Source organism: Zhongshania aliphaticivorans (assembly GCF_902705875.1).
Classification (GTDB): Bacteria; Pseudomonadota; Gammaproteobacteria; order Pseudomonadales; family Spongiibacteraceae; genus Spongiibacter; species Spongiibacter aliphaticivorans_A.
The window spans coordinates 2537540-2652882 of the sequence record NZ_CACSIK010000001.1 but is presented as its reverse complement, the minus strand read 5'-3'; the positions used below and the strand labels follow the sequence as shown (position 1 = coordinate 2652882).

General features: G+C 45.8%; 102 protein-coding genes (2 of these 102 running past the window's edge). 62 read left to right on the top strand and 40 right to left on the bottom strand.

All coding sequences use genetic code 11. From position 1 onward, the window contains the following. The 4 genes from AELLOGFF_RS11935 to AELLOGFF_RS11920 form a co-directional block, all read right to left on the bottom strand. Positions 1-257: the beginning of an aromatic ring-hydroxylating dioxygenase subunit alpha gene (locus AELLOGFF_RS11935; protein WP_159268950.1), read on the bottom strand. Its footprint begins 841 nt before the window's first position; only the first 257 of its 1098 coding nucleotides appear in the window; its start codon is at positions 255-257; its stop codon lies beyond the left edge, outside the window. 124 nt (positions 258-381) lie between these two features. Next, positions 382-1365, bottom strand: coding sequence for an AraC family transcriptional regulator (locus AELLOGFF_RS11930; RefSeq protein ID WP_159268949.1), 984 nt, complete (start codon positions 1363-1365; stop codon positions 382-384). Between the two features lie 223 nt (positions 1366-1588). Further along, positions 1589-2326 (bottom strand): FadR/GntR family transcriptional regulator, encoded by a 738-nt coding sequence (locus tag AELLOGFF_RS11925; RefSeq protein WP_159268948.1) that lies wholly within the window; start codon positions 2324-2326, stop codon positions 1589-1591. A gap of 229 nt (positions 2327-2555) precedes the next feature. Then, entirely contained in the window at positions 2556-3383 is an 828-nt protein-coding gene (locus AELLOGFF_RS11920) for an alpha/beta hydrolase (protein WP_159268947.1), read from the bottom strand. Positions 3384-3612: 229 nt separating this feature from the next. Between AELLOGFF_RS11920 and AELLOGFF_RS11915 the strand changes: the two genes are divergently transcribed. Continuing rightward, positions 3613-5931 (top strand): TonB-dependent receptor, encoded by a 2319-nt coding sequence (locus tag AELLOGFF_RS11915; RefSeq protein WP_159268946.1) that lies wholly within the window; start codon positions 3613-3615, stop codon positions 5929-5931. Between the two features lie 288 nt (positions 5932-6219). Here AELLOGFF_RS11915 and AELLOGFF_RS11910 read toward each other — a convergent pair whose 3' ends face one another. The 7 genes from AELLOGFF_RS11910 to AELLOGFF_RS11880 are packed head-to-tail and all read right to left on the bottom strand — an operon-like array spanning position 6220 to position 12119. Further along, positions 6220-7506: an MSMEG_0569 family flavin-dependent oxidoreductase gene (locus tag AELLOGFF_RS11910; protein WP_159268945.1), complete on the bottom strand. Its 1287-nt coding sequence runs from the start codon at positions 7504-7506 to the stop codon at positions 6220-6222. Between the two features lie 56 nt (positions 7507-7562). Continuing rightward, positions 7563-7850 carry an MSMEG_0570 family nitrogen starvation response protein gene (locus AELLOGFF_RS11905; protein ID WP_159268944.1) on the bottom strand — a complete coding sequence of 96 codons (288 nt, stop codon included), beginning with the start codon at positions 7848-7850 and terminating at the stop codon, positions 7563-7565. Beyond that, positions 7838-8845: a sll0787 family AIR synthase-like protein gene (locus tag AELLOGFF_RS11900; RefSeq protein ID WP_159268943.1), complete on the bottom strand. Its 1008-nt coding sequence runs from the start codon at positions 8843-8845 to the stop codon at positions 7838-7840. Before AELLOGFF_RS11900 ends, AELLOGFF_RS11905 begins: the two co-directional genes overlap by 13 nt. After that, positions 8842-9528 carry an MSMEG_0567/Sll0786 family nitrogen starvation N-acetyltransferase gene (locus AELLOGFF_RS11895; protein ID WP_159268942.1) on the bottom strand — a complete coding sequence of 229 codons (687 nt, stop codon included), beginning with the start codon at positions 9526-9528 and terminating at the stop codon, positions 8842-8844. The genes AELLOGFF_RS11900 and AELLOGFF_RS11895 overlap by 4 nt, the downstream gene beginning before the upstream one ends. Before the next feature lie 14 nt (positions 9529-9542). Then, positions 9543-10658: an MSMEG_0568 family radical SAM protein gene (locus AELLOGFF_RS11890; protein WP_200842655.1), complete on the bottom strand. Its 1116-nt coding sequence runs from the start codon at positions 10656-10658 to the stop codon at positions 9543-9545. Further along, the gene (locus tag AELLOGFF_RS11885) at positions 10600-11628 is read right to left on the bottom strand and encodes a Nit6803 family nitrilase (protein WP_235035713.1); all 1029 of its coding nucleotides are present in this window, start codon (positions 11626-11628) and stop codon (positions 10600-10602) included. The genes AELLOGFF_RS11890 and AELLOGFF_RS11885 overlap by 59 nt, the downstream gene beginning before the upstream one ends. A gap of 8 nt (positions 11629-11636) precedes the next feature. After that, a complete protein-coding gene (locus tag AELLOGFF_RS11880) occupies positions 11637-12119 on the bottom strand; it encodes an MSMEG_0572/Sll0783 family nitrogen starvation response protein (protein WP_159268941.1) in 483 nt (160 codons plus the stop codon). 344 nt (positions 12120-12463) lie between these two features. On the opposite strand from AELLOGFF_RS11880, the gene AELLOGFF_RS11875 reads away from it, so the two are divergent. The 8 genes from AELLOGFF_RS11875 (at position 12464) to AELLOGFF_RS11840 (ending at position 21102) form a co-directional block, all read left to right on the top strand. After that, entirely contained in the window at positions 12464-13864 is a 1401-nt protein-coding gene (locus AELLOGFF_RS11875) for a PLP-dependent aminotransferase family protein (protein ID WP_159268940.1), read from the top strand. A 246-nt stretch (positions 13865-14110) separates the two neighbouring features. Further along, the gene (locus tag AELLOGFF_RS18135) at positions 14111-14812 is read left to right on the top strand and encodes an AMP-binding protein (protein WP_200842654.1); all 702 of its coding nucleotides are present in this window, start codon (positions 14111-14113) and stop codon (positions 14810-14812) included. Positions 14813-14862: 50 nt separating this feature from the next. After that, positions 14863-15732, top strand: a complete 870-nt coding sequence (locus tag AELLOGFF_RS18130) for an AMP-binding protein (protein WP_268818564.1) — start codon at positions 14863-14865, stop codon at positions 15730-15732. Between the two features lie 642 nt (positions 15733-16374). Beyond that, positions 16375-17118: a hypothetical protein gene (locus tag AELLOGFF_RS11860; RefSeq protein ID WP_159268939.1), complete on the top strand. Its 744-nt coding sequence runs from the start codon at positions 16375-16377 to the stop codon at positions 17116-17118. Positions 17119-17129: 11 nt separating this feature from the next. After that, on the top strand, positions 17130-18548 hold the full coding sequence (locus AELLOGFF_RS11855) for a hypothetical protein (protein ID WP_159268938.1): 1419 nt from the start codon (positions 17130-17132) through the stop codon (positions 18546-18548). A gap of 758 nt (positions 18549-19306) precedes the next feature. After that, complete coding sequence (locus AELLOGFF_RS11850) at positions 19307-19840, top strand: GrpB family protein (RefSeq protein ID WP_159268937.1); 534 nt, start codon at positions 19307-19309, stop codon at positions 19838-19840. Between the two features lie 113 nt (positions 19841-19953). Then, the gene (locus AELLOGFF_RS11845; protein ID WP_159268936.1) at positions 19954-20529 is read left to right on the top strand and encodes an outer membrane beta-barrel protein; all 576 of its coding nucleotides are present in this window, start codon (positions 19954-19956) and stop codon (positions 20527-20529) included. A gap of 153 nt (positions 20530-20682) precedes the next feature. Next, positions 20683-21102 (top strand): hypothetical protein, encoded by a 420-nt coding sequence (locus AELLOGFF_RS11840; RefSeq protein ID WP_159268935.1) that lies wholly within the window; start codon positions 20683-20685, stop codon positions 21100-21102. Between the two features lie 272 nt (positions 21103-21374). Here the strand turns inward: AELLOGFF_RS11840 and AELLOGFF_RS11835 are convergent, their stop codons facing one another. Further along, entirely contained in the window at positions 21375-22247 is an 873-nt protein-coding gene (locus tag AELLOGFF_RS11835; protein ID WP_159268934.1) for an AraC family transcriptional regulator, read from the bottom strand. A 204-nt stretch (positions 22248-22451) separates the two neighbouring features. Here AELLOGFF_RS11835 and AELLOGFF_RS11830 point away from each other — a divergent pair, with 204 nt between their 5' ends. The 11 genes from AELLOGFF_RS11830 to AELLOGFF_RS11780 all read left to right on the top strand — a co-directional run bounded on the left by AELLOGFF_RS11830 (position 22452) and on the right by AELLOGFF_RS11780 (position 35120). Continuing rightward, the gene (locus tag AELLOGFF_RS11830) at positions 22452-23870 is read left to right on the top strand and encodes an aldehyde dehydrogenase family protein (protein WP_159268933.1); all 1419 of its coding nucleotides are present in this window, start codon (positions 22452-22454) and stop codon (positions 23868-23870) included. Between the two features lie 70 nt (positions 23871-23940). After that, complete coding sequence (locus AELLOGFF_RS11825) at positions 23941-25101, top strand: acyl-CoA dehydrogenase family protein (protein ID WP_159268932.1); 1161 nt, start codon at positions 23941-23943, stop codon at positions 25099-25101. After that, positions 25098-25889: an enoyl-CoA hydratase gene (locus tag AELLOGFF_RS11820; protein ID WP_159268931.1), complete on the top strand. Its 792-nt coding sequence runs from the start codon at positions 25098-25100 to the stop codon at positions 25887-25889. The genes AELLOGFF_RS11825 and AELLOGFF_RS11820 overlap by 4 nt, the downstream gene beginning before the upstream one ends. Next, a complete protein-coding gene (locus AELLOGFF_RS11815) occupies positions 25889-27007 on the top strand; it encodes an enoyl-CoA hydratase/isomerase family protein (RefSeq protein ID WP_159268930.1) in 1119 nt (372 codons plus the stop codon). The genes AELLOGFF_RS11820 and AELLOGFF_RS11815 overlap by 1 nt, the downstream gene beginning before the upstream one ends. Before the next feature lie 116 nt (positions 27008-27123). Further along, a complete protein-coding gene (mmsB, locus tag AELLOGFF_RS11810; RefSeq protein ID WP_159268929.1) occupies positions 27124-28008 on the top strand; it encodes a 3-hydroxyisobutyrate dehydrogenase in 885 nt (294 codons plus the stop codon). A 180-nt stretch (positions 28009-28188) separates the two neighbouring features. Beyond that, positions 28189-28725 carry a shikimate kinase gene (locus AELLOGFF_RS11805; RefSeq protein WP_159268928.1) on the top strand — a complete coding sequence of 179 codons (537 nt, stop codon included), beginning with the start codon at positions 28189-28191 and terminating at the stop codon, positions 28723-28725. A gap of 114 nt (positions 28726-28839) precedes the next feature. Then, on the top strand, positions 28840-29337 hold the full coding sequence (locus AELLOGFF_RS11800) for a 6-pyruvoyl trahydropterin synthase family protein (protein ID WP_159268927.1): 498 nt from the start codon (positions 28840-28842) through the stop codon (positions 29335-29337). Positions 29338-29434: 97 nt separating this feature from the next. Next, positions 29435-30139 carry an SDR family NAD(P)-dependent oxidoreductase gene (locus AELLOGFF_RS11795; RefSeq protein ID WP_159268926.1) on the top strand — a complete coding sequence of 235 codons (705 nt, stop codon included), beginning with the start codon at positions 29435-29437 and terminating at the stop codon, positions 30137-30139. 293 nt (positions 30140-30432) lie between these two features. Next, the gene (locus tag AELLOGFF_RS11790; protein ID WP_159268925.1) at positions 30433-32355 is read left to right on the top strand and encodes a PrkA family serine protein kinase; all 1923 of its coding nucleotides are present in this window, start codon (positions 30433-30435) and stop codon (positions 32353-32355) included. 27 nt (positions 32356-32382) lie between these two features. Beyond that, positions 32383-33606 (top strand): YeaH/YhbH family protein, encoded by a 1224-nt coding sequence (locus tag AELLOGFF_RS11785; RefSeq protein ID WP_159268924.1) that lies wholly within the window; start codon positions 32383-32385, stop codon positions 33604-33606. Continuing rightward, positions 33603-35120 carry a SpoVR family protein gene (locus AELLOGFF_RS11780; protein WP_159268923.1) on the top strand — a complete coding sequence of 506 codons (1518 nt, stop codon included), beginning with the start codon at positions 33603-33605 and terminating at the stop codon, positions 35118-35120. The genes AELLOGFF_RS11785 and AELLOGFF_RS11780 overlap by 4 nt, the downstream gene beginning before the upstream one ends. Positions 35121-35184: 64 nt before the next feature. Here the strand turns inward: AELLOGFF_RS11780 and AELLOGFF_RS11775 are convergent, their stop codons facing one another. Next, positions 35185-36000, bottom strand: coding sequence for an enoyl-CoA hydratase-related protein (locus AELLOGFF_RS11775; RefSeq protein WP_159268922.1), 816 nt, complete (start codon positions 35998-36000; stop codon positions 35185-35187). 266 nt (positions 36001-36266) lie between these two features. Here AELLOGFF_RS11775 and AELLOGFF_RS11770 point away from each other — a divergent pair, with 266 nt between their 5' ends. From AELLOGFF_RS11770 to AELLOGFF_RS11760, 3 genes are all read left to right on the top strand, one after another. Continuing rightward, the gene (locus AELLOGFF_RS11770; protein ID WP_159268921.1) at positions 36267-36545 is read left to right on the top strand and encodes a DUF6482 family protein; all 279 of its coding nucleotides are present in this window, start codon (positions 36267-36269) and stop codon (positions 36543-36545) included. A 436-nt stretch (positions 36546-36981) separates the two neighbouring features. Further along, a complete protein-coding gene (locus AELLOGFF_RS11765; protein WP_159268920.1) occupies positions 36982-41121 on the top strand; it encodes a response regulator in 4140 nt (1379 codons plus the stop codon). Between the two features lie 65 nt (positions 41122-41186). Continuing rightward, the gene (locus AELLOGFF_RS11760; protein WP_159268919.1) at positions 41187-42140 is read left to right on the top strand and encodes a diguanylate cyclase; all 954 of its coding nucleotides are present in this window, start codon (positions 41187-41189) and stop codon (positions 42138-42140) included. 50 nt (positions 42141-42190) lie between these two features. Here the strand turns inward: AELLOGFF_RS11760 and AELLOGFF_RS11755 are convergent, their stop codons facing one another. Next, the gene (locus AELLOGFF_RS11755; RefSeq protein WP_159268918.1) at positions 42191-43267 is read right to left on the bottom strand and encodes an EAL domain-containing protein; all 1077 of its coding nucleotides are present in this window, start codon (positions 43265-43267) and stop codon (positions 42191-42193) included. Between the two features lie 394 nt (positions 43268-43661). Here AELLOGFF_RS11755 and AELLOGFF_RS11750 point away from each other — a divergent pair, with 394 nt between their 5' ends. Beyond that, complete coding sequence (locus AELLOGFF_RS11750; protein ID WP_200842652.1) at positions 43662-44048, top strand: DUF4870 family protein; 387 nt, start codon at positions 43662-43664, stop codon at positions 44046-44048. 115 nt (positions 44049-44163) lie between these two features. Here AELLOGFF_RS11750 and AELLOGFF_RS11745 read toward each other — a convergent pair whose 3' ends face one another. The 3 genes from AELLOGFF_RS11745 to AELLOGFF_RS11735 form a co-directional block, all read right to left on the bottom strand. Beyond that, positions 44164-44898, bottom strand: coding sequence for a DUF481 domain-containing protein (locus tag AELLOGFF_RS11745; RefSeq protein ID WP_159268917.1), 735 nt, complete (start codon positions 44896-44898; stop codon positions 44164-44166). 83 nt (positions 44899-44981) lie between these two features. After that, a complete protein-coding gene (locus AELLOGFF_RS11740; protein ID WP_159268916.1) occupies positions 44982-45806 on the bottom strand; it encodes a mechanosensitive ion channel family protein in 825 nt (274 codons plus the stop codon). A gap of 172 nt (positions 45807-45978) precedes the next feature. Further along, positions 45979-46773, bottom strand: coding sequence for a glucose 1-dehydrogenase (locus AELLOGFF_RS11735; RefSeq protein WP_159268915.1), 795 nt, complete (start codon positions 46771-46773; stop codon positions 45979-45981). Between the two features lie 186 nt (positions 46774-46959). Here AELLOGFF_RS11735 and AELLOGFF_RS11730 point away from each other — a divergent pair, with 186 nt between their 5' ends. From AELLOGFF_RS11730 to AELLOGFF_RS11715, 4 genes are all read left to right on the top strand, one after another. Beyond that, the gene (locus tag AELLOGFF_RS11730) at positions 46960-47436 is read left to right on the top strand and encodes a hypothetical protein (RefSeq protein ID WP_159268914.1); all 477 of its coding nucleotides are present in this window, start codon (positions 46960-46962) and stop codon (positions 47434-47436) included. 66 nt (positions 47437-47502) lie between these two features. Then, the gene (locus AELLOGFF_RS11725) at positions 47503-47769 is read left to right on the top strand and encodes a DUF4404 family protein (protein ID WP_159268913.1); all 267 of its coding nucleotides are present in this window, start codon (positions 47503-47505) and stop codon (positions 47767-47769) included. 138 nt (positions 47770-47907) lie between these two features. Beyond that, complete coding sequence (locus tag AELLOGFF_RS11720) at positions 47908-49185, top strand: esterase/lipase family protein (protein ID WP_159268912.1); 1278 nt, start codon at positions 47908-47910, stop codon at positions 49183-49185. 25 nt (positions 49186-49210) lie between these two features. Beyond that, the gene (locus AELLOGFF_RS11715) at positions 49211-49750 is read left to right on the top strand and encodes an O-acetyl-ADP-ribose deacetylase (protein ID WP_159268911.1); all 540 of its coding nucleotides are present in this window, start codon (positions 49211-49213) and stop codon (positions 49748-49750) included. 162 nt (positions 49751-49912) lie between these two features. Here AELLOGFF_RS11715 and AELLOGFF_RS11710 read toward each other — a convergent pair whose 3' ends face one another. Continuing rightward, the gene (locus tag AELLOGFF_RS11710; RefSeq protein WP_159268910.1) at positions 49913-50371 is read right to left on the bottom strand and encodes a TlpA family protein disulfide reductase; all 459 of its coding nucleotides are present in this window, start codon (positions 50369-50371) and stop codon (positions 49913-49915) included. A gap of 87 nt (positions 50372-50458) precedes the next feature. On the opposite strand from AELLOGFF_RS11710, the gene arsC reads away from it, so the two are divergent. From arsC to sppA, 4 genes are read left to right on the top strand one after another with little or no spacing between them, the layout of a single operon-like run. Further along, positions 50459-50815 (top strand): arsenate reductase (glutaredoxin), encoded by a 357-nt coding sequence (arsC, locus tag AELLOGFF_RS11705; protein ID WP_159268909.1) that lies wholly within the window; start codon positions 50459-50461, stop codon positions 50813-50815. After that, complete coding sequence (gene wrbA / locus AELLOGFF_RS11700; protein ID WP_200842651.1) at positions 50790-51428, top strand: NAD(P)H:quinone oxidoreductase; 639 nt, start codon at positions 50790-50792, stop codon at positions 51426-51428. The genes arsC and wrbA overlap by 26 nt, the downstream gene beginning before the upstream one ends. 7 nt (positions 51429-51435) lie before the next feature. Further along, entirely contained in the window at positions 51436-51828 is a 393-nt protein-coding gene (locus AELLOGFF_RS11695) for a DUF2069 domain-containing protein (RefSeq protein ID WP_159268907.1), read from the top strand. Then, positions 51825-53645, top strand: coding sequence for a signal peptide peptidase SppA (sppA, locus tag AELLOGFF_RS11690; protein ID WP_159268906.1), 1821 nt, complete (start codon positions 51825-51827; stop codon positions 53643-53645). Before AELLOGFF_RS11695 ends, sppA begins: the two co-directional genes overlap by 4 nt. Positions 53646-53758: 113 nt before the next feature. On the opposite strand, the gene AELLOGFF_RS11685 is transcribed toward sppA, so the two are convergent. Then, entirely contained in the window at positions 53759-54328 is a 570-nt protein-coding gene (locus AELLOGFF_RS11685) for a DUF2238 domain-containing protein (protein WP_235035712.1), read from the bottom strand. Between the two features lie 355 nt (positions 54329-54683). Here AELLOGFF_RS11685 and AELLOGFF_RS11680 point away from each other — a divergent pair, with 355 nt between their 5' ends. The 3 genes from AELLOGFF_RS11680 (at position 54684) to AELLOGFF_RS11670 (ending at position 58921) form a co-directional block, all read left to right on the top strand. Next, complete coding sequence (locus AELLOGFF_RS11680; protein ID WP_200842650.1) at positions 54684-55217, top strand: sigma-70 family RNA polymerase sigma factor; 534 nt, start codon at positions 54684-54686, stop codon at positions 55215-55217. Between the two features lie 27 nt (positions 55218-55244). Further along, the gene (locus AELLOGFF_RS11675; RefSeq protein WP_159268904.1) at positions 55245-56195 is read left to right on the top strand and encodes a FecR domain-containing protein; all 951 of its coding nucleotides are present in this window, start codon (positions 55245-55247) and stop codon (positions 56193-56195) included. A 113-nt stretch (positions 56196-56308) separates the two neighbouring features. After that, a complete protein-coding gene (locus AELLOGFF_RS11670; RefSeq protein WP_235035711.1) occupies positions 56309-58921 on the top strand; it encodes a TonB-dependent receptor in 2613 nt (870 codons plus the stop codon). 216 nt (positions 58922-59137) lie between these two features. Here AELLOGFF_RS11670 and glpE read toward each other — a convergent pair whose 3' ends face one another. After that, positions 59138-59458, bottom strand: a complete 321-nt coding sequence (glpE, locus tag AELLOGFF_RS11665) for a thiosulfate sulfurtransferase GlpE (RefSeq protein WP_159268903.1) — start codon at positions 59456-59458, stop codon at positions 59138-59140. A gap of 42 nt (positions 59459-59500) precedes the next feature. Here glpE and AELLOGFF_RS11660 point away from each other — a divergent pair, with 42 nt between their 5' ends. Beyond that, positions 59501-59884 (top strand): diacylglycerol kinase family protein, encoded by a 384-nt coding sequence (locus AELLOGFF_RS11660; RefSeq protein ID WP_159268902.1) that lies wholly within the window; start codon positions 59501-59503, stop codon positions 59882-59884. Here the strand turns inward: AELLOGFF_RS11660 and AELLOGFF_RS11655 are convergent. The 6 genes from AELLOGFF_RS11655 to cls all read right to left on the bottom strand — a co-directional run bounded on the left by AELLOGFF_RS11655 (position 59881) and on the right by cls (position 69426). Then, on the bottom strand, positions 59881-63030 hold the full coding sequence (locus AELLOGFF_RS11655) for an efflux RND transporter permease subunit (protein WP_159268901.1): 3150 nt from the start codon (positions 63028-63030) through the stop codon (positions 59881-59883). The two genes, AELLOGFF_RS11660 and AELLOGFF_RS11655, sit on opposite strands and share 4 nt — an antisense overlap. Further along, positions 63027-64250, bottom strand: a complete 1224-nt coding sequence (locus AELLOGFF_RS11650) for an efflux RND transporter periplasmic adaptor subunit (protein WP_159268900.1) — start codon at positions 64248-64250, stop codon at positions 63027-63029. Before AELLOGFF_RS11650 ends, AELLOGFF_RS11655 begins: the two co-directional genes overlap by 4 nt. A gap of 138 nt (positions 64251-64388) precedes the next feature. After that, positions 64389-66710, bottom strand: a complete 2322-nt coding sequence (locus AELLOGFF_RS11645) for a PqiB family protein (protein WP_159268899.1) — start codon at positions 66708-66710, stop codon at positions 64389-64391. Continuing rightward, positions 66703-67317 carry a paraquat-inducible protein A gene (locus tag AELLOGFF_RS11640; protein ID WP_159269388.1) on the bottom strand — a complete coding sequence of 205 codons (615 nt, stop codon included), beginning with the start codon at positions 67315-67317 and terminating at the stop codon, positions 66703-66705. The genes AELLOGFF_RS11645 and AELLOGFF_RS11640 overlap by 8 nt, the downstream gene beginning before the upstream one ends. 2 nt (positions 67318-67319) lie before the next feature. Beyond that, positions 67320-67949 carry a paraquat-inducible protein A gene (locus tag AELLOGFF_RS11635; RefSeq protein ID WP_159268898.1) on the bottom strand — a complete coding sequence of 210 codons (630 nt, stop codon included), beginning with the start codon at positions 67947-67949 and terminating at the stop codon, positions 67320-67322. A gap of 10 nt (positions 67950-67959) precedes the next feature. Beyond that, entirely contained in the window at positions 67960-69426 is a 1467-nt protein-coding gene (gene cls / locus AELLOGFF_RS11630; RefSeq protein ID WP_159268897.1) for a cardiolipin synthase, read from the bottom strand. A 251-nt stretch (positions 69427-69677) separates the two neighbouring features. Here cls and AELLOGFF_RS11625 point away from each other — a divergent pair, with 251 nt between their 5' ends. The 6 genes from AELLOGFF_RS11625 to AELLOGFF_RS11600 all read left to right on the top strand — a co-directional run bounded on the left by AELLOGFF_RS11625 (position 69678) and on the right by AELLOGFF_RS11600 (position 74230). Then, on the top strand, positions 69678-70136 hold the full coding sequence (locus tag AELLOGFF_RS11625) for a MaoC family dehydratase (RefSeq protein WP_159268896.1): 459 nt from the start codon (positions 69678-69680) through the stop codon (positions 70134-70136). Between the two features lie 220 nt (positions 70137-70356). Beyond that, on the top strand, positions 70357-70641 hold the full coding sequence (locus AELLOGFF_RS11620; RefSeq protein WP_159268895.1) for a hypothetical protein: 285 nt from the start codon (positions 70357-70359) through the stop codon (positions 70639-70641). 309 nt (positions 70642-70950) lie between these two features. Next, positions 70951-71568 carry a PAQR family membrane homeostasis protein TrhA gene (gene trhA / locus AELLOGFF_RS11615; RefSeq protein WP_159268894.1) on the top strand — a complete coding sequence of 206 codons (618 nt, stop codon included), beginning with the start codon at positions 70951-70953 and terminating at the stop codon, positions 71566-71568. 28 nt (positions 71569-71596) lie between these two features. Then, positions 71597-71869: a hypothetical protein gene (locus tag AELLOGFF_RS11610; RefSeq protein ID WP_159268893.1), complete on the top strand. Its 273-nt coding sequence runs from the start codon at positions 71597-71599 to the stop codon at positions 71867-71869. Positions 71870-71904: 35 nt separating this feature from the next. After that, positions 71905-72291 carry an acyl-CoA thioesterase gene (locus tag AELLOGFF_RS11605; protein WP_159268892.1) on the top strand — a complete coding sequence of 129 codons (387 nt, stop codon included), beginning with the start codon at positions 71905-71907 and terminating at the stop codon, positions 72289-72291. Between the two features lie 169 nt (positions 72292-72460). Beyond that, positions 72461-74230 carry a DEAD/DEAH box helicase gene (locus AELLOGFF_RS11600; RefSeq protein WP_235035710.1) on the top strand — a complete coding sequence of 590 codons (1770 nt, stop codon included), beginning with the start codon at positions 72461-72463 and terminating at the stop codon, positions 74228-74230. A gap of 150 nt (positions 74231-74380) precedes the next feature. On the opposite strand, the gene AELLOGFF_RS11595 is transcribed toward AELLOGFF_RS11600, so the two are convergent. Next, positions 74381-75259: a LysR family transcriptional regulator gene (locus tag AELLOGFF_RS11595; RefSeq protein ID WP_159268891.1), complete on the bottom strand. Its 879-nt coding sequence runs from the start codon at positions 75257-75259 to the stop codon at positions 74381-74383. Between the two features lie 111 nt (positions 75260-75370). On the opposite strand from AELLOGFF_RS11595, the gene AELLOGFF_RS11590 reads away from it, so the two are divergent. From AELLOGFF_RS11590 to AELLOGFF_RS11580, 3 genes are all read left to right on the top strand, one after another. Beyond that, positions 75371-76813: an HAD-IB family hydrolase gene (locus tag AELLOGFF_RS11590; protein ID WP_159268890.1), complete on the top strand. Its 1443-nt coding sequence runs from the start codon at positions 75371-75373 to the stop codon at positions 76811-76813. A gap of 58 nt (positions 76814-76871) precedes the next feature. After that, positions 76872-78260 (top strand): wax ester/triacylglycerol synthase domain-containing protein, encoded by a 1389-nt coding sequence (locus AELLOGFF_RS11585; protein WP_159268889.1) that lies wholly within the window; start codon positions 76872-76874, stop codon positions 78258-78260. A 155-nt stretch (positions 78261-78415) separates the two neighbouring features. Next, positions 78416-79528 (top strand): alkaline phosphatase D family protein, encoded by a 1113-nt coding sequence (locus AELLOGFF_RS11580; RefSeq protein ID WP_159268888.1) that lies wholly within the window; start codon positions 78416-78418, stop codon positions 79526-79528. Positions 79529-79550: 22 nt separating this feature from the next. Here AELLOGFF_RS11580 and AELLOGFF_RS11575 read toward each other — a convergent pair whose 3' ends face one another. Together AELLOGFF_RS11575 and AELLOGFF_RS11570 are read right to left on the bottom strand one after the other, a co-directional pair. Continuing rightward, the gene (locus tag AELLOGFF_RS11575; protein ID WP_159268887.1) at positions 79551-81329 is read right to left on the bottom strand and encodes an alpha/beta hydrolase; all 1779 of its coding nucleotides are present in this window, start codon (positions 81327-81329) and stop codon (positions 79551-79553) included. A gap of 217 nt (positions 81330-81546) precedes the next feature. Then, on the bottom strand, positions 81547-82407 hold the full coding sequence (locus tag AELLOGFF_RS11570) for a sterol desaturase family protein (protein ID WP_159268886.1): 861 nt from the start codon (positions 82405-82407) through the stop codon (positions 81547-81549). 75 nt (positions 82408-82482) lie between these two features. On the opposite strand from AELLOGFF_RS11570, the gene AELLOGFF_RS11565 reads away from it, so the two are divergent. The 6 genes from AELLOGFF_RS11565 to AELLOGFF_RS11545 all read left to right on the top strand — a co-directional run bounded on the left by AELLOGFF_RS11565 (position 82483) and on the right by AELLOGFF_RS11545 (position 86155). Then, positions 82483-83454 (top strand): LysR substrate-binding domain-containing protein, encoded by a 972-nt coding sequence (locus AELLOGFF_RS11565; RefSeq protein ID WP_159268885.1) that lies wholly within the window; start codon positions 82483-82485, stop codon positions 83452-83454. A 93-nt stretch (positions 83455-83547) separates the two neighbouring features. After that, positions 83548-83901, top strand: coding sequence for a hypothetical protein (locus tag AELLOGFF_RS18090; RefSeq protein WP_235035709.1), 354 nt, complete (start codon positions 83548-83550; stop codon positions 83899-83901). Between the two features lie 3 nt (positions 83902-83904). Beyond that, positions 83905-84072 (top strand): GNAT family N-acetyltransferase, encoded by a 168-nt coding sequence (locus AELLOGFF_RS18085; RefSeq protein WP_235035708.1) that lies wholly within the window; start codon positions 83905-83907, stop codon positions 84070-84072. 133 nt (positions 84073-84205) lie between these two features. Continuing rightward, the gene (locus tag AELLOGFF_RS11555; protein ID WP_159268884.1) at positions 84206-84649 is read left to right on the top strand and encodes a TM2 domain-containing protein; all 444 of its coding nucleotides are present in this window, start codon (positions 84206-84208) and stop codon (positions 84647-84649) included. 39 nt (positions 84650-84688) lie between these two features. Then, on the top strand, positions 84689-85402 hold the full coding sequence (gene cobB, locus AELLOGFF_RS11550) for a Sir2 family NAD+-dependent deacetylase (RefSeq protein ID WP_159268883.1): 714 nt from the start codon (positions 84689-84691) through the stop codon (positions 85400-85402). A gap of 102 nt (positions 85403-85504) precedes the next feature. Then, positions 85505-86155 (top strand): NAD(P)H-binding protein, encoded by a 651-nt coding sequence (locus AELLOGFF_RS11545; protein WP_159268882.1) that lies wholly within the window; start codon positions 85505-85507, stop codon positions 86153-86155. A 98-nt stretch (positions 86156-86253) separates the two neighbouring features. Here the strand turns inward: AELLOGFF_RS11545 and recQ are convergent, their stop codons facing one another. After that, positions 86254-88386, bottom strand: a complete 2133-nt coding sequence (gene recQ / locus AELLOGFF_RS11540) for a DNA helicase RecQ (protein WP_235035707.1) — start codon at positions 88384-88386, stop codon at positions 86254-86256. Between the two features lie 9 nt (positions 88387-88395). Continuing rightward, positions 88396-88938: a DUF2058 domain-containing protein gene (locus AELLOGFF_RS11535; protein ID WP_159268881.1), complete on the bottom strand. Its 543-nt coding sequence runs from the start codon at positions 88936-88938 to the stop codon at positions 88396-88398. Between the two features lie 333 nt (positions 88939-89271). Here AELLOGFF_RS11535 and AELLOGFF_RS11530 point away from each other — a divergent pair, with 333 nt between their 5' ends. Continuing rightward, on the top strand, positions 89272-89865 hold the full coding sequence (locus tag AELLOGFF_RS11530) for a hypothetical protein (RefSeq protein ID WP_159268880.1): 594 nt from the start codon (positions 89272-89274) through the stop codon (positions 89863-89865). Positions 89866-89943: 78 nt separating this feature from the next. Here the strand turns inward: AELLOGFF_RS11530 and AELLOGFF_RS11525 are convergent, their stop codons facing one another. Further along, positions 89944-91605 (bottom strand): NAD(P)/FAD-dependent oxidoreductase, encoded by a 1662-nt coding sequence (locus AELLOGFF_RS11525; protein ID WP_159268879.1) that lies wholly within the window; start codon positions 91603-91605, stop codon positions 89944-89946. A gap of 181 nt (positions 91606-91786) precedes the next feature. Then, a complete protein-coding gene (locus AELLOGFF_RS11520) occupies positions 91787-93031 on the bottom strand; it encodes an NAD(P)/FAD-dependent oxidoreductase (RefSeq protein WP_159268878.1) in 1245 nt (414 codons plus the stop codon). A gap of 243 nt (positions 93032-93274) precedes the next feature. Here AELLOGFF_RS11520 and AELLOGFF_RS11515 point away from each other — a divergent pair, with 243 nt between their 5' ends. Continuing rightward, entirely contained in the window at positions 93275-95449 is a 2175-nt protein-coding gene (locus AELLOGFF_RS11515) for a glutamine synthetase III (protein WP_159268877.1), read from the top strand. Positions 95450-95546: 97 nt separating this feature from the next. On the opposite strand, the gene AELLOGFF_RS11510 is transcribed toward AELLOGFF_RS11515, so the two are convergent. The 7 genes from AELLOGFF_RS11510 to AELLOGFF_RS11480 form a co-directional block, all read right to left on the bottom strand. Continuing rightward, complete coding sequence (locus tag AELLOGFF_RS11510) at positions 95547-95909, bottom strand: hypothetical protein (protein ID WP_159268876.1); 363 nt, start codon at positions 95907-95909, stop codon at positions 95547-95549. Between the two features lie 76 nt (positions 95910-95985). Continuing rightward, positions 95986-96393, bottom strand: a complete 408-nt coding sequence (locus tag AELLOGFF_RS11505; protein WP_159268875.1) for a roadblock/LC7 domain-containing protein — start codon at positions 96391-96393, stop codon at positions 95986-95988. Then, complete coding sequence (locus AELLOGFF_RS11500) at positions 96380-96955, bottom strand: GTP-binding protein (protein ID WP_159268874.1); 576 nt, start codon at positions 96953-96955, stop codon at positions 96380-96382. Before AELLOGFF_RS11500 ends, AELLOGFF_RS11505 begins: the two co-directional genes overlap by 14 nt. A gap of 13 nt (positions 96956-96968) precedes the next feature. Further along, complete coding sequence (locus AELLOGFF_RS11495) at positions 96969-97802, bottom strand: BLUF domain-containing protein (protein WP_159268873.1); 834 nt, start codon at positions 97800-97802, stop codon at positions 96969-96971. A 356-nt stretch (positions 97803-98158) separates the two neighbouring features. Further along, positions 98159-99763 carry a class I adenylate-forming enzyme family protein gene (locus AELLOGFF_RS11490; protein ID WP_159268872.1) on the bottom strand — a complete coding sequence of 535 codons (1605 nt, stop codon included), beginning with the start codon at positions 99761-99763 and terminating at the stop codon, positions 98159-98161. Positions 99764-99765: 2 nt separating this feature from the next. Continuing rightward, positions 99766-101217 carry a coniferyl aldehyde dehydrogenase gene (locus tag AELLOGFF_RS11485; RefSeq protein ID WP_159268871.1) on the bottom strand — a complete coding sequence of 484 codons (1452 nt, stop codon included), beginning with the start codon at positions 101215-101217 and terminating at the stop codon, positions 99766-99768. Positions 101218-101274: 57 nt separating this feature from the next. After that, positions 101275-101748, bottom strand: coding sequence for a hypothetical protein (locus tag AELLOGFF_RS11480; protein ID WP_159268870.1), 474 nt, complete (start codon positions 101746-101748; stop codon positions 101275-101277). Between the two features lie 452 nt (positions 101749-102200). Between AELLOGFF_RS11480 and AELLOGFF_RS11475 the strand changes: the two genes are divergently transcribed. The 9 genes from AELLOGFF_RS11475 to AELLOGFF_RS11435 form a co-directional block, all read left to right on the top strand. Further along, positions 102201-104984 (top strand): LuxR C-terminal-related transcriptional regulator, encoded by a 2784-nt coding sequence (locus AELLOGFF_RS11475; RefSeq protein ID WP_159268869.1) that lies wholly within the window; start codon positions 102201-102203, stop codon positions 104982-104984. A 282-nt stretch (positions 104985-105266) separates the two neighbouring features. Beyond that, the gene (locus tag AELLOGFF_RS11470) at positions 105267-106169 is read left to right on the top strand and encodes a metal-dependent hydrolase (protein ID WP_159268868.1); all 903 of its coding nucleotides are present in this window, start codon (positions 105267-105269) and stop codon (positions 106167-106169) included. 51 nt (positions 106170-106220) lie between these two features. Then, entirely contained in the window at positions 106221-106550 is a 330-nt protein-coding gene (locus AELLOGFF_RS11465; RefSeq protein ID WP_200842648.1) for a 2Fe-2S iron-sulfur cluster-binding protein, read from the top strand. Positions 106551-106617: 67 nt separating this feature from the next. Next, positions 106618-109095 carry an efflux RND transporter permease subunit gene (locus AELLOGFF_RS11460; protein ID WP_159268867.1) on the top strand — a complete coding sequence of 826 codons (2478 nt, stop codon included), beginning with the start codon at positions 106618-106620 and terminating at the stop codon, positions 109093-109095. 45 nt (positions 109096-109140) lie between these two features. After that, entirely contained in the window at positions 109141-110529 is a 1389-nt protein-coding gene (locus tag AELLOGFF_RS11455; RefSeq protein WP_159268866.1) for a DUF1329 domain-containing protein, read from the top strand. Between the two features lie 50 nt (positions 110530-110579). Further along, a complete protein-coding gene (locus tag AELLOGFF_RS11450; RefSeq protein WP_159268865.1) occupies positions 110580-111584 on the top strand; it encodes a WD40/YVTN/BNR-like repeat-containing protein in 1005 nt (334 codons plus the stop codon). 58 nt (positions 111585-111642) lie between these two features. After that, positions 111643-113724, top strand: coding sequence for a DUF1302 family protein (locus AELLOGFF_RS11445; protein WP_159268864.1), 2082 nt, complete (start codon positions 111643-111645; stop codon positions 113722-113724). 89 nt (positions 113725-113813) lie between these two features. Continuing rightward, on the top strand, positions 113814-115190 hold the full coding sequence (locus AELLOGFF_RS11440; protein WP_159268863.1) for a DUF1329 domain-containing protein: 1377 nt from the start codon (positions 113814-113816) through the stop codon (positions 115188-115190). A 39-nt stretch (positions 115191-115229) separates the two neighbouring features. Continuing rightward, positions 115230-115343: the 5' end (the start) of an acyl-CoA dehydrogenase gene (locus tag AELLOGFF_RS11435; protein ID WP_159268862.1), read on the top strand. It continues 1632 nt past the right edge of the window; 114 of the gene's 1746 nt are visible here — the first part of the coding sequence; its start codon is at positions 115230-115232; the stop codon falls past the right edge of the window.

The window sequence follows — 115343 nt, the reverse complement described above, 5'->3', positions numbered from 1 at the left end:
TGATAGCCGCAGACAATATTGTCGCCCTGTAACTTGCTTTCAGATAATGGAAAAGAGCGGTGTAGGCAGCGGTTTTGTAAAGCGATTAATTCGCCAGCTTCGGTGCGATAGAATACCACGGATTTCTCAAGTAAGGTTCTTGACGTAAGATCGCGGCCGAACTCTTCACAGAGCCCTGCCACATACCAATGCTCATGCAGTAATGGTATGCCGATATAAGTTTGGGTGTCACGAATGGCACTGATTACGTCTGTCATGCTTTTGCCTCTTATTGTTTGGCTTACATCATTTATTACTATAGCAGTTTGACGAATATGTGATGTGCGCGCCATTGCCTGGAGGTCAAATTACTGTGGGATAGGTTCATTCAAATGGGGAGGCTTAAGTTTTTTGTTTTTGGCCTTCAGTTCTAAATTGTGAAGGGGTTAGTTTGTACCAGCCTTTGAAGGACGTACTGAAATTAGAGGCAGTTTGATAACCAAGCCGAAACGCGATTTGATCAATAGAGTCAGTGCTATGTAAAAGGTATTCACGGGCGAGACTTTTTCGGACGTCGGAGACAACGGTGCTGTAAGACGTGTCGACGGATTTAAGGCGGCGTTTTAGTGTGCTCGCCGATATATTCAACTTTGCTGCGGCTTCGTCGATGGATGGTATTCTGCCTTCGTTGGCGAGGATAAACATTTTGATTGGCGTTACCACGGCCGTCTTTTTGTCTTGAATGGTTGTGATTTTTTCGTCCAATAACTTTTGGGCTTGCCGCATAGTTGTTGGGTTAAAGGTGAGCTGCTTCTTTCGGGCAAGGCTAAGTGGCATTGTAAGGCGGTTATGCTCTGCGCCAAACCTGAGCTGTGCTGGCAGAAAGTATTGTTGATAGAGTTCGGTATTATTCGGTGTGTAATTGAATTCAAATATTATTTCTTTTAGCGAGTGAGGTGATAATTGTTTTACGCCCATGGTGATAATCGAAAACATGGTTTCTACAATAAATGCTTTGGTATCTCCCCAGGGAAGCTTTTCAATTAGTTCTATTTCAAGCGTGGTTTCTGTGTGTACAAGCTCGGTGCTTAGCAGAGGATTTAGGACCTTTGCGGTTTGGGTCGCAAATTGAATGGATTCCTCAAATGTGGGGGCGGCCATAGCGCCAAGGCTGAGTAAGCCGCCGCCGGTGAAATTGTAACGTTGGCCAAACTCTAAGCCTAATGCCTGATTATCAGTAAGTACCATCGCTTGTTTAATGAGTTGAACAAACTGCAGGCAGTTTAGCTGGTTATCAATATCTTCAAGTAGTGAGGAGTCTATTCTGGTTGGGGCGAGGATATCTTCGTAGCTAAAGCCTTTCTCTTTGAGAAAGTCTACAAGCACGATTGGACCCGCAACCAGCACCCTATGTTTTGATAAGATGGATGTGAGGTCCAAGGCTAATCGCTCCAGTTTTAAGGTATGCCCCTGTTTGACTCATTACTAAGGCCGGTTAAGGCTGATAGTACGGGGTGAGTTGGCCTGCTTTTCCATGTTGTTATTAAAGCGCGAAAATATGATGTGATTTGCACTATTCACGTCAAAAGCCGTAATGCAGCTATGGGTGCTAGACGTTGCTATTAACTGGCGCGTCGATATTAACACCGGCAAGCTCGCAGCCTCTTAGAAAGTCTCGAATGTGCTTAGTCATCCAGATTTGGGCTTGTTTTTCATTACCTTTTTTAAGGGCCTGAAAGATTTTTGTATGTGCTTCGAACAAGCGCTCGCCTGGTCCAATATTGCTAATTACCGTGCCGTAAGCTGGGAAAAATAACTCTCCCAAAGGTTCTTTTGCCAGTAATAGGGCGTGATTGTCGGCGGCCTTAGCAATGAGTTCATGGAACTCTACATCGCATTCTACTAATTTAGCGGGATTGTCCAAGCACTCAGCGGTGCGCGCCAGATTAGCTTCAATTTCGTCAAGTAACTCTGGTGTTATCTTGCTGGCAGCTAACGCGGCTGCGGTTGGCTCCAGCGCCATATTGATTTCCCAGAGTTCACGATAAGTGACGCCGTGAAGCATAATGGCTTCGTGCATTGCATTGTGGACAATGCGGGGTGAGGGAGCGGTCACTACCATCCGGCGGCGCGGGCCGCGTTTGAGTAAGCCGGCACCTTCTAATGAGCGGAAAGCTTCGCGAACCGTCGGTCGAGTTACTTCTAGTTGCACTGCCAGTTCGGTCTCGGGGGGGAGAAGGTCTCCGGGAGAAAGCTCTCCGCCCATAATCATGCCACGGATTGATTCTTCCACCAATTGGTAAGCTGGGACTTTGGTGACTGCCTTGAAGGCTTGTTGTTTGCTCATATGAGTTGGTTATCCGTTGCCGCTACTGCTTTTATCAATGCAATATAATTATATTAGTATACATTAGTACAGTTAAAAGCAGCCAGCCCTCTTAGTGACTACCTGTCTATGTTGCATTACACCTAGCTGAAAGCTTTGTTACATTCAGCTAGGTGGGTACTGCAAATTGGCCGTTCATTGAGAGAATGGCCAAATCTGTCATCGTTTAAAAGCTGTTTTAGGTCTGTGTTTATGCGTTCTCTAGACAGAAGGTGTGTACGCAGTCTGAGTACTCTTCAGTATTAAACAACATAAGCTGGTGAGTGGCGTCTTCAAAAATTTTGAGAGTTACCGGGCCGGCAATCTCAGCAACGATAAGCTCTAAGGCGCCCTCGGGAATGTTGGGGTCTTTTGAGCCTGCGGTGTACAGCACCGGCTTGGTGTTTTCGCTCAAGGGGATGGGCGGAACGTAGTTCAATATAGATGCCCAAGAAGCTAGATCGTAAGACCAGGTGTTCAAGGGGTCTTGTTTCTTGGCTTCGTAGGCACCTTTGAAGCCATAGTCTTCGTCAAAATCAAAAAACAGGGGTAAATCCAAGCGCAGGGCCCGGCCGAATTGCGTTAGTAATTCCTGTACAGGCTCACTGCGCCATGCTTCGGTCATAGCTTTGATGGTCGGGCTGCCGGGGACGGCTACAGAGCCCATACAGATGACGCCAGACAGGTCGGGCGAGTCTATGGCAGAGATAGCTGCAGAAACACCAAGACTGGAGCCCAGTGCAAAGACAGGTAGGCCAGTTTTGGCTTTAACGTGGGCGGCGAAGTCACGAGTACCCTGCGCCCACTCTTCCATTGTGAATTGGCCGCGTGGGCGAGTGCTAGTAGAAAGGCCATGTCCTGGTGCGTCAAAACTCCAGATTTCTACCCCTTTGGCAGCATGGTGTGCACAGAAGGCATTATATATTCCGCCGTGGCCACCCAGGCCATGAGAGATCACGAGCGCGTATTTTGCTTCTTGGTCTTCCGGGGTGTATCTGGTGGCATGCAAGTCATTAACAATGTGGGATTCGGTTTTCATTATTTATCTCCAAATGGTATCTCTCTATAATGTAATACAATAATACATAAAATCAAGATTCTCTATGAGTTGGTCATACTTATTTTGCAAGCTGAGCCGACAGATAATTAAAAAGTCTAGTTGCCGTAGTTGTTTTTAAAGTGTGATAGTATTATTGTATTACAAGTAGTCATAATACTTTTCTACATACGCCCTAGCGTTTGAACTAATAATATATAGGTAGAGTTTGATGAGAATTGCACCAAAAACACCTGCTCAGTTTCTGGCCTCGGTCACCCTTTCAATTACTTCTATGGCTGCTTTCAGCGCGCCACAGCTTGAAGAAGTGATAGTGACAGCTCAAAAACGAACTGAGAGTATTCAGGATGTACCGGTATCCATTAATGCGGTATCGGCAGATACAATGGCAAAAAATGGCATTGGTAATCTAGAAGAAATGTCATCGCTGGTACCTAATCTTAATATCAGTGACTCGCCCAATGCCAATGTTATTGTCATGCGTGGCTTGGGATCCGGTGCAGCAAACCCCTCATTTGAACAAAGCGTAGGTTTGTACGTTGATGGTATCTACGCCGGACGATCAGCACAATTTCAAATCCCCTTTCTAGATGTGCAGCGTGTTGAAGTATTGCGTGGCCCACAGGGCGTTATATTTGGTAAAAACTCCATTGCTGGGGCGATTAGTATTCACAGTGAAAAGCCGTCGGATGAATTTGAAGCGGAAATCCAGGGTAGCTACGAATTTGAGTACGGTAGTAGTGTGCTCACTGGAATATTATCTGGACCAATTTTGGATTCGGGCTTGGGTGCACGTTTAGTAGTTAGCGAGTCTAGGGATGAATCGTTTATAGAAAATCATTACAGTGGTGATGGTCCCGGTGAACCAGATCAAAGTGGGAACGGGCAGGCTGTGCGTTTAAGCGTGGACTGGGCTGCTAGTGATACCACCGATGTTTTGTTGAAAGTTGAGCATAGTAAATATGACGAAGAAGGAAGTAAGTTTCAGATAATTGGTTATGACCGTACTGCGCCGCAAACGGATCCTATTCTTGCGCCTATAACTGCGTCAATTGTGGCGGCGCAAGATGCGGCGGGCGAAGATTATACTTTTAATACGACCAATTATCAGGATGGAAAATCAAGTGATACTTTCTTAGATCAAGATAGTGATAGTGTGACCCTTAATGTTGCGCAGCAAGTTGGTGATTTTGAAGTGAGCTACACTGGCGGTTACTCTGCCTATGACCGTTTTAGTGCCAGTGATGGTGACTTTAGCGGTGCAGATTTAGTCGTTGAATATGTCCCCGAAAACTTCGAGCAAGTGTCTCATGAGCTGCGGTTTACCTCGCCGGTGGGTGAACGTTTTGTGTATATGGGTGGTTTGTATTATTTAGATCGAACCTTAGATTTAAGGGGCTCGGGAAGAGATATTGATTTGCAATTGTCAGTGCCACCTGCACTTGATTTCCATTACTCGACAGCGATTGATTATTATGAGGAGTCAGAGGCGTTTTCTGGTTTTGTGCAGGGCACGTGGAATATAACAGATGCCATTAGTGCAACTCTTGGTGTGCGTCGTTCGGTGGAAGAAAAATCAGCCAAAGCCAGTCAAGAGATTAATCAGTATCAAACTGATGAGCCTGAAACTAACCCTGCCGTTCTGGCGCTTGCGACTTCCTCTGGTACGGGGGCTTATGACTATGACAAGCAAACCCGCAAAGAGGCCAATACAGATGGCACTTTTAACTTGCAGTGGGTAGTTAACGATGATGTTAATTTGTACTTCACTCATGCAAGAGCGACTAAAGGTGGTGGATTTAATGCTACCGAATCTACTGGAAATATAGATGGTTTTGAGTATGACGAAGAGCGTGCCAGAAATTATGAAATTGGTGCGAAGATGGAGTTGTTCGATCGGCGTTTACGTCTGAATACGGCATTATTCTATACCGAGTTTGAAAATTTACAGGTCTCTACCCTCGACGAAACGGCTTTTGTCGTCGAGAATGCTGGTGAAGCAGAGAGCAAAGGGCTTGAGGTGGAGTTAACTTACCTTGTATCAGAAGATATCATGGTTGGTCTAAACGCTGCTGTTTTGCGAGCGAGGTATACTGAGTTCCAGGGAACTTGTCCGCAGAATGTCAACGCACAATCTGTGGAGTGTCAAAACAGCGCTGATGGCACAGAGGACTTTAATGGAGAGCCGTTACTAGCAGCCCCAGATGCCAGCGGTAGTGCTTTTATTGACTACACCAAAGGTTTTGGCGGCTTTATGTTTAATGCGCGACTCGACGCTAAATATTCTGATCAATACTATTTTGATTCAATCCATGAAGCCGCGACAATCCAAGATGCGTTTTGGAAATTTAATGCGAATGTCGGTATAAGCAATCTGGAAAATTCCTGGGGTGTTAGTTTGAGTGCGCTCAATATAACAGATGAGCGCACGATCAATTTTGGTGGCCAGTCTGTTCTTGTTCCCTGTCAGTATTGTGGTAACTTAGAAGACCCGCGCATGTACACGTTAAACTTCCGTTATGCTCTGTAGAATGCAGAGCGAATAACACAGAGTACGGCATGGCTTATTAAAAATAATAATGAGTCAAAATAATTAGTTATGCTTGTACTCATTATTAGCTTTGGTTTTTAACTGCATCGTTGTTGATAATGTCGAGCTTAGCTAGTTATTATCGGGTGAATTGCTTTAAGGTGATACACCTTTTCGTGCTGATTTTTATGGTGCTTGCAAACGCTTTAGGTAAAATGAACTAAAGCGTTTACAAGGTATGAGGCCAGGCATGAAGCCAGCACCTCTGGGCATATTTAGTTTGCAGATTTATATTTCAATGCTAGCAAATTCACTCTTTACTTCTTCGCCTGCCGCCTGTGATTTTATCTGTTGAGCAATATATTCGGCATCACGGGCGACTCCGGAAAAGCGCCCTGAGCCCCAAGTGTGCAACCACGGTAGGCCAATGAAATATAAGCCGGTTTGGGCGCTAACGCCACGCGTGTGTTGGGGGTGTCCCATGCCGTTGAATACGGGAGCATCTAGCCAGGCGAAATCGGGGCGGTAGCCTATGCACCAAAGCACACTGCCAATGTTAGCGTCTGCTAAATTCAGTTTGCCGCGCTCTTCAGAAGGTTGCCAATCCGCTTTGTATTCGGTGGCAGCAGGAGCTTCAATACCTTGTTCTGATATCCAAGTATCGATGCGAGTGTTGATATTCCGGTAGACCTTGTCTGCGTGATCTAGATTGGCAGCGAGGTTATCTTTAAATAGTAAATTTTCTCCGTCATAATTTTCCATTAGGCCATACAGTTCCATGCCTTCTTGAGCGAAGCGACGTAAGTCAATTTCGCGTCCGCCGTCGCGACCGGTGACATAGTGGTTGGTGTTGTCGCGGACACCTTCGCGCAGAGGGTGTTGCTCAACAGAAATATCGTAATAGCCCATGTCGTGCAGCCATTCCACCACGTCTTTACCGCGATACTGACGAGCGACACGTGGTGCGTCGCCAGTGGCAAGAATCACTTTGCGTTTTGCGAGATGAAGGTCTTCGGCGATTTGCGCGCCCGATTGACCCGAGCCGACCACTAGCACTGCCCCGTCGGGGAGTTGCTCTGGGTTTTTATACTGCGCGGAATGCATTTGGAATAAGTCGTCGGGTAGTTTTTCTGCCATGCGGGGGATGATGGGGGCTTGGTAGCCACCTGAAGCAATCACGACTTGATCGCAGCTGTAATTGCCGTCACTGGTCGTCACTTCGTAACTGCCGTCGCTGGCGATACTAATGCGATTGACGGTGACGCCTTCGCGTACCGGCGGCTTTACTTTGTCGGCAAAGCGTTTGAGGTAGGCGACGATATCGTCGCGGCGCATAAAGCCCTTTGGTTCGTCGCTATCATAGGGATGGCCGGGTAAATTACACTGCCAGTTTGGGGTTACTAAGGTAAACGAATCCCAGCGTTGACTTTGCCAGCTGTGCATCAGGGTTTTGCGCTCGAGTACCAAGTGCTCGATTTCTTGTTCTTGTAAGTAATAACTAACCGACAGGCCGGCTTGGCCGCCGCCAACGATAATGACAGGCAAATGCTGTTTTGGCGTAGTTTGGGTATTCATTTTATGTGCCTCTTAAAATATTAAGTCGTTTATTACAAAATGTTGGCGTCAACATGTCAGGGGGTGATGCTGATAACTTCGACGGTTTCATTGTCGTGCTGGCCAAAGTGTTTGGCTTTGGTCTTGATACGGGCGAGTTGATCCATTGCGCTGCTGCATTGGTAGCCGTATTTTTGCTCGACGCGGTCGCTGGCTTTGTTTAGCGCAAGCTGGGTACGATGCAAAAAATCGTTGAGCGGGTAATGCTGGTGTTCCTTAAGATGCTCGAGCAGTACCGTAGACGGCGAGTAGCAGATATCGACACTGTTGTCTGGCCAGCGGACTGTGAAATTTAGAGCGGGCATGGCTGTACCTTCTGTTGTTGTACGGGAAGTGAATGGCGGGGGACTTTCCCTAGTCCAGTTAAGCTGGAAGTGGCTAAATTCCAGAACAGCTCCCTCTGTTCTTGGTGATGAACAAAAAGGTTTTGTTCTTGCGTTATTTGACCAATTTCAGCGGCGGCAATATCACGGCTGTGAAATTTTTCTAGCAGTGCTGGTAATTGGTCGTGGTCGCAAGTGAGCAAATATCCAAAGCTGGGAAAGCTACAAAGCCAGTCGGCCCAGCTTGGTTCTTGGGGGCGCGGAATCGCGCTTAAGTCTATTTCTGCGCCAACACCAGAGCTTTCAAGTAGCATTACGGTGGTGCCAAGTAATCCTGCTTGGCTAATGTCTTTTGCGGCGGTAGCTAATTTTTTGTTGGCAATTTCTGCTAGTAGTGCGATATCTCCGCGCAGTCTTGCTGGCGGTGCTCCAGTGGCAGCATTCCAATTAAGAAATGGCGCGCGATATTCGCCGCGTAAATCAATGGCGGCCACCAGAGCTTGGCCTGGCCGGGCGGCAAAGCTGCTGAGTAACTGTTTAGCGTGGCCCATAATCGCGACCGCCAATTGCGTGTTATTGGCATGGAGGTTGGTGTGGCCGCCGACTAAGGAAATGCCGAAGCAGGTGGCCGCGTCGTGCATACCCTGCATGATGCGTTCGGCCTTGTCCCCGCCCTTGTCCCAAATAGCGTTGACGATGGCACTGGGGCGGCCACCCATTGCGGCTATGTCGCTGACATTCACCATGACGCCGCACCAGCCTGCAAACCAGGGGTCGTGTTCGACAAACTCTTCAATAAACCCCTCCATTGCCAACAGGGTGTAGCCATCGGGGCTGGGGAGTGCGGCGGCATCGTCGCCGTTGGGGTGCAGGCCACTGGCTAGGGGCGGCATATACGGTGCTAAGCGGCTGATGTCGCGTTTGTGGTCGATACCTGAATGCCGGTAAACCTGATCTAATAATTGGCGCAGATTCATAGCGATTGCGCTCCTATCTGCCCGCTGCCCTCAAGTTCCTGCATCGGTAATAGTAGGTTTGGCGCAAGCTCTTTCTGGGGTCTCCGGCGGTGTTGGTTGCGAACAATAAATCCACTGTAGGGGGTGGTGAAGGGTGGGTAAAAATCCAAGTTGGCCTGCATGAGCGCGTGCTCTTGGTCACGAACCACATTGCTGCCAATACGTTGCCAATGCAGGCGTTCAAATAACGCTTGGTTTTGCAATTGCACATTGGCTAAAAAGCATTCACAGCCAAGGGCGTAGGCGCTGGACACCGCAAGTTTGATTAGACTGGCGCCAAGCTTGCCTTGACGTCGAAAATGCTTATCTACCGCCAGCCTAGAGCCGTACCAAACACCGGGGGCTTCTTGGTGAATGCGCACCGTGGCAACAATTTGTTCATGCCAGCCACATAGGCTGCCCAGCGCCACAAGGATTCGGGCTTGTTGATCTGTCGATGTATCAACCGTCGCTCGCTGGTCTAAGACATCTAGGTCGTCGCGCTCAAACAGCCTTTGCTCCTCGCAAAAGACTCTGCGCCGCAATGCCTGAGCTTCATTTACTTCCCAGGGTAAGCTGGCCCATTTGATGGTAAAGCCACTGTAAGATTGCGTGTGATCCGCTAAATGCGCGCGCAGATGTTTTGGGTCTTGGCTGCTAGTCATGGCTTTTCGCCTCCTCAGTGCTCGTACTTGGATAAGGTTGAGCAGGCTCCGCAGCGTCCGCAGCCAGCTTTAATATCCGTTGAGCGCAATTGGCCGCTAGCGAGCTGGGCAGCAATGGTCTCTAACAGCGGTTCCATAAAATCGGCGGTAGGTGCTGGGTGGTCTTCTAAAGGAGTGCCGCGGATCGGTACAAAGGGCACAACAAAGGGGTAAACACCTAAGGCGATCAGTTTTTCGCAGCACGCTGTAATCGCCTCAGCACTGTCGCCCAGTCCCGCTAAAATATAGGTACTAACTTGGCCGCGACCAAAGACTGCAACCGCATCAGCGAAGGCCTGCATATAGACGTCCATCGTCAGTTCTGCCTTGCCGGGCATCAGTTCATCGCGCAGTGCTGGGGTCACTACTTCTAAATGCATGCCCAGGGCATCGATGCCAGCATCTTTCATGCGTTGATACCAAATGGGGTCTTTTGGCGGCTCACACTGACCTTGAATGGGCAGGTCAACGGCGGCCTTAATCGCAAGGGCGCTGTCGCAAAGTACCGCCGCGCCACGATCCGGTGTGGCGGGTGTGCCTGTTGTCATCACCATGTGTTGAATGCCGTCCAGCTCCACGGCAGCTTTGGCGACCTCGGCAAGTTGTTGCGGCGTTTTGTGGGCAATGGTGCGCCCGGCTCTTAGCGATTGACCAATTGAGCAGAATTTACAGGCCTTGCGACGACTCTCATAGCGAATGCAGGTTTGCAGTACCGTAGTTGCCAACACGTCGCGGCTGTGGAGCGTGGCGATATGGGAGTAGGGAATACCGTCAGCAGTATGCAGCTCATAAAATTTTGGGTTATTCACAAAAGTGATGTCGGCTAGCGGGATGCCATCTTGGTTCAGTGAGTTGCGGTCATTGGACTCATCCACTGAAAAGGGAGACTCCCAAGCGCTGTCGCTGTAAACCGGCACCATGACGGTGGTGTCGCCAATGGTAATAGCTTGGTGATCGCTGGGGCCGGCGCCACCTTTGCGTCGTAACTGTGTGCTCTTGCCACTTGCTAGTCGTAAACCTTGGGTTTGTAGCTCAGTAATCATCCGCTGTGGTGAGTGGCTTGTGGGCATCGAGCTTGGCTTCGGCTTCATCGCAGAGTTCTCCCGTTATGGTGTGGGTGGTGCTAGGCATGGCTTGGCTGTAGCTGCTGGGCTTGTCGTTAATCAACAGGCTAAGGAGTTCGGGGCGGGCGTAATGGCCTACGGAATCCATCATGCGTTTCCGCTTGGTAATTAAATTGAAGTCGAGGTCGGCAATGACGAGCCCTTCACCTTCGCGCAGCGGTGTTGCCAGGTGCACGCCCTCTGGCGAAACAATGGCGGTATTGCAGCCGTGGCGGAGTGAGCGCTGTAATTTGGGGTCCGAGGTGATGGATGCTATTTGCTCATCACTTAACCAGCCGGTGGAGTTGACAACAAAGCAGCCCGCTTCTAATGCGTGGTGACGTATTGTGGCCTCTATTTGATCAGCGAAAATTGGGCCGACAAGTGAACCAGGGAATTGGCTGCAATGAATCTGTTCGTGTTGGGTCATCAGCGCGTAGCGCGCTAGCGGGTTGTAGTGTTCCCAGCAGGCTAATGCGCCGACACGTCCTACCCGAGTCTCCGCGACTTTCAAGCCAGAGGCATCGCCTTGCCCCCAGATCATGCGCTCGTGAAAGGTGGGTGTTAGTTTGCGACGCTTTAGTACCAGCTGTCCGTCAGCGTCAAAAATTAATTGGGTGTTATACAGGCTGCCGTTGTCGCGTTCGTTGACGCCGAGTACCACCACCATCTCTCTTGCCCGAGCGCGTTCCGCAACAGCGCGGGTTATTGGGCCGGGAACCAGCACGGCCTCTTCGTAAAGGCGCAGGTGCTCGGGGCCAGAGGCCACGGGTGGGTATACGAATGAAAAATAGGGGTAATAGGGAACGAAGGTTTCTGGAAACACAATAAGCTCAACGCCCTTTGCGGCAGCGTCGTCAATGGTGTTTAGCACTTTAGCCAGCGTACCTTCAGCGCTCCCCAAATCTGGAGAGAGCTGAACAGCCGCGGCGCGTATCGTTTTACACTGCGCCATCATTGTGCTCCTTACACAGTCCAAGTATCGATAATTACGGCATTGTCTTTGATATGAAGCAGCTTCAGATCAAGCACGTCTAAAGGGTTGATCGGGCAGATGCCGTCAATAAGTGAGGGCTCACCGTGACCGTAAAGTGCTTGCAGCGCGAAGCGACAGGCATAGACTTTGCCGCCCTCAGCCATAAATTTAGTCAGCTGATTGTTGAAGTTGAGATGGCCGGGAAACGCTTCGTCGCCAAGTGTGGGAAAGCCTCTTTGTAGTCCTAGCGTTACCCCAGGGCCGTATAACAATATTGAGGTTTCAAAACCTTTGCGCAGTAGGCGGGTGGCCTGCAGCATATTAACGAAGCCGATTGAGCCTTCGAAGGCGACGGTGTGAAAGGTGACCAGTGCTTTTTGGCCGGCTTCCGCTTTTACGTCCTCGAATACCTTTTCCTCGTAATCAACAAAAAAATCGCCCGCTTTGTGCTTTTCATGGGTTACTTTTGGCATGACTGCGTCTCTCCAGTTGGACTATTTGAAAGTAATGATCACTGCTATATTGTTCAGTGATGCGATTTTAATTTTGCAATCAATATGCCAATCAATTTATTTTTGATTGCAATCAATATGCAATCAAGTCCGGCTCACTAATTGGATATTTGTTAAAAATAATTTTTAGTCTGGATTTGCTGCCGCAATAGCGTTTGTTGATGGGGTGCTTGCTATGCACTGTATTTGTGCTTGTGTGCAAGCCGGTGGGGCAAAGGCGTTAGGTACGGCCGCGTAATGCAATCAATTTTATTAAATGATACGATCAATTTTGCAATTTGATCTAAGAACTGAGTTATCGATTTATGAATGAGACAGAACTTCAACGCTGGGCAAAAACCCTAGAGAAAGAAAAAGGTCGGCCAGCGTATCTGCTAATTGCTGATTTAATTGATGAAGACGTCGAGTCGGGCCGATTTCAGGCTCGAGATAGGTTACCGACCTTACGTGATTTGGCGGCGGCACTCGGTATCAATTACACCACCGCCGCGCGGGCTTACAATGAAGCCAAGCGTCGAGGTTTAATAGAGTCGCACCCCGGTTCCGGTAGCTTTGTCAAAGGTAAGACAGTGTCTCTTGGCCCCGTTAAAGGCGGCTATGAGATGACGATGAATTTGTTAATTGAACCGGCGATCCCCACCTTGATAGAGCAAGTCCGGGACAGCGCTATTGCGGTTTTGGCACAGCGCGACCTGTATTCTTTGCTTCGTTATCAATCCTTTGGCGGCGGGCGGCACGACCGGGAAGCGGCGCTGATTTGGCTGGATCGACGCCTTAGCAATGCGCGACTAGAGCAGGTGCTTATTTGCCCAGGTATTCACAGTGCGCTGGTTGGGCTGATGACACAATTGGTCTTGCCGGGGCAGCTAGTGTGTGTCGAAAGCTTGGTGTATCCGGGAATGAAAGCGATCGCGGCGCAGCTGGGCCTAACCCTGCACTCCCTCGAGCGCGATATGCACGGACCCTTGCCAAGGGCATTTGAAGAGGCCTGCAAGAAGGGCCGAGTCGCTGTGCTGTATCTAAACCCCACCATTCACAACCCCACTACGACCACTATCCCCTTAAGTCGTCGTCAGAGTTTAGCGGACGTCGCCCTGCGTTATAGCATTCCGATTGTTGAAGACGATGCCTATACCATGCTGACCAATGAGCCGGTAACGCCCTTTGCAGATCTCGCGCCTGAATTAACGTATTACATTACCGGCACGGCCAAATGCTTTGGCCCAGGTTTGCGTTCAGCGTTCTTGCATGCCCCCAGTAAGCGCCAGGCCCAGCGGGTGGCGGGCGCAATGCGAGCCTTATCGGTTATGTCCAGCCCGCTGACAGACGCCTTGGTCACCGCCTGGATTATGGATGGCACTGCAGAAATGATGCTAAAAGCGGTCTGTAATGAAGGCGCCGCTCGCCTTAAGCTTGCAGAGAAATACTTGGGCCGCAATCGGATTTCTGGTGCCAAGGGAGCGTTTCATTTGTGGCTTAAATTATCTAAGGCCTCCAACTGGAATCCCTCCGAATTGGCTGTACATCTTCGCTCTGTGGGTGTGAGCGCAGTTGCCAGCGCCGCATTTAGTACTGATAACAATCCCCCAGAGGCCTTGCGCGTATGTTATGGCGGGCCAATCAGCCGTGATACCTGGGAGGAAGGCTTGCAGCAGCTAGCGGATATTATTGATCAACCGGCTTTTCTCTTATCTAATACTCATTAAATTTATAGCGGCATTGGTGTTGGACGAAAATACAAGCTTTATGTCTGGCCTTATGATTTTCCCTTGCTTGTTGTAGATAAAGATTTGCGCAATGAATTGGGCACCTCGTCATCATTAATTCGCTGTAAGTGTGTTGTATTGCATCTAAAGAAGCTTTATTTTGGCTTCAGACCATACAGTCCTGATTAATGGACAATTGTCGCATTGGCGATGATCTCATTTTTTTATAATAAACAAGGAATGAATATGAGTGCAGTGCACCCAGTCAGGCAGTTTTTGAATCGAGTTGAATCCAAGCCAAATGCGCTGTATTTGCATCAAGCTAAGGGTGGTGAATGGACTGCCTATACCTGGCTTGATGTTGCTACTCAGGCCAGAAAAATCGCTGCCGGACTGCAAAGTCAGGGCTATGAACGCGGTGACAAGATTGCAATATTGGCGAAAAACTCAGCTGAATGGATTATCGCTGATATAGCCATTGCTATGGCGGGCTACATTAGCGTGCCTATTTACTACACCGCAGGGGAGAGCACTATTGCCTATGTGTTGGAGCATAGTGCGAGTAAAGCGATTTTTGTTGGCAAGCTAGATGATTATAGCGCCTTGCAGGCGGGCAATCCGAACTTGCCAACCATTGGCTTTCCTTATGATATGGTGAAGGCCGACATTCAGTGGAATGATTGGTTATCGGAGTTTCAGCCGCTTGACGATGTCTGTGTTCCTGAGTTGGACGATGTTTACACCTTAGTCTACACCAGCGGTAGCACGGGGCAGCCTAAGGGCGTGGTGCTAACGGGGCGAAATCTAGAGTCTGCGGCTTCGGCCTTGTCCGTGATGTATAGTGATTCAGGTGACCGAGTACTGTCCTATTTGCCAATGGCGCATATTACAGAGCGTAGTTTGGTGACAATGGCGATGACATTCAAATATTTTTTAATGAGTCATTAGAGACATTTGTAAGCGACTTGAAGTACGCCAAGGTGACGGTATTTTTGTCAGTGCCAAGGTTATGGGCAAAATTCCAAGCCCAGATTCTCGCAAAAGTCCCAGATCATCGTTTACAAGTAATATTGTCGATTCCGGTTTTGGGCAAGTTATTTGCGAAACGCATTCGGCAGCAGCTTGGCTTTAGCTGTTGTGGTTCTTTTGGCTCCGGCACGGCTCCTATTTCGCCTAGTTTATTAACGTGGTGGCAGCGCTTGGGGGTAAATATTGGTGAAGGCTGGGGAATGACCGAATTGTCTGGTGCGGCCACGGGTAACTCGCCTTTTCAAGCTGCACACTTGGGCACGATTGGTACACCTTTTGATGAGCTGGAACTGAAGTTGTCGGCGGAAGGTGAATTAATGGTTCGCGGAGAACCCGTGTTTAAGGAGTACTACAACAATCCCGAGGCGACCGAATCCTCGTTTGAGGGCGACTGGTTTAAAACCGGTGACAAGGCAATAAAGAATGCCGATGGCTCTTGGCGTATTACCGGGCGAGTGAAGGAGCAATTTAAAACAGCGAAGGGTAAATATGTTGCGCCGGTGCCTCTTGAGTCGCTTGTAGAAGCAAATATTTATATTGAGCAATCTTGCGTAGTCGGCTCAGGTATGCCTCAGCCGGTGGCCTTGGTGGTGTTGAATGCACAGCATGGGCAGTCCAAGGCTGCGGTTGAAAAAACCTTGTTAGCGACATTGGACTCGGTAAATGCTGCGGTAGAGTCACATGAAAGATTGGATAGATTGATTGTCGTAAAATCACCTTGGACCATTGAAAATGGTTTATTAACTCCCACGATGAAACTTAAGCGAAATGAGATTGAAGCAGCCACGAAAATACTTGTGGAGCAGTCTGTGAGCGGAAAATTGATTTGGGAGGAGTGAGTAAGTGAGCTTGTTTCACTGAGTTAAGCTTGAAAATAGCTGCTTTTGGCTGGTATCTGAATATACGCAATTAGGGTCAGATATCAGCTGGAAAACAACATATAGACCATGGTTAACACTTTCTCATCTGGCTGGTGTTTGCCACCAGCCGATCTTAATTGAAATTTAATGGCTTGGCGTCATTAGATCAGACATTCACCTCTAATTTCCTAGGTTTTAATAAGGCTTGTTGTGCGCGCGGTTCTTGAAGGGGCTTTATATCTCGCTACCGTTGGGTGAGTAAGTAAGTAAGTCGCAGATGGGAGTCTGGGTGGGGCATATATCCGCCTTCGAGCTACTAGCATTTTTTATAGTTAGCTTTATAGCTTTATAGCTTTTCTACCGCAGTGCCGGCTTAGTTTAGTGATACAAGGATGATGACAAAGCCCTGATGACGCTAAAATAATGCTTAAGCATTGTTTCGATAACCGTTAATGCTAAAGAAAAACACTTAAAACTTAGTGTATTTTAATAAAGCTAGGTAAAAAGCCAGAGAAACACAACGAAAAGGCCCGTTAATCTTACGCTCTCCCCAAAATTGGGGGGGGTCGCCGCGCGCTGCGCTGCTAGAATCTCTTTTTCCCCGTTAAGTGTTGTAATTTTATGCGTATTTTACTTTTGCTTGTCCTAACAAGCGGCTTGTTATCGGCGTGTACAACCTACATGCCCAAGGTGTCTGAATTTACTGAAGTTTCGATTGATAGTGCTTCCCGGGTTCTTGTATTGGAGTCTGAGCAATTTAATCGAACACTGCTTCATACTGTTTTCGACATTACTGAGGGTGACTCAAGATCATTGACGTGGGCGCAAAAGGAACACTACAAAAAGATCGGTAAATTCAACTCCTATGGCTCGTCTAGCAGGAGTGAGTTTATGGAAACGAAGTTGCCCGGTTACGTGAAGAGCTCAATGAGTAGTGCTCTTAGTGATGCGGGTGTCGCCGTTGTCGATGACTCGATTTTGAGCCCGTCGGGATCATCAAGGTATCTTCCTAAAGAAGCGATGGCTGAGGTGGATTTTATCTTGGTACCGCATGATTTTAGAATTGGCATGAAGGTGAACGTGTTCTTAGTTGCGCCGACGGGGATATTCCTGATGGTACCTAGTTTGGGTTTTTTCCCTTTTGACTGTCCTGCTTATCCCACTAGCTTGGCATTTTCCGTGTTCGCGACCGACGATTTAGAAAACCCAATTGATACCCAAAGCTTTGAACTACATGCCCGCCGTTGTGGCTCTTTGCTTTGGTGGGCATTTCCGAAGGGAATGGACGTCAATGGAGTGAAGAAGGCGATTGATTCTATGGTGAACCAAGAGGCTCAGCATTTACAAAACATCTACCTGTTTTAAAAGAGTTCACCATGAAAAAGCTTGTACTATTTTTGCTTATGGTTTCACCCTGTTCGCTGATGGCAGAAATCGATGGTGTTCTTGGACCAATGAGACTGCAACTGGAGGATGTGGCCGGATCTGTAAGGCAAGATATACAATCACAGGCTCGCAGCTTATCTTCGCCGCATTTTAGCGGTAATAGGGAGAGGGTTTACCGACTTGACCTGCTGTTGCGAGAGGTAAATGTCGTAAAGCAGATGAGCCGGTCCAAAGCACCTTCTCCCGGTGTGGCTACGCATTTCTATTCTTTAACACTTAAGCTGTCTCTTTATCGACCAGATAAAGAAGACCTAGCCGTTAGTGTGGTGCCGCTTCGGTCAATTAATAAGGTCATGTTTGAAGCCGTAGCCTATTATCCTGACCCCGATAAAAACTTGCCGGGTTTTGTTTCCCGTCGAATAGAGCTCTTTTTCAAAGCCCTTGATGGACAGAATATTAGCGATGAATTGGCTGTGCTCGAGCATGATATGTCTACACCTCAAGACAAACCTTCCGCGGGTATCAGCGCATTCTATGCGGTTGGTAATAGTCTGATTGATACCAGTAAGGCCGTGGGCAGTGCTATTGGTTCGGGGCTTAAGATCATTGGGGATCCACGCTTTTCCGCCGCGCTGAATCAAAAAATCACTTCTGCGGGCGATGAGCTCAACGAATTGAGTCGCCAGAATTATGCCCGCTCAGCGCGACTGCAAGCCATGATCTACGACGCAAACAACAAGGATGCAGGCGTACTAGCTCGTGATTTGGAAAAGCAGAATGTATCTGCTGCTCGAGCCTCGCCAGTACTGTCTCTGCCTGAGTCAGCACAGAGCTCCGAGCTATCAGCTGACACTGCCGGTCAGCGGTGCCTTGCCCGAGGAGCGCAATGGGACGCTGCACGTCGAGTCTGTACATTGGAGCGAAGTGTTGCTGAGCGTCGAGAGGCCTGCGCGTCTTCTGGAGGTATTCTTTATGAAGAAGATCACTTGTGTTGGCGTCAGATGGGGGGCAGCAATGCGTTTGTGTCAGAAAAGCTGACAATGCAACTGGCGGAAGAGCGCACGCTTAAGCGTACACCAACCTCGGCAACGTCAGCCGGCCGCTCAGGATCGGCTAGCGGTGTCTGCGCAGGGCCGTTTCGGGTAGCGGAAAAGACCGTAGAGGGCTGGGAAGTGTGGGAGGGAAATTTCCCCCACGAACCGGAAAAGTGCCCTAAGGATTCGACCTTTGATTTGATATCTGGGGCGCCCTACCAACTTAACACTGAGGTCCTTGAACGCAGAGAACAGAATGGCTTAAATGAGCTAATGTTTTCAAAAGAATATAAAAGAATTACAAAGGAAGCATATGAGTACCAGTGTCTATGTGCACGCGGACACACGGGTGGAACTGAAGTGAGGCAGCAATAAAGTTTGGAAGCTGTTGTTGCGACTAGCACTAGAGCGGTTAGTATCAAATAATTGGTTCGTCAGCTTGTTTGAGATGAGCCATGTTTTGATGCGGGAATACCGGGGTACTTTCATACGCCATCCTCTTAAAGTATTTATTAGATAATTCAACTTTTGACTTCGGTTATTTATTGAGGGATAAGCGTAAGATGTACCGTTGTGGCTTATCAGTTTTTGTCGATCTTTATGGCCCATAATATTACAAGTGTTTAGTGAACGCCGTTTTGGTCGATATCTTTTACTCAAATACGCAAGCACTCAGTAATACATAACTCACTACCAAACAGCAGCTCGAAACCTAGGTCGTTTTAACCTTGTGTGTGTTGCAATAAAATGCAGTATATTTTTATTGTAACAAGATATATGCTCATATTTCCGCTTAGCTAATTGTATTGTTTTAGCGGAATCTTGATAAATGGATTTAAAAGCAAGAGCATAGGGAAGTGAGATTATACATATGAGCCCCTCCAGAATTACATGTGCGCATGCCATTTTTGTCGAAACGTGCCCCTGTGTTAATTATTTTTTCCTCAAATAAATTAATGAGTTGAGCTAGTTTTGGTGAGTTGTTTCTCTGAGCAAAGAAATGGGAAAGTACGTATCAAGAATGCGAGTCGCCTTTAGTATGGAATTGGTTAGGGGTAACTAAGCATAAAATCGGTTTAAGTGAGTGATAAATTAACATGCATAGCAAAGTACAGCGACGTTACGCATAAGTCATGACTGAGATCACAATTGATAAATACGATGAGCATTGGCCTCAATTATTTCAAGAGGAACGCGATGTCATTTTGTCGGCGGTAGCGATTCCGTTCTATGCCATACACCATATTGGAAGCACAAGTGTTTCTGGGCTTTCGGCCAAACCGGTAATAGACATTCTTATAGAAGTTGATGACCTCGAAACAATGGATTCTGAAAATGATTGTTTTGCATCGTTAGGTTATGAGTGCATGGGCGAGTATGGCCTTTCGAGAAGGAGATTCTATCGAAAGGGACACCCGAGACCCTCGCATCATATTCATGTGTTTGAAACAGGCTCCATCGGAGCACGGCGGCACCTTGCATTCAGAGACTACATTCGCGCACATCCTGACATAGCCGTGGAGTATGAATCCTTAAAGAAATCCGCAGCAGCAACTAGCAACGGCGATATAAATAATTATTGCGAAGGCAAAGATGCTTTTGTATCCAAGCATCAAACACTTGCTCTAATCTGGTGGCAAAATGAAGGGCGTGCAGTTAACTGCTAAAAGGCGCGGCGGGACAGCCAAATCGCCCTGCCTTTTTTGGTAGCCGTTTTGGGTAATAGTATTTATGGCTGTTACTGGCAGCACTTTCAGTAGATTGATTAGGAGGCTTCGAAGTGCACCAATTTAAAAGATTGTTTTTGTCGCTGCTTTTCATGTTCAGTGCAGCTGCTCAAGCCGGGTATTGGCTTGGCGTGGGCTCGGGGGTGGCCACTGTTGATATTTCGCTGGGTAGCGAGAGTCAAGATGATGTGACTCTAGAAATGGTTCTAAGGGCTGGTGTAGAAATCAATGATTATTTTTCTATTGAGGCTCAGATTGGTGAGGGCACCGGCGGTTTTTTTGAATTTGACGAATTTGCCTGTGAAGTGATCATCCAATCGTATGGAGGCGGTGAAAATGACTGTGACGGAGATCCAGCTGATCTAGATGGACGCAAGTCGCGAGCATTGTACCTGCGAACATCATTGCCTAACGATACTTGGCTCACTCCGTATCTGCTAACGGGGTATAGCTATAACAAGCTGGATTTTGACGGAGGTAACGGTAGCACATCGACATCAATCGAAGATTTCGGATATGGCTTCGGTGTAAGAGTTGCGCGTTGGTTTCAGCTTGAATGGTTACAGCAGGGTGACGAAGACGGAATTAAAATAAATTCGACAACGTTAAATCTTACAATACCGTTTTAACGCTTTGCTGACATATAAAATTTTGAATAAAGCGCGAAGAAGTAAAGGTGGTATCGCCTAGGTTGGTCGGACGGCTTCGCTTGTGCTGACAATATTATGACTTAAGTATGTTTTGAAATAACAAGGAAACTAGTATCTATTTTTGTTCTGTCTTTGGTGGCAGCTTGTGCCTCTTCTCCCGCCCCTGAGAGTCGATACTTAGACGGCAAAGATGATCAATATGTGGGTGTCACATTAAGCGCGCCTAACCTTTCGGCTATCCATAAGCCACCCTTGAACTCTGGATTGGCATTCTTGAAAGTTTATGACTTCGATGATGTTTGTGAAAAGCGGAAAACTATTTTTGGCGAGGCTTATAAAGAAGCAGAACCGATAGGAGAAATATGCGTTTCAAAGGCAGATCGCTCCAAAGTCGGAAAGCTACCGGTTAGGCTTGTTGTAATAAAAGCAGGTTTTGATATTCATGGTATTGGTACAAGGATGAGTGGCGATCGATATTTTCAGTTTCAAACACGTGATAGCTTTACTTACGAGGTAGAAGTTAATGAGTCTCGTCCTTTCGTGGTGTCATGAAACGTGTCGGTGAGAGAAATGAGCGCGGACGGAATGTATACCGAAAATATTGCAGAATTTCAGGCTAGCAAAGATGGTGGGTTTCTTGGACTAGATGAAGATTTGTCGCCTATTTGCGAGTAATTGTCGCTCTAATGGCGGTGAGTATGTATAACAATCACGCCGAAGTTAGCGGCTGAGAATTGCGGCGGGACAACTAAAGTTTCGCACTTTATTGATGGCTTGGGTGCTTGAGTATGGTCGAGAAAGTTGTTGTCTGAGGTGAAAGTGTTTTAACGTCGGTGGTGGCGATAATCATTGGGCGCCATACCGATGGTTTTTTTAAATATTCGAGAAAAATAATAAGCGTCATCATAACCAACCGCAGATGCGATTTGTTTTACAGATTGGCTGGTGCTATCTAACAAATAACAAGCACGCTGAATTTTCATATTAATAAAATACTGTATCGGTGATTGGCCGGTGTGGGCTTTAAATTTCTTTGTGAAGTGATATTTAGAAAGTTTTGCAATGGCAGCTAATTCATCAAGATTTAATTGGCCGTGAATATGTTCCTGCATGGTTGCGCGCAGTCTTTCCCAATTAATTATTTTTCCGCTTTGGGGGCGCTCTTGCCGAACCAGCAGTGCTATATAGCTTAATAGCGCTTGTAGCTGGTGACCGCCTTGAATGTACTCCGCAAGTTGATAACCACTGCGACGCAATTCTGAGAGCCCGTCAAAGATGCGTACAACCCGAGGTTGGACGCCAATGTTTAGTGTGGGTGTACTCAGTTGAATATGCTGATAGAAATGATCTGCAAGGCGGCCGTTAAAGTGTAGCCAATATATGGTCCAAGGGTCTTTGGTGTCTGCTTTATAGGCATGGGGGTGCTTGGGTGGTAATAAAATTATGTCGCCACTGCGGATGCGATAGCGTTTGTCGTCACACATTAGCGTGCCTTTTCCGTCTATGCAGTAAATAAGCAGATAGCTGTCTTGCTGCTGCCGTTGCATGCGGTGGCCAAATGCCGCTGGGTAGTAGCCCATTGCTAGGGGGAATAAACCTTCTGTCAGTGGGTGCCCTGCTAGTTGCGTTTGTATAAATTGCGGTAATAGGAAGCGTATTCCTAGCGGTGGGAGTGGCCAGTCAGAGGTTATTTTCATATTAATACATTGATTTATATCATTTTTTTTGTGTTTTAGTGTTGGTTTTCTTCTGTTTTAGTTTACGCAATATAGTCCATCAAGTCGGCAATATAGTCAATCCTACGCTATCAAGAGTTGTGTTTATATAGTTGCCCTAATATAGGTGCATGCGAATACATGGGTGCACCGTTTGCAAACCTAAAAATAACTTGGAGATACACCATGGCCGCAGAATCCGCCGTCGCCACTTCCGAAGAAGCCGTCTTTATACAGTCGCTCGTTGCACGTTCGCGTAAAGCGCAGGCGCAAATTGCTGACTATAGCCAAGAACAAGTCGATGAGCTGATTACCGCTATGGTGTGGTCGGTAGCGCGTCAGGACGTGGCAGAGAAGATTGCCAAATTTACCGTAGAAGAGACACAGTTAGGAAATTATGACGGTAAATTTCTAAAAATATTTAGAAAAACCCGCGCAACCTTATTCGATATTATTAACGACAAATCTGTCGGTGTGCTCGAAGAAGACAAAGAGCGCAATATCGTTAAAATTGCTAAGCCAGTGGGTGTTATCGGTGCCTTAGCACCCTGCACCAACCCTGAGGCAACGCCAGTGATAAAGGCGATCTCTGCGGTTAAAGGTCGGAACGCGATTATAATTGCGCCCCATCCGCGCTCAAAATTAACCAATAAAATGATCTGCGATTTGATGCGTGAAGCACTAAAAGCCTGCGGCGCGCCAGAAGACTTGGTCATTTCCATCGACAGCCCGTCAATGGAAGGCACGTCGGAGTTGATGAAACAGTGTGACCGCATCTTGGCTACCGGCGGCGCACCAATGGTGAAGTCAGCTTATTCTAGCGGTACACCTGCCTTGGGTGTAGGGGCAGGGAACGCCGTGATTACTGTGGACGACACAGCAGATTTAGACGAGGCTGCTGAGAAAATTCGTATTTCTAAAACCCTAGATTTAGCCGCATCGTGCTCTTCTGATAATGCGGTTATTGCCTTTGAATCAAATGTTGAAGCCTTGTTAGAGAAGCTGCAAGCGCAGGGCGGTTATATTTGTAATGCAGAAGAAAAAGCCAAATTACAGAATATTATTTGGGAAGATGGCCACATTGCCCCGCGTATTGTGGCTCAGCCGGCAAGCGTACTTGCAGAGATGGCTGGCATAGACCTACCAGAGGGGAAAACGTTTTTCATTGTCCCAGAAACTGGAGCGGGACCTGAGCACCCCTTTTCTGGCGAAAAAATGTCAGTGGTTATGGCCTTCTATACTGTTAAAGATATCGACGGTGCGATTGCTATGACCAATGCGATTCAGGCTTATCAAGGCCAAGGCCACTCCTGTGGTATTTATTCTTATAACGATGAGAATATTATGAAGTTTGCCTATGCGACAAAGACCTCGCGGGTCATGGTTAACCAACCCCAAGCCCCTTCTAATAGTGGTAATGTGTGGAACGGCATGCGCCAAACTTTCTCGCTAGGTTGTGGTTCTTGGGGTGGGAATAGCACTAACAACAATATTACTTGGCGTGATTTGATTAACGAGACTTGGGTTTCTAAGCCTTTGGCGGTGACCAAGGAGATTCCTTCAGATGAAGTCTTGTTTGGCAAAGTGATGGATAAGTTCAAGTAAACCTTTGTGTTAAGCGCCGCCAATACTGCGGCGCTGTGATTGAGTTTAGTGATAATCAATAGAGAATAATATGGACTTTAACCTTACCGACGATCAGAACGCCTATGCCGAGAGTGCGCGGTCATTTGCCGACGGCGTGTTCAAGCCCAATGCGGCGCAATGGGATGCCGAACATATTTTTCCTAAAGAAGCGTTAAAACAGGCAGGTGAGCTGGGCTTTATGGGTATTTATACGCCAGAGGCGGCTGGCGGCTTAGGTATGAGTCGTTTAGATACCAGTGTCATAGTCGAAGAATTGGCGCGGGGTTGTACTTCTACAGCGGCATTTTTGACGATCCATAATATGGCCACGAGCATGATTGGCACCTATGGGAAGCAAGCCTTGATTAACGAGTGGTGTGGCGACTTGGTGACCGGTGAAAAATTGGCTTCTTACTGCTTAACCGAGCCTAGCGCGGGTTCTGACGCTGGCAGTCTCCGCAGCACGGCCCGTGCCGAGGGTGACAATTTTATTGTTAACGGCAGCAAAATGTTTATTTCTGGCGCGGGCTCCACTGATATTTTAGTGGTGATGTTGCGCACTGGTGCCGCGGGGCCAAAAGGAATTAGCGCCTTTGCGATTCCCGCCAATGCTGACGGTATCAGCTACGGTAAGAAAGAAGAGAAAATGGGTTGGAATAGTCAGCCCACTCGAACCGTGACATTTGAAGACGTTGTGGTGCCCGCAGCCAATATGTTGGGCAGTGAAGGCGAGGGCTTCAAGATAGCTATGAAGGGCCTAGATGGCGGCCGTATCAATATCGCCACTTGCTCTATTGGCACCGCGCAGGCGGCTATAGAAACAACAATTGAATACGTGAAAGAGCGTAAGCAGTTTGGCCAAGCTATCGCTGACTTTCAGAACACTCAGTTTAAACTAGCTGATATGACCACTGACTTAGTGGCTGCGCGGCAAATGGTGCGTTTGGCGGCATTTAAACTAGATTCTGGTGACCCAGAAGCCAGCACCTATTGTGCAATGGCTAAGCGTTTTGTAACGGACGTGTGTTTTAACATTTGTAATGATGCACTCCAGCTACACGGCGGTTATGGTTATATAAAAGAATACCCCTTGGAACGGCATGTTCGCGATAGTCGTGTGCATCAGATTCTGGAAGGTACGAATGAAATTATGCGGGTCATTATTGGCCGACGTTTATTGATGGAAGGCGCCCTGGAGGTAATAAAATGAATAACTACAGTCCCACAGAAAAGTTAAAAGTAGAGATCATCGACCATACGGCATTGATCACCATAGACAACCCCGGCGCGAATACTTGGGATGCCGAGTCATTAAGTGGCATGCGTGACTTGGTGGCTAATCTTAATGCTGACAAAAATATCTACAGCTTAGTGATCACCGGTGCGGGTGAGAAATTTTTCTCGGCGGGCGCAGATTTAAAAATGTTTGCCAGTGGCGACAAGGCCGTTGCCCAGGATATCGGCTTAAAGTTTGGTCAGGCCTTTGAAGCCTTAGCGGATTTTCGCGGTGTTTCTATTGCAGCCATTAATGGCTTTGCAATGGGTGGCGGTTTGGAGTGTGCGTTGGCCTGTGATATTCGCATCGCTGAATCCCATGCGCAGATGGCGCTGCCAGAAGCAAAAGTAGGTTTACTGCCTTGCGCGGGCGGTACTCAGCGCCTAACAGCTCTAGTTGGCCCTGGTTGGGCGAAGCGCATAATCTTGTGTGGCGAGCGTATAAAAGCCGAGAAAGCCTTGAGCTTGGGCTTAGTTGAAGAAGTGGTGGATTCGGGAACCGCTAAAACTGTGGCCCTAGCTCTGGCTGCGCAGGTTGCGCAACAAAGCCCAGTGTCGGTGACTTTCTGTAAAGAACTAATTCATAAACCGCGTGAAGCAGTTATGCCGCAGGGTTTGTTGCTGGAGCGTGAGCGCTTTATTCAGCTGTTTGACACCTTAGATCAAAAAGAAGGGGTGAATGCCTTTCTTGAAAAGCGCAGCCCAGAGTGGAAGAACGCCTAATGACCGAGTTATTTGAAGAAGTTGTATTTGAAGAACGTCGCTCAGCGAGTGGCCCAGCGGTTGGGGTGATTACCCTGAGTGTTGAGAAAACCTTGAATTCTCTCACCCTCAATATGGTTGAGCTGATGTTGGCAAAGCTTCGCGAATGGCGTGAGCGCAGCGATATCGCCTGTGTATTTATTCACGGCGCTGGGCAAAAAGCCTTGTGCGCTGGCGGAGATGTGCAGGCGCTGTATAAATCCTCTATCAGTCAGCCGGGTGGCCCTTGTGAATACGCAGAGGCGTTTTTTGAGCAGGAATATCGCGTCGATTATCTGCTTCATAAATTTGATAAGCCGGTGATCGTATGGGGCCACGGTATTGTCATGGGCGGCGGTATGGGTGTTTTCGCAGCGGGAAGCTATCGCGTTGTGACTGAGAAAACCCGCTTGGCGATGCCTGAGATCACAATTGGCTTGTATCCCGATGTGGGCGGGAGCTATTTCCTAAATCGCATGCCTGATAACACCGGTTTATTCTTGGCCCTCACTGGTGCCTCGTTTAATGCGGCGGATGCCTTGTACCTTGGATTGGCCGAAGGCTTTATTGAGCATCAATATGCTGGCGAGGTGTTGAACGCCTTGACGAATGTGGCGTGGTCTACAGGGGTTGGTGACAACCAAGAGCGCGTATTTGAAGTGATGGCGGAGTTTGTTGCGCGTTCTAAAGAAGCTTTGCCTGCGGGTAATGTTGAAGCGGCGGCGGCAGAAATTAATGCGTTGTGCAGCGATGATGATCTCGACACCATCAATAATATTATTGCGGTGCAATCTGAAAATCCTTGGATACAAAAGGCGTCGGCTACATTGGCCTCCGGTTCGCCACTCAGTGCCCGCCTGATCGCTGAGCAGCTGCGGCGCTGCAAGGGTTTGTCATTAAAGGCAGCGTTTCAGGCCGAAGTACTGCTATCTACCTCGATTATTCGTCATTCAGAATTTGCCGAGGGCGTAAGAGCATTATTAATTGATAAGGATAAGAGCCCGAAGTGGCAACACAGTTCGCCGGCTGAAGTGCCTGATTCATTAATTGAGCAACACTTTGCCGCTCCTTGGGCTGAGAATCCACTCAACGATCTTTAGTCTTGCACCCACGTAGTGGGTGTTTGGCGGCAGGTTTTGAGGCGGTTTCGGTCGTCTCATTTTTTATTTCACCGTGTTTTCGCGAATAGCGAAAATCTAGTAAATAGGTAATTGTTATGGCTAAAGTTGCATTTATCGGTTTGGGTAATATGGGTGGGCCAATGGCGGCCAACTTAGTGAAAGCAGGCCATGAGGTAACGGTGTTTGATCTTGTTGAAGCTGCTATGGATTCGGTGGTTGCGCAAGGCGCAAGCAAGGCGAGTAGCGCGCTTGATGCCTTGGCGGGTGCCGATACGGTTATTACTATGTTGCCGGCAGGTAAGCACGTAGCGGGTTTGTATCTGGGTGATGATGGGCTTGTGGCGAAGGCGGCCGAGGGCACCTTGTTTATGGACTGCAGTACCATTGATGCAGACACGGCGCGTAGAGTGGGTGAAGCCGCCGAAGCGCGTGGTTTACAAATGCTTGATGCCCCGGTTTCTGGCGGCGTTAAGGCTGCGCAAGCGGGCTCGTTAGCCTTTATGTGCGGCGGCAGTGCTGACGCTTTTGCACGGGGCAAGCTGATATTGGAAGGTATGGGTAAAAATATCTTCCATGCCGGTGATCACGGCGCAGGTCAAATTGCTAAAATTTGTAACAATATGTTGTTAGCGGTGCATATGGTGGGCACAGCTGAAGCGCTTCAACTGGGTGCTAACAACGGCCTAGATCCGAAAGTACTCTCAGAGATTATGCTGAACAGCTCTGGTAAAAACTGGTCTTTAGAAAATTATAATCCCTACCCTGATGTCATGCAGAGCGCGCCTGCATCAAATGACTATCAACCCGGTTTCATGGTGCAGCTGATGCTAAAAGACCTTGGTTTAGCTATGGAAAACAGTCTTACTACGCAAAGTTCGGTGCCGATGGGGGCATTGGCGCGGAGTCTCTATGCCTCGTTTTCGTCAAAGGGCAATGCACAGCGGGATTTCTCCTCGATTTTAGAGATGTTTCAGTCATAGCTCTCGCAGATCTTGCAGGTTTTGCCGTTTAAAACCGGCAAATAACTACGAGAGCCGACTTAATGGCGACGCCTGTTGTATAGGTGTCGCCATTTTTGTTTTTAGTACTGTATTTTGATTGCTCGGGTTTTATGGCACTGTGAGGTTTTGATTAAGTAAGCTGAGACTCGGAACCGGTTCATGTCTGAAAATATTCCCTGCGGCGTTATTCTTATTGGTATGCCTGGTGCGGGTAAATCAACCATTGGGCGAGCACTAGCTTCGCGTTGTGGCAAGTCGTTTGTTGATACTGACCATTTAATCGAAGCGCGAGAACGATTGAGTCTGCAGATATTGCTGGACACCAACGGCTATGAGTATCTTCGGGCGATTGAGGCTGAAGTGCTGCTTGAGCATGATTTTTCTAATAAGGTTGTCGCCACGGGGGGGAGTGCTGTCTATAGCCACGATGCTATGGAGCATCTACAGCGTTTTGGCCCCTGCCTTTTTATTGATATACCGCTCGATAGCTTAATTAAACGAGTTCAGAATTTTTCCGAACGAGGCATTGCGGGGCCAATAGGGCAGGATTTTCACGCCGTATATCAAGAGCGTCTACCACTATATCGTCGGTATGCAGATATTACCGTGAACGGTGCAGGTTTGAATGAAGCCGAATTGTTGGCAGCGGTACAAAGGGCGTTGTCAGAAACGACTTTTTTTGGGGTGTCAGGCTAGGTTTGCTCAGGTAAGCTAGCGACTTACTTTAAACTTTACTGGGTTTGTAAGTCATTACCTTTGTGATGAATCTCTACTGTCCAGTACTAATACTAATAAGGAATCGTGAGTGAGATGCCTGTAAAAGCCTATACATGTATAGAAATATGTAAAGAAGACCTGAAATTCTCTGGGGCACATTTCACTATTTTCTCTGCTACAGACCGAGAAAGGCTACATGGCCATAACTTTAAAGTGAGTTTGTTACTCACAGCCAATGTCGGTGATAACGGCATGTGCTTTAGCTATGTTGAAATTAAATCTCGGCTACGGAAATTATGTGCAAGCCTTGATGAGTACACCTTGCTACCTGCGGAATCTCCACATATGCGGGTGGTTGAGCGAGGCAATTTTTATATTGCGGAATTTAATGGTGAAGAAATCCCTTTCCTGAAAACAGATACATTGGTACTGCCAGTGCGTAATACGACGGTTGAAGAATTTGCTCGTTATTTACTTGAGTTATTGCTCACCGATGCACCTTTTATTGAAGGTAATGAAATCAGTGAGTTAGTGATGAAGGTGTCATCTGGACCAGGTCAGTGGGGATCGGCAAGCTGGACTTGTGATTAATGTTATTAAATCACCATGCCAATTTGGTGCACTAAGTTGGTTCTCTATGCCTTGGTCATGGTGTGGGTGTCCAATTTTTACGATTTGAGAAAATTTCATGAATAAAGTTTTAATACTTAGTGGTGGCAGTCAGGGAATTGGTTTTGCAACCGCGAAACGCTTTCTGGCTGAGGGTTATACCGTTTTGAATCTGTCTCGTCGCGCTATTGAACTCGAGGGTGTTCAACAGGTCTGTATTGATATGCAAGAGCGTGATTGGCTAGATAATTGCAAAGATCAATTACAAGCATGTGTTAAGTCAGCCGATAGTGTGGTGTTGCTTCACAATGCAGCCCGCCATGATAGTGATAGTGTTAGAGATTTATCAGCAGAGAATTTTGCCAATGTCTTGCAGGTAAATTTGGTGGCGCCACAGCAATTAAATACGCTGTTGCTTCCTCATATGAAGCCAGGGTCAGCTGTTTTGTACATGGGCTCTACCTTGAGTGAAAAAGCGGTGGCTGGCTGCGCTTCTTATATAGCAAGCAAGCATGGTGTTGTCGGCTTAATGCGGGCAACGACTCAAGATTTGATCGGGCGTGGTATTCACACAGCGTGTATTTGTCCTGGGTTTACTGACACTGCGATGTTGAGGGGGAATCTTGGTGATGACCCTGCGGTGATGAGCATGGTAACCGGGATGGTCAGCTACGGGCGATTAATTGAGCCTAGAGAAATTGTAGATACTTTATTTTTTTGCGCACACAACCCGGTTATAAATGGCAGTGTTATTCATGCCAACCTTGGTCAAATAGAGCGTTAGAGTCACTATCTACCTATATACGTTTATGTGCGCGATGCAGGTGTATAGGTAGTATCCAATATAGTGTTTAAGAAATTTTTGTCAGATTATTTTTACGTCATCATTTAGTATTTTTATTTTTAGATACTAACTGTGTTTTTTAATTTTTTATCAAAAAAAATCATTAACTAACTAGATGATGCTGGCGTATAAGCGTAGAGTGAAGAGGCTTGCACAATTTTATGGCGTTCTAATTTATCGTTTTAGCAAGCGAAACTGAACGTAAAAGTACAGCACAGAAGGAGATTGCAAAGATGGGCATACTTGATAATGTTCGTGAGCAATACCTAAGAGGGCGAGATGAAGAAATGTCCCTCGAGGATTATCTTGAGCTCTGTCGCCAAGATCCTCTTGTTTACGCTACCCCCGCTGAGCGTATGCTTGCTGCTATCGGTGAGCCTGAGTTAATAGATACACGTCGAGATCCACGCTTATCTCGTATTTTTTCGAATCGTCTTATTCCTCGTTACCCCGCATTTGAAGAATTCTATGGCCTTGAAGATGTCATTGCCCAGATAGTTGCTTTCTTTAAGCATGCTGCGCAGGGTTTAGAAGAGCGTAAGCAGGTTTTGTATTTGCTGGGCCCAGTTGGTGGTGGTAAATCTTCTATTGCTGAACGTTTGAAAAAATTAATGGAAGCGTCGCCCATATACGCTCTTAAAGGGTCGCCAATTAATGAATCACCTCTGGGTTTGTTTGACCCAGGGAGAGACGGCAAGCAACTAGAAGAAGAGTACGGTATTCCACAGCGTTACTTGACTGGTTTGTCGTCCCCTTGGGCAATTAAGCGTTTAGATGAATATGAAGGTGATCTAAGTCAATTTCGCGTTGTAAAAGTACAGCCTTCAGTGCTGAAGCAAGTCGCGGTGACAAAAACTGAGCCCGGTGATGAAAACAATCAAGATATATCCACGCTCGTTGGTAAGGTTGATATTAGAAAGTTAGAGGCATTTGCTCAAGATGACCCAGATGCTTACTCCTACTCTGGCGGCCTCTGTCTTGCCAATCAAGGCCTGCTTGAGTTTGTCGAGATGTTTAAAGCCCCGATTAAAATGTTGCACCCCTTGCTAACAGCGACTCAGGAGGGAAATTACAAAGGAACAGAAGGTTTTTCAGCTATCCCTTTTCAGGGGGTGATTCTTGCGCACTCCAATGAATCGGAATGGCAGAGCTTTCGGAATGATAAGCATAATGAAGCCTTCTTGGATCGTGTTTATATTGTTAAGGTTCCATACTGCTTGCAGGTAACCGAAGAGGTTAAAATATACCAGAAACTACTGAAAAGTAGCTCTCTAGCAACGGCACCGTGCGCGCCGGGCACATTAGATATGCTGGCGCAATTCTCGGTGTTATCTCGCCTGAGCGAGCCAGAAAATTCCAGTATCTATTCTAAGATGCGGGTGTATGACGGTGAATCCTTAAAAGATACCGATCCAGCCGCTAAGTCCTTTCAAGAATATCGCGATTACGCTGGTATTGATGAAGGTATGACCGGCATGTCTACTCGGTTTGCATTTAAAGTGTTGTCGGCGGTATTCAACTACGATAATTCAGAAATTGCGGCAAACCCCGTGCATTTAATGTATGTGTTGGAGCAGCGAATTCTCCGTGAACAATTACCTGAAGATACTCAGCGAGTGTACCTTGAGTTTATTAAGGGCTGGTTGGCAGTGCGATATGCCGAGTATGTTGGCAAAGAGATTCAAACGGCTTATTTAGAATCCTATTCTGAATATGGTCAAAATATTTTTGATCGCTATGTGACGTTTGCTGATTACTGGATTCAAGATGAAGATTATCGCGACCCTGAAACAGGGGCATTTTTTGATCGCGGCACATTGAATGGTGAACTTGAAAAAATTGAAAAACCCGCAGGTATTGCTAATCCCAAAGATTTTCGAAATGAAATTGTCAACTTTGTATTACGTGCTCGCGCACAGAATGAAGGTCGCAATCCTAGCTGGACAAGTTATGAGAAATTGCGTGAGGTAATAGAGAAAAAAATGTTCTCTAGCACTGAAGAGTTATTGCCTGTTATTTCGTTTAATGCCAAAGCGTCAGTGGAAGATAAACAAAAGCACGAGAATTTCGTTACTAGGATGGTAGAGAAAGGGTACACGCCTAAACAGGTGCGTTTGTTATCTGAGTGGTATCTGCGAGTCAGAAAGGCAGGTTAAATCTACGGCCAATGAAAGGGGCGTATTATGTCAATGATTATTGACCGCCGCCTGAATGATCGCAATAAAAATGCGACCAATCGCCAGCGTTTCATCAAGCGGTATAAGGCACAATTACGACGTTCTGTAGCAGATATTGTGGCAGACAGATCTATCACTGATATGTCTCGTGGTGGTGAAGTAGGTATTCCTACAAAAGATATTTCAGAGCCTAGGTTTCGTATTGGCCAAGGGGGTGACCGTGAAATGGTCCATCCTGGTAATAAAGCATTTAATGCGGGTGATGAAATCGCCAAGCCTCCTTCCGGTGGTAGTGGCGGAACGGGTTCCGGCGGCGAAGGTCAAGGAGACGAGGGGCAGGACAATTTCATGTTTACTCTATCGAAAGAAGAGTTCATGAACTTGTTTTTTGACGATCTTGAGTTGCCGAGAATGGCGCGTACCGTACTGGGGGACTCTCAGCAGTTTACCTATCGTCGCGCGGGTTATACACCCAGCGGTGTTCCCGCCAACTTGTCAGTGTCTCGCTCTGTGCGCAACGCGATGGCGCGTCGGATTGCATTAACGGCACCCCTTAAACGTGAGTTAGCGGAGTTGATGCAGTCAGGTGCAGCTCCCGAGGACATCGCCGCGTTGGAGAAAAGAATTGCACGAATTCCCTTCTTAGATGAGTACGACTTACGGTTTCGTCACCGAGTTAAAGAACCTAAACCGATTAGTCGCGCTGTTATGTTTTGCTTGATGGATGTTTCTGCATCTATGTCTGAAGAAAAAAAGGATTTAGCAAAACGTTTTTATACCTTGTTATACCTTTTCTTAAGTCGTAAATACGAACAGGTTGAGTTGGTTTTTATTCGCCATACTTCTAATGCAGAAGAAGTGGATGAGCACGCCTTCTTTCATGATCCACAAACGGGGGGTACGGTGGTGATGTCGGCTCTAAATTTAATGATCGACATTCAGCAAGAGCGCTACTCTCCAAATGACTGGAATATCTATGGTGCACAGGTGTCTGATGGAGACGCCTTTGGCAGTGACCCTCAGCGCAGCGCGGCACGGTTAGCAAAAGATATATTACCTGTTTGTAAGTATTTTGCTTATGTAGAAGTGCCTGATAGCTCGTCAACAATGACGCCACTGGCAGCAGCGTATAGCCAGATTCGAGATGAAACATTTGCAATGAGCACAGTGCTGGATCGCAGTGGTGTGTATCCGGTGTTGCGGGAGCTGTTTCAGAAGGAGTCGGTATGACGGCATTATCACGAAAGGACAGTATTTTATCTCGGGGAGGTGACTGGGATTTTGAGTTGTTACAGCGGTATGACCAAGAAATTGCGGTCATTGCCAAAGAATATGGTCTCGATACCTACCCTAATCAGATTGAAGTTATCGCCTCTGAGCAGATGCTAGATGCCTACGCGTCGGTAGGTTTACCCATTAGCTATAATCACTGGAGTTACGGCAAGGAGTTTATTCAGAACGAAGAGGCGTATCGGCGTGGTATGCGCGGGCTGGCTTATGAATTGGTTATTAATTCTGATCCTTGTATTGCCTATCTGATGGAAGACAATAGCATGCCCATGCAAGCCTTGGTGATTGCGCATGCCTCTTACGGCCATAACTCCTTTTTTAAAGGGAATTACCTTTTTAAACAGTGGACCAGTGCTGACGCGATTGTCGATTACATGGTGTTTGCGCGCAAATATATTTTTGATTGTGAGCAACGGTTTGGCCAACAGCGAGTTGAAGAGACGATCGACGCCTGTCATGCGCTAATGGATCACGGTGTTGACCGTTTTCATCGCCCATCACCATTATCGGCAAAAGAAGAGTTACAGCGGCAGCATGATCGTGAAGAGCATGCCTGGAAGCAATACGATGATATTTGGCGAACACTGCCACAAAAAGCGAATAAAAAAACCGGAGAAAAGCAAAAGAAACACTCGTTTCCACCTGAGCCTCAAGAGAATTTGCTTTACTTTATTGAAAAATATTCACCGTCATTGGAGCCTTGGCAACGTGAAATCGTGCGTATTGTGCGCAAGCTCGCACAATACTTTTACCCTCAAGGTTTAACAAAGGTGATGAACGAAGGCTGGGCTACTTTTTGGCATTACACCTTATTAAACACAATGTATGACAGGGGCTTGGTTGACGACGGGTTTATGTTTGAGATACTGCAATCTCATACCAATGTTGTCATGCAGCCAGGCTTTGACCATCCGGCCTATTCGGGTATTAACCCCTACGCCTTGGGTTTTGCCATGATGCGGGATATACGCAGAATTTGTGAAGAGCCTGATGATGAAGACCGAGCGTGGTTTCCAGACCTAGTAAACAAAGACTGGCGGCAAGTGCTTGATTTTGCGATGCGTAATTACAAGGATGAGTCCTTTATTGCGCAGTACTTATCGCCCAAATTGATCCGGGAGTTCCATTTATTTGCCATTGCCGATGAGCACAAAGCTGACCACCTAAGAGTTGATGCTATTCATAATGAAGCAGGTTACCGGGAGGTTAGGCGCCTGTTGTCTAAACAATATAATCGCGATGTGTTAGTGCCTGATATTCAGATTTTACGGTATGAGCACATGGGCGACCGCTCTTTGACATTGCGATATAACCAGCTGCGTGATCGGCCTTTGAGCGCGGATGCGAAAGAAGTATTAAAGCATCTCAGTAGTTTATGGGGTTTCACGGTAAAAATGGAAATTTATGAGGAAGGCCGGGGTGTGTTGGATACAGTGGAAGTCTGCCCGGCTTAGAAACTGTCGCCATCGTATTGGCATGTGAGGCGACAGCCTTTTATTTATTTCGGTGCGTGGGATATTAATTGCCCTCAAATTGGGCGTCTGTTTTGTTAATGAAAGCGTTTAAAGCCCGTTGATGATCTTTGCTGTGGTGACATTGACTTTGAACATCGGCACATACATCCAGAAAATCTGCCAGCTCTTGTCGCTGTGCCAGCTTCATTAGACGCTTAGTTGCCCTTAATGCTTGAGGGGGTTTGCTGGCATAGCCTGCGGCATAGCGCTCAGCGGTCTCTAAAAGTGTTTCTTTTGGTACACATTCAAGTAACAGTCCAAGATCCAATGCTTCGGCGCTTTCTATGATTCTGCCACTAAAGGTAAGCTCCGCTGCGCGTTGATAACCAACTAAGCGTTGCAGGAACCAAGCACCACCATCACCAGGGATAATGCCGAGGTTAATAAATGTCTCGCCAAACCGGGTATTCTCACAGCCTATGCGGATGTCTGCCATGCAGCATAAGTCAAATCCAGCGCCTACGGCTGCACCATTAACGGCCGCAATAGTGACTACTTCTGCTTCAAACATTGTGCGTGAAATACGTTGTATGCCTTTTTTGTAACTCTCACTAATTTCAGCAGGGCTGCCACCAAACATACCGACTTTATCGCGCATGTCTTTAATATTACCGCCGGAGCTAAATGCAGATCCAGCACCTGTAATAATGAGACAAGACACCTCTTTATTAGCGTTAGTCCATTCTATGGCGCTACAAATATCATCAATTAGCGCCGTTCCGGTGAGCGCATTTCGTACATCGTCACGTTCAAGTATCAAGGTGGCGTAACGATTTGTGACAGTCAGTGTGGCATCTTGAAGGCTAGGTACTGCGGTCATAGGAGGCAATTTCCGTGGCTGAAAAGAAGAGAGATTATAACAAGCTTACGGAATGCAAACAGGGTGCTAAAATGTAATGGAATTACTTTTTAATGTCACTCTCAAGCTGGCCTTGTTTTTGCTTTTACGTAGAGGCGGCACGACGGAATTAACGATATTTTTCTTTGAGCGTAAATCTGTTCAAGTCGATTAAGCGTAGAGAGATAGAGTATTGAAGGTTTTAATTATGTGCTGCATTTGCTTTGCATATAATAACAGGTGAAATCATGACAAAAGTATTTACGGATCAGTTAGCAGCCCTACCGATTTCAGAAGTAATCATTCGTGCTATTGAGGGCGGCATGTATATCGCGTTTGTGGCTTTGGGCGGACGTTTGCTTAAAATTTACGAAGCTGACAGTAAGCCGCTATGTCGCCGCACTATAAACGATATTAAATCTGTCATGCTGGAAAATGGCTGCGGCGGGAAGGCATTTTTGATTGATCATTCATGGGACGATGGTGAAAATGCGCCGGATCTCGGCTTGAAGGTGGCCTTGGCTTAGGCCAACAGCGCGCTCTTGTTGCTACTGCTCAGGATCTAACCGCCGTATATGTGAATGAGGCGCATTCTGTACCTTATTGATTAGCTTTGTACTTCTTGATTCCATTCCGATCAAGATGGCGTTATTTTTGTACGTGCTGATAAGATACCCCTCCTAATAGTTTCCTATGACTTGTTCTACTGTTTTTGTTGCCGCCTAGGCTAGCAATAAGGCACTCTAATTACCCGTATTGCTATATATGTATACTAAGAGGTGGTGTTCTCTAGTGTCTCTGAATGTGTTTGGGTGCCATTGTAAGTGGGACTTTGTCGCATACTCTCTATAGTATATAAGGTGGGATGTTAAAGTAGATAATGAGTGTTTTTTAAATGCTAAGCCCCTCTACGGATGATAGGTCATTCGGATCGGAACTTAGTATTATAGTTAGGGGTTGTCAGTGTTTTCAGGTTTTAAATCGCTATTGAGTACCATTCAAAGCCGATACCTCTTAGTGGTACTGCTTGTCTTTGTTGTTGCTGCGACGGTCATGGTTCCAATCTCAGATTACAATGTAAGGCAAAACCAAATAGAGGTGCTAGAACGGCATCTTGACAGTGTTGCTGAGGCTCGAGGTAAAGCGATGCTGGCAACTTTGGACCGATTAAAAAAAGATGCCTATTTTTTATCCAATACCCCCCCCATAGCTGGACTGATTCGCGCAAAACGTAACGGTGGCTTTGACGAGCAGGAGCAGAGTACTGAGAGACTGTGGTCTACACGGTTGCAGGAAATATTTACAGGTTATTTAGAAACACACCCTTCAGCGATACAGCTTCGTTATATTGGTGTTGCAGATGGCGGCCGTGAACTGGTCCGTGTAGATAGAAAAGAGGGTCAAATTCGTATTATTGGCTCAAGCTCTTTACAACAGAAAGCTGAGCGGGAATATTTTCAAAAAACCATAGCACGTCAACCCGGCGATGTTTATGTCTCTGAAATTAACTTAAACCGAGAGTTTGGTGAGGTTGAGGTTCCTCACGTTCCTACTTTACGTTTGGCCACGCCTATTGTTGATGAGAGTCAACACGTGTTTGGTATATTAATTATTAATTTGAATATGAAGGAAATTTTCAAAGCCCTAAGTGCAGAGCTAGGGGAAGGTGAAAATATTTATATACTAAATAGTGATGGAGATTTTCTCTTACACCCAGTTGAGGAAAGAACCTTCGGTTTTGAATTTGGAGATAGTTATCGGTGGTCAGATGAATTTGGTCAGAGTGAAGACCAAGGTAATGACTCCGTTTTTGCTCGCTTAGACAATCAGCAACTTATACACGCCGCTTTTAGCCCTGTGTCATATGATGAAGCGCAATCTGTAAATATCGTGGTGACGGCACCCGATGATATTGTGGGTGCCGCAGTGGCTAAAGCGCGAGTATTTAATTTGTATATTTTATTCGGCTTTATCTGCTTTTCCTTGGTGTTTCTTTATTTGATTGCAGGAAACCTCCGTCGCAGAGCTCAGGCCGATCAACAAAATGCGATAATGGCTGCCATTGTTGATGGCACTGATGATGCAGTAATTAGTAAAGACTTAAATGGTGTGGTTCGTAGCTGGAATCGTGCAGCTGAGGCGATGTTTGGATATAGCATCGATGAAGCGATAGGTAAGCGTATGGTGAGTTTGATTGTACCTGACACGCTGGCTTCAGAGGATCAAGACTTTTTTAAGCGTGTATCGGATGGGGAGACCTTACCAGGGATTGTTACGCAGCGGCAGCATAAAAATGGCGAATTAATCGATGTAGCGATTACGGTATCACCCGTACAGGGTGCGAATGGCGAAATTTTTGGTGTTGCGAATATTGTGCGCGATATTTCAGAAATGAAAGCTGCAGAAGAAAATCTGGTGCTTCTAAATGAAAGTTTAGAGCAAAAAATTGAGTTGCGTACCCGTGAACTACAAACCGCATCGGTCTTACAAAATGGGATTTTGGCGAATGCAGGTTATGCGATTTTTGCAAATCAACCTGATGGCATTATTACCTTGTTTAATCCTGCAGCGGAAAGGATGCTGGGTTATCGCGCCGATGAAATCGTCAATAAAAAACCGATGTGGGTGTTGTTTGACCCTAATGAAATATTTCCTGAATTAGAACGATTGAGTAAATCAGGCGAAGAGGGCAAGACGGTATTAGGCAATGTAAATTATGAGCGTGAATGGACTTTTATACGTAAGGATGGAACACGCTTTCCGGTGATGTTGAAAAGTAATACCTTGTACGGAAATGATGGCAACGTCATTGGTTACCTAGGTATTGCACGCGACTTAACAGTTCAGAAGCAGCAACAGTCAGAATTAGAAGCTGCCAAGGCAATTGCCGAGGATGCCAGCAAGGCGAAGAGTGAATTTTTGGCGAATATGAGCCATGAAATTCGAACGCCAATGAATGCCATATTAGGTATGTTGAATTTGCTTAAATATACCGAGATGACAGATCGTCAGTCAGACTATGTCCGTAAGGCAGGTGGCGCCGCCGAAGCACTACTTGGCATTATCAACGATATTCTCGATTTCTCTAAGATCGAGGCGGGTAAGCTACTTCTAGATATCCAGCCCGTCATTATTGATAATGTTTTACGGGATATCGCAGTGATTCTTAGTATGAATTTAAGCGATAAAAATGTCGAAATATTGTTCAATATTGACCCGGCGGTTCCCAAAGTGGTTTTGGGCGATTCGCTAAGAATGAAACAAATCCTAATAAACCTTGCCGGTAATGCTGTTAAGTTTACCGAAAAGGGTGAGGTAATGTTGTCGCTATATGTTCAGCATGAGCGAAAGGACAGCTTGGTATTGGGGTTTAGTGTACGTGATACCGGCATCGGTATGAGTGAAGAGCAACAAAAGCGTGTTTTTGCTTCTTTTACCCAAGCTGAAGCAGGTACTAACCGGCGCTTTGGTGGCACCGGCTTAGGGCTGGTGATTAGCCAGCGCCTTATTCGACTTATGGGCGGAGAGCTTGAAGTTGAGAGTGAATTAAATAAGGGCAGCACTTTTTCATTCTCACTGATAGTCAACAAAGTTAAAGATCAGAAATTAATCGACGCTGGACGAAGAGTGGTTGCGCCAGAGTGTCGTCATTTACATATTTTGGTTGTTGACGATAACAGTAGTGCAAGACAAATTATCAGTGGTATTTGTCAGTCTTTAGGTTGGACGACTGAAGAAGCGGCGTCTGGTGAAGAAGCTATTCGTCAGGTAGAGGAGAGTCTTCGCACTGAAAAGTACTTTGATATCGCGTTTATAGATTGGATGATGCCAGGTATGGATGGCTGGCAAGCGGCAAAAGAAATTCGAAATTTGAATATCGAAATAGGCCGGCCTCGCTTGGTAATGGTAACGGCCCATGCCAAAGAAGTGTTTGATCAGCGTGTAGATGCAGAAAGCTCACCCTTGGACGGTTTCCTTATGAAGCCGGTCACGGCATCAGATATTTACAATTCTGTTATGGATGCGCAGGCAGGTAAGTCACTGTCATTTTCTGAAGATATAAAGGACGCTCAAACTGCGGATAATGCTTTATCTGGTCTTAGAATTTTATTAGTTGAAGATAACCTCACTAATCAGCAGGTGGCGCGGGAGCTATTGGCGATTGAGGGAGCAGAAATTGAGGTTGCTGATAACGGCAAGCTAGGTGTTGAGCGTGTTCGCGATGCCGTCAAACCCTTTGATGTTGTGTTGATGGATTTACAAATGCCAGTCATGGATGGCTACCAAGCAACCCATGAAATTCGTAATAATTTGGGTCTTTCACAGCTACCAATTATCGCAATGACGGCTAATGCAATGCCTGCTGATAAAGAAGCATGTTTGGCCGCAGGCATGAATGACCATATAGGTAAACCCTTTGAGCTAGCTGAACTGGTTAGTGCTTTATTGAAGGCTAGCGGGCGCACTGAGGTAGTGATGCCACCCCCTGTAAATAATGCTGACAATGAAGCGTTACCTCCTTCGCCAGCGGGGTTTGCGTTTAAAGAAGCGTTGTTGAGAATGGGGAATAACCGCGAATTATATGCTAGTCAAGCGAGAAAATTTGCAGAGCGGCATCAGCAGGATATCCAGGTAATATTAGATCTGTTGCGTAACAATAACAGACCAGGTGCGGTGCGGGAATTACACACATTACGGGGAGTGTCAGGAACATTAGGCGCACAAGCCTTGTCTTCCTCGCTGTCAGAAGCCGAAATGGCGGCTAAAAGTGTGGTTGAAATTGCGGTAATTGAAACTATTTTGGGCTCTTCAGAAAGTTTATTGCAGCAAGCATGCGAGGTACTGCTTGATCTCGCTGAAGTACTTTCTCCTTCGCCTGTTGCTAATGACGATGCCACAGACGAGCCTGAAATAGAACTTGAACAGCTACAGGAGCTGCAGCTGCTATTAAAAGATAGCAATATGCGAGCGATGGAAGTTCATGCCCATTTACAGCCTGGCTTAGCGGTCTACGGGGAGCAGGCGTCCGCGTTGAGTGATGCGATTTCAATGCTAGATTTTGCCAAAGCCGACGACATTCTCACTGCGATTCTCAGCTCTTAAATCTGTATTGGCTGAAATAGACGTGTGAGAATATGTTATGACATTATATTTATTAAGGTTTGAATATGAGTGAAGCTCATTCTTTGTTTGCCTCTGATTTAATTCCTGGGGCGACAATTCCGGATAGGCCGACGCTGTTGGTTGTTGATGATCAGCCGGTCAATATTCAGGTGTTGTATCAGGTATTTAGTGCCAGTTGCGATGTGTTTATGGCAACCAGCGGGAAGCAGGCGCTAGAGGTCTGCTCGCAAAAGAACCCTGATTTAATTTTACTTGACGTAGTTATGCCAGAAATGGACGGTATTGAGGTGTGTCGCCGATTAAAGTCGGAAGTGGAGACACGTGATATTCCGGTTATCTTTGTTACGTCACAAGATAGCCCAGAAGAAGAGACATTGGGTTTAGAAGTCGGTGCGGTTGATTTTATTACTAAACCGGTTAATCCCGCCGTTGTTAAAGCGCGAGTAAAAACCCACTTAATGTTAAAAATTCAAGCCGATGCATTGCGAGAGTTGGCATCGGTAGATGGCTTAACTGGGATTGCTAACCGTCGTCGTTTTGATGAACGACTTGATGCTGAATGGCGGGCCTGTCGGCGCACAGAACAACCCTTGTCGATCATTATGATGGACGTGGATCATTTCAAAAAGTATAACGATCACTATGGGCACCTCGAAGGCGATGGTTGTTTAAAAATGGTTGCTCACGCTCTGACCGAAGATCAGTGGCGCGGTCGGGATATTGTATCTCGATATGGTGGCGAAGAGTTTGTGTGCCTAATGCCAGAGACCCATTTAGACGATGCGATCAAGAAAGCAGAAATGATACGGCAGCGTGTTTTTGACCTTGCTTTACCCCATGCCGCTTCTGATACGGCTGATCGAGTCACCATTAGTATTGGTGCGGCGTGTGTTGTTCCCAATGATAGCGATTTTAAAACTTTGTTATTACGTGCGGATGAACAATTATACAAGGCAAAAGAGGGGGGACGTAATCGTGTTGAGGGGGCTTGTTTGTAGTTAGCTTGAACGCGCTCAGTAGCTTGGAGTAGTAGAAAACTCTCTGCGTGCTAATGAATAGGAGCTGGGCGACCGTAAAAATAACCTTGAAAATAATTAACCCCTATTTCTTTGCAGGCTAGGGCATCATCTTCTGACTCCACGCCCTCGGCTAAAGTGGCAATGCCCATTTCCTGGACTAACTTGTTTAGGGATAAGAGAAGCTTGTAACGTGGTGATTGCGGATCGCCGACGCCGCGCACTAAGCTAATATCAAATTTTACAATATCGGGTGGCGCTTCAGCGAGTTCGCGTAAACGTGCCTGCCCTGAACCGAAATCGTCATACGCAAGGCCAATATCTAAGGCGTTTAATTCATTGCGAATTTCAGTCATGGCGCCTATGTCAGTGACGGCGGCTTCATGGACCTCAAACATCAACTGTAGTCCAGGGTGTAATTTGCGAAGTCTTGTTAATTCCAGCAACAGCATGTCAGGGTTGTGGCATTCTTCGGGGTGGGAGTTAAAAAATAACGGTTTGTTCATACCGGCAAGCTCTGCTTGAGCAAAGCCACGCTGTCGAAATAATCTGCTAAGTTCTACATGTTTGTTAAGTGACTGAGCAATTTGAAAAAGCTCGAAAGGACTGGAGCCTAATGTCGGGTGCTCGCCACGGCCTAACAATTCGTGACCATAAACATCGCCATTTCCCAGCGTGATGACTTGTTGAAAGGTTGTCACCAATTGTTGATCTATTAGTTCTGACAGCTCTTTGCGCTTAAGTGAGAAATGCTTGGGAAGTGTTTGCATCTGAATGCGTGTACGTTCATCGTCGTCGACAATGTCTTGATCATCTTTGAGGCAATACTCAATATCACCAAAATGGACAACATCACCGGGTTTTATCGCGGAATGACCCGCTATTCGCTGATGGTTTATAAAGCAGCCGTTAGTACTATTTAAGTCGCGAAGTATTATCTCTGAGTGATTGTATTCTATACAGGCGTGGCGTCGTGACAAAGCGGAGGTGTTGATAATCACCGAGCAATCACTGCCGCGGCCAATCGTGATTGGCAGGGTGTTGAGTAGTATTCGCTGCGGAATATCGCTACCGGCGATGCAGCATTCAAGATAATAACTATTGTCCATGAGGCCTGTCGGTTAGCATCGTTGCTAAATGCGGTGAAGTCAGCCGCGCCTGTATACTTATTTTACCTTTGGTGCATATAGGGTGCAGGTTACGGGTCATTATGAAAAGCTAATATCTTGTTTAAAGAGAAAACGGTAATGAGAAGAGTAACTTGCAAGGTATTTATAGCAACATTTTGACATTTTTGCACGATGTTATGGGGTCTAATAAATTATTGAATCAATATTGTATTTAGCATTGGCGTTGATTTCTGTGGATGTGAGTAGAGATCCTTAGGGTCAAAAGATCACTGATTCAAGTGATCGGCACTACTATATTTTTTATAGTTTTCATTGTTTTTTTGGTGTTCAATATAGAGACCAATAGCTGACTGAGACTTAAAAGGAATTAAATATGGTTGATGATGTGGTGGTTGCGCCTGAGGCGAAAAACCCAGAAGGTGACGTGATTTTGGCTGATACCGGAATGGCTAAGATTGGATATATATTGTACTTGGTGGGCTTAGTCGTCCCTTTTGCTGGTATTGCCGGTTTGGTGGTTGCTTATTTAAAGAAAGATAAAGCGTCGAAATTGGAGGAATCACATTTCCAATTTATTATTCGAACCTTTTGGATAGGGCTGCTTTATAGCTTAATTGGTATTATTTTATCGTTCGTGTTTATCGGCTATTTTGTCTTACTGTTTACCGCTATTTGGTACTTGGTGAGAACCATTAAGGGATTGATACTGCTTTCTGAGAAAAAACCAATTGCAGACCCTAGCTCTTGGTTCTTTGGTTAATGTTTAGCCTTTAAACCCAAAAAGGCCGGTGGCTTCATTGCACCGGCCTTTTTTATCTTCAGTGGTTCTTCAATAATAGAAATACCTACGTAAAGATTGGATTGTTGAGCGCGTATTAAAAATTATAAACCACAGTAACCGCCGTTTCCCGATCTAGGTGAACGGTGTCATTGGGCACAATTTCGTTGTATTCCATGGTGTAGCTGAGCTTTAAACCTAGTCCACCCACAATTTTTGTTTTAAGGGATGTCACTGATTTGGATACCGTATTTTCGTCACCACTTTCAACAGAGAGCTTTTGTTCAAAGGTTGCCGTTTCCGACACTGCAAAGGCAAACTCGGTAGATAAGCGTAAAATAGCTTCGGTAATTTGACCGTCTCCGGAATCGCTAGCAGTTTCAAATTCGCTGACACGTATACCGGGGCCGACTTCAGCATCCCATGTCATTTTTTCATTTTTTAGTAGGCGTCGCCCATAGCCACCGGTCAGTGTGGCTTGGTAAACATAGCCACTAAAGCGGTCTTTATCCGCAGAGGCGTAGCCGAAACTGTAGTTGGATTCGCTAAAGTCGTAGGCCAAACGGTTGCTAAGGAAATACCGTTCAGCAGAGCGAATGCCAGATGTTTCACTATTTTGAGCCTCGGCGTTAATGTCGTAAGTCCATTGGCCGTTGCTGCGTTTGCCGTTGGCTTTGCCGATGATACTAGATTCATCGGTATTGCCTTCTTGTTGGTAATAACCAAATTCTATATCGCCTTTCCAGAGCTTAGTTGCTGCATCTTGGGCGAATGCGCCATTGGCCGCCACGGTGGCAGCGACGGCTACCAGAGTGTTATTGAAATATCTCATTGTGTCCCTTAATTGGAGATTGATAAACGGGGGAGTAAAGCAGAGTAGCGTGACTTCGCGCTACTCTAACATTATAAAGGGTATTAAGCCTCTTTGTGAAAATGCACATCCATCTGTGGGTAAGGAATACCAACACCGGCGGCATCAAATTCGGTTTTAATATCTTCGGTTAATTTCCAGCGTGTTGCCCAGTAATCTGCAGTGGCAACCCAAGGGCGACAAACCAAATTTACCGATGAGTCACCTAATTCAGAGACCGCAATGGTAGGCGCTGGATCTTTAAGTATACGCTCGTCAGCGTCAACTAGTTTTTTGAGAATATCTTTTGCGACACGCATATCAGCATCGTAGGAAATGCCGACCACTAAATCAATGCGGCGGCGGGGCATTACACTGTAATTGGTAATCGCATCAGACATGACTTGTGAGTTGGGGATCACAATGCGTTTATAGTCACCGGTAAGCAAAATGGTTGAGAATAAACTGATACTTTCAACCGTTCCTGAACAGCCACCCGCGTCAACCCAGTCACCGACTCGGCAGGGGCGGAAGGCAATCAGCAGCACGCCGGCAGCAAAGTTGGCCAGTGAACCTTGTAATGCTAAACCTACCGCTAAACCGGCGGCACCTAATGCAGCAATCACCGATGCAGTTTGAATACCTGCGTGGGCAAGGGCAGGGATGGCGGCTAGGGCAAAAATAATGAAAAAGACTAGCTTGGCTAGGAAGTTGGTCAATGTTGCGTCGGTGCCGCGGTTGGTCATTGCTTTACGGACAATGCCAGAAATGAATTTGGCCACCCAATAGCCAATTAACAACATGGCGAGTGCGCTTGCTGCACGAATACCGATGCTAATGGCATCTGGACCGTATTGAGCGATGAGTTCTTCTAATGCTTTCGAATCCATATAAGTCTACCTTGGTGAGTTATCTAGGAAAGTTAGGGTATACGCTGATTCTTTCTTATTGGTTGTTGAGTGGGTGCGTAATTATAAACATGGACCATCGACTAATCACAATGGTTAGAGTTAAGGCGGATTTGCTTTGTATGCTAAATTGCGCACGCTATGTCACTATTATTTAAAATGGCCACGTTGTGGACTCTGCTCCGCCGTCAACTTCAATAATTTTGCCTGTCACCCAGCGAGAAGCTTGGCTGGCAAGATAGAGCGCGGCGGCGGCTATATCTTGTGGCTCACCTAGCGATTTCATTGGGGTAAGGGCTGACATTTTGTCTTGAATTTCTTCGTTAAGGTATTGCTTTAGTGCGTCGGTGAGAATGGTTCCTGGCGAAATACCGTTAACGCGAATGGTGGGGGCGAAATCGGCAGCGAGTAGCTTAGTAAGTTGTTCAAGGGCGGCTTTTGCGGTGCCGTAGCTACTAAACCCTGCCTGAGAGTAGCGTGACGAAGCTGAAATTATGTTGATAACCCTCCCTTTATGCTGCTGAAGGTGTGGATGACAAAGGCGAGTGAGATTAAAGGCGCTGGTGACATTAAAGTTAAAATCGCGATTCAATGTTTTAGACGTCGTATTAAGTGGGTCATTTGGGTAAGCGCCACCGGCATTGTTGACAAGAATAGTGAGCTTGCTAAAGGTGTTTAAACTCGTATCGACGAGTGATTCTAAGGCGCTTTCGTCATTAACATCACAGCTTATTGCGATAGCTTTGGCTTTGCTGTTCGGGTGATTTTCACGTAGGGCGGCATTACATAAGGCAGTACTTTCGTCGACATCTTCTTGGGTTCTGGCTGCACAGATGACGGAAGCGCCGGCCTCGGCAAAGGCAATGGCAATCGCGCGACCAATGCCACGACCGGCGCCGGTGACTAAGGCGACATCGTCTTGTAATGAAAACAATTGTTGGATGTTCATACATTGTCCTAGTTATTATGATTTTTTATAGTCTCGCTAAGTCCTTGTTATTGGGTCAATGGCGAAAACGGTCTTTATTGTGATGTTTTTCGCATGTAGGCAGGCGGTATAAATAATTCACATCCAACCCTTTAAATGATAATCATTATCATTTATTATTTCTCTCATACAATTTGGGAGGTGGATATGGCGATGCAATTTTTATGTTCGGCACACAGACAGCAGCTTAAACGCAGTAAAGTGGTTGCAGAAAATCGCTGGGATGAATGGATGGAGGCAGGGCGAGAGGCTTTTGCTCAGCGAGATTGGCAGTCAGCGTTAAAATATTTGGGCTGCAGTTTTGAATTGAGTGAAATGTTATTAAGTAATGAAGATTTGCCGTCTTTAAGCAATATTGATCGGTATATGGTGTCAGGTCACTTTTTGGCTGAGTGCTTTGCTCGCTGCCATGAAAACTGTTTACAGCGGCACTGCTTATTGGCGGTACATCACCATTTATTAAAACTTTTGCGCAGCCCCCAGGGGCTAGGTTTATCTTTGCAGCGCAATGTGGAAATCTCTTTGCAGATGCTGGCGCGTCATTACGAGGCGGCGGGAGAGGAGGAGACTTTACATGCTTGCTATCAAGAGACGACACGATTACTGAAACATCGCTGCCATTAAGTTCTACTGGCTGTGCGTATTGCTTAAGACTTGCTATGCTCAAGGTGAACATAGTGGAGACTAGTAATGGACCCAAAACATTTGCACGAGCAATTAAATCAGCTTCAAATTGAAATTGACGAACTCGCCGTTGATGACGGAAATAGAGCAAAACTACATGCTTTGGTTGATGATATTGACCGTGAGCTAGGTTCCGGCCCACAGTTTGTGCTTGAAGATAGCAGCTTGCAGGACCGGCTTGAGGAGTTAGTGTCAGGGTTTGAGGTAGAGCACCCGACTGTGGCCGGTATTTTAAAAGACATCATGGTGAAGTTGGCCAGTATTGGTGTTTAAATGAATTTTATTCATCATCCTTCTTGCTTGTGCTTGGTGCTTTGCCGAGCATAGCGCTTAATTTTTAGTATCCACCTTCTTTGGCAGACAACGTGCTATTGCAATATCTGACGCGCTGCCTAACCACGGTAAAATTTCATGACTCACCCGCTTGTAAAACATGCTTCAGATATTCTCGGTGCGGGGCGCTTAGCGGTTGATGCTGTTGCCGGTGTTTCTGAAATTTCGGAAGGTCTTCATCACGCCATTATTAATTTGGGCGGTGTTTTAACGTCATCGCCTCAGCAGTATTCCTTACAAGATTCCGCGCAAGCGATTATTAAAGGTCAAAACCCTAAGCCTCTACCTCGTACACAGGGTATTACAGGACTCGTTTATGACAGTGTTCGAGGTGTCAACGGCCTAGTGGGCTTGGGTTTGGACGCATTAATACGCCAATTGACGAGGTCAGTTGATGAACGCCCTGAATCCCTTGCTAGGAATGCGCTGGTGTCTGCACTAAATGGCGTGTTGGGCGACCATTTGCAAACCAAACAAAACCCGCTTGCTATTACCATGAGTTTTCGAAGTGAGGGGCGGTCATTATCTGAAGACGAACTTGCAGGTTTTATGGCCAAGGCCAACGATCGTGTTGCAGTGTTTGTTCACGGCCTGTGTATGAATGACGAACAATGGCTGCGCCGGGGGCATGATCATGGTCAGGCTTTAGCTCGTGACCTTGGGCTGACTCCCCTATATCTTAAATACAATACTGGTCTGCATATATCGGAAAATGGTCGTCAACTGGCAGCACTGCTGCAGGGCTTGGTTTCGCATTCCTCTGAATCCACAGAGCTTTATATTATTGCGCATAGTATGGGAGGTTTAGTATCGCGAAGCGCCTGCCACTATGCGATGAATAACGCTTGCGATTGGCCGTCGCGGCTGCAAAAAATGATTTGTTTAGGCACCCCTCATCACGGAGCGATGCTAGAGCGAGGTGGCAATTGGCTTGACCTTATTTTAGATAGTAACCCGTATAGCTCACCCTTTGCGCGTTTGGCGCGGCTTCGCAGCAGTGGTATTACTGATTTGCGTTACGGCAATATTGTTGATGAAGATTGGAATAACGTTGATCGTTTTGCCATGGTGGGGGATCAGCGTCACATGCAGAGATTGCCAATTGATGTGCTCAATTATGCCATTGCTGCTAGTACAGTTGGCCGTGAAGAAAACATTGGCGATAGCTTTCTTGGCGATGGCTTAGTAGCGGTTGATAGTGCCCTTGGGCATCATGTCGACCCAAGATTCAATCTCGACTACCCCGCTGGAAATTGCTGGGTAGGTCGCGGTATCAATCATATGGATTTACTGAATGATGCAGAAGTGTATCGCGTACTATTAGCGTTTATGCGTCACCGCGAGGGAGAGGAATAAGTCTTGTTTATTGGGCAGTGGGCTAATGACTAAATTCGTAATCGTTAAGGGTGATATTTGTCGTTTGGCAGTGGATGCAATTGTTAATGCTGCAAACAACAGCCTATTGGGTGGTGGCGGTGTTGACGGTGCCATACATCATGCTGCAGGCCCTGAATTACTTGCCTACTGCCGGACTTTAAGGGGATGCGAAACGGGTGATGCAAAGCTCAGCCCAGGTTTTTTGTTGCCAGCGCGGTTTGTTATTCATACCGTTGGCCCAGTATGGCGGGACGGCTGTGAATACGAAGCACAACTATTAGCGTCTTGTTATCGTCGTAGTATTGAACTTGCTCGTGAACATGATATTGAGCGCATTGCGTTTCCTGCAATAAGTTGTGGCGTTTATGGTTATCCCCATGAGGCTGCCACTCGTATTGCTGTTCATACATTACGAGATAGCATTGCAATGGACGAGCGTACTGAGCAGATAAAAGAAATTAGTTTGGTCGCATTCAGCGATAGCATGCGAGTGCACTGGCAATCAGCGTTAACGCACTCGGGGATTCGCTGGTGTTACGATTAGGCCTCATGGGCAGCAGAACACCACGATAAATTGCCTATTATTGGATGCTTATCGGCTTTATAGAGGGGCGGTGCGCAAGGTTTTTCTTCGCGGGCGTTGTTATTGCCCAAAACCTAGTGCCCAGAATCTAAAGCTGAGGAGTGCGGGCTTAATAGTGGACTTCTATGGCTGTAATGCTTTGGCTTTCAATAGGGCGGCGTTCAGCATCTCTGTGGTTTGTGGGCCGGTTAATGTCTCGCTAACGGCCCCGGCCGGACTGATTAATAAGGTGGTAGGCAAGACTTTTGGGCGGGGAACTGCCAGTTGGGGCGATGGATCAACTAGAATGGAATCAAATTGAATGCCCATCTCAGTGATGGCGTCTTTTAATGCATAACCACGTAAATTGTCGTAATTCACGCCATAAATTTTGATGTCATCACGCTGAGTTGCAAGGGCATTAAGATCTGGTATTTCTTCACGGCAGGGCCCGCACCATGTTGCCCAGTAATTAATAATTAACCACTTACCTTGGGAGAAGTTACCACCACTACCTGAAGTGGTGTCGAAATCTGGTTTGCTGCAGCCAGCCAAGAAGATAACAAGCAGTGTGGCGATTAACGGCAAGGTCGGCGTTTTCATGGAAATGCTCTATTCAGGTTCACGACAGTAATGGGCGTGTATAATGCCGGCAAACTGGTTAAATTACCAAATTAGATAGAGAGTCATATGTCTGAATATACCATTTACCACAACCCACGGTGTTCCAAGTCTAGGCAAACCTTGCAGCTGCTCGCTGATAATGGGGTTGAGCCTGAGATTGTTTTATATCTGGAAACACCTCCAACCGCCGCTGAGCTTAAGGTGCTGTTGAAGAAGTTAGATTTAAGCCCTAGGCAACTGTTGCGCAAGGGTGAATCAGCCTATAAAGAAGCGGGTTTAGCTGATGCGACCTTGTCAGATACCGCGTTAATTGCGGCAATGCTTGCTGAGCCGAAATTAATTGAGCGGCCTGTGGTGGTGAAGGGCGAGCGTGCAGTTTTGGGGCGCCCACCTGAGAATGTATTGGCATTGCTATCTAATTAATTGGCTGAAGGACGTTATTGTGAGTGAAGCCTATGTTTTGGTGTTGTATTACAGCCGTCACGGTGCAACTGAACAATTAGCTCAACATATTGCCAGAGGTGTTGAGCAAGCTGGCCTTGAAGCGCGTGTACGCACGGTCCCGGCGGTATCCACTGTCTGTGAAGCAACAGAAGATGATATTCCCGATAGCGGCGCGCTATATGCGAGCGAAGAGGATTTGCGTCATTGCTCGGGCTTGGTGATGGGTAGCCCAACACGTTTTGGCAATATGGCGGCACCGTTGAAATATTTTATCGACAGTACATCAGGTTTGTGGATGAGTGGGGCGTTAATTGGCAAGCCTGCGGCAGTATTTACTTCCAGTGCCAGCTTACATGGCGGCCAGGAAAGTACCTTGTTAACGATGATGATGCCGTTACTTCATCACGGTATGTTATTAATGGGTATTCCGTATAGTGAAGGAGCGTTATCCACTACGCAAACTGGCGGCACCCCCTATGGGGCGTCCCATGTGGCAGGCCAGAATGCCCGTCCAGTTGACGATGTAGAACGTGAATTGGCGGTTGCTTTGGGAAAGCGCGTCGCAACAGTAAGCAAACAATTGCAGCATTGAGGTAGTAATGACGGCATTAGAAAAACGCGCAGCTTTCGCCAGCACGTTAATGAAAGCGAGTTATATCGGGTTCTTACTCACACTGACCTTGGGTACTTGGGTGTGGGTACAAGAGGGGCGACAGCCGAGTATTACGATTTGGGTTATTCGCATTGCCCCTATGCTCATGTTTGCACCGGGTATCTTTAAAGCGCAATTGCGCCCGATTGCATGGATGTGCTTTGCCAGCTTATTGTACTTTGTCATGGCCGTGACAGAGGCATTATCGTCACTGGCTATTTGGTTTAATTACGTTGAATTAGCCATGGTTGTGTTGCTGTTTTGTAGCTCTACAGTATTTATTCGCTGGCAGGCAGGTGCGTGGCGTGAAAAGACAGAGCAGAGGAATGCGACGGTATGAGTGAGCAAAAAAAGCGCGGATTTTTTTCACGGCTTGGTGGCTTTATAGATGCTACTAGACGCTGGACATTGAATATTCTTTTTTTGGTGATTGTCGTTTCACTTGGTATGACCTTTTTTTATTCGGTACAGGAAATTTCAGTTCCGGATGGCGCGGTATTAGTCCTTGCCCCGAAAGGGGTTGTAGTGGATGAATTATCAGCCGTAGATGCATTCACTCAGCTTCGTGATCAAGGGGTTGCTAGTGAGACTCGACTAGTCGATTTAATTGAGGCCGTTGAGCTTGCGGCGGATGACCCACGAATAGAAGTTTTATTGCTCCAGCTGGATGAGCTTGATCATATTGGAATGAGTAAGACGCTGGAATTATCTGCGGCGATCAAGTTATTTCGTGAAAGCGGTAAAACCGTGGTGGCTAGTGCTAGTCACTACAATCAAGATCAGTATTTACTGGCGAGTTTTGCAGATCAAATTTTTGTCCATAATATGGGTGGGGTCGGTATTGAAGGTTTTGCCGTTATTCGTAATTATTTTAGCGAAGCCATCGATAAATTAAATATACGCTTCCATGTTTTTAAAGTGGGTAATTTTAAGTCTGCGGTAGAGCCTTTGCTTCGCAATAATATGTCTGATGCGGCCAAAGAAGCGAATAGGGCGTGGTTGGAACAACTCTGGAGCCTGTACCGCGATACGGTGGTCGAGCGCCGCAGCATCACAGTAAGTCAATTTGATCATTACACAAATCATATAGACCAGGTAATGACCGAGGTGGCAGGCGATGCCGCCCAAGCAGCCCTAGATTACGGCTTGGTAGATGGTATTGTCAGTAAACCAATGTTGCGTGAAATGTTAATTGAGCGTGTGGGTAACAATGGCAACGGGAGCTTTAAGCAAAGTCACTATCGTGATTATTTAATGCTAAATCAGCCTCTCATTATTGAAGAGAAAGATGCCGTCGGTATTATTGTTGCGAGTGGTAATATTGTTGACGGAGAGCAGCCCGCTGGCACGATTGGCGGTGACAGTTTGGCAAAATTAATTCGGCAGGCACGTCATGACGACAATATTAAGGCCGTCGTTTTGCGTATTGATAGTGGCGGTGGTTCGGCGTTTGCCTCTGAGGTTATTCGCGCTGAGCTACAAAAGCTACAAGAAGACGGCAAACCCTTGGTGGTATCTATGGGTAGTATGGCCGCATCCGGTGGGTATTGGATTGCTGCGGGTGCAGATGAAATATGGGCGACACCGGCAACTTTGACAGGGTCAATTGGCATCTTTGGCGCCTTTCCAACAGTAGACAATATGTTGCAAGGCTTGGGAGTCAGCACTGATGGGGTGGGTACAACAGCGATTGCAGGTAAGCTGCGTCCTGATTTACCTTTAGATCCCGTGTTAGCGAGCGCGATTCAATCTGGTGTGGAGTACGGCTACCGACGGTTTATTAATATTGTTGCCAACGGTAGAAAGAAGTTGGTTGAGCAAGTAGAACCCATAGCCGAAGGGCGTGTTTGGAGCGGAATGGATGCGCAGCAGTTAGGTTTGGTAGATAAGCTGGGTGGCTTGCAGCAAGCGGTGAATTCTGCGGCTAACTTAGTCGGCTTAGAGGCAGTAAATACACGGTTGTTGGCTTTACCACTTAGCCCACAAGAAGAGCTGATGCGTATGATGTTGGGCTCGGGTTTAGTGAAATCGGCACTAAGCACATCGTCTCCGCTGCTATCTGTTTTAAATAGTGTATTGCCGGCCTGGGACGATATGCTGAAGTTGAAAGACAGTCGTGGTGTATACGCTTATTGTGTCATGTGTGTGGCACCGTAATATCAGCGTAGATGGATTGATATAGCGTATGGGGCTAAGGTTAAATTTGAGCCCCTCGTTTAATTGTCATTGGCGCGTTAAGGGCTAGGTGTTAATGCTGCGCAGATAAGCCCTTACGCCTTATCGTGTATTCCGTGCTTTTTTAGTTGCTTACTGTGGAGAGCAGAGAGAAGCAGTAAGGCGCTGATGGCACCCAATAAAGCTAAGCCCATATCCGATTGCGTGTCCCAAACATAGCCCTGTGTTCCTAAAAAGGCTTCCGCATCTTCGCCACTGGCAAGGGCTACCCACCATTCAATAAGTTCATAGAATGCACTGAATGCTAAACAGATTGAGACAATAATAATATTGCGCCAAGCGGCGCCATTAACAATGGCTTTGCGTATTAATATTTCCTTAGCCAGAATAGCTGGTACAAAACCTTGAAAGAAATGGCCAAGCTTATCGTAGTTATTTCTTTCTGAGCCGAATAGCCCATCAAATAGCGGTACTTCCGCGTAGGTATAATGCCCGCCAACCATCAATACAAGGCAGTGCAGAAGAATAAGGGAATAGAGTAGAGGTGTTAGCCTAAATGAATGATAGGTGACCGCTAATAGCGTTCCGCCAATTAGTGCAGGAATGACCTCAAGAAACCATGTAAATGGGTCTTTAGGGTTGATACCTGACCAAATTAAAACCACGCAAAAAATGCCTACCCATAAATGTTTGATCTGAAGGCCCTCAGCGTTATTAAATGGTCCGTGGACTCGGTTTTAAGAATTATCTCTGCCGTAATGAAGGCAATGTAGCTAGGTAGCTAGCTTCATGCTTTTTACTCTCTTGATCATAAGTTGATTTAGATTTTATTCAATAGCCTAGCTAGCTTACATGGACATCAGAGATTTTCAGCAGCCAATCAAGTAAGCCAAGTAAATTATACCCAGAGCGTTAATCTGCACTTGCGCATCCCTTTGTATGATAACTATAATGAGAATGATTTATATTATCGCACGCATTGTGTGTTAACTAATTTCACGCTTTGGCATGGGAAGCGTAATGCCCGCATCTAGCTCTGCTCATAGCGAGCAGCTCCATACACTGTATAGCAATCATCATGGTTGGCTATTTAATCTATTGAAGCGTCGCTTAGGTTGCTCTGAAGATGCAGCTGATCTCGCGCAGGATGCGTTTGCACGCCTATTACTACGTCCCAGAGAGTTTGATAATTTTGGTGGTGCTAGGGCATATCTCACTACGGTTGCTAAGGGTTTGTGTGTTGATCTTTGGCGCCGGCGAGATGTTGAACAAGCATGGTTGGCCGCCATTGCGGCAAAACCAGACCTTTCGGCGCCATCCCCCGAGCGCTCGATGATGGTACTAGAGACCCTATTCGAAGTAGATCGGATGCTAGGTAGCCTACCTGTAAAGGTTGCTAGAGCGTTTATTTTGGCGCAATTAGACGGCTTGAAATATCGTGAGATTGCCCTTCGCCTTGGTGTGTCTGAGCGCATGGTTAAGAAATACATGGCCAGAGCAATGTATGAGTGTGCCTTATTAGAGCTCAATTCGTCAGGTGTTATTGGCGAATAACTAGTTATGTTGTTTTGCAGGGCAGATATGAATAAAGCAACGCTAAAAGAGGCCGCTGATTGGTACGCCGTACTAGCCGATGACAGCGTCACCCTAAAATCCAGAGAACAGTGGCAATACTGGCTTGACGCTAATCCTAGCCATAAAGAGGCGTGGGAGCATATTTCTTCGGTATCCCGCAGGTTTGAGCGTATTCGCGAGGGTGATGACAGCAATTTCGAGGTGGTGAGTGATAGCCTGAGTCGCTTACAGCAACGCCGCCTAACAAAGCGAAGTACCTTAAAAAGCCTTTTGCTCTTTGCTGGGCTTGGTGTTGGATCGTGGCTGAGCGTGACGGAGTCGCAGCGTGTTCCAGATGCAGACTATGTGAGTGATAGGGGAGAGATAAAGGAGCTTAAGTTAAGTGATGGCAGTAAGGTGTGGCTGAATACGGCTAGCCACATGGATACCACTTTCACGACATATAGGCGTTCAATTCATTTGCAGGAAGGTGATATTTTTATTGATACCGCCGTTGATGATTTAGCCCGTCCTTTGATTGTAGAAACCCAGAATGGAAACCTAAAAGCCTTGGGTACTCGGTTTTCTGTTGCCGAGGAAGGTGATCAAAGTGTGCTTGCTGTTTATGAAGGTAGGGTAGAGATTGACACAAGATGGGACAGTCCTCGGGTGATTTCGGCAGGTAAACAAATTAGATTTTCTAAGGGGCACTGGGGAGTATTACAAGCTGCCGACCCTGCGCGACAATCCTGGGTTAATCACGTATTGCTAGCCCAAGAGATGCCTTTGGGGGAGCTTTTACTACGCTTAGAGCGGTATCGGCTTGGTTATATACATGTTGACCCTGACGTGGCTGATATACGAGTCATGGGTGTCTTTCCATTGGATGACACCAATATTGCACTTGATATGCTTGCGGCGAGTTTGGGGGTGGTGGTAGACAAGCGCTTACCGTGGTGGATTAGAGTTCACGCATAATCTAAGTAATAATAATTATCATTTATTTTCTCAAATAGTTCCCTTTTTGGTGGTCTTATTCGATAGATAGGCAGTGGATCGATATAAGACAGCAAAACAGGAGCGTGTATTTAATGAAGTTTGAAATTGGCCGTAGTGCAATGCCATTAGTTTTAGTCTCGGCTTTGGCAGCCAGCCCAGTCTTTGCCCAGCAAGCTACCGTGGCGCAAAGTCAGGAAATGGCGACCTATACCGTGCCAAGCGGTGATCTATCGCTTGCGCTTACCGAGTTTGCTCAGCAATCAGGTATCCTTCTTAGCGCACCAGCTGATTTAACACGTGGTAAAAGTAGCTTTGGTGTTCAAGGTGATTACACAGTCTCTCAAGCACTTATGATTTTGCTTGCAGGCACCGGCCTCGAGTCGCAAATTCAGGCAGATGGCAGTGTTACCCTTAAGGCGGGACCCAAAGATGATGTGATAACGGATGCAGGTGACATGGTTACCCTGCAGAAAGTTGTGGTATCAGCCGCTGGTTTTGAACAAAAAATCACCGATGCGCCAGCCAGTATTTCTGTGGTTAGCAGCCAAGAAATTGCGTCGCGCCCATACACCACGTTATTAGATGTTGTCCGTGACTTAGAGGGTGTGGATATTGGTGAAACCGCGGATAAAACCGGGCAGGGCACCATTAGTATGCGGGGAATGGGGGCAGACTACACCTTGATACTGATTGATGGTCGTCGCCAAAATAACCACGGTGATATTTACCCTAATAACTTTGGTGGCAACCAGTTTAACCACATACCACCATTGGCTGCGATTGAGCGAGTTGAAGTTATTCGCGGGCCTGCGTCAACGCTATACGGTGCAGATGCTTTGGGTGGTGTAATCAACATTATCACCAAAAAAGTGACAGATGTTTGGGGCGGCGCCATTGGTTTTAGTCGTACCTTTCAAGAAGGTGATGAGTTTGGTGAGGACTCAACACTCGATTTCAATGTTCAAGGCCCACTGATTCCCAATGTTCTTGGTTTAGCGGTTCGCGGTAGTGTCTATGATAAAGATGCATCCAACCCCGAATACTCACCAATCACTGATCCTGCAGGAAATCTGCAAACACGAACACTAGGCTTTGGTGGCGGTGGTAAAACCGTAGACAATACCAATAAAGCTCTTGGTTTTAGACTGAGTTGGACGCCGGATGAGCGCCAAACTATCGTATTTGACTATGATATGTCTGAGCAGATTTATGATAATACACCGGCGGCTGATGGCAGCTTTCCATTAGGTACGGTAGACAGCATTGAGCGCTTGTTTCAAAGTAGCCCGCGCGCAGGTTATGCAGAAGAGCAAGAATTTACCCGCGATCAATGGTCAATAAGCCATGATGGCGACTGGTCTTTCGGCAGTAGTGCGATGTCTCTTGCCTTTATCGAAACCGCAAATAACGGCCGGACCTTACCTTTAACCGCCACCGAGCGCTTATTGCACTTAGAAATATTTGAAGGTACGGGTGCCTATGCGGGCATGAGCGAAGATGAGCGACGAGACATTATGGAGGCTGAATTTTTACCACGGCCTAAACGGATAATGGAAAGCCGTCAGTACACCTTTGACGCCAAACTGGATATTCCTATTCAGGATATGGCTGGCGACCACCTCTTAGTGGTGGGTACCCAGTATATTGATGGTGAATTGGAAGATGGTGTTTTTGGTATGGAGGCCGGCGACAGTGGCGCGGGTGAGTTATCTGACTTCACCATGTATTCATTGTTTGTAGAAGATAACTGGACCTTTATCGACCCCTTAACGGTGACAGCTGGTATTCGTTATGACGATCACAATCAGTTTGGTAGCAATACTAGTCCACGTCTTTATGGGGTCTACCTCCTGACGGATAGCTGGACAATAAAAGGTGGGGTAAGCACAGGTTATAAAACACCAAAAACAACCGACCTTTTTGATGGTATTACCGGCTTTGGCGGCCAAGGTACTAGCCCGTTTGTGGGTAACCCAGATTTAAAGCCGGAAACGAGTGTAAATACTGAAATTGCTGCTTACTGGGAAGCACCTACAGGTGGCCATAACTTTAATATCACGTTATTTAAAAATGACTTTAAAGATAAAATCACCAGTGGGGATACTAATTTATCTTGTGCTCAGACTGGCGGTGTTCGCCCCTGTGCAAATCTAGGTGCTTATGAGCAGTTGGATTACACCAGTTATGCGCAAAAGATAAATATTGATAAGGCAGAAATTCAAGGCTTAGAACTTGCCGGTCGTTATCACTTTTCACCGACACTGGCGTTGCGTGCTAACTACACTTACACCGATAGCGAGCAAACAAGCGGCGCTGATAAAGGTCAGCCTCTCACTGACACTGCGGAGAATATGGCCAACGCAACCTTGGATTGGCAATTTGATCCCCGTGTCAATGTATTCCTGACCCTAGAGGCCCGCTCGGATCGCTATCGTGGCGTCGGAATCTCTGGCGAGCATTTGTACTATAAAGACTACGAAGTGTTTCACTTGGGTGCATCATTTAAAATTAATGAGTCTGTGACCGTGAATGGGCGAATTAATAATTTGCTTAATCAAGATTTCACTAGTTACAGCACTACTTTTAATGACTTGGACGGTGATGGTATTTATGATGCTGACGCCGACGAAGTGGAATATAACGATGACTTCAATAACAAGGATAAGGCTAGGAATTTCTGGGTGAGCGTTAACGTTACCTTTTAAGATTCTGAACCTGAAAGGGCGCAGGGACGTGCCGAAAGAAGTTTGATTTAGCTAGGTCCCCGTATAATGGGTAACTTTTATACGGGGACCTAGCTAGAATTAGCAATTTATCTTGCGTCTTTTACGACAAGAAATACCTGAATTTTTCGCCTGCCACCTCTCTTTTTTGCACTACCTCGTAAGCTTTTAGTTTGAATAGTCTGTTTATTTTGGCAGTTAGCTGTTTGAGGTATTTTGCGGAAATAATTGCCGCCACATTTCAAAGCCACCGTCCATGCTGTAGACCTCGGTGAAGTCTTTTTCTACAAAATATTGCGCTGCACTTTGGCTACTGTTGCCATGGTAGCAATAAATAATCAGCGCTTTATCGGGATCGGCATGCTCTATAAAATCCTGAAGATTATGGTTGGCCAGATGATTTGCATTTGGTATATGGCTCATTCCGTAGGACTGTTCATCCCTAATGTCGGCGAGTTGGCAGCCGGCATCGATCATGGCATGAGCGTCTTGCGGCGAGATGTGTTTGAATTCAGGCATGATAAACCTTTTAGATGACAGCAAAGGGCATATGGTACCGCGATGCAGCATAAAACAGAACGTCGGCGACGTGATCAGGGCTTTTCGATACAGGCGCGACTTAGCAGTTTTCGCTATGCTTTTTATGGTTTGATGACGATGATCATCGATCAACATAATGCCCGCATACATTTGGTGGCAACATTATCTGTGCTTGCCTTGGGCTTATTAACGGGGCTGAAATCGTTTGAATGGTTATGGGTTTTTCTTGCAATATCGCTGGTGTGGATAACTGAGGCACTGAATACGGCGCTGGAATATGTGGCTGATGCTGCGGTACCGGAAACCAATGAACTGGTGGCAAAAGCTAAAGATGTTGCCGCCGCCGCAGTGTTAATTGCGGCGACGTTTGCGCTGATGGTTGCTCTGTGGGTGTTTTGGCCTTAATGACTATTTTCTTCGATTAAACTGGTGTTTTTTTGAGCGCTGGCAAGACCCTTAAAATCATCTAATACGATGTACAGGCAAGGAATTAAGATCAAAGTAATGACGGTGGCAAAAATAATTCCGAACCCTAAGGATACCGCCATGGGAATAACAAATTGAGCTTGTACGCTGCTTTCTAAGAGCATTGGTAATAAACCAAAAAAGGTGGTCAGCGAAGTGAGTAGTATTGCTCTAAACCGCAGGCAACCTGAATCGATTACGGCGTCTAGCAAGCGTTCGCCGCGAGCGATAGCGGAGTTAATGAAATCAACCATGATCAGGCTGTCGTTAACCACAACTCCCGAAAGTGCAATTACCCCAAAGAATGACATCATACTAAACGACATATTTAACAGGATATGACCTACAACGGCGCCGATAATACCAAAGGGTATAACCCCCATAATAATGAAGGGCTGCAAATAAGAACGCAGCGGAATAGCTAGTAATGCGTAAATACCAAATAAGGCCAGTACAAAGCCTATGGCGAGACTTTTCATGAGAATGCCACTCTCTTCGCTCTCGCCGCTTAGTTGAACAATGACTGATGGATATTTGTTGGCGAAGATATCGCCCACCAGGGTTTTCATGATGTCGGAGGTGACTTTGTCTGGCGCGGTAAATTCCTTGTCGACTTGGGCGGTAACGGTAATAGATCGTTCACCATCAATGCGCTTGCGTTGGCTAAACCCAGGCTCAATGCTCATATTTGCAACACTGCTTAAAGGGACGTAGGCATTGTCAGAAGAGCGTATATACATATTTTGTAAATCTGAAATGGCCTCTCGTTCTTCACGAGGGTAGCGAACCATCACTTTAATTTCGTCATTGCCACGTTGCACCCGCTGGGCTTCTGCGCCGTAGAAGGCATCCCTGAGCTGGCGTCCCAATGCCGCTGAGGATATGCCTAATACTTCTGCGCTGGGTTTTATATCAAGGACAATTTCATCTTGAATGGCGCTGGCGCCATTGCGAATATCGAATACGCCTTTGTAATGGCTTAAGGCTTCTTCCATGTCTTTTGCGGCAGCTTCTAGTTCAGTGTTTGAGTTGCTGCTGAGCTTGAATGAAATGGCTGGGCCTGAGGTTTGGTCGGCACTGCTGACTGAGAGTATTTTGGTGCCAGGAATGTCGTCTATTTCATTGCGCCAACGGCGGGCGATCTCGTTACCATCAATATCACGTTGTTCATTTTTGGTGAGTTCGACCATGAAGGTAATGTTTCGCCCAGAGGTGCCAAATGCTTGTACATGGTTAACAAGGCCTCTGTTGGCCGCATTGGCGTGAGCGCTTTTATAGTCGGCATCAACTTTCTGTAAGGCCTCGTCCATGATTTTATACGCTTGGCGAGTTTGGGCTTCTGGTGTGCCTTCTACCATTTCTAAATTGGCTTTTATAAAATCAGAAGGGACTTCTGGAATCATGACAAAACGAACAATGCCACCAGCAATCAAACCAAAGGTAATAATTAGTAGGGCGCTAAAAATAGAGCCGGTGAGGTAGCGATTGGCTATCGCTTTATGAATAAATGGGCGGTAGTGCTGCTCGATAAAATAATTAAGTTTACTGTTGAAGTAACGCGGGATTTTATCAATTTCTAGCCAAATTCCTGAGGTGCCAGGCGTACTGTGAGCGAGGTGAGACGGTAAAATCCACTTTGATTCAATGAGTGAAAATACTAAACAAAGAATGACAACCCAGCCGATGGCCTCAGGGAAAGGTGAAAATGCACCTTCGGTAAACAGCGTGGGTGAAAAGGCCATGATCGTTGTTAACACGCCAAATGTTGCGGGTGTGGCTACTCGAAGTGCGCCGGTAATAACAGTATCAATGGAGTGACCTTTGGATTCGGCTTCGGCATAGGCACTTTCGCCAATGATAATGGCATCATCGACGACGATCCCCAGAACTAAAATAAACCCGAATAAACTCAGCATATTTAAGCTAATACCCACAATGGGCATCATTGCTAAGGTGCCAAGAAAGCAGATGGGTAAGCCAACCATGACCCAAAATGCGAGTTTTATATTGAGAAACATACCCAGCACAATGAAAACCAATAGTGCACCCATGCCAAGGTTTTCCAGCATCATATTGATTCGGCCTTCAAGATAAAACGTGATGTCGGCCCAGGTGGTTATTTTTACGCCTTCAGGAAGGTCGTTACGCTTTTTTTCTACATATTTTTTTGCTGCGTTAGCAACGTCGATTAAATCTTGTTTGCCAACAGCAAAAACTTGTAGACCAATACTGTTTTGACTATTGAAGAATGAGAAGCCGTCTTCCTCTACAAAACCATCATTGATGGTGGCAATGTCGCCAAGCGTTAGGCGGGTACCATCGGGATAGGTGATAAGCACCACACGTTCAAACTCGTGTTGGCTGCGAGCTTGGCCACGGGTGCGAAGCAATATATCGCCATTGACGGTTTTGATTGAGCCACCGGGTGAATCTAACGAGGAGCGACGAATAGCTTCAGCCACTTCTGTTAGTGTTAAGCCGTATTGAAGTAAGGTGTTTTCTGGTACCTCAATACTTATCTCAAAATCGCGTGCGCCGTTAATTTGAACGTAGGCGATATTTTCGTCAAGGGTGAGTTCTTGTTTAACTTGTTCCGCAAGCTCTTTTAAACCGCGCTCATCAATGTCTCCGTAGAGCTGTACATTTAAGGCATGGTTATTGAATTCAACGCGATTAACGATGGGACGCTCGGCCTGCTCGGGAAAACTAACAATGCCATCAATTGCACTTTTAATTTCGTCCATGACAGCGAGAGTGTCATAGCCCTCGTAAACTTCAGCCCTTAATGTTGCTAGCGATTCATCAGCAGTTGATTCAAGACTTTCTATTGATTCTATGTCTTTCAGCGCTTCTTCAATTTTGAGTATGACACCGGTTTCTACTTCATCGGGTGTTGCGCCCGGATAGGGAACCAATACGCTAATAATATTAATTTCGAAATCGGGTTGTATGGTGCGCTGAATATTAAAAACAGTCGCCAAGCCGATACCAATGATCACGATCATTAAGAGATTGGAGGCCACTGAGTTGCGCGCAAACCACGGAATAACCCCTTTTTGGGTGTCAAACTCTGGCAAGGTGCTCATAGCTTGTCGGCCTTAGTGTCCGCAGCGGCTGCTTGGCCGGAGATTGTATTTAACAATGAGCTGGTTTTGCTGGTGTTGTTTATTTTTACCTTGGTGCCGGGAATGGCGTTAGGAATAGTTGATAAGCAGATTGTGTCGCCGTCATTTAGACCGTCGTAAACATAAACGAGCTTACCTTCGGTATGGAGTATTTTAAGATCTCGGTTTCGAAGGCGCTGCTCGTCATCCAATACCCAAACTTTATTGCCGGTGCGTAAGATGTATCGGGGAATAGCGATTAAATCATCAATTTTTTTACCACTGATTTCTGCTTGTACAAAGCTGCCCATCATCAAAGGCTCGCCACCATTTTCTAAACCATAGGGGTCATCTATTTTGGCAATGGCAAATAGTACTCTGCTACGCTCATCAAGCACTCCTTCGGTACGGACAATATTCCCGTACCATTTACGCGACAATTCATTTTCTAAAGCCACTGCAGGGAGGGAATCATTGCTACCGCTCTCTGGTAGGGCTAAATAAGCGAGGCGGTCAGCGGGAATGGGAAGCCGCACTTCAGCAAAATCTACGGCAAATATATGCCCTAGCTGGCTACCTGCGCTGACAAACTGACCGAGGTCCACATTGCGTGTTTTAATAATGCCCTTGTAGGGCGCGCGTATGATTGTGCGGGCTAAATTGTTTTTGGCATGGGTAAGGTCAGCTTTGGCTGAGTCCAATCGCGCCTGCGCTTCTTTTAATTGTGGAAGGCGCAATGAGAGGTAACGTGCTTCCTTGCTAGCGTAATTGCGAGGATATTTTTCCAAATCCTGTTTGGCTACAGCGGCGCGACCTTTTTCTTGGATAAGGTTGCTAAACGCAGTGGCGACATTGGCCTCAGCTCGGGTCACCTCAACTTTATAGTTGCGAGGGTCAATTCTTAATAATAATTCACCTTTGTCGACCAGGCCGCCACTTTGAAATTGTGGCGCGACCTGCATGATTTTACCTGACACTTCGGTAATTAAGGCCGTTTGAGTTCGGGGCTGTACAGTACCTTGAGAATTTACGGCGATGGATAGCGATTGTTTTTCAGCAATGGCGACGTCGATGCTTAGTGTTGGGGGAATGACGGTGACGGTTTCTGGAGGTGGCTTTAAGATGAAAAAAATGACGGCAATCACGAGGGCTGCAACGATTACCGCAGCAGATAGTAAGGTTTGTTTTGATGTATTCAGCACACTAGCGTCTCAATTTTGTGACGGCACCCTTCAGTTTTACGCTGCTGATCACAGCGGTGTGCACACAATGTAGTGTGCACAGGGTGTCAAAGTGTGCTTATTGTATCGTTATCTGTGTGGCGATGTTGTGAAAACTTGTTAATCAGTTCGTATCCAGTTCTCACCTTTGTCAACTTCATGGGGCAGTGTGATACGCGGCGTCCATTCTAGCCAGCTAGGGTCAACTGATTGATGAAGTTTGAAGTTTTTTCCGACCTTGGCTAGAGGACCAAGTTCTTCGCCATCGGGCGTTGCAAATGCGATTCCTCCTTCTAAGAGCGACTCAACAGATTTACTCCGTATGGTTGCGCCGCTAAATAGACCGAATTTGACAGCAATGCCACTGGAGTTCCAGAACTGACTATTATCCCTAACTAAGGTGGCGTAACGGGGTTCAATATTTATGTGAATGAGGGTTTGGCTGGCGTCTTCGGCTAGCTCATAACCAAAGACTTCTCCGACGGGGATGTCGCGATAGAATACTTTTACACCTTCTTTAATTGAGCCACGCTGGCTGGCTGTCAAAATTAAATTCAGGCCATCACTTGGCTTGCTTAATGGCGGCGGCTTATTAAGGGCGACAAACTCATTGGTGTTGCGGCCATAACCGGGGCGAACACTAATGTAGCTACCCGTTACCAAGGTTTCTAAATTGCGGGTTCCGATGAGACCGAGCTGTGGTTTTACTAGCCAAAATTGGCTGCCGGTACGCGCCAGTTGTTTGGCAGAAGGGGCTAGGCGGGCGCTAACTTTGACGCGACTCATGTCGTTATCCAGTTCTACGGCGATTACTTCTCCGACTTTTATCCCCTGATATTTTATTTCTGTGCCTTTGCTTATATTGCTGCCGCTAGCAAAATACAAGCTAATGTCACGACCTTTTTCCGCGTAAGTGCTCTGATAGTCAGGGTATAGCGTGAAGCTCAAGCCCTCCCAAGCGAGCTGAGGTTTATTCACTTGCGGGGTATGAAAAGCGATTCCACCTGCGACAATAGTGGCAAGTGAATCAGCTTGAATGTCTAGTCCACTTAAACCGCCGGTTATGCTTAGGCCACTGGCATTCCAGAATTGAGATTCTCTGTGAACGAGTTTGGCGTAACGCTCGTGGATAAAGATGTCGATATTGACGCCGTCTTTGTCTAAATCCACTGATTCAACTTGGCCCACGGCTATTTTACGGTAATAAATTTTACTGCCGATACTGACAGAGCTTAGGTCATCACTGCGAAGTCTCAGGCGCAGGCCGGGCTGTTTCACTTTGGTTTCTGGGGGAGTGACCAGCGCTGTGTATTGTTCGGGAATGGTTCCGCCTTTCCCTTCAATTTGTACATTGATGTAAGGGCCGCCGATTAACGCATCCAAGCCGCTAACCCCGCTGCTGGAAACCTCGGGTTTAACCAGCCAGAATTGGCTGTCTTCGTTTAAGTAACGATGATGTGGTGAGGAGACCGCAATGTTTACTTTGGCGCCGAGATTGGGGTTGTCGTCAATAAACTGTAAGTTTTCTACAGTGCCAATTTTCATACCCAAGAGCTTGACGTGACTACCGGTATTTAAACCGCTGGGATTGCGAAAATACACAGTAATGTTTTTGCCGCCTTTGGCGCGGTTTTGATTTTTATGTAATTTGAACTGGGTGTTATTGCTGGTTTCCGAGTCGGTTTGCGATGGGGTGTCGAAGGCAACTCCCCCAGCGAGTAAACTTGCCATCGACCCCGTTTCAATATCTATCCCCTGTAGTCCGGCATTGATTTTTAGACCGCTTTGTACCCAAAAGCGAGAGCTATCATTGATTAAGTGACTGTATTGTGGGTCTATTCGAATATTAATGTCTATACCGTTGTCACTGAGTTGGTAACCCTCGATGTCGCCGACATCAATTTGCTGATACAACACCGGAGCGCCGACAGACAGTGAACCCAGTTCGTCTGCGTTTAGCGTTAAACGCAAACCCGGTAAATTGTTGGTTTGAGTTGGAGGTGAGTTGAGTGCGGTGAAATGTTGAGCGGCTTGGCCTTCACCGGGAGTGAAACTGATGTAGTTACCCGCAACTAAAGTATCTAGACCTGATACACCAGAAAGCGAGATTTGGGGTTTTACCAGCCAGAACTCAGTATTTTCTTTAATGAGTGGCTCAATTTGCTGGGATAGCTCTAGCGTGGCGGTAACGCCTTCGAGGTCATTGTCGAGTTGCAGTCCTTGTACTTGGCCAACGTTGATCCCTTGATAAATAACCGGTGTTTTACCCACCGTTATGCCGCTGCCATTATTAAATGCAACGGTGACGCTTAGGCCACTATCGTTAAGGCTTTGATACATAAGCCATGCTGCGATGCCAAGTGCGATGAATGGCAGTAGCCAAATTGCTGAAAGTCCGCGCTTTGGAGTAAGTACAGCAGACGAAATGTTGCGATCAGTCATTGTCTAAATCCCATAATAAGCGCGGGTCAAAATTATTGGCGGCCAATAAGGTGAGTACCACAACGGCAGCGAAGGCGGTGGCGGCTGGGCCACTTTCTACTGTGGCGATATTACCAAGGTGTACTAGCGTGACTAAGATTGAAATCATAAACAAGTCCAGCATGGACCAGCGGCCAATAAAATGAATAAACCGGTAAAGTACCGTGCATTGTTGTCGGCTCAACGGTAAGTGGAGCTGAACAACAAGCATTAAAATAATTAAAATAATTAGCTTCAATACAGGAACCGCAATACTGGCAATAAAAACAACAATGGCGATGGCTTGAAGCTCTGCTTCCCAGAGGGTTACGACGCCAGACATTATGGTGTCTGGATCGCCTTGTCCAAAGCTAATGATAGTCAGAATAGGGAGGATATTTGCAGGCACTAATAGTGCAATCGCGGCAATGGTGAAAGCCCAACTTCGTTGCAGACTATGTGGTTTGCGGAAACTCAGTGCGGTATTGCAGCGAGGGCAAGTCGCCTTGTCATTAGGCTTGAGTTTGGGAAGGTGGCTGAGTTTACCGCACTCTGTGCAGCGAGCGATGCCCTGTTGTTTCGCACTGATTGTCATTTGGGCCTATTGCTCTCCCAGTGTTGCCAAGCTTGCTCTTCGTGAAAATACTGGCTGCATAAGATGATGCAAATTAACAGTGCACTTAGGCTGTAGGTGCCACTTGCAACCGCCACTTCACCGTCGTGCATAACTTTTACGTATGCCACTATGATGCCAATGGTATAAACCTCAAGCATGCTCCAGCTCTGCATCCAGCATTTATATTTGAGCAATTGGGGGAAATGACGTGGGTAATGATTCAAGCGAATACTAAAACAAACCACTGCGGTTAGCACCAGATGGGCGAGCGGCGCAACAAGCGTACAGAGCAGGATAAGAGCGGCTAGCAGCTGTTCACTTTCCAACCACATTCGTTGAATGCCGCCTAGCAGTGAATTACTACCATGTTGGCCGACAAGTTTGAATTTAAGGATGGGGAGCGTCACCGCAGGATAGAACAATATGAGGCCGCTGATAGCCGCAGCAAAACTGACGGTGTCAGTGTGCTTTGCCGTGTGCCAAAGTACGGCGTTACAGCGTGGGCAGCGGCCTTCTAAATGATCGCTGGCTGGCCCAGTCTGCAATAGCATATCGCAGTCTGGGCAGGCGGTGAGCGCGTGTGGAATATGGCTGGGATTTGTCATCTGAATGTATTTATTGCAGAGGGGCAAATAAATAAGCGCAGCGACTTAATAGCCGACGCTTAAGGGACCACTGGGCTACTTCGCGAGGTAATAATTGGCGGCATTTTTTAAAGTCGTTGTTGAGCATGTCTTCCATCTTACTAGCAAACTCGACGCTATGGTTGATTATACAGAGCTCAAAATTGAGGCGGAATGAGCGGTTGTCCATATTCGCTGTGCCAACCACACTAATGTCATCATCTACTAACATGACTTTCTGATGCAAGAAGCCTTCTTGGTAGTAATAAAACTGCACGCCTCTGGTGAGGGTTTCTTTTATGGCGGTGTAAGAGGAAAGCTGAATCAGCAGCTTGTCAGGTTTGGCCGGTAACATAATTCTCACGTCGATGCCTCTCATTGCGGCCAGCTGCAGGGCGTGAATAACAGGGGCGTCAGGCACAAAATAAGGGCTGACTATCCATAGTCGCTTAGTGGCTTGATGGATCATATTTAAAAAGTACAGCGCGCAACTATCGGTACTGTCCGCGGGCCCGGTGGCTAGTACCAAGGTGTTTGTCGCGCTGGTGGTATCTGCCGTTTGCCAGTTCAATGCTGGTAGGGACTCATTGGCCCAGAACCAGTCTTCGGCAAAGGCGAGTTGCACGGCTTGGGCGGCTGGGCCGGATATGGCGATGCCGGTATCTCGCCAGGGAGTGAGTACAGGGTGCATATCTCGGTATTCATCGCCTATGTTCATGCCGCCGACAAGTGCAAAGTTGCCGTCGCAGACCACAATCTTGCGATGATTGCGAAAATTGAGTTGAAGGCGATTTCCCAAGCCTTTGGTCGAGTTAAAGGGGCGGATGTTTACGCCGTTCTTACGTAAATTATGTAAATACTGGTTGGATAATTTGAGACTACCTATTTCGTCGTAAACACAGTAGATACAGACACCTTGCTGCGCTTTTTTAATCAGTAATTCGGCCAGTTTATGACCAATTTCATCGTCGCGAATTATGTAAAATTCTAATAATACATAGTGCTTTGCGGCATCTATTTGAGCGAACATCTCTTTGAAGGCGCTATGTCCATTGATTAGTAGCTGGCAGGTATTGCCGGTGGAGAAGGGGAGTGTTGTGAGCTGTTCAAGGGCTATTAATCGCGGGTCGTTACTGCTTTGTACCGTTGTTTCACAGGGGAGCTTAGTGAGTAGTGTATTTGCGATTTTATCAATTTGTAGATGATTGTTGCGTTTAGCTAGTGCGTAGCCGCGGAATTTTCGCCGCCCAAATATCCAGTAAAGAGGGACAAATAAAGGTGGAAACCCAATAAGGACTATGGCCCATGCTACCGCACCTTGGGCAGTGCGGGTTTTTAATATGGCTTCTAGCGCCGATAGCATGCCGAGTATGGCAAAGACGGCTGCCAGCAAAGCGCTGATACTCGCTAGGTTATTTGTTATCCAATTCCAAAGCTCTAGTGGTGCGTAGTTGGCCATGTGGTATTACTCAACCCTTATTTATTGGATGGAACAGATATAAGGGATCTCGTTCTTGAAAAGCAATATCTGGCATATTGTAGCTGAAATACAAGCAGAGAAGTTGGCTGATGGCTCGATGGGTTTGTCGTCCTGACAGACTATGCCATAAGGTTTTGGGGCGGTGGTAGAGTTGGCCCTTAGGTATTTATGTTCTCACGGGGTGTTATTCGCCCATATTGTGATGGTGTTACCTGCTACTAGGAGAGTTCATGGCAACGGTTTTTAAACACCCCCAAGCACTTCTTTCTGCTGTTGGCAGTGTGTTGGGCAGCAGTGATTGGCTTAATATTGACCAGCAGCGAGTAAATTTATTTGCTGATGCAACCGGTGATCATCAGTGGATTCACGTGGACCCTGTGCGAGCTAAAGAGGGGCCGTTTGGTGAGTGTATTGCGCATGGCTATTTAACACTTTCATTAGTAAATATGTTTTTACCTCAAATTATTGATGTACAAAGTGTTTCGATGGGGGTGAACGTTGGTTGTGAGCGAGTTCGTTTTCCTGCTCCGGTGGTGGTTGGTTCTCGAGTGCGGGGTACTGGGGAGCTGGTTTCAGCCGAAGAAATCAAAGGTGGCATACAGTCCGTTGTGAGGGTTGTTGTAGAGATTGAAGGTGGCGAGAAGCCGGCCTGTGTTGTGGATACGATTAGTCGTTATTTTCCTGCGTAATATGTTCATACGAAGCCTGTTCGGTCTTGTTAGGGACGTTTTGCACGGCTTATAAATATGCTTTTTAGTTATGAAAGTAATCGGTTGTTGGTGTGCTTTAGTCTAGTAGAGTAAAGGCTTCTACTTAATAAATATGTTATAACTACATTACTGGCAAGGATGCTATAAGTTGAAATACGTATTTTACGTATGTAATGAAAATATAGCATGGGGTTTGTCAATGGACTTGACGCACGGCAGTGTTTTACAGGGGGATCAGGAGTTGTTATCTGATGTTCCCATGTACATATCCTCTGGTAATGAGTACGTGAAGTGGGGTGGTTGCTTGCACTTAAATAAGCAACTTAGTCAATCACTGACGGGAACTGATTACCGTATTCGCCTGAGAGACGGCCGCTTGGGTGCAATTCGTATTCGTAAATTAGTTAACACCAATGGCGCTTTGCATGTTGAATTGCTCTTTGAAGGTTTGGGGCGATTGGACACAAAGGGCAGCGCGGCGTAAGTTCTTCACTTCTATCTTTTTGGGTTGGTACTCTGTGCCTATCCGCCCCGCAGTTGTCCATACTAATCTTTCGGTATACTTTTAGGGTGTTAATATAACTAGAGTATTGTCGAGTTCATCTCTGAATTTTCTGTTCTAAAATGTCTTTTTATTTCAATTTAGTGCACTATCCTTTTCCGAAAATTAGGGATGTCAGAATCTCAATACCAGCTAATTTGGCGCTTAAACTCTCAATGTTGATGAATTTGGTCGTATTCGGCAAATGAGTCGAGTTCGGGTGGAGGTAAATGTTTAGGGTGGAAACAAGCAGTGTATAAAGGCGAGCGGTTTAATAGTGTTTCTCATTTGCTCGGGGTATTGGCGGCCGTGGTGGGTGGTGTCACCTTGCTTTGGCCTGCAATTCAGTTGGGTGATAGCTGGGAGCTGCTTGGTTTAGGAATTTACAGTTTCTCTTTAGTGGCCTTGTATTTGTTCTCCACTTTGTATCACAGCAGCAAGGGGGAGAAAAAAGCACTGTATCGGCAATTAGATCATCTGGCTATTTACCTATTAATTGCTGGGACTTACTCGCCATTCTTGGTCATCACGCTTAGAGAGTCTGGCGGCTGGTGGATGTTTGCCCTTATTTGGTCTTTGGCGGCAATTGGAATGGTGTTGGAACTTATTCCTAAGGCGGGGCGGCGGGCGTGGTCAATTGGTGTTTATTTATTAATGGGTTGGTTGGCTTTGTTTCTGATTAAGCCCCTAAGCGCAGCGCTGCCAAATGGTGGCTTTAGTTTGCTTCTGACAGGTGGTTTAGCTTATACCGCAGGGATAATTTTTTACGTATTTGACAAGAAAGTCGTGCATTTTCATGGTATATGGCATCTTTTTGTGTTGGCTGGGAGTGCCTGTCATTTTTTTACAATTTATTACTATGTTGTGTAATTTGGGGTGCTTTGCCGGAGAAAATTGATTGAGTTTATCTCGTATTGTGTTTTTTGTTGGTTTGTTGAATGGCGTGATAGTGGCCATGGCCCTAGTTACGCCATTAACAGTGAATGGGCACGAATATGGTTGGTCTCAGGCTTTATCGCTGATGATTTTACACGGTGTGGTTAGTGCGGTGTTGGTGTATGCGGCGCTGGAAAGGCAGCGAGGGACTGATTTGGGCTACAAAGCATTTCCGGCATCAATAATGAGTTATGTACTTTGGCTGTGTATGTTTCTGCGATGGGCTGCTCAGTAGTTATTTCCGCCTGGGGCGGTAAGGAATAAAGCAATATGTTCAGTAGTATTATGGAACCGCGGTTTTGCGAAACTGACGCCTTAGGTCATATTAACAATACCGTTGTTCCTATGTGGTTTGAGTCAGCGCGCTCGCCGGTGTTTGAAATATTTAATCCCAGTAAGGATTTAACACAGTGGAATTTGATTTTGCGAAAAATCGATGTCGATTTTGTTGCGCAAATTTACTATGGCCACGCTGTCGAAATTAAGACTCGTATTGGCCATATAGGAAGTTCCTCATTTGTTTGTGAGCATGAGGCTTGGCAGCGTAATGAGCTTGTAGCAACAGGCACTGCAGTATTGATTTATTTTGATTTTGACGCTCAGGTTAAGCAGCAATTAAGCGCTGAGTTACGGGCTGAATTAGAAAAAATACGCTGATGATGCGTCGTTGGGGCTGTTCTTAGGCCGCGAATGCCAAAAAAGGCCAAAGGTTTGGGGGTATTTGTTGTCTCATGCCGGTATAATGCGGCCTCAACGCCATATCTGCGTTCGGCCGAGTGTGAGGTCTAATGTTGCGGCGACTCTTGCATTTTTTACGGTAGCGATTATGCCCTCAGATACGTCCGCGGCAGCGGAAACTATTACTTTTGACGACTTGGGTCTATCACCCATGGTACTTGCCGCAGTGAAAGCGGTTGGTTACGAAACTCCCTCGCCAATTCAGGCGGCGACAATTCCTTTTATCCTTGCAGGCAGAGACCTTGTTGGTCAAGCCCAAACCGGTACTGGTAAAACTGCAGCGTTTGCGCTGCCGTTGTTATCACGCTTAGACGTCAACAGTCGTCGTACCCAAGCTTTAATTTTGGCCCCAACCCGCGAGTTAGCTATTCAGGTAGCGGAGGCTCTGCAGAGTTATGCAGCGCAAATGCCCGGTTTTCATGTTCTTCCCATCTATGGTGGTCAAGATTACCGTGGTCAGTTAGCGGCACTTAAACGCGGTGTTCAGGTTGTCGTTGGTACACCTGGCCGCGTGATGGACCACATGCGTCGCGGCACTTTAAAGCTGGATGACCTGAGTCATTTGGTTTTAGATGAAGCAGATGAAATGCTGCGTATGGGCTTTATTGACGATGTTGAATGGGTGATGGGGCAAATGCCAGAAAAGCGCCAAATTGCGCTATTCTCGGCCACTATGCCGTCAGCCATTCGCCGCATAGCCACTACGTATTTGAATAATCCTGAGCAAATTACGATCAAGACCAAGACCTCTACTGCGGTGACAATACGTCAGCGTTACTGGATGGCGCGCGGTTTGAATAAACTGGATGCCTTAACGCGCATTCTGGAAGCCGAACCTTTTGATGGCATGATTATCTTCGTGCGTACTAAATTGGTTACCACTGAGCTTGCGGAGAAATTACAGGCGCGTGGTTACGCTGCAGCAGCGTTGAATGGTGATATTGCCCAGGCTCAGCGTGAGCGTACTGTCGAGAATCTGAAAAAAGGTCGCCTTGACATTATTATTGCGACTGACGTGGCTGCACGCGGTTTGGATGTTGAGCGTATCAGCCACGTAATTAACTACGATATTCCCCATGATACAGAAGCCTATGTGCATCGTATTGGCCGTACAGGTCGTGCAGGCCGTAGCGGTGAGGCGATCTTGTTTGTGGCGCCGCGGGAGCGACGTATGCTGCAATCGATTGAGCGTGCAACGCGTCAGTCGATTGAAGAAATGGGTCTACCTACAGCAGAGAATATTAATGCCTTGCGTGTAGATCGCTTTATGCAAAAGATCACGGATACGCTTGCTGGAACAGACCTTAGTTTCTTTCGTAAAATGCTGCAGGAATATGTTTCTAAGCATGATGTGGCAGAAATTGATGTTGCTGCTGCACTTGCAAGTCAGCTACAGGGCGATAAACCGCTGCTAGTGAAGGATGCGCCAAAGTTAATGACCGAATCGCGCAACCGTGACAAAGCGGGTGGGGGCAAGCGGGCGCCTGACACTAGTTTGCAACGCTACCGCTTAGAGGTGGGACGCCAACACGGCGTTAGTGCTGGTAATATTGTTGGCGCTATTGCCAATGAAGCCAATATTAACAGTGCGAATATTGGCCGAATTTCAATCTACCCAGAGTTTAGTACGGTAGATTTGCCCGCTGACCTATCTTCGGGAGCTTATGAGTGCTTAAAAAGCACTCGGGTTGCTGGGCAGGCATTAAATATTTCGGTGCATGACGGCGGCGATATGCCAATTGAGCGCGAGCGCCCCCGTAAGCCGCGCACCAGTAAAGCCGGAGATAAGGGCGGTAGAAAGCCGGTAACCAAAGCAAGGTCAAAGTCTTCTCCGCGAGAAAAGCGTGGAAAACTATAAAGCTTTGATCTAGCCGTTGCCCCTTCACACTTTGTTTGAAGGGGCGATCTTGTGGCTTAATAGCTGTTTTGTTAACCCCTTCATTGTTTCTTGTATTTCCTTGCCGGTTTAGCCGTTTGTACTGTGTTCTGTAGTGCAAAGTTGGGCTTATTAACACAGAATTTCCACTAAGGCCGCAGCCGGAGCGGGTAGCTCAAACGCTTGCCGGTGAGCACATGACACATCTAATTTGTCGATAGAGCTAAAGCCGAGAATGGTGAAGCGCTTTAGGAACTCAGTGTTGTTGAGATAAGTGCGGCCAACGGTTGCGACCGAATCTGTTGCGGCGACCACCTCGCAGGCCAGTGGGAAATGGCCAATGATATGTATTGGGTGATCTGCTGGTATTTCAATGTCTCCAAATAAGCGGTTGGTGATTTCCGGAGATGCCCCATCTCGCTCGGGAAGTACAAGAGGGTAATGTAATATTTGCCTTGGCGACACTGAACGTTTTTTTGCTAATGGATGATCACGACGAGTAAAAAAATAGGCATCAAAGGGTTTCAAGGGGATAAGTTTGAACTCTTTGCGCTCGTCGAGCGCTCTCATCGGACCAATAATAATATCTGAATCACCCGCCCGTAAAAGACTGATTGCTTGATCTGTTGATACTGACTTTATATCCACTTTTAATTTGGGGTAGAGTATTAGTAATTGTGGTAAAGCGGGATTCATGAGGGTAATAAGCGGTGGGGGCGATATACAGATTCTTAAATGAGATTCTTGGTATTTTCGAAATTCCTTGGCATCCATATTAAGTCTGTCAATGTCAGCCAATATTCGCGCCGCACGGTCAATAATATTTCGACCTTGAGATGTTGCTATCACGCCTCGCGCGCGCCGTTCAAATAAAGCAATGCCCAATTCTTTTTCTACTTCAGCCACCGTTCGCGTTAAGCTGGGCTGTGAGACATGAATGGCCGCGGCGGCGGCTGTCATTGAGCCAAAGCGATCCACGGCGACAATATAGCGCAGTTTACTGGTATTCAAGGTATACGTTTTCCAAATATTACAGAAAAAATAGTATTGGACTGAATATCTTATACATTGTCAAATGAACGACTATCAACCTTATACGAACACTCAAGGATCATTAACGGTATGCCACCTTATACTGATATCACCACAGAAATAGATAATGCACCTGCGGGGGCTCAGATTGCTGCCATATTTGATTTTGACGGCACCATCATTGCGGGTTACTCGGTTTTTAGTTTTCTTCGCGAACAGGTTCGCCGGGGTGATTTAGCACCATCAGAAATAGTGGCGGTGGTAGAGGCAGTTGCTCGGTTTGGCTTGGGTAATAGTGATTTTGCGGCGCTGATGTCGCTGTCTGCTCAGAGTATGAAGGGGCTGAAGGAACAGGACTATCTTGATGTTGCCCAAAAAATATTTGAGCGGGATTTAGCTAAAAAAATCTTTCCCGAAACACGGGCCTTAATCGAAGCGCATATGCGAAAAGGTCACACGGTGGCGATTATATCGTCAGCTACGCCCTATCAGGTTGAACCCTGTGCCAAGTATCTTGGTATTGACGATGTGTATTGCAGCACAATGGAAGTAAGCAATGGCATGTTCACGGGTGAGCTTGGTGGCCCCCTGTGTTTTGGTATTGGTAAAGTAAATGCCGCTGTCGCGTTGGCGAAAGCCAAGAACGTTAACCTAGATGATAGTTATTTTTATTCTGACAGCACTGATGATATCGAATTATTGGAATATGTTGGTCATCCTCGCCCTTTAAATCCGAGTCAAAAATTACGTGAAATAGCCGAAACACGCGCTTGGCCAACACGGACGTTTAAAAGCCGAACAAGCAGTTCAACCTTGGGTGTGACTCGTAATATCGCCACCAAATTGAGCTTGGTCGGATCCGTTGTTGCAGGGTTACCCATTTGGGCTTTAAGTGGTTCTAAGCAAGAGGCTCGCAATTTTTCAATGTCGACGTTTGCTGATGTAGCAAGTGCAGTGGCAGGTCTAAAGTTAGAAATTATTGGTGAGAAGAATTTATGGGCTTCACGGCCCGCTGTTTTTATTTTTAATCATCAAAGCGATATAGATGTATTGATTTGCTCAAAACTATTGAGAAGAAATTTTTCCGGTGTGGGTAAAGCTGAGATTAAAAAAATGCCTTTTATTGGCCGAGCAATGGAATATGCCGGCGTTGTGTTAATCGACCGAAAGAATAGCAAGAGTGCAATAGCCGCGCTGGAACCACTGATTGATAGGATTAAACAAGATAATATTTCAGTTGTGATCGCACCAGAAGGCACCCGGACGCACTCTAAAAAACCGTTACCGTTTAAAAAGGGGGCATTCCATATTGCGATGCAGGCTGGCGTGCCAATTGTCCCGATTGTAATTCATAACGCCATGGATGTTTCGCCTAAGGGTGACAGTTTATATTACCCCGGTACTGTCGAGGTGGAAGTGCTTTCGCCAATAAATACTAGCCGTTGGACTCCTGAAAATCTAGACAAGCAAGTGGCCAAAGTAGAGGCAATTTATAAATCCACTTTAGGAAAATCAACGGCCGTTGTTGAATAGAGTGTAGCGTCTTTTCCGCTCGTGTAACTTATTTTAACCGTGTTTATTGAGAACCAATATGGAACAGATTAAACCCCAGGATGCGCAGTTTCTTTATACCGAAACTGACGATAATTATAACCACATTACATTGGTGCTCAATTTTGATGGCCCCGCCGCTCCCTCGGAGAAGATGGTTGATTGCGAAGAGTTGATTGCCTTTATTCAAAAGAAATTGTCTCCGCACCCGATCTATAGTCATCGTTTGGTGCGTTTGCCGGCGGAGTTAGATTATCCCTATTGGCTCGACGATGAAGAGTTTGAACCAGATGCACATTTTAGCGTAGTACCACTTCCAGCGCCGGGTGATTGGCCGCAATTACGTACAGCCATCAGTGCTCTGCATTCTCGCCCAATGGATATGAATCATCCACTATGGGACGTTACGATATTTACCGGTGTTAATAGCAATGGGCAAAATCCTGATGGCTTTAGCATTGTTATCCGCCTTCATCATGTTGCCGTAGATGGTGTAGGTATAATTAAGTTGCTGTTTAATCTGGCCTTTCCTTTGACGGAAGAAGAAGCCTCTATTGACCAGTCGCTTACTGGTAATAACTTTGCATTACCTTGGACAACAGTTACCAAAAAAGCAGTGACAAACCGGTTTCGTCATACACTTGATTTGGGTGGCGCACTTTTAAAGAGTACATCCTTTGTGAAGCCTTCTATGAAACGGTTTTTGCAGACTAAACCCTCTGAAAGACAACGCGTTTATCCAAATAGATTTAATGCCAGTGTTGCTGGCGATAAAATTTTTGATGTTATTAGTGTCGATCTAAAAAGTTTAATCGCCTTGCGAAGCCTTTACAGCGGGGCCACGGTAAATGATGTGGTTTTATCGGTTTGCGCGGGTGCATTACGGCGTTATTTGGACGAGCATGGTGAACTCAATTCTCATTCTTTGGTGGCGTGGGTTCCTGTAAACGCCCGTTCTGGGAGTGGTGCCGAGACAGGTAATAATCTAAGTGCGTTCACGGCACCAATTTATTCTAATATTGCAGATCCTCGTGTCCGCTTGGGAAAGATTGTCGAAGCGACCAAGAAAGGTAAAGGCGAAATTTCTTCTACGGGTATCTTGTTAAGTGTGACTAAATGCCTCCCCGCTACCGAGCAATATCTATTTGCAAGAGCGATTAATGCCACGTCTGCAGCAAGCTCAACGTGTAATTTATTTGTATCAAATGTTGCCGGGCCACCGCAGCCGATTAATATTGCAGGTCATCGTTTGGAGAGTGTGTCGGGTTTGCCGCCGTTAGGTGAGGGTATGGGCCTGTTTATAGCGACGCCAAGTTATAACGGGAAGTTGTATTTTAATGTGATTTCAACTGAAACGATTTTGCCTGATATTGAGTTTTTTATGGAATGTATTCAGGCTTCATTTGCAGAAATGGAAGCACTTATATAACACCTCTAAACTTTTTAAGTAACGAGGAGTACCTTACCTTGATACTGGCGAGCTAAGAGCAATGTTTGGCTTGTTGCCTTGCTGACCTTAAATTGTCATCGCCTGCTGTTAAAACATAATCCTCAAGAGGGCTTATATTTAACAAGGCGGTGAGCATGAAAGCGTCAATTTTTGTATTACTAATAGTTTCTTTTTTCTCGGGATGTTCTGTGTCACCACGGGTATCTAATCCTGCTACCACAGCTCCTTCTTTAAGCGATGTTGTTACCATTAGTTTTGGTTCTTGCCTTAGGCAGTGGGCGGATCAACCGGTTTGGCAGGCGATATCAGCCTTACAATCTGAAGCCTTTATTTTTGCTGGCGATAATGTATATACCGATGTTGGCCCATACTTAAAGCAGCGAGAGCCACAGCGTATCCAGCAGGCATATCGGGACCTAGCGCTTAATGCTGATTTTACCGGATTTTTAAAGGCTGCTGAGCAGGCCGGTACCGGTGTCTATGCAACCTGGGATGATCATGATTACGGCTTAAATGACGGCGGAAATGACTATGTTTTCAAAGGGAAGTCTAAGCAGTATTTTAGTGATTTTTTTCAGCTTGATCCTCGTGAAATCGGTGATTCGGTGCAGACGGGTGTATATCACCATCGCGTAATTCACGCAGCGGGATTACGCATACAAATGATTATGTTAGATACTCGCAGTTATCGAAGTGAAATATTACGTGATGACAATCGCAATGCCTGCCAGCCTACCGGTATTGTCGCCAATGAAACCGCTGGGGCTACAGTACTGGGTGAGTCGCAGTGGCAGTGGTTGGCTGAGGTGTTGAGTGAGCCTGCAGATATTCGTTTAGTGGTGTCTAGCATTCAAGTATTACCAACGGAGCATTGCTTTGAAAAATGGGCTAACTTTCCGCGTGAACGTGAGCGCTTACTCGCTTTGTTAGGCAGTAGCGGCGCCGAGGGTGTTGTTTTACTAAGCGGTGATCGTCACCTTGCTGAAATATCACGCCTGCAAACGGCAAGCATGTACCCTCTCTATGAATTGACTAGCAGCGGGCTTAATTCTGCGGTAGGTGAGAACAGCCCTGCGGTTGATGAGATTAATAGCTTGCGGACTCGGAAACATAATGTGTTAGTTGATAATTTTGGTACTGTTCAAATAGAGCAGACAGGCAGGGGACCGGTAGTGGTTTTACAAATTAGAAGTACTAGCGGTGAAGTGCTTCAGCAGGAGCGAGTCCCGCTGGCGTTATTGCAGTAGTTTGCCAGCGGGTGAGCAGTGGTTACTCGTTAGTAGTCGTTAGCGGTAAGTCAATTGTGCCACTAATAGTGACGGGTAATGGCGCTTGGGTAAGGCTTGCCAAATGGGTGAAATAAGGATGGAAGCCATATACCATCAGGCCAAGTACATCGCCACTTGCGATAGAGGTAGATACCCCAATCATTTCCTCAGTGAGTAGACCGCTACCGCGTATTGGGAGGACTTGCTCATTGATGAGACTTGCATCACCACCGTTAACAGACTGTTTGCCTAAGCCGATAAATAAAAGATTGTCATCGCCATTGCCACCTTCAACATTCAACATAGCGAGCGGGATACCGGCAAGGAGACCACTTTCGGTTGCTGTTTGCAGCGGAATAAATTTACCTTTTGCCACTAATTGACTTAATAATTCATTGGGAAGCAAGTTAATAATATCGTCTAAATAATTGACCAAAGAACTTGGGTCGGCACTAGCGGTAAGTACCTCAATTAAGGTGGTAGAGGCTTCAATAGGCAGTGAAGACAAGGTGCTTAATACAGTTTGTAGAGGGAGTGAGGTAAGTAAGTCAATAACATTGCTTAGGCCGCCTGGAATAATCTGCGATTCTTCTACATCGCTTAAAATACCGCCTCGCTGGATGTTACTACTTGTCACGCCAAGCTGTTGGTCTGCCAGACTGAAGCAGATGTCGGGAATGATCATACCTGTTGTGCCGGTCAGCTTTGATGCTAGAAAATCTAACGCTAGATCATCGGTACGGTAAGTCTTTTCTCCACAATAAAGGGTGTCGTCGGTACCAAATAATATCTGTCTCCCGGCAGTCTGGAGTGTCGGTAAAATATGGCCATCGCGCTGAATAAATAAGTGACTTTCGTTTCCTTGAGCCTTCCAGCATTCGTAGTTTTCGACGGCCTCATTAATATTAAAGAGCACGTCGTTGCTGCCTTGAATAAAAAGAGCGTCGGCGGTAGACAGCGTTCTGCCATCACTGCGTTCGCCGTTACAGAAAGACAATGGGCTATGCCCTGCTAGGCGAGTTACGGTTTCGGGTTGAATCTCGCCCGTGGTGGTTGCACCTATAATGGCTTCAAAAAGATAGGGTTCGAGTTTACCCATTGATGCAATGGATAGGATATCTAACCAAATATTTTTGGGTGTGCTATTGGCGTATAAGCTATACGGAAGGTGGCTCCATGTTGCTAACGGCACAATCGCATCAAAACGCTTATCGACGCTGGAACACACGGTTTGGAAGCCGCCGCCATACGACAAACCAATGGAGCCGATTAGAGGGTCATCACCGTCAAATTTTAAGTTGATTAGGTTTTGTTCAGCCCAATCTATCATTTGCGAAACATTGCGGCAGTCAATATCTGGGTCCATAACCGTGATATTTCCCGACGTTTCACCAAAGCCTCGTTGATCAAAGCTAATGACATAATAGCCATTTTCTAACCATGCGCGTCGGGCTACATCGCCAGAGATGTCGTTGGTGAGAAATGATTCAATTGGATCAGGGTTTTCAAAGTTCTTGGCCCTAGATAAGCCAAACCCATGGCTGTGGATAATTAATGGAACTGACTCTCCTTGCGGGTTTTCAGGTATGTAGACGGTAAAGGCAATGGTTTCGTCATCGAAGCCGGTTAAGGTTTGATCGAAATAATTTTTGACTTCAGCCTGACCGCTGTTGGGTGCAGAACTTGAATTTGATGAACTAGAGCTGCCACCACAGGCGGTGAGCGTTAACGGAATAACCAACGTGGCTACTATTGTTAGCAAACGGGAGAAAAGAATCATGAGTTTGTCTCGTTTTTATAATGTTGAATGGCAAAGCTATACCGGCAGTATATTCACGATAGCCAGCATCCTATCAAAACCGGAGGATGAAGTATAATGTGTTTGCAGAAAACAAGGCTAATTCTGACCTTTATTTATGATTTTGTGAGCTATTCCATACGCTGATTTTATAGCCACTTCACGTTATGTGCGGTGTGAAATGGCCTTAAAGCACGGTTTAACCGAGTTTCTTCATATCGATTGCAAAGTAGCGATACCAAATGTTGTGCTCTTCCTTGGCCGATTGCTTCCATCCATATTGCGAGGGGCGGCGGGTTTCTATGGCGAGGGTGCCAAATAGCAACCAGTCGTATAGTGATAATAAGTTGCACATATTCTTTGCTGAGTTTTTACCTCGGGCGTGGTGGTGATGGTGTTGGGTGGGAAAGGTCAGGATATGGCACAAGGCGAACATGGTGTTTCGTACCCAAGCCCAGCGATGATTTAAAAAATAAAGATCATAGTTCCAGTTCACATGGTTATGTGCTGCCCATAAGCCTTTAAATGCGGTTCCAAAAAGAAAGATTTCGGTAAGGCCTAGATAGAGGCAAATGAATTGGAACCAGAAATTCGGCATGATAAACCAAAACAACCAGTGCTCAACAAAAGTTTGGGTAACACTGATTTCGCCCTTACCGTCATTGGTGCCAGAAAAGTGATGGGGTCGGTGGCCAATTTTGAATAATTGCTGAAGGTATAGCATGGGCTTTGAGCTCATGCGGCGAGCGTGGGAAAACCAGTGTGCGCCGCCATGAAGCAGTTCTTCAATGAGAATGTAAGCGAGTAATACCGGCCAAAAATAAGCCTCTTGTAGCCACGCAAGACCACCTTCAAATTGGGGGACAATTAAGCGTCCCAGCCACGCTGTTGCAAAAACCAGTGCGGGTCTTTGCACCGCGCTGAGACTGACGGACGCTACCACCGCCATTCCCCAGTCCTCTTTACTTTTTTTACCATTACTGTTGCGTCCAGCAAGAAACTCCCACAGAGATGCCAGGGCGATAAAGATAATGACTGACAGAGTAACGTATTGATCCATGACTAAAGTACCGACATTGTTATTTTGTATTTACATCTTAGCGTGCTAGAGTCATTTGTAAATTAGATGTTTTGTATGAGTATTATTTGTATGGTTGATAATAAGGTGAATTTGCGTTCTGTTGATCTGAATTTACTCGCTAGTTTTGATGCTTTGATGATTGAGGGCAATCTGACGCGTGCGGCGGATCGTATTGGTCTTAGCCAGCCGGCGATGAGTGCGGCGCTGCAGCGGTTACGATTAACCTTTCACGATGAGCTTTTTGTAAGAACTCGGCAAGGCATGATTCCAACACCACGGGCCATCGATGTTTATTCCCCCATCCGTGAAGCACTTACTTTAATAAGTAGTACCTTGATTCCAAATGAGGAATTCGATCCGGCGCGTGCGGAGCGCAGTTATTCAGTGGTTGCCGATAATTATTTTGAATCTGTCGCGCTGGGGCCCTTAATGGCGCGCTTACAACAAAGTGGTTCAGGATTGTCATTGGCTACCTATGGCTTGGCGAGTGATTCAATTTCTCGCCTGCTGAGGATGGAAGTGGACCTAATTGTAGATTACGTGCGACCTGAATCAGACCTTGTGCAAGCTCAAATAATTGGTTCCGAAAAGCTATTAGTCATTGCTAGGAAATCACATCCAAGATTAAGCGTTAGCGCCACCCCGACTCTGTCAATGGCACAGTACTTAGCCGAAGAACATGTTTTTTTGCCTCTGCGCAGTCGTGAGCGCAGCCAATTAGAGTTCGCACTTGGCGGGCGTGAGTTTCCACGCAAACGCGCTGCACAAGTTCAGAATTTTACAAGTATGCTGCCAGTCGTTGCCGCGACGGATTATTTGGCGGTAATACCTGCTCGATTGTTTCATTTATACGAAAAAGCCTTTGCCATCAGGTGGTTTCATTTTCCCGCGGATATTGAGCCGATCCCGCTTTGGATGTTGTGGGCAAAAAGTTTGCAAAATGATGCCTCGCACCGTTGGTTTCGAGAAACCGTGCAAAGCGTTGCGAATGACATTATCCAGCCTGCGAATGTTAAGGGAAAATAATCGGCGCTTGTATTAGCGATTTTCAACGGCAACAATCAATACAAGATAATAGATCTGCTGTGGTGTAGGTTGAAATGGAGAGAAAGACTAATTGTGAGTAAAAATACACTCAATAATGGCGAAGAGCACCAGCGTTTAGCGGTTGAGGTGAGAATTGCCGATTACAGAGCAAAAGAAGATCGTGCAGCAATTGAATTATTAATGGCACATTATGCTGTAGATCCCATGGGTGGCGGTGTAGCGCTCTCAGAGACGGTGCTGTCAGGTTTGTGCGATGCCTTGGCTAGTGTCACTAATGCGGCAACATTGTTGATTTACTGTGATCGTAAGCCAGCCGGCTTGGCTACCGTCTTTCAGGGGTTTTCAACGTTTGCATGTAAGCCATTGCTGAATATTCACGATGTTATCGTTTTGCCTAAGTACCGAGGACAAGGCTTAGCTGGCTGATTAATGGCGGAAGTAGAATTGCTTGCACAGCAGCGCGGCTGTTGTAAGTTAACCTTGGAAGTATTGCAGGGCAACACCGCCGCTCAGTCGGTATATCAGCGCTGTGGCTTTGATGCTTATGAGTTGGAACCGCAACAGGGGCAAGCCTTGTTTTGGCAAAAAACAATATGAACACAATAGATATGTTATTGGTAAATACTCCCCGCGCTTGGGGTGGCTTGAATCGAGGCTGAATAGCAGCATGCATTAAAAGAGCCATACCAAGCTCGAACATAACTCATTTGGCATTGATGATGGTGAAAGTATGAAAGGAAAAATACTCGACTATAAGGCGACTAGCGGACAAGGTGTGATTGCTGGGGACGACGGTAAGCGATATGACTTTGATGGTAGTGAATGGCAGAGTGACGAAGCTGCCACCGCAGGCTTGTTTGTTGATTTTGTTGTAGAGAATGAACAAGCGACAAAACTGTATATTGATAAAACCATAGCGACTGCGTCGTCTAAAAAAGTTGCTGCAGCACTATTGGCGTTTTTCTTTGGGGCATTTGGTGTTCACAAGTTTTACCTTGGCTACAATAAGCAGGGCGTTATCATGTTACTAACCTTCCTGTTTGGTTTTATATTACTGGGGTTACCGTCTATTGCGATTGGGATTATCGCGTTCATAGAATTTATTTTATATATCACTAAGACTGATCAAGATTTTGATCAAACCTATATACATGGTCAGCGTCCGTGGTTCTAAGTGTCTGCAAATATTTTATGCGACTTAAATTGAGGTGTTATGGTTTATAAGCGAGTTGTTGTTCTTACTGGTGCAGGTATTTCGGCTGAATCAGGTATCAAGACCTTTCGTGCTGACGATGGTCTTTGGGAGGAGCACCGTGTAGAAGACGTCGCTACGCCGCAAGGTTTTGCTGCGGATCCCGTGCTGGTACAGCGCTTTTATAATTCGCGGCGGGCGCAATTATTGGGTGATGATATTCAGCCAAATGCTGCCCACAGAGCTCTAGCTGATCTTGAAAAAGTATATGGTGATAGCTTGTTAGTTGTGACTCAAAATATCGACAATCTTCACGAGCAGGCGGGCAGCACAAATATTATTCATATGCACGGTGAAATATTGAAAATGCGCTGTGCATACACTCATCTTGTGTACCCTATATCGACTGATATCAGTATTGATGACCGCTGCGAATGTTGCGGGCTGCGTGGTGCATTGCGACCTCATGTGGTGTGGTTTGGTGAAATGCCACTGCAAATGGAAGAGATATATGACGCCTTAGAGGCTTGTGATCTTTTTATCGCCATTGGCACGTCGGGCAATGTTTATCCTGCTGCCGGGTTTGTGCGCCAAGCTACCCTGTCAGGGGCGAAGACCATGGAAATAAATCTTGAGCCCTCCGCAGTGGAGTCTGCCTTTAGCGATCACCGTTATGGCTTGGCCAGTGTGGAGGTGCCAGCCTTGGTTGCGGAGCTTATTGAGTCCATGGCGTAAATAACTGTTTGTCTAGGGTTGATGGTTTGTCGTTGCTAGCGTTTTGTTAGTTATATTTTAGAATTGCGTTGCTAAAGCTGCGCTTTCACAAAAGGAATAAAAATGGGTAAGGTTGCCATTGTTATCGGCGCTACGGGGGTGGTCGGTCGCGCTTTGGTTGATCAACTTGTCGAAGCTGATCATATTGCTAAAGTTGTGACATTGACGCGTCGAGCGGTGAGTCATCCCTCTTTGAAGGTGGCCAATCACATTGTTAATTTTGAAGAATTGGATAATCACAGTGCACTGTTTGTAGGTGACTTTTTGTTTTCGTGTCTTGGTACAACACTTAAGCAAGCTGGTTCGGTTGCTGCACAGCGTAGTGTTGATCTTGATTATCAGTTAAAAGCGGCAGAGCTAGCCGCAGAGAATGGCGTGTCGCATTATTTTTTGGTTTCTTCAAGTGGCGCAAATGCTAATAGCCACAGCGCTTATTTAAAAATGAAGGGTGAGTTAGAGCAGAAAGTGAAAGCCTTGCCCTTTACAGGTATCAGTATTTTTCAGCCCTCACTTTTGCTAGGTGCGCGCAGTGACGTTCGCCTTGGTGAAAAAATAGGGGGTTTCTTGCTGCCTGCGCTGTGCGCTATCCCTGGGTTGAGGCGTTTCCGGCCGATATCTGGCGAAGAGGTAGCCGCAAAAATGGTCTCTGAGAGTCAGCAATTAAGGCCGCTTGTAAATGTATTTCGTCTTGATGATATTTTCCTAGACGATTAAGTCTGCTGAAAATAATTGGTCGCCTTCTGCAGGACTTGTTTCATACAGGCGTTTGTAGTGAGTATTAAATGATGGAGTAGGATTTTTGTATTCTTAATTTAAATGCTTAAGCTTGCTTTTACGCATTTAAGAATATTGTAATCATACTCGCCGTCTAATGATTCAAAGACAGTTTTCAGCTTCCCGTCTTCGCTTAACTCAAAGGCAAAGAGGATTTCCTTACGCTGGGCTTCATCAAGGTTTATTACCTGATCAAGGGCTAGCTCTCCGTTAGTAATACCTTGGCAGAGATGTGTAAAAATAGTGTTGAGAGAAAGTCCACGTTGAGTGGCGATCTCGTCAGCAGAATGACCCTGCTTGGCGAGGTCAATACTATTGGCCGCCGTATCGTTGATGCCCTTGTTTGGCTGCTCGCTCGTCAATTCTAAAATAATCGCCAAGAAGCCTTGGCCATAGGCATCGAGTTTTCGTTCACCTACGCCTGATACTCGGCTTAATTGCTCTAGTGTTTGTGGTTGTCGTTCAGCCATTTCCGCTAGGGTGGCGTCGTGAAATATCATATAGGCAGGAATACTTTGTTCGGCCGCCAGTGTTTTCCGGTGTTCTCGTAGTGCTTCCCAGAGAGAGCTGTTAACAGAGTCTGGTAAGGACCGGCTTTTGCGATTGGGGTTCTTGGTTGGTTTAACCATTTTTCGCAATGTTAGTTGTTCATCACCTTTTAGTATGGGGCGCGCACTGTCTGTCAGTTGGACACTGCCGTGACCTTCTAAATCTACTCGCAATAAGCCCCGGGCAATAATTTGTCGATAAAGCGTGCGCCACTCGGTATTGTTGAGTTCAGTGCCAATGCCGAAGGTTGATATTTTATCGTGACCAAATTGAGTGATGCGTTCAAGGTCTTTGCCAAGTAGTACATCCACCAAGTAGTTAACGCCGAATCGTTGACCGGTTCGATAGACGCATGACAACGCCTTTTGGGCTGCGAGGGTGGCATCCCAGGTTTCTGGTGGGCTAAGGCAATTGTCACAGTTGCCGCAGGGGTGATCTAGCTTGTCGCCGAAATAACGTAGCAATGCCTGGCGGCGACATGTGGTGAGTTCGCAAAGGCCCAGCATGGCATCGAGTTTGTGCTGCTCTAAGCGCTTTCGGCTTTCTTCGGCGCCTGAGTTGCCTTGCATTTGGCGTAAGGTAATGACGTCTTGAAGACCATAGGCCATCCACGCATCGGCGGCTAAGCCATCGCGACCCGCGCGTCCTGTTTCTTGGTAATACGCTTCTATGCTTTTAGGTAAATTCAAATGGGCAACAAAGCGGACGTCAGGCTTATCGATGCCCATACCAAAGGCAATGGTGGCAACGATGATAACGCCCTCGTCGCGCAGAAATCGCGCTTGGTGATGTTGGCGTATTTCTGTGCTTAAGCCTGCGTGGTAGGGCAGCGCTGTGAAGCCTTTGGCACTCAGCCATTGGGCTATTTCATCAACTCGCTTGCGTGACAGGCAATACACAATGCCAGCTTCACCTTCATGTTCATTTAAGATAAAGCGGCGTAATTGTTCTCGGGCATTACCTTGGTTTTCACTGATGCGGTAGCGAATATTGGGCCGATCAAAGCCATCGTTAAAAATGCGAGCATTGTGCAGCGAAAGCCGTTCAATAATTTCTCGTTGGGTGGGGCCGTCGGCGGTGGCGGTTAAGGCAATACGGGGTATCGTTGGAAATTTCTCGTGCAGTATCGAAAGCTTGATATATTCGGGGCGAAAGTCGTGCCCCCATTGGGATACGCAGTGAGCTTCGTCTATTGCGAACAACGCTAAGGGAGCACGGTTTAATAGATCGAGCATCCGCGGCATCATCAGGCGTTCAGGTGCAAGATATAATAGGTCTAGCTCATTGTTCATCAGAGCTGTTTCGACATCGTTGACGTCTAAGCTGCTCTGGCTGGAATTTAAAAATGCGGCTTTTATGCCGTTTTGGCGCAAGGCCATAACTTGGTCTTGCATTAAGGCAATGAGAGGTGAAATGACAATAGCCGTGCCGCTGCGTACAAGCGCGGGGACTTGGAAACACAAGGATTTTCCGCCCCCGGTTGGCATTAACACAAGGGCGTCACCACCATTGATGACGTGGTTAACAATATCACCTTGCTGATTACGAAAGGCGTCGTAGCCGTACACCGTATGTAAAATTTGTAAGGCGTTTATCTCTGGATCGCTAGTGTTAGAGTGCAAAATCGTGTGCTACCACATTAAGTCATCGGGAATCTGGTAAGCGGCGTAAGGGTCGTCTTCATCCACCTCATCATTGCTGACTTTGATGTTATGTACCAATATGGCGCTCTCGTCTCGCTGTTTGACTTTTTCAGCAATAGCAGCGGGAACTAGCTCATAACCGTCTTTTAGCTTCACTAATGCGATAACGCCTTTGATTAATTGTGTTTGTAAGAGGGCGTCAATATAGAGTTTTTTGATTTTTTTGCCGTCTGTAAATTGGTAGGCAATTTCACCCTTGGAGCGATCAATTTTATTAAGGGTGATCAATTGAATGATTTGCGCTTGGATGGCCTTTTTATCCGCTTCCACTTGACGTAGGCGATTCATGTCGCGATCTCGCTCTGCCTTTTCAGCAAGCGCGCGTTTTGCGGCTTCTTTGCTTTCGTCAACAATGACTTGGCCGGTTCCCTTGGCTTGCTTAACCTGCTTTCGTTTCTCTTGATTGATTTTCTTGGCTTTCTTTTTGTCGACCATGCCGGCTTTAAGAAGCTGCTCTTGCAGAGATGCCATGCAATAACCTCTATATGCTGAAGTAAAAGTTAGAATGTTCAGATTGTGTCTATTCTAAGCTATTCGGAGCCGAGGGGCTTGGGGTTATTGTGACATTTTTAGGTGTGCAATGGCGGTGTCGGGAATGTGGGAGCGAAAGTGAATTGGCTATGCATTCGTGTAGTGGCTAAAGACAGTCGCTGTAAGGCTATTACGGCGCCTTGTTAAGCTTGTATTTTCCGCTCAATGGCCATGTGTTTGCAATATAGTGGGTTGGGAGCCTAAGTCTTTTGGCTTCAACTTTAGAAAACAATACCTTAGACTGCGTGTATTGTCCTTAATGTAAAGTGCCTTATGAAACCGACTTATTGTAATTTCTTGGCTTGTTTAGCTATTTCTGTTGCGGCTACTAGTGCCTCGGCAGAGTCTGGGTCTACTACTAGCAATCAATATCGCTATCTTGAAGCGTCGGTCGCTTATCAGAGTACTGATTGGGGGCCCTTTAGCGAAGAAACAAATGCTACTTTTTTGGCCAGTGTTGATTTTTTGCAATATGTGCATATGCATGCACGGTATAACAACGGTGAAACTCGCTTGCCAAAAGGCTTCCAGCAAGATGGTTGGCTAACTTACGGCATTGGTGCGCATTATTTTATTGCGCCTAATACGTCTTTGTTAATTACTGTTGATCGTCATGACATGACATCTAAAAACGCTAAGCCCGACCAAACAGCGAGTGAATATAGGGCGGGCATCCGTCATGATTTTAATGACCACTGGCGATTGACTTTTGAAGCCGGTGAGCATGATTTAATAGTGAAGGACACTACCTTTATTATTGAAGGTATATATTCTCACAATGATCATCTTGGCGTTAGTTTGCGGGTGAGAGACTACGATAAGCTTGACCTTAGCTCTTATGAGCTGGGAGTGCGCTACAGTTTTTAGCACTACCATGTATTGGGCCCCCTTATGTAAATAGGCTTTTATGTAGGGGCGCCATTAATGCTGATTTTGTTGTTCTGTTTAGCGCCCGTCTGGGATCGCAATATCTAAACCCAGTAAATCAATGGCGACCGCTTCCGCGACTTTTATGCCATCAATACCTGCAGACAAAATTCCTCCGGCATAACCTGCGCCTTCACCAGCGGGGTAGAGACCCTTCGTATTTAAGTTTTGGTAATCTTTGCCTCGTTTGATGCATATGGGCGAGGAGGTGCGTGTTTCAATGCCAGTGAGAATCGCATCGTTCATGGCAAACCCTTTAATTTGTTTGTCAAAAGCGGGGATAGCTTCTCGGATGGCCTCATTGGCAAATTCAGGCAGTGCTTGCGACAGATCGCCAAGCGATATGCCAGGTTTATAAGACGGAGTGACACTGCCTATTTGGGTAGAGGGCGTATTGCGTAAGTAGTCGCCAACTAGCTGCGCCGGTGCATTGTAATTTTCACCGCCAAGTTTGTAAGCTAAGGTTTCTAGTGACTGCTGTAAATCAATGCCGGCGAGTATATGTTCTGGGTAGTCTTTTTCAGGCTCTATGCCTACAACAATTGCAGAATTCGCGTTGCGCTCATTACGTGAGTACTGTGACATGCCATTGGTAACCACGCGGCCAACTTCTGAGGTGGCGGCGACCACGGTTCCGCCGGGACACATACAAAAGCTATAAACGCTGCGGCCGTTTTTGCAGTGATGTACTAATTTGTAGTCAGCAGCGCCTAGTATGGGGTGGCCGGCTTGATCGCCAAAGCGTGCCTTATCAATGACTGACTGAGGGTGCTCTATTCTGAAGCCAATAGAAAAAGGTTTTGCTTCAATGTAGGCCCCTTGATCAAGTAACATTTTAAACGTGTCGCGTGCGCTGTGGCCAATAGCCAGAATGATATGGCGAGTTGCTAAGTGTTGACTGTCTTCTAGCGTTATTCCTGTGATTTGCCCCTGTGAGTCGCTAGACGCTTCACGATGAATTGTTTCTACCTTTGCATTAAAGCGTATTTCACCGCCCAAGCGGGTAATTTCGGCGCGGATGTTTTCGACCATTTTTACTAGTTTGAACGTGCCGATATGGGGTTTGCTGACCATGAGGATTTCTTCTGGCGCCCCGGCTTTGACAAACTCTGTCATAACTTTACGGCCAAGAAAGCGGCGATCCTTCACTTGGCTATAGAGTTTGCCGTCGGAAAACGTACCAGCACCGCCTTCGCCATATTGCACATTGGATTCGGTGTTTAACTTGCGTTCACGCCAAAGCCCCCATGTGTCCTTGGTTCGCTGACGAACGTCTTGCCCTCGCTCTAAAACAATTGGCTTTAACCCCATTTGAGCTAATACTAATGCAGCTAAAATACCGCATGGGCCAAAGCCAATAATGACGGGGCGCATTTGTGCTTCATTGGGGAAGTCGGAAGGGGCCTGAGCGAGTAATGTGTAATCGGTATTTGGGCTGATTCTGACTACGGATTGTAGTTTTTTATCGGCGAGTAGTCGCTGCTCGATTGCTGGCGGCAGGACGATGTCGATTAAATAGATAAGTAGGATATTGTTTTTTTTTCGTGCGTCGTAACTGCGTTTAAAAATGGTAAAGTCGAGAAGCTCTGAATCAGACAATGATAGTTTTTGTAAAATGGCATTGCGCAGTTCGAATTCGCTATGATTGAGCGGCAGCTTTAGGTCGCTTAGTCTGATCATGACTGACAAGGATTTCCGATAAGGTTGCTTAAGAGGGGGCAGATTTTAGCATGATTGCTGTAATGGGTTGGAGCAATTCACGAGTGTAACTATGTTGGTGAATCTTAATGGTCGATGCTGATCAAAAACGACCAGTAATATTGACCGGTGGTTTGACGTGTTTGTGGGCATTTGCGTGGGCTTATACGACTAAGCCGGCGCTATAGCCAGAAGACCAAGCCCATTGAAAATTGAAGCCCCCAAGCCAACCGGTGACATCCAGTACTTCACCGATGAAATAAAGACCGGCTTGATTTTTTGCCTCCATGGTTTTCGAACTTATGTCGTCGGTATTTACACCGCCCCTAGTTACTTCTGCGGTTCGGTACCCCTCAGTACCTGAGGGTTTTAGTAGCCATTGATTTAGATTGTTGCCAATCTGGAGAAGCTGCTTGTCGGTAAATTCCCCTAGGGGTTTGTCGGCTTGCTCATGCCACCAAAGCCATTGTAATTCGGTGACGAGTCCCTTTGATAATTTTTGGCTTAAAACTGTGCGAAGTAAGCTCTTGGCTTGTTCGTGTTTCATTTTTTTCAGCCAATCTGCAGCATTTAGCGCCGGTAGTAAATTCAGTGTGAGGGTGTCGCCAGGTTGCCAATAATTGGAAACTTGTAAAGCGGCGGGGCCCGAAATGCCTCGGTGCGTGAAAAGGATGTTTTCGGTGAAGCTAATTTTGCTGGCGCTGAGTTCTACCTCTAGGGCTAAGCCCGCGAGTTTCTCGCAGAGCTGCTTCATGGCATCGCTAAACATAAAGGGGACTAAGCCGGCATATCGTTTCGTTAGGCTCAAGCCAAACTGGCGTGCGATATCATAACCTATGTCACTACCCCCAAGCGTGGGAATGGAAAGCGCGCCAGATGCAACGACAAAGGAGTTGCATAACAGCTCAAACTGCTTGTCTTGATGGCTCACATTAAGCCGGTATCGCGATGATTTGTGGGTGCTTGCTGAAATAACCTCCACGGAGTTGAGTTCACAATGGCTGCGAATTTCCGCTCCAGCACTGCTACATTCGTCCACTAACATGCGGAGAATATCTTTGGCTGAGTTTAGGCAAAACAGCTGGCTGTGGCGTCGTTCTTCATAGGGGATCTGATGGCGCTCGACCATCGCGATAAAATCCCATTGAGTGTAGCGGGTGAGGGCAGCTTTGCAAAAGTGGGGGTTGTTTGAAATAAAGTTATCAGCATCGACAAAGTGGTTGGTGAAATTGCAGCGCCCCCCCCCCGACATTAAGATCTTTTTGCCGATTTTATTGGCTTTTTCTAAAACAAGCACTTTGCGGCCACGTTGAGCGGCGGTGAGCGCACACATTAAACCGGAAGCGCCGGCGCCGAGAATAATTACGTCGAATGTATTTGAGGAGGTGGGCACGGTATTCAGCTTCATTATGTCAATGCGAGTCAGGGTGCAGTATACCGGCAAAGCGCAGAGGCATATATCGACTTTCAAGTAGGCTGCTGGCTAATTTAAAGTGTATACACGGTAAATTACGAGTGTTTTATCAAAGTCAGATTGAGTAAGACTGGCTTGGTGCAAAATTTGCTAGATAGACCGGTAATCCTGCCAGTTCCTGTTTTAGTCAGCAACGGTGCGTGATCCCCATAAATTATAGAAGGCGAGGTCTCCTTAATGAGTCGCAATGAAGCGCGTGTTCAAGCAGTATCCCAGATCGTTAATCGTAAATCTAAAGAAGTAGCGATGCCTGAACCTCTCAGCAAAATCTGGGCAACGGATGTGTTTAACCTTGCGAAGATGGAGGAGGCGCTATCTAAGAAGGCATTTAAGGCAGTGAAGACCACTGTGCAAACCGGTGCCCCACTTGATCCAGCTACTGCAGATGTTGTTGCTGCAGCGATGAAAGATTGGGCCTTAACTAAAGGGGTTAAGTTCTTTTCTCATATCTTTTATCCAATGACCAATGCCACAGCCGAAAAGCATGATGGCTTCATTATTACTAATTCTGACGGTAATCAAATTACTGAATTTACCGGTAGTTTACTGATCAAGGGTGAGCCAGATGGCTCGTCATTCCCTAACGGTAGCCTGCGTATGACAAATGCAGCGCGGGGTTATACGGCATGGGACCCCACTAGTCCTGCATATATAATGCACACCGATAATGGCTCAACGCTGATGATCCCAAGCGTATTTATGAGCTGGACAGGGGAGGCTTTGGATAAAAAGATTCCATTGTTACGCTCTAATTCGGCTATGAACAAAGCGGGGCAGCGCGTTTTATCGTTAATGGGTGAATCTGAAATTGCTGCATTGAACTCGAGTTGCGGTGCGGAGCAAGAGTATTTCTTGATTGACGCCAATTTTGCCAATAGTCGTCCAGATCTATTATTAGCTGGTCGTACTTTGTTTGGTGCGCCACCGGCAAAAGGGCAGCAGTTTGATGACCACTATTTTGCTGCTATTCCTGAGCGTGTTCAGGTCTTTATGCAAGATTTGGAAGATCAGCTCTACCGTTTGGGTATTCCGGCTAAAACGCATCATAATGAAGTGGCGCCAGGCCAGTTTGAAATTGCGCCCTATTTTGAAGCGGCCAATGTTGCTTCTGACCACCAGCAGTTGCTGATGACCCTACTTAAATTGACAGCTAAGCGACATGGCTTTGTGTGTTTGTTGCATGAGAAGCCATTTGCTGGGGTTAATGGCTCAGGTAAGCACGTAAACTGGTCTGTAGGTAACGCAACACAGGGTAATTTACTTGATCCAGGTAATACCCCTCATGAAAACATCAATTTCTTGCTCTTTTGTGGTGCGGTTATTCGTGGCGTGCATCTTTATGGGCCGCTTTTGCGTGCGGTAATTGCTTCAGCGTCTAATGATCACCGCCTTGGCGCAAACGAAGCGCCACCAGCCATTTTGTCAGTTTATCTTGGCGATCAGCTGGAGCGGGTATTCAGCGATATTAAAGATGGTAAGTTGCTCACCTCAGAAGTTGGCGGCTTTATGGACTCTGGTTTAAGCCAAATTCTTAAGTTTGAGCGTGATCCTGGTGACCGTAACCGTACATCGCCATTTGCCTTTACGGGTAACCGATTTGAATTCCGTGCAGTAGGGTCGTCAGCGTCTGTCTCAGGCCCCTTAGTGGCAATGAATACTATGCTAGCCGATTCGTTGAACTGGATTGCAGATCAGCTTGAAACTGAAATAGGGGCTGGTAGCGAACAACCTGAAGCGGCTATTAAAGTATTGAAAACTTTAATGGAGTCACATGGTAATGTGGTATTTGGTGGTGATGGCTATTCTTCAGAGTGGCATCGTCTTGCTGTTGAAGAACGTGGTCTGAAAAATTTGCCTACTTCGGCTGATGCTTTGCCAGCTTTCCGTGATGAAGCCGTGATTAAGCTGTTCTCTAGCACTGGGGTGTTAACGCCAGTTGAGCTGGAGAGTCGTTTTGAAGTTTATTCTGAGCAATATTTGTTATCTATTGAGGTTGAAGCTAAGTTGGTTGTCGACATGGCAACGACAATGGTTTATCCCGCCGCTGTTGAATACTTATCTCAAATTTCTAGCACAGCATCGTCTATGGCAGCGTTGAATATTACCCTAGATAGTGGTGTTGCTAGTTCGGTGGCAGAGCAGGCTAACGCAATGATGACAGCTGTTGCAACTTTGAGTTCGGCGCTAGAAGTGCACGAATTTGATTCTACAGAAGAGCATATGCAGTACGCTGCTGGCACATTACGTAGTTTGATGGATGAGGTACGTAGCCACGCTGATTTATTAGAAAGCTTAGTGGCTGATCATTTGTGGCCTCTTCCTAAGTATGCCGAAATGTTGTTTATTAAATAAAAGTTGGCAGATTTATTCTGCTAATGATTATGCATAAAAAAAACCCTCTTTATGAGGGTTTTTTTTATGCTGATATTAAGCTATTTTCGTAATTTTCTTATACTCTTTGTAAAGATGATTCTATATCCGCAGTTTTCCGGCGAGCTAGTGCAAGGTTTGAATTCTTTTTATCTAATACTAAATACAGAAATAGGCCTTCGTTAGTGCTACTAGGGCGTATGATGTGAAGCTGTGTATCCAGAGTTATTAAGATATCTTCGATATTTCCAGTAATGCCAAGTGATTTCATGGTTTTGATTTTTGCTTTGACCACTTCGCTATTTCCCGCTGCAGCCATTTCAAGGTCAACCCCAGATCCCGCTGAAGCTAATAGCATGCCGGAAGTATAGTCGACGATTGCGGATCCCATTGCGCCATCAATTTCCATCATGTCTTTCATTGAAGTATCTAAATTGTTCATAATTAATATCTCACTTGGTTGGTTTGGAAAAAATGTGATGCAGCTGTTATGGTAATAAAAATTAAAGGTTGATGAATTACGCTATATTGGGTAAATCTAAGGTGCATATTTTTGTTGCTAGTCTATTAATTAATAAGCGCAAGTTTGCGATATTCATGGCGTTACTGGCGGACATGGATAAAACAAAATCTTGATCGTTTATTTTTAAGGAAACAAAGGCAATATTGCCCTGTTCTGATTCTATAAATGTAATTTTAAATTGCTTCGATAGTATTTGTTTTGCGACGGCATTGCTGACGGAGTATAGCGTGCTGGCAGCCGCTGCCATGGTTTCAATATCGAGTTCATCATGTAAGCGGGAAAAATGATGAACGGGAAATCCATCTGTCGTTGCTAATGAGATCATATCCAGAGCGTAATCGTTCTCAGCATATTCGATAAACAGTTGGTGCAGATCGCTTGTTAATTGTTTACTCAATGCCATCGCATTGGACTCCTTCGTCTTCATTTACAGAATTTAGTGCATCAAGAACTTGTAGAAGCATTAATGATGATTCAATGCATCTTGGATCTACAGGAAGAATAGGAGCGGATAGCGAATGGCTAAGAATTGTGTCTTCAAGGATGACGGATAAACGGTCAATATCTTCCGTACTTGCGTGTTCGGTATGACTAATTCCTATCACTAAGGGTGTTTGTGACTTGGCTGGCTGGAAGTGATCGAGAACATCATGAAGAGAGTCGATATTTGTGCCATTTTTCGAAAATTTAACGAGTATAACTAGCCCCCAGAGCGAAGTGTTAACCATATCCCATAATATTGAAAAGCGTTTTTGGCCCGGTAGACCGAATAAACCCAGGGCAATATTGGCGTCTAATGATAGGCGGCCATAATCGATTCCAACAGTTGTGTATTCTTTACCAATATCAACTGAAGATTTTGCTTCAGTTGCAAAAGGTGAGATTTCGCTAATGGTATTAATTAGCTGAGTTTTGCCAGCGCCTACTTCGCCGACAATCGCTAATTTGTTGTAAATATTATCCATGTATAGCGATTTCCTAATGCTTTGTGGTGGCAATGAAGCGTCTTAAAACGCGACTAAATCTATCTGAGGATTTTCTGCTGGTTGATGATGTATTTGTTGGAGATGTCTTTCTTGAATCTGCTTGATTAATGTTTTTAGCATCATTGTCTATATGCTGTTTAAGTAAGCCAATATCATCTAAGGCAGCGAGATTTAGTACGAGATTCTTCTCTGAAGCACAAATTTTAAGAGATAATATTCTTTCGAAATGAATAGGCCTGCGCATTAAGTTTGAACAGAGCGATATGAGTTCGGGGCTCATCTTTAATTGGTTTGGTCGTGGCCAAGAAGATATTGATAGGACATGTTTTTTATATGAGGAAGCGGGTTTGAAATTTTCTGCTGCTGATGTATTAGCGAGTGGCGTAATTTTTGAAGTTTTTTTGGAGTTTGTAGAATCGTTAAAAAGTTGTGCTAGGCGTTCATGATCACTTCGTGTTTTAGCTGTTATTTTGTTGGCTAATTTTTTCTTTAGTTTTGTTATGAATTCGAGATGTGAGCCTGTTCCTGCGTTAATAAAGCGAATATTCCAGCCGCGATACTCGGGCGATTCTTCGTTGCAATTCATAACAACACTTAAATCGCTAATGCGTTTATCTCTTCCCATACGATAAATTGCATTGGCCACGGATGTTGCATTGCCTTCCATAATTTGCAAACAATTGCTGCCAGATATAATGAAAACACCAGTAATATCATTCTCTCTATTATGAACCCGTGTTGAATTGTAAAGGTCCATCAGCGAGCTTGAAAAGTCACCGTTGTTTTCTAATCCGTTAATTGTGCTGATACACGCAATTCTTTTCATGACTTCCGGTCAAGCTCCTAGCAAGGCAAGGTTTACTACTTTTTGATGTTTACGTGATAATTGATAGTTCTACTATCCTTAGCTGAGGGGCTATTATCTGCATGCGTGTTGCGCGGACCTATTAGTAAAAATACGCACTTTGTATTTAAGTTGCAGAAGTGAGACTTGCGTCACCTTTGAGTGTTGAAACCCAGGGCTGAGGTGTAGTGTTATACGCTCTAATTGTTGTTACAAAAAGAGCGTATAGCTTGAGGGGAAAGATTAGTGCGGGTATTTTAAGATTGTATATTTTGTAGATTGATAGTAAAAAAAAGTAATCAATCTCTTGTTATCACCAAGGAGATTGGAGGGTAAACTCATAACGCCTCATCTGTTTCCCTAAGATTTTGTAATTTCCCCTTACTATTATTTATATCAAGGGTGGAGTAAGTGTCTCGAAGTTTACGTTTTAATATTTTACCTCCGGCATTGCGTGGGATGCTGTCAATAAAAAGAATGCATTTAGGCACCTTGAATCCAGATAAATACCGCCGAGTAAATTCGTTGATTTCTGCGGTATCAACGTCAGTGTTAACGACGAGTAGGGCTAGAACAATTTCCCCCCATTTTTCATGTGGGGCACCGATAACGGCAGCGTCTGTAACGGCTGGATGTTGCATGAGTACCGATTCAACTTCTAAGGAGGCGATATTTTCACCACCGGAAACGATGATATCTTTAAGTCGATCAACAACGAATAGATAGCCTCGGTCATCAATCCGGCCAATATCTCCGGTCAGTAGATAGCCATCCTGAATTGACTCTTTAGTCGCTTTAGAATTATTCCAGTATTCCTTCATAACTAAGTCTGAGCGTACCCTAATCTCACCCACATCACCTTGTTTAACGGCGTTACCATCATAATCGATGATCGCGATGGTCGTGCCGAGTATAGGTCGACCAGCAGAACGAATTAGCGGTGAATCAACAATATTAAAGATTTCGCGGTGGTCTCTAGCCCCGAGCATTGATATAACGCTGTGGGTTTCAGTCATTCCATAGATTTGCACAAAATCACAATTAAAATGTTGATGGGCAGCTCGTAACACGGTTTCGCTGATGGGAGAGGCGCCATAAAAAATACTTTTCAGTGTATTGAAGGTTTTTTCGCCAGTATCCCCTATGCTGCTGCAGGCTTGAATCATTGCCGGAACAAGAGCTGCGTGTTGCAGGCTCTCTTTCGCGATTAAATTACATGTTTCAGCGGGGTTAAATTCACTGCGAAGGAAAAGGCTAGCACCTCGGCTAAGGCACATCAGAGAAATAAATATCCCACCAACATGAAATAACGGTAGGGCTTGATACATGCGTTCACCAGCGAGTATGGCAATATCAAGGGTCAAGGTGAGAGAAGTTAATTGCGATATGCTATTCCCTTCAGTGAGAACCACGCCTTTGGGAAACCCGCTAGTGCCGGAGGTGTAAACCTGTAAGTAGTCACGATCTGCAGTGAGAATTAGCTCAGTCTTTCGGGGGGATTGCTGTTCAAGCCATTCTGAGAAACAAGGTCCATAAGATTTTTGGCTTGAGGTAGCATCTTTTAGAACAAATTGAATCGCAATGTCCACATCGCCTAAGGTTTCTGCAATTTCACTGTCCATGACAATGCATTGAGATTGTGCATCATTAATTATCCAGCACAGTTCGTCTTTAGTTAGTCGTCTGTTGATGGGGACTATCACCGGTCCGCCGAGTAATGCAGCGGTGAGAAGCACCATTATTTCATAACGATTTTTACATACCACTGATACGCGATCTTGTGACGTTAATCCAAGCGTTTTGAAGCCATTTACTGCCTGCCAAGCATTTTTGCGCAAGGTCTCAAATGTGTAACTATTATTGTCATCGTTTACCGCAATTGTATTTGGGTGTGTAGCGCAATGTAAATTGATTGCCGCAAAGGGGTGGAGTCCAATGGTCATCACTAACCCCCCATCATTGAAATTAAGCGTCGGCCGATTGTACCGTACGGGGGATAAAGTAATTTCAAGCCAGTAAACCTCCCGAAACCACGTTGTCTGAATACGGGTTTGATGTGAGAGAAAGTAGTAAACCCTTCCTTGCCATGATATGAGCCGAAACCACTGGCGCCGATTCCTCCAAAGGGTTGGGAGGCCTGCAAATATTGCATCATAACGTCGTTGATAGTGACGCCACCGGCATGGGTAGATTCAAGTACCTGCTCTTGAAGGCGCTGAGAGTTTGAAAACAAATACAGAGCTAGTGGCCGCTCTCTAGCGTTCACAAATTCAATTGCCGCGTCAGTGGATTCCACTTCAATAATTGGGAATATTGGCCCAAAAATTTCATCTTTCATCACTTTGCTATCTAGACTGGGGTTGAGTATCAGCGTCAGTGGGAATTTTCGCTTTTGAATATGCGCAGGCGTAGGCTCTTCCATACGTACTATAGTTGCACCATCGGCTTCTGCCTCATTAACCAAGCTGTTTAGCCGGTCATAGTTTGCTTTGTTAATGATTGATGTGTAGTCGTTTGATGCGATTCCGTCTGGGAAATGGTCTTTAAAATGGCGAGATAACCAAATCTTAAATTCTTCTGTCTTCCCCTTGGGGATAAGCGCGTAATCAGGAGCAATACAGGTTTGTGCGGCATTGTAAGTCTTGCCCCAAAGTACTCGTTTAGCTACTTCGTCAATGGGATATTGATCGTGAACGATAACGGGGCTTTTGCCGCCAAGCTCGAGGGTGACAGGTGTGAGGTTTTTGGCGGCGGCGGTCATGACGTAACGACCAACACGAGTAGATCCCGTGAACATTAGGTGATCAAAGGGTAGTGATGAAAATGCGGCGGCGGCATCGGCTTCACCGCCAAAAATTGAAATATGGTCTTCATTAAAAGCCGTCGCAAGGATTTTTTTCAGTAACTTTTCAGACGCTGGGGTGCATTCTGACATTTTCACCATGCATCGGTTACCGGCTGCGATGGCAGAGGCCAAGCCAGAAATGGCGATATTAATAGGGTAATTCCAAGGCACTATAATACCAATAACCCCTCGTGGTTGAGGTGCGGTGGTGTTTTTGCCAGGTAAAAACCAGAGTCCGGTGCCCCTTGTACGTGAGCGCATCCAGCTTCCTAGATGGCGGCTCGCATACTCAATATTGCCAATGCTGTTGCTTATTTCAGAAAGTCGAGTTTCCTCGGTACAACGACTGCCAAAGTCCTGCCCTAGAGCTTTAATGATTTCATCGCTGTTATCCTTTAATGCATCTTTTAGGGCTTTAAGCTGACGTCGTCGCTCATTGAGTGATGGGAATTTATTATTCTCAAATGCCAACTTTTGGGCCTGAAATGTCGTGACAAACTCGTAGTCGGCATCCGTTTTATTTACTATGTCATTCATGTTTACAATGCTCATAAATTCTCCATTTCGCGATGTTTCAAGCGATGACTGTATTATTGATAAAGTTTTATATTAGTCAGACGGTTCTGCACGCAGCATACAGAAAACCGCGTAAAACAGGGTGATGGCACCGAGTAAGGCTGGAAAAAAGGCGAGAGCGCCCGCCATACTCGCTTCCCCCAGCGCATTGGCTTCTAGTGTGAGTCCGTGGTTTGGGGCGAACATACCAAAAAAATAGAACATGAAATTAGCCCAAACCGCGAGCACCGTTCCACCAAAGACTCGAAAAGCCTGAGTTTCATTGAGGTATACAGTGCGCATGGCGCAGGCTAGGGCGACAGCCATAATACCGTTCATCATCATGCCGATATGGACAGTACGCCAGCCTTGCACTGTGCCAGGAACGTCAAATTCAATAAGGATGGGGATTGGGCTGAGGGATGCACCTCCGAGCATGGCAAAAATAAGAATAAATCCGGTGACTAATGAAACGAGTATTCCGGCGAAGCCGTGGCGCATTAATTTACTAGAGTAATGACGTTGCATTGTTATTGTTCCATATATGATGATAGATACGAACTCTGTACTGAAGATTTGTACTAGGAGCCCAAGGGTTTATTATTTAAATTGAGTAGTAAGACGTATCGTATCGGAATATTGGCGTTTGCTACCCGATCGAAATGTTGGGGTTTGTAAGAATTTTTGATTATTTTGTTGTGTATAAGGTATAGCTGGCCCTTAAAAACGCAAAATAGTTGTTCAATGATGAAGCTTTACCGTGCCACAAACGGTATATTCGAGGCACTTAACGCAATGCTGTTTGACTCGACTAGCGAATTTATAGATCATTCTCAGCGTTTCGATTTATCGTATAGATAGAAATCTAGATATTTCGACGTGTGTGCTGGGTAGATTTTATCAGTGCGTTGGCTTCATTCATGCCTTGTCATTAGGTTGGTGATACCACAGATTTCTGCATAATAATAAAGGAATAAAGAGTGAATACCGTTGGACTAACCTTTAGTCAGTTTCAGATATTAGAAACCAAATTAAAGCCACCTCGGATTCGTGCTGAAGCGCTTATTAGAGATCAGCTTGCTCAGCGCGCCGTGTGTGACACAACGGGGACAGGGTTACTGACTATTGTTGCCTCTGCGGGGTCAGGTAAAAGTACCCTCATGGCTGAGTTATATAGTAATGCCGAAAAGAGTAATAAGTTATGTTGTTGGTTGAGCCTAGATGAAGATGATAATGAGTGTTCGCTATTTTCTAAATATCTAATTGCCTGTATTTATAGCTTAGACCCCAAGAGTGCCCTACGTGAACTGGCATTTCTCAAGTCCAATCCCTCTCGGGATTATGGGGCGTTATTTGATTCCTTGTTGGCAAGAATTATTGCCATCAAGAGTGAATTCGTTTTATTTATCGATGATTTCCAACACATTAGTAATCCAGAGATTATACGGTTTTGGAATAAATTGATTACCCATGCACCCTCAACCATGTGCATTGTATTAGCTGGTCGAAATCGCTTGCCTTTAGATTTAAGTCGTCGTCAAATTTCAGGGATGATCACAGAGGTCAAGCAAAACGAGCTCAACTTGAATACCGACGAAATCATCAATTATTTGAAAATAGCACACAATTTAGAGTGCCCACCAGGGGCAGCAGAAACATTGCATACCTCTACGGAAGGGTGGTTTGCCGGAGTTCAGCTTGCAGCATTGGCCATCTCTAACTCAAACGAATCTGTTGCTGGGTTTATCTCCGGATTTACTGGCAAAGACAAAGCGTTGACAGAGTATCTATTGAAAACAGTTTTGCGGGGCTTGTCGTCGGAAGTGAGGGAGTTTTTGTTACTGTCATCACCGCTGATAAGGTTCTCTGCAAAACTGTGTGATCATATAAGCCAGTTGGGTAATGGCCATGAAATGCTGGATTACCTAGACAGGAACAATATTTTTATTATCTGTGAAGACCGTGAAGGAGTGTGGTTTCGATACCACCACTTGTTTGCAGATTTCTTGCGATCAGAATTAAGAAAGGTCAATCCCGCAAAATATAATGAAATTTGTATTAATGCGGCTAAGTGGTGTGAAAATGAAAATATGCTCACAGAATCAGTGCAGTATTGCCTCACAGCTCAAAATTTTGAAAAAGCGGCAGATTTAATTACTGCCCGAGCACCGGATTTGGTTTTGCTGCAGGGGGATCATTATACCGTACTGGATTGGATGCGAAGGCTACCCGTTGAGTATCATGCAAATAGCCCGCAGCTTCTATTGAATCATGCTTGGTCCTGTGCATTTAGCCGTGATCCAGATCAAGCTGTCGACCTCTGTCAAAAGGTCTTAGCTGGCCTTGAAGATTCAAGTCTATTTTTATGGTCATTAAGTGAAGAAGATAAAACGGAGTGTTATTGGCGGGCCAAAGCCACCGTGGCGATTGCAATAGTGTGTGCCGATGGCTTGGAGAAGAGTATCGCATTATGTGAAAGCGCGTTAGTGGCTGTGCCAGAAATGGAGTCATTTAATATTTCGTCTATTCACAATTGCCTCGCCTATGCTTCGCTCGGACAGCGCAATTATGCTCAGAGCGTCCTTCATGCGGCAGAAGGTTACAAATTTAGTATTAAGGCAGGTTCCAACTATGCTTCTTTGTGGGCGGTGTTTTCTGCCACCTTGGCAAATGTAGAAATGGGAAAGCTGCGGGCGGCGTTTGAAAATGCCACGACAGCTTCTTATAAGGCGGGACCAGCAGACGAAAATAATATGTACTTATGTACGATGGCAGATGTACTAAATACAGAAATAAATGTTCAAAAGTGTAATTTTAATCTGGCTGGGAGAAATTCCTATTCAGGTCGTCCTTTTATGTCTTTATACGGCCCAGTAGAACTTTTATTGGTCGCTATTAGAAATGAGGCTCGCCAGTTGGCGTGGTCAGGAAAGTTGGATCAAGCACGTCAGGTTTTACGTCAGGGGCAAGACACAGCACTGAGTACTAATCAACCGCGCTTGCACTATAGTCTTATTGCTGAAGAAATTGAATTACAAATATGGGACAACCAGATCGAAGCGGCCAAGGAAACGATAATTCGAACAAACTTCTTTCGTGATCTTGAAGTGGGTTTTCCTGAAGAACTATACCCAGCGATGGATGAGCTATCCAAAATAGTGAGAGCACGGCTATTAATTGCTGATAATCAAGCAGAATTGGCTTTTAAGACGATTGTAAAACTAATTAATTTAACGCAAATGAAGCGCCGTGATAGTGCCCGTCTTCAATACACTTTGAAGACATTGAAGGCGGTGGCACTGTGGCAGCTTGGTAAGAAAAAAGAAGGTGTTCGTGAGCTGGATAAGGTCGTAAAACTGGCCTCGCAGGAAGATCATGCCTACCCGATAGTGATTTCAGGCCGCTTTGTTGTACCACTTCTTGAAGATATACGATCGAAGCGCTCTAATGTTGCTCAGAGCGATGAATTGAAGGTGAAACACGATTTCGTTGATCGTTTGCTTATGTTACTCACAGGCGGGGAGCTTGAGGCAGCGAACAACAATAAATCCCTTGCTCAAGATGAGCGATGCCAGGAGCTAACAGGCCGTGAAATAGACATACTTAAGCTTATTGGCGCCGGAATGGCTAACAATGAAATTGCTAAAGAATTAGTTCTCTCTACGGCGACAGTTAAATGGCATCTACATAATATCTACCAAAAGGTTGAGGTTAGAAGTAGAACTGCCGCTGCTGCTTATGCACGCAATATCAATCTTATTTAATTGGGGCGAGTGTTTTTCCCGCTTTGATTGTTCTTTTTTTAATACAATACAACCCTTTCAGAATGGTAAATCCTCCGATTGTTTCGTCATGTCAGTGTTATATTCTTATTTTTTATTGTTTGTAAGTCATTGAATTTATTAAAATAATAATAATGTTTAGTGAATTTGCCAACCTTTTGGTCTGGCTGGCATTGCCTCTAAACTAGAAACCCAACCTATCGGCCTGCTATGTATTCCATTTCTTATGTAATTCTACTCACATAAGAATTATGGAGAGTAGCTATGAATACACAACCCAGCTCCCACCCAATGGACGACTTTCCCGTTAGGCCGTTGACGTTTGACTACGACAAAGTTGAGTTCAATGACCCGCTGTGGAGCCGAACCAAACCCGAATTTTCTATGTTTATTAACGCGCTAGGGGTTCATGTTCCTTATTTTGAGCGTTATTTAGTAAAGGCGATGTCTAGTGCCAAAAAGAAAATTACTGACGAGAAATTATTGCGTGATGTTTCGGCCATTATTGGCCAAGAGGGACATCACGCTAAAAATTTTATCGCTTTAAATAAGTGGTTAGCAAAACGTTATCCTGCGATAGGTGTACTAGATAAAAAGGCAATGAAATATTTTTCAGAGCACGCCAAAAAAGATGATATGAAGAGGTTGCTTGGGTTCACGGCGGGCTATGAAACCTTCACGTTTTTAGGTGGCATGATCATTCTTGATAAGCATGATCAGTGGTTCAAAGAAGGTGATGGCGTAATGAAAGCGCTTTGGTTATGGCATCAAGTTGAAGAGGTTGAACACGGAGCTGTCGCATTTGAAGTTTATAAGCATCTTTACGGTGAGCATGAGTGGTACCGGAAGTGGATGGTACTTTATGCCTTAAGTCATATTGCTAGCGAAACAATACAGTGTTTTTGGGCAATGGCGAAGCATGAAGGCTGGTTAAGAAATCCATTTTCTGCTGTTAAAAAAATGGGATTCTGTTTTTTTACGCTGGCTAGATTTTTGCAATCTGCGTTGCCAGTATTTGGTAAATACTATCATCCTAGGTCTCATCCAATGGTCACCTCTACACAAAATCCAATACAAATAGCATGGCGCCGTTTTGAAAAAGAAGGTGGAGATGTCTTGGAAATTGACCATGAAAAAATGGCAGTAATTATGAACGTCGCAGGTTAATTGTTGGCGTTATAGATAAATGTTAATAGAAAATGTTGGGAAAATAAGTCTGTGAGTGAAAATAAGAACACAATTGAAATGACTTTCATAGAAAGCAGTGGGATTAAAAAAGTAGTTGAGGCAAAGATTGGTGATAGCCTGATGTCTGTAGCTAAAAATAATATGGTGGAAGGGGTTGATGCAGATTGCGGCGGTTGTTGTGCTTGTGGAACGTGCCGAATTTATATGGATGAGAATAACCCCGCTTTGTTTGGCGAGGCAGACGAAATGGAAGCTGCCATGCTTGACTTTGCAGCGGAGGGAGACTCTTCCCAGAGGCTGTCTTGTCAAATTATTGTGAGTGAAAATTTTGCAGGTGCTGAAATAAAAATCGTTGTTTAGCAGTGTTTTCAGAACCTAATAAGTTGAGAATAAATAAAATAGTATTATAAGAATATAGGGATTAATAATGGATAATTACCGATTTCGCCTAGCAGCATGGGTGATGCGTAACAGACTTATTGCAGTAATATTTTTCCTTTGTGTCACGGTCTTTTTTGCCATTGGTATGAAAGGCCTGACAATAAAAACCATATTTTCTGATCTGTTGCCTAAGGATGACCCTTACGTACAAGTCTTTAGTGATCATCCTAATTTTGGTAACCCACTTACGGTTACCGTTATGATAAAGCGTACAGATGGTGATATTTATAATACCAATACCTTAAGTAAAGTATGGGAGTTTACACGTGCCATCGATTTAACCCCTGGCATAAACCACGACTCCCTTATTTCTATTGCTACTGAAAAGGCCCGTTATGCAGAAGCGACACCGAATGGTGTTGATATGCGGCCACTAATGGATGATACAGTGCCATCAACTGCTTTGGCACTAGAAGACTTTCGGCGTCGAGTAGAGCAGAGTCCTAATGTGCGCACCTTTTATGTTTCTGGTGACGAAACTGCCACAATTATAACTGCTGCTTTTTTAGAAAACTTACTAGATTACGATGTTGTTTTTGAACATGTACAGAAATTAGCTGAACAGTACCGAGATGAAAATCACGAAATCTATGTGGTAGGCCAACCGGTGCTCACTGGGTGGGTGTATAAGCTCCAAGAACAAACCTATATGATTTTTGGTATTACTCTGCTTGCGCTAGTTGTGGCCTTGGCACTGTATATGAGAAATATAGCAGGGACTTTAACGCCGATTATATGTAGCTCTGTTGCGGCAATTTGGGGGTTTGGCTTGGTTGGGTGGATATCAGCACCGATTGAGCCACTGCTAATGATTGTGCCTCTGCTGTTGGTTGCGCGTTCCTTCTCCCACTGTGTTCAATTTAGTGAGCGGTACTACGAGATTTACGCTCATCTTCAGGATAAGAGAAAGTCTGCTGAAGTGGCAATGGGCGTTATGATGGCGCCATCAATTTTAGGTGTTATCACGGATGCCTTAGGTATTGTATTTATTGCGCTTGCGCCGATACCGGCAATGGAGCGATTTGCATTGTTCTGTGGTTTCTGGGCTTTCTGTATTATTCCAACGGGCGTCTTTTTGATATCGGTTGTCTTATCGTATTTACCCACTCCTCGTAATATTAACCGTTTGTCTTCGCAGCAAGATCCAACAGGTATTCAGGCATTGCAGCTTAAGACTTTACATATACTGGCTAAATGCACCCATGGTAAGGCTGCAAAATTGACGACAATTGTCACTGCTGCTGTAGGGGTAGCCGCCGTAGCTATTGCAATGAAAATTGAAATTGGTAATCCGGTTGAGGGTTCAAATTTATTATGGGAAGAGTCAGATTACAATACGGCCATTCGTGCAGTTAATGATCACTTTCCCGGTGTAAATACACTAGAAATTATTCTAGAAGCTAAAACCCGGGATGTGAACAATCGCGTAGCCCGAACTCCTGGGGTCGTTGAGGCGGCTTTGCAAATACAGTCACTCGTGGAAAATGACCCTGTGCTCGCACCTCGGGCAACCCTATCGTTTTCGGACTATATGATGGAGGCGAATAGGCTGTTTTCGGGGGGGGATCCAAAGTGGTTGCCATTAGATCCAACAGCGTCAGCGATCCGTGCTGCGGGGACTGCAGTGGTGTTTGGGACAAACCCGATCAACTTTTCACATATTTCTGATTTTGAATTCCAAAATTCAACGATCTCACTTTGGTATAAGGACAATAAACAAGAAACGGTAAACGCTGCTTTGGCTAGTGCTCAACGTGCCGTCGACATAGTGGGTGTTGATCATCCAGAATTTACCGTGCGAATGGGCTCCGGAACCATTGCTTTGCAACAGGCAATGAACTCCGTTGTTAGTCGATATCACTGGTTGATATTAGCACTTCTTAATGTCGCCATATTTGGTGTGGTTGCCTTTGCCTACAAGTCCTTTGTGGCGGCGATTATTGTATTGATTCCGGTCAATCTCTCCAATTTTATGCTTTCAGCAACAATGCATATTCTTGGCATCGGCTTGGATATTAACTCCGTCATGGTTGCTGTTCTTGGGGTGGGTGTGGGTATCGACTATGGCATTTATCTTATGTCGCGAATATGTGAAGAATATTCAGATGAAGTCGGCTGGGCTAATGCAATCACTACCTCTATCACTACTACGGGTAAGGCAATTATGTTCACCGCTTCTATCATGTTGCTTGGCATTATGCCTTGGTACATCTTATCTGACTTGAAATTTATGGCTGATATGGGCTTGCTTCTAGTCGCCATTATGTTGATCAACATGATTCTCTCCCTCGTTGTGTTACCTCTGTTAATTTGGCTGTTCAAACCGAGATTTGCGACCCGTGACGATTTGATGATTGGGGAGAGTGTAGATTTAAGTTTGTTTACTACAGATGTTGCTGATTTAGGTGATAAAGGCAATGTTGTTCCGAACGAAAAGGAAGAGAAGTTACTTGTTCTTAATTAAGTGCATATAAATTTTTAAATCGATAATCAGTTAGAGGAATTGTCAATGATAATTAAAAAATATGACCACAATTACGGCCGCCGACAGCTTTTAAAGAATATGGCTGCTGGTGCTGCGGCAGGTGTGTTAATGCCCTTAGAGAAATTGTTTGCGGCGGGGGCTGATCTTTCAAAAGCTTATCCCGATGAAGTGATGTCTATCGATATGTACACTAAAGGCAAGATCAGTACGGGAGATTATTTAACCGCTGAGAATGTTGATATTGTTAAAGAACTTCTAGATCCCATTGTGTTTGATCAAATTAAAACAATGGGGCGTAGAATAAGAATTCGACCTACAACCACTGATTTTAGTGTGATGTTTCCGGCAGAATTTCATGCCAAAACCATTGAAAATATGAATAATGGTGTTACCGCTATATTTGATAAGCAAGGTAACGTTAAGACAAAAGACGGTAAGAATTGGACGGGTGGTCTGCCTTTCCCTAGTCCTCGTACGGGTGCCGAGATACAAGCCAATTTAGCAATGAGTTGGGGGAGAGCGGATTATAATCAGTACGCAATTAACGATACGGTGATTAACCCAGACGGCTCTAAGGCCTATGATTACGAGTTCATTTGGGCAGAGCTGCAGGTTCAGGCTAGGCTTGACGGCACCGTTTTCCGTAATATGGATGATCTGTTACGATTCCAAACAGTGTATTTCACCTCGACTCAGGACGTTGCCGGTAGCTCGTTCCTTTCTACATGGTATTACGATCAAGCCAAATTCCCAGAGCTATACGGCTATCTTCCCCAGTTCCGCCGAGTGCGTCAGTTCCCAACCAATCAGCGTTTTGAGCCTCTCATTCCTGGTGTTACTTGGTTCTTAACTGACCCCTGGGCAGCGGGTGACCCTATGCTTACTTGGGGTGATTATAAAGTCATTGAGCGCAAACCCATGCTCGGTGGTTTTAATGCCAAGTGGAATGGTGACCACGAAAATTGGCTAGCCGGCACCCATGGTGGTCCTAATGGCGACACCTTTTGGGATACCGATTATGAATTGTCTCCAGAGGTTGCCATTCTTGAGTCAAAACCAATCGGCTATCCGCGAGCACCGGTAGGAAAACGTCTAGCGTATATTGATATGCGTAACAATATGTACTGCGGAAACATCCGTTTTGATCGCCAGGACAAGCCATGGGTTAACTTTGAAACTAACTTTGGTCAATACAAATTAGGTGACAAGGTAGTGTTGGGTCCAGATGGAAAATCACCAGCATGGTCATGGATTAATATTCATTCCTTTGATGCGCAAACACGTCGTATGAGTCGCGCAGCACACCAGAAGGAGAATAAAGGTGGGCATAAGTCTGAATTCAGTTTCGATAATGATAAAGCTTATAGCCGATTCTTTACTCAGCAGGCCTTACAACGCTTAGGTCAGGTCTAATAGTTTTGCCGCAGGCTAAGTCCTGCGGGTTCCTTCAGGGTGCTAGCACAATGATAAAAATGATTGAAAGATGCTCGGCCATACTACTCGTACTATTTTTTACGGGTAATGTCGCTTTTGCAACGAATACGAAGGCCAATCTTGTCGTAGGTGGTACGCCTCATCAGGCCTTGTTTGATATCGACATAGAGGGTGATAAAGGTTTTGCCGTAGGCTCTGGTGGTCAAATATTTCGAACTGATGATGGTGGTAAAAACTGGATATTAGAAAGTAATGACAATTCCTTATCGTTACTGGGTGTGAGTTTTAGTGCTTCTAGGGCAATCGCGGTTGGCCAGTTTGGTGTTATCGTTTTACGAGAAAACGATGGAACTTGGCGCAAGGTAGAAAGTGGAACCAGTGAAAGAATTTTTAATGTTGATATAAACAATAGTGGTTACGCAGTTGCGGTTGGCGCTTTTGGTCTAATTCTTAGGTCAACTGATAACGGTTTAAGTTGGGCGCGTGTATCACCCGATTGGAGCAATACATTTCATGACCCCGATATGCGTCTTGGTGGTTTTTTTGAACCCAATCTTTACGGCGTGAAAATTAATGAATCAGGTCGCTCGTGGATTGTTGGCGAGCTCGCCTTAGTTCTTGCATCCAATGATAGCGGGCTGACATGGGCTGTCAATCATGCGGGTGGTAGTTCTGATGTTGAGGTATCACCCACTTTGTCTGCTATAGATGTCCGCGATGATGGAACCGCATTTGCAGTTGGACAGGAGGGCTATATTCTCAAAAGCAACGATTTAGGTGATACATGGAATAAGCTGTCTTCAGTAACTCACCAAAACCTATTAGGCGTTACTTCATTGGCATCTGGGTTAGTTGTTGCACCGGGCATGAGGGAAATCCTGCTGAGTTTTAATGATGGTGAAACTTGGACTTCTGCAGAAGGCTTGGATATTAAAACAGGATGGTATGGGTCGGCTGCCGCTTCCGAGGATGGTTCGTCTGCGATTGTTGTCGGTAATAACGCCAATATAATTGAAATTAATTATAAGAATTAAAAAAGACCTAATTAGAAGTATTAATAAAAATATAAATCGTATTCAGAGGGAATTTCTTATGAAGTTGTTTCATGTTTCTTGTCGCCCATTAATTGTGCCATTTATATCGTTAGCCATGCTGAGCCCGCTTGCTATCGCTGATGATGAAGGCTGGTTCGAAGATTTTAATGTATCATTTAATGGCTTTGTCCGAGCAGAAATTGCCGGTAGCACCAGTGGAGAAGAAAACCCCAATAACCAAGGTGGGAACTACTATAACAATCAATCTATTTCGCGTCAGGCATACTTACCTCCAGCGCTCAACCCAGTTAGTGGCGTAGGCAGCTTACTCGGTTTAGGTGGTGCTGGTGCATGGGGTACGACTCCGCTACCGTTTGCTGACACCATCCGGCGCGGTGATTATATTAAGACGACATCCAATGATTTCAATTATGCGGTAGTGCGTACAGAAATTGAAATGAACATGCAGTTCAATTATGAGTGGCGGTTTATTGCCAGGCTAAGAGGGATGTTTGACCCTGAAATATACGATGCTTTTGATGCCAAGGATGTGGCCGACTATCAAGGAGGCTTGGATTCTGGCCCGCATGCGAATCCAGCACTTTATGAAGGCACCCCAAGTTATTTCGATTACCTAGCAGATCAGGGCGGAAACCCCAATCCACTTGAATGGACGGGGAAAAACTATCAAGTTTATTTTCCAACGTTTTTACTTGAGTATGCTTCAGGTGATTTAAGCTTGCGTTTGGGTAACCAGCAAATTGCATGGGGGCAGGCAATATTCTTCCGCGTCTTTGATACCCCGAATGGTTTAGACTTGCGGCGTCATTCCTTATTGGATCGTGGTTTAGAAGAGTTTTCAGATAAGCGGGTGCCAATGCTGTCGTTGCGAGCGACTTATCAAGTAAGCGGGAATGTTCTTGCTGATGCCTATGTGGGTCGTTTTCAGCCATCGGTCTTTGGCAATCCGAATACGCCATACAATATTATTCCTACACAATTTACCGTGCATGATGCCTATGAGTCAGGTGGTTACGATGACAAAATATCGGCTGGTTTTCGCTTAAAGGGTGATTATGGCCAGTGGGGCTGGCAAGCCTCCTTTGTGAGTCGCTATGCCACAGAAGGTACTTTCGCGTGGACAAAGTCTGGTGTTAATAAACCGCTAACGGGTTTGGTAGGTAACGTGATTAATACGGCCTACAACGTTAAGTTGCCAGCAAACTCTGTTGCCTGTCCTGTGTATGATCCTGCCATTTGTCGGCTTTATGATAACTCTGGTGAAGCGATGGCAAATACCTCTTTTTCAGTTAACCCCGGCGGTATTTATTCTGCCGAGGAGTGGTTTAAGTATGCGGCAGAAGCGAGGTTAGATGCGATCGGTGGTTTAAATGCTGCGATTACAGAGTTTGATGCAACTCCGGATGTGTATGCCAGTGTAGGCGGTAATGTTGGTGAAACGGCGGCGCAACTTAATACATTCTTCCTGGCGGCTGGAGGCAGTATGCGTGGTCATATAGAGCGGACATATCACCGTGAAAATGATTTTGCGCTAGGTGCGAGTTATGTCAATGAGAGCGATAATAATTTTCTTAATCAGCTGATATTTAATCTTGAAGTTCAGTACACGCCAGAGCGGACATTTACAAATCCGACTTTGTCATCACAGGCAATAAAAGAAGACGAGTACACAGTTGCCCTTGTTGTTGATAAATGGCATCGCTTCTTTAAGGAGCTTCCTGGTACTTACATTGTGTTTCAGGCCTTAACTAAGAATCGCAGTGATTTGGTTGGTCGACATTTGAGTGGCTATGGCAGAGTGGGTTTAGAAGATCTAGCGTCGGGTGATACCACAACCGTTAAAAATGAGAAAACGGGTAATGCAAGTTATATCGTTTTTGGTTTCTTGCAACCGACCGCGAATAAGATTTTTGAAATTGAATTAGCCACTTTGATTGACTTGGACGGCGGTGTTCTTTTTCAACCGGGCCTGCGTTGGAACCCCGGTAAAGGTTTGACTGTCGAGGCATTCTATAACCATGTTGATGGCAGTGCATGGGGAGATAACCCAACCACTAATATGGTGTCGTCACTAGACTTTGCCGATGAACTGGCTTTGCGAGTGACAATGCAATTCTAATGATCTCGGTCTTTTTGCGATATTAACTGAAAATTTTCCTTTCTTTTAGCCGAAAGTTCATCCTTTCGGCTGTTTTGTCAGGGTTTAATATGCACTTGCACAAATGGTCATCAAGATTAAATCGTCGGGATTTTTTACGTTACGGTTCAGCTTTTGCTGGTGCCGGTGTACTCGCTCCGCTGTGGTCGACCATTGCGTCTGCTGGTGATGTGAGTAAAGCGTATCCCGATGAACTACTCTCTATAGAGTCTTATACTCGAGGAAAAATAAAGGTTGGCGACTATATAACCGCAGACAATGTTGAACTTGTTAAGGAATTATTAGATCCCGCTAAATATAAACATGTCTCGGAAATGGGACGTAAATTAAAGGTTGTGGCAACAACAACCGACTGGATGAAAATGGGGCCGTGGGAATACCAAAACGCAACCCTGTCAAATCAGGGCATGGCAAGGTTTGATAAGGCCGGCAATGTTCGGGTTGCCGACGGTAGTCCATGGATTGGTGGCCATCCCTTTCCCGGAAGCGACTCGGCCCTGGAGCTTTTTGCTGGTTTAACCTTATCTTGGGGTAGGCATGATGCAAATCTGTTTGCTATGAAGGAATACGATGTTAATCCTCTTGGCGAAATTGACTATCAATACGATTTGGTTTGGGCAGAGCTTTCACCGGTAGGGCGGCTTGTTTTAGAGCCGCAACCGTATTGGCCAAAGCATCGCGATAAACTTCGTTTCAATACCGTTGTTTACACTTCTCCAGAGAGTGAGCGAGGCGCATCTTACCTCAATGTTTGGCCTTATGATCAAAATAAATTTCCTGATCTTTATGGCTATGTTCCCTACTTTAGGCGTATCCGTCAGTTTCCGACAAATCAACGTTTTGAACCCTTGGTGCCGGGTTCGGCGTTGTATTTGTCCGATGCTTGGGCAGCTGGTGACCCTTTACACGCATGGGGTAATTACAAAGTGATAGGCCGTCAGCCCATGTTGGCTGGCTTGTCTTCTGGTTGGAACTCAGATCACGATAATTGGGAGCATGGCGTTCACGGCGGCCCTAAGGGTGATAGCTTTTTTGATAGTGTTGTTGAAATGGTGCCCGAGGCGATTATTTGTGAAGCTGAACCTATTGGTTTTCCTCGTGCACCGATCAGCAAGAAACGTGTGTGGTTTGATGCGCGCAATCAGATGCCCTTGGCGATGGTAACCTTCGATCGTGCGGGTGTGCCTTTTCGGTCATTTGATGGCTGCTATTGTCAGTTTGAAAATGGTACAAAAAATGTAATGAACGGAAAACACCCTTATTGGTCATGGGCCTATTTTCATGCCTATGAATTTCAGAGTGGACGTATCACCCGAGTAGAGCATGTTAAAGAGCTCAAAGGAGGCCACAAGAGCTCGGTGAATGACCCTTCAATCTTTCCTCGCTATTTAACGCATTCGGCATTGTCTCGTTTAGGCCGAGCATAAGTATGTGCTAGATAGTTAAGTACCACAGAGTAACTTATTATGAATTATTACAAGGCAAGGACAGATGATATTGTCCACACCATTCGTTCTCTTATACGCAGTTGCCAGCTGGATAGTTTGCCCAACTATGAAGGCGTTGATATGACATTGATT

What these genes read in the sequence shown, in the direction of transcription:
- AELLOGFF_RS11925 (WP_159268948.1), bottom strand. Translation starts at nt 2,326, where the DNA reads ATGAGCAAACAACAAGCCTTCAAGGCAGTCACCAAAGTCCCAGCTTAC.
- AELLOGFF_RS11920 (WP_159268947.1), bottom strand. Translation starts at nt 3,383, where the DNA reads ATGAAAACCGAATCCCACATTGTTAATGACTTGCATGCCACCAGATAC.
- AELLOGFF_RS11915 (WP_159268946.1), top strand. Translation starts at nt 3,613, where the DNA reads ATGAGAATTGCACCAAAAACACCTGCTCAGTTTCTGGCCTCGGTCACC.
- AELLOGFF_RS11910 (WP_159268945.1), bottom strand. Translation starts at nt 7,506, where the DNA reads ATGAATACCCAAACTACGCCAAAACAGCATTTGCCTGTCATTATCGTT.
- AELLOGFF_RS11905 (WP_159268944.1), bottom strand. Translation starts at nt 7,850, where the DNA reads ATGCCCGCTCTAAATTTCACAGTCCGCTGGCCAGACAACAGTGTCGAT.
- AELLOGFF_RS11900 (WP_159268943.1), bottom strand. Translation starts at nt 8,845, where the DNA reads ATGAATCTGCGCCAATTATTAGATCAGGTTTACCGGCATTCAGGTATC.
- AELLOGFF_RS11895 (WP_159268942.1), bottom strand. Translation starts at nt 9,528, where the DNA reads ATGACTAGCAGCCAAGACCCAAAACATCTGCGCGCGCATTTAGCGGAT.
- AELLOGFF_RS11890 (WP_200842655.1), bottom strand. Translation starts at nt 10,658, where the DNA reads ATGAAGCCGAAGCCAAGCTCGATGCCCACAAGCCACTCACCACAGCGG.
- AELLOGFF_RS11885 (WP_235035713.1), bottom strand. Translation starts at nt 11,628, where the DNA reads ATGATGGCGCAGTGTAAAACGATACGCGCCGCGGCTGTTCAGCTCTCT.
- AELLOGFF_RS11880 (WP_159268941.1), bottom strand. Translation starts at nt 12,119, where the DNA reads ATGCCAAAAGTAACCCATGAAAAGCACAAAGCGGGCGATTTTTTTGTT.
- AELLOGFF_RS11875 (WP_159268940.1), top strand. Translation starts at nt 12,464, where the DNA reads ATGAATGAGACAGAACTTCAACGCTGGGCAAAAACCCTAGAGAAAGAA.
- AELLOGFF_RS18135 (WP_200842654.1), top strand. Translation starts at nt 14,111, where the DNA reads ATGAGTGCAGTGCACCCAGTCAGGCAGTTTTTGAATCGAGTTGAATCC.
- AELLOGFF_RS11860 (WP_159268939.1), top strand. Translation starts at nt 16,375, where the DNA reads ATGCGTATTTTACTTTTGCTTGTCCTAACAAGCGGCTTGTTATCGGCG.
- AELLOGFF_RS11855 (WP_159268938.1), top strand. Translation starts at nt 17,130, where the DNA reads ATGAAAAAGCTTGTACTATTTTTGCTTATGGTTTCACCCTGTTCGCTG.
- AELLOGFF_RS11850 (WP_159268937.1), top strand. Translation starts at nt 19,307, where the DNA reads ATGACTGAGATCACAATTGATAAATACGATGAGCATTGGCCTCAATTA.
- AELLOGFF_RS11835 (WP_159268934.1), bottom strand. Translation starts at nt 22,247, where the DNA reads ATGAAAATAACCTCTGACTGGCCACTCCCACCGCTAGGAATACGCTTC.
- AELLOGFF_RS11830 (WP_159268933.1), top strand. Translation starts at nt 22,452, where the DNA reads ATGGCCGCAGAATCCGCCGTCGCCACTTCCGAAGAAGCCGTCTTTATA.
- AELLOGFF_RS11825 (WP_159268932.1), top strand. Translation starts at nt 23,941, where the DNA reads ATGGACTTTAACCTTACCGACGATCAGAACGCCTATGCCGAGAGTGCG.
- AELLOGFF_RS11820 (WP_159268931.1), top strand. Translation starts at nt 25,098, where the DNA reads ATGAATAACTACAGTCCCACAGAAAAGTTAAAAGTAGAGATCATCGAC.
- AELLOGFF_RS11815 (WP_159268930.1), top strand. Translation starts at nt 25,889, where the DNA reads ATGACCGAGTTATTTGAAGAAGTTGTATTTGAAGAACGTCGCTCAGCG.
- mmsB (WP_159268929.1), top strand. Translation starts at nt 27,124, where the DNA reads ATGGCTAAAGTTGCATTTATCGGTTTGGGTAATATGGGTGGGCCAATG.
- AELLOGFF_RS11805 (WP_159268928.1), top strand. Translation starts at nt 28,189, where the DNA reads ATGTCTGAAAATATTCCCTGCGGCGTTATTCTTATTGGTATGCCTGGT.
- AELLOGFF_RS11800 (WP_159268927.1), top strand. Translation starts at nt 28,840, where the DNA reads ATGCCTGTAAAAGCCTATACATGTATAGAAATATGTAAAGAAGACCTG.
- AELLOGFF_RS11795 (WP_159268926.1), top strand. Translation starts at nt 29,435, where the DNA reads ATGAATAAAGTTTTAATACTTAGTGGTGGCAGTCAGGGAATTGGTTTT.
- AELLOGFF_RS11790 (WP_159268925.1), top strand. Translation starts at nt 30,433, where the DNA reads ATGGGCATACTTGATAATGTTCGTGAGCAATACCTAAGAGGGCGAGAT.
- AELLOGFF_RS11785 (WP_159268924.1), top strand. Translation starts at nt 32,383, where the DNA reads ATGTCAATGATTATTGACCGCCGCCTGAATGATCGCAATAAAAATGCG.
- AELLOGFF_RS11780 (WP_159268923.1), top strand. Translation starts at nt 33,603, where the DNA reads ATGACGGCATTATCACGAAAGGACAGTATTTTATCTCGGGGAGGTGAC.
- AELLOGFF_RS11775 (WP_159268922.1), bottom strand. Translation starts at nt 36,000, where the DNA reads ATGACCGCAGTACCTAGCCTTCAAGATGCCACACTGACTGTCACAAAT.
- AELLOGFF_RS11770 (WP_159268921.1), top strand. Translation starts at nt 36,267, where the DNA reads ATGACAAAAGTATTTACGGATCAGTTAGCAGCCCTACCGATTTCAGAA.
- AELLOGFF_RS11760 (WP_159268919.1), top strand. Translation starts at nt 41,187, where the DNA reads ATGAGTGAAGCTCATTCTTTGTTTGCCTCTGATTTAATTCCTGGGGCG.
- AELLOGFF_RS11755 (WP_159268918.1), bottom strand. Translation starts at nt 43,267, where the DNA reads ATGGACAATAGTTATTATCTTGAATGCTGCATCGCCGGTAGCGATATT.
- AELLOGFF_RS11750 (WP_200842652.1), top strand. Translation starts at nt 43,662, where the DNA reads ATGGTTGATGATGTGGTGGTTGCGCCTGAGGCGAAAAACCCAGAAGGT.
- AELLOGFF_RS11745 (WP_159268917.1), bottom strand. Translation starts at nt 44,898, where the DNA reads ATGAGATATTTCAATAACACTCTGGTAGCCGTCGCTGCCACCGTGGCG.
- AELLOGFF_RS11740 (WP_159268916.1), bottom strand. Translation starts at nt 45,806, where the DNA reads ATGGATTCGAAAGCATTAGAAGAACTCATCGCTCAATACGGTCCAGAT.
- AELLOGFF_RS11735 (WP_159268915.1), bottom strand. Translation starts at nt 46,773, where the DNA reads ATGAACATCCAACAATTGTTTTCATTACAAGACGATGTCGCCTTAGTC.
- AELLOGFF_RS11730 (WP_159268914.1), top strand. Translation starts at nt 46,960, where the DNA reads ATGGCGATGCAATTTTTATGTTCGGCACACAGACAGCAGCTTAAACGC.
- AELLOGFF_RS11725 (WP_159268913.1), top strand. Translation starts at nt 47,503, where the DNA reads ATGGACCCAAAACATTTGCACGAGCAATTAAATCAGCTTCAAATTGAA.
- AELLOGFF_RS11720 (WP_159268912.1), top strand. Translation starts at nt 47,908, where the DNA reads ATGACTCACCCGCTTGTAAAACATGCTTCAGATATTCTCGGTGCGGGG.
- AELLOGFF_RS11715 (WP_159268911.1), top strand. Translation starts at nt 49,211, where the DNA reads ATGACTAAATTCGTAATCGTTAAGGGTGATATTTGTCGTTTGGCAGTG.
- AELLOGFF_RS11710 (WP_159268910.1), bottom strand. Translation starts at nt 50,371, where the DNA reads ATGAAAACGCCGACCTTGCCGTTAATCGCCACACTGCTTGTTATCTTC.
- arsC (WP_159268909.1), top strand. Translation starts at nt 50,459, where the DNA reads ATGTCTGAATATACCATTTACCACAACCCACGGTGTTCCAAGTCTAGG.
- wrbA (WP_200842651.1), top strand. Translation starts at nt 50,790, where the DNA reads ATGTATTGGCATTGCTATCTAATTAATTGGCTGAAGGACGTTATTGTG.
- AELLOGFF_RS11695 (WP_159268907.1), top strand. Translation starts at nt 51,436, where the DNA reads ATGACGGCATTAGAAAAACGCGCAGCTTTCGCCAGCACGTTAATGAAA.
- sppA (WP_159268906.1), top strand. Translation starts at nt 51,825, where the DNA reads ATGAGTGAGCAAAAAAAGCGCGGATTTTTTTCACGGCTTGGTGGCTTT.
- AELLOGFF_RS11680 (WP_200842650.1), top strand. Translation starts at nt 54,684, where the DNA reads ATGCCCGCATCTAGCTCTGCTCATAGCGAGCAGCTCCATACACTGTAT.
- AELLOGFF_RS11675 (WP_159268904.1), top strand. Translation starts at nt 55,245, where the DNA reads ATGAATAAAGCAACGCTAAAAGAGGCCGCTGATTGGTACGCCGTACTA.
- AELLOGFF_RS11670 (WP_235035711.1), top strand. Translation starts at nt 56,309, where the DNA reads ATGAAGTTTGAAATTGGCCGTAGTGCAATGCCATTAGTTTTAGTCTCG.
- glpE (WP_159268903.1), bottom strand. Translation starts at nt 59,458, where the DNA reads ATGCCTGAATTCAAACACATCTCGCCGCAAGACGCTCATGCCATGATC.
- AELLOGFF_RS11660 (WP_159268902.1), top strand. Translation starts at nt 59,501, where the DNA reads ATGCAGCATAAAACAGAACGTCGGCGACGTGATCAGGGCTTTTCGATA.
- AELLOGFF_RS11655 (WP_159268901.1), bottom strand. Translation starts at nt 63,030, where the DNA reads ATGAGCACCTTGCCAGAGTTTGACACCCAAAAAGGGGTTATTCCGTGG.
- AELLOGFF_RS11645 (WP_159268899.1), bottom strand. Translation starts at nt 66,710, where the DNA reads ATGACTGATCGCAACATTTCGTCTGCTGTACTTACTCCAAAGCGCGGA.
- AELLOGFF_RS11635 (WP_159268898.1), bottom strand. Translation starts at nt 67,949, where the DNA reads ATGACAAATCCCAGCCATATTCCACACGCGCTCACCGCCTGCCCAGAC.
- cls (WP_159268897.1), bottom strand. Translation starts at nt 69,426, where the DNA reads ATGGCCAACTACGCACCACTAGAGCTTTGGAATTGGATAACAAATAAC.
- AELLOGFF_RS11625 (WP_159268896.1), top strand. Translation starts at nt 69,678, where the DNA reads ATGGCAACGGTTTTTAAACACCCCCAAGCACTTCTTTCTGCTGTTGGC.
- AELLOGFF_RS11620 (WP_159268895.1), top strand. Translation starts at nt 70,357, where the DNA reads ATGGACTTGACGCACGGCAGTGTTTTACAGGGGGATCAGGAGTTGTTA.
- AELLOGFF_RS11605 (WP_159268892.1), top strand. Translation starts at nt 71,905, where the DNA reads ATGTTCAGTAGTATTATGGAACCGCGGTTTTGCGAAACTGACGCCTTA.
- AELLOGFF_RS11600 (WP_235035710.1), top strand. Translation starts at nt 72,461, where the DNA reads ATGCCCTCAGATACGTCCGCGGCAGCGGAAACTATTACTTTTGACGAC.
- AELLOGFF_RS11590 (WP_159268890.1), top strand. Translation starts at nt 75,371, where the DNA reads ATGCCACCTTATACTGATATCACCACAGAAATAGATAATGCACCTGCG.
- AELLOGFF_RS11585 (WP_159268889.1), top strand. Translation starts at nt 76,872, where the DNA reads ATGGAACAGATTAAACCCCAGGATGCGCAGTTTCTTTATACCGAAACT.
- AELLOGFF_RS11580 (WP_159268888.1), top strand. Translation starts at nt 78,416, where the DNA reads ATGAAAGCGTCAATTTTTGTATTACTAATAGTTTCTTTTTTCTCGGGA.
- AELLOGFF_RS11575 (WP_159268887.1), bottom strand. Translation starts at nt 81,329, where the DNA reads ATGATTCTTTTCTCCCGTTTGCTAACAATAGTAGCCACGTTGGTTATT.
- AELLOGFF_RS11570 (WP_159268886.1), bottom strand. Translation starts at nt 82,407, where the DNA reads ATGGATCAATACGTTACTCTGTCAGTCATTATCTTTATCGCCCTGGCA.
- AELLOGFF_RS11565 (WP_159268885.1), top strand. Translation starts at nt 82,483, where the DNA reads ATGAGTATTATTTGTATGGTTGATAATAAGGTGAATTTGCGTTCTGTT.
- AELLOGFF_RS18085 (WP_235035708.1), top strand. Translation starts at nt 83,905, where the DNA reads ATGGCGGAAGTAGAATTGCTTGCACAGCAGCGCGGCTGTTGTAAGTTA.
- AELLOGFF_RS11555 (WP_159268884.1), top strand. Translation starts at nt 84,206, where the DNA reads ATGAAAGGAAAAATACTCGACTATAAGGCGACTAGCGGACAAGGTGTG.
- cobB (WP_159268883.1), top strand. Translation starts at nt 84,689, where the DNA reads ATGGTTTATAAGCGAGTTGTTGTTCTTACTGGTGCAGGTATTTCGGCT.
- AELLOGFF_RS11545 (WP_159268882.1), top strand. Translation starts at nt 85,505, where the DNA reads ATGGGTAAGGTTGCCATTGTTATCGGCGCTACGGGGGTGGTCGGTCGC.
- AELLOGFF_RS11535 (WP_159268881.1), bottom strand. Translation starts at nt 88,938, where the DNA reads ATGGCATCTCTGCAAGAGCAGCTTCTTAAAGCCGGCATGGTCGACAAA.
- AELLOGFF_RS11530 (WP_159268880.1), top strand. Translation starts at nt 89,272, where the DNA reads ATGAAACCGACTTATTGTAATTTCTTGGCTTGTTTAGCTATTTCTGTT.
- AELLOGFF_RS11525 (WP_159268879.1), bottom strand. Translation starts at nt 91,605, where the DNA reads ATGATCAGACTAAGCGACCTAAAGCTGCCGCTCAATCATAGCGAATTC.
- AELLOGFF_RS11520 (WP_159268878.1), bottom strand. Translation starts at nt 93,031, where the DNA reads ATGAAGCTGAATACCGTGCCCACCTCCTCAAATACATTCGACGTAATT.
- AELLOGFF_RS11515 (WP_159268877.1), top strand. Translation starts at nt 93,275, where the DNA reads ATGAGTCGCAATGAAGCGCGTGTTCAAGCAGTATCCCAGATCGTTAAT.
- AELLOGFF_RS11510 (WP_159268876.1), bottom strand. Translation starts at nt 95,909, where the DNA reads ATGAACAATTTAGATACTTCAATGAAAGACATGATGGAAATTGATGGC.
- AELLOGFF_RS11505 (WP_159268875.1), bottom strand. Translation starts at nt 96,393, where the DNA reads ATGGCATTGAGTAAACAATTAACAAGCGATCTGCACCAACTGTTTATC.
- AELLOGFF_RS11500 (WP_159268874.1), bottom strand. Translation starts at nt 96,955, where the DNA reads ATGGATAATATTTACAACAAATTAGCGATTGTCGGCGAAGTAGGCGCT.
- AELLOGFF_RS11495 (WP_159268873.1), bottom strand. Translation starts at nt 97,802, where the DNA reads ATGAAAAGAATTGCGTGTATCAGCACAATTAACGGATTAGAAAACAAC.
- AELLOGFF_RS11490 (WP_159268872.1), bottom strand. Translation starts at nt 99,763, where the DNA reads ATGACCATTGGACTCCACCCCTTTGCGGCAATCAATTTACATTGCGCT.
- AELLOGFF_RS11485 (WP_159268871.1), bottom strand. Translation starts at nt 101,217, where the DNA reads ATGAGCATTGTAAACATGAATGACATAGTAAATAAAACGGATGCCGAC.
- AELLOGFF_RS11480 (WP_159268870.1), bottom strand. Translation starts at nt 101,748, where the DNA reads ATGCAACGTCATTACTCTAGTAAATTAATGCGCCACGGCTTCGCCGGA.
- AELLOGFF_RS11470 (WP_159268868.1), top strand. Translation starts at nt 105,267, where the DNA reads ATGAATACACAACCCAGCTCCCACCCAATGGACGACTTTCCCGTTAGG.
- AELLOGFF_RS11460 (WP_159268867.1), top strand. Translation starts at nt 106,618, where the DNA reads ATGGATAATTACCGATTTCGCCTAGCAGCATGGGTGATGCGTAACAGA.
- AELLOGFF_RS11455 (WP_159268866.1), top strand. Translation starts at nt 109,141, where the DNA reads ATGATAATTAAAAAATATGACCACAATTACGGCCGCCGACAGCTTTTA.
- AELLOGFF_RS11450 (WP_159268865.1), top strand. Translation starts at nt 110,580, where the DNA reads ATGATAAAAATGATTGAAAGATGCTCGGCCATACTACTCGTACTATTT.
- AELLOGFF_RS11445 (WP_159268864.1), top strand. Translation starts at nt 111,643, where the DNA reads ATGAAGTTGTTTCATGTTTCTTGTCGCCCATTAATTGTGCCATTTATA.
- AELLOGFF_RS11440 (WP_159268863.1), top strand. Translation starts at nt 113,814, where the DNA reads ATGCACTTGCACAAATGGTCATCAAGATTAAATCGTCGGGATTTTTTA.